Raw genomic sequence first — 113141 nt, forward strand, 5'->3', positions numbered from 1 at the left:
GGGACGAGCATCCCGTGCTCGGCCAGCCAGTCCGTGCCGGGGTCGCCCGAACCGCGGGGCCGCAGCTGGTACTTGGTTCCCGGACCGTAGTGGTATCCGCCCAGCGGCATGAAGCAGTGGGTACGCAGCACCGGCGGTCCCTGCACCAGCCGGTCGACGAGTTCCCTGGCACCGGCCGGCGCCACGGCGACGAGGGCGCGCACCCGCTCCCGGTCGCCGAGCAGGGCCAGCACGCCGTCCTGTGCGGTCTGGCGGTTGCGGCTCGGCGGCAGGTCGAGTCCGGCGGCGACCCGATGCACCTCCGGCGCGTTGAACGCGTCGCTCATCAGCTGTGCCGCCGGACGGCTCAGGCCGATGGTGTCGGCGAGATGCCGGTGGACGAACGCGGGTAGCGCCACCTCGCCCGGGCCTGCGGGCAGTACCAGCAGCAGCTCCTGAAGCTCCGTCAGGGTCCGTTGTGCCGCGGCCCGTAGTCCTGGGTCGTCGCCACTGAGAAAGGCCAGCAGGTCGGCCGCCGGCACCGGGCGTTCGGACGGCTCGAGCGGCGTCCAGTACGGCTGCTGCTGGAGGGCTCCGTGCCGTCGGGTGGCCAGCCACACGCCGGCGGCGAGCACCTGCAGGCCCGGCGTGGACAGCCGGGCGACGCAGGTCGCCACGGAGCGGTCCTCCAGCAGGCGTTCGGCGAGCTGGACGAGGTTCTGCGGTTCCCTGGCGGCGCGCAGGGCCGCGGAGTGGACGCGGCGGGCGTCCAGGAGGGCGGTCAACTCGTCTGGCGTGAGCTCGGCGAGTCGGCCGACCAGAGCTTGGACGGATTTCACGGAGATCTCCTGTACGGGGCTGTCGGACGTTCGACCGTAGCGCGCACAGGCCCCGGGCGCGGGCGGACCGTCGCTACACCGCCCGTGAGCGTGAACCTGGTCAGGAGCATCCGCAGGGCCCCGTCGGGCGCGTCAGCGCTTCAGCGCCGCACTGTGGCCGTGCAGCCGAGCGCGGTCGGCGGCGGCCCGGCCCTGCGTCCATCCCTCGTAGTCGTTGGCGCGGATCGCCCGCCCGGTACTGGTGTTGGGGAACATCCGCTCGGTGGACTCCTGCACCGCCTCCTCCCGGGCAGCGAGCACGGGCAGCAGTGCGGGGGACGCGTCCCCCTCCGTCCGCAGCCCGGCCAGGACCTCCTCGGTCACCTGGGCGGTGGCCTCTGTCAGCCGCTCGCGGATACGCGAGGCATAGGCGATCAGGAACGACTGCCGGAACGACTTCGTCCGCGAGCCCCCGCTGCCTCCGCTCTGCGTCCCCGCGCTGTTCATCGCGCTCGTCGCCTGCACCAGCAACGAGGTGTAGAGCAGCTCGACCGCCTCCAGGTCGGCGGGGAAGCCGACCACCGTGCAGAAGCCCAGATCCTTTGTCCACACCGACTTGGCCCGGTTGGCACTCGCCACCGCGTCCAACAGCAGGGCCTTGGGCGCCTCGTAGGGGTTGTCGACCCCGATCCTGCAGGCGCCCGGCTCGGCCCGGCTCCCGGACGAGGCAGCGAGCAGGGCCTCGTCGATGCTGTGCTGTGCCATCAACTGCTGCGCCTTGGCGGTGAGCGCCTCCGCCTCGTCGGGGAACTCAGTGGACTCCGCCTTGGCCAGCAGTGCCCTGATCCGGCCGAGCATCCGCGGCTCGCTGCCGGTCTTCGGCGCGAACGGGACGGTCGACCCGGAGACGCGCCCGGCCGCGCCCGGCGGCGGACCCAGCAGAGTGATCGGGGGCAGCCGACCGATCAGCCGGAACAGTTCGAGCAGCAACGTCGCGACGGTGAAGCGGTCCGCGCGCTCGCGACGGGCGACGCCCGGCAGAAAGGCGTCGTCTTCGCCCCACCACACCTCCGCCTCCAGCTCCCGCAACTGCCCGGACCAGCGCATGTCCAGCGCGGCGCCGGCGTAGCCGCGCGACTCCGCCGCGATCAGGTCCACCATCAGCCGGGAGTGACGCGGCGCCAGCTCCCTCCGCACTGCCCGGACCAGGTCGGCCGGCTGCCACCCGGCCTGCCACAGTCGCGCGAGCAGCCCGCCGGTCACCAGGAGCACGGTCCGGCTGGTCTGCGGCCAGCGGGCCGCCGGTTCGGAGAGGGTACTGGCCCCCTGGTCCAGGGCCAGGTGGTAGCCCTCCTCGGGGGCGTAGAGCACGCCGCCGCAGGCCGCCTCCAGCTGCTCCCGCAGGGACGGCTCGCGTGGCGGAGCACCCCGCCCGTCCGCCCCGGGCCTTCCGGCCTCGGGAGCGCGCGGCGGCTCAGGCGGCCGCGGGCGCGGACGGGCAGCCTGCTCTCGCTGTTTGGTACGGCGATGCCCCTGGTTGCGCTTGCCCATCACGGCCCTCCCTCTCCCTGGTGCTGGAACTCTCTCGATTCCGAGGCCGGCGAGGCCGGCCTCTGGGGCCTGTCCGGTCCCCGCCATTGTCCAGGACAGCCTGGGCAGCACCGCTCGCACACGCTCAGTGTCATCGTCGCAGCAGGGTGTGACAGCTGAGCTTCCTGGTGCCGCTGATACTGCGTCAGGGCCGTTCGAGGCGTGCGGACCTGCTGAATCACCGCTTCTCGGACGCCCGAGACCAGACCGATACGCCGTTGTGGCAAGCTGTCCTCCGCCCGCGGCTCAACGCGGACCCGCGACCGTCACACCCAGGGGTTGAACGAGCCATGGCAGGCCCTGAGATAACCCGTGCACACCGCGCACTGATCGGCGTGGTCGCTGCCGGCGCCTTCATCATCGCCGGAATCGGCTTCGCCGGCTCCTACGCCGCTGTGCGCACCCTTGCCCTGCACAAGGGCTTCGGTGTCTTCTCCTACGTCTTCCCGATCGGCGTGGACGTCGGCATCGCCGTCCTGCTGGCGCTCGACCTGGTGCTCACCTGGCTGCGCATCCCGTTCCCGCTGCTGCGGCAGACGGCCTGGCTGCTCACCGGCGGGACCATCGTCTTCAACGCCGCCTCGTCCTGGGGCGACCCGCTGGCCATGGCGATGCACGCGATCATCCCGGTGCTCTTCGTGGTCGTGGTCGAGGCCGCGAGGCACGCCATCGGGCGGATCGCGGACATCACCGCGGACCGCCACATGGAGTCGGTGCGGGTGATGCGCTGGCTCCTCTCGCCGGTCCCCACCTTCCGCCTGTGGCGGCGGATGAAGCTGTGGGAGCTGCGCTCCTACGACGAGGTGGTGCGACTGGAGCAGAACCGTCTCGTCTACCGCACCCATCTGCGGGCCCAGTACGGCCGCAGTTGGCGGCGCCAGGCGCCCATCGAGACCCTGCTGCCGCTGAAGCTGGCCAAGTACGGCGTGCCGCTGGACCTCGACGTCGTCCGCCGGACCCCGGCGCTCACCGCCGCGCCTGTGCCCGCTGCCGTGCCCGTGCCAGCCCCGGCACCCACACCCCAGGGACAGGCGCCCACCGCCGTCTACGCGCCCCCTCGCGCCCAGGCCCAGCCCCAGCCCCAGCCGCACGCTCAGCCCCAGCCGCATGCCCAGCCGGCGGCCCAGGCACGGGCCCAGGCTCCCGCGCCCGCCGCCGACCCGGTCGCCGTGGACCTCCTCACCAAGCTCGCCATCCAGCGCCACCGCCGACCGCTGCACGATCCGGACACCTCCGTCGCGCCCGTCGCCGAGGATCAGCCCAGCACGTCCGCGCCCAGTGCCCGCGGCGTCGCCTGGCTCCCCAAGCAGCACCCGGCCGACGCCGACGGGACCACGGAGGAGGGCCCGGAGGCGTGGTTCGCCCCGAAGACCCTCCCCGAGGGTGAGCCCGAACTCGTGCCCGGTTACGCGCCGGCCCAGGTCCCCGGCTCCGACCGGCAGCCGGCCGACCTCCTGGACGCCTACCTCGACGGCCTGGTCGGCTTCAGGGAGGCGCACGGGCACGACCCCGACCCGGCCAGGCTCTCCGAGTACCTCTTCAGCACCCACGGCCTGGCCGCCGAGGGGGGAGACCGGCCGATCGGCGCGGAGACCCTGCGCCGCCACTGGCCGGAACTGCAGCAGCGCTACTCCGCCCGCTACGAGTGACCGCCGGAACTGCCGCCAAGCGGGTCCGGGCCCTCCGTAGCTGAGCTTGTGTCACAAGTCCTCTACATGCTTCCTGGGCACGATGCGCTTCCCTCGATCGTCCCCCACTATGGAGATGAGGTCGTGCCCGCGCCTCAGGGCCGCGGGCGCATTCGGGGAGGTCGCCGTTGTCCACGAACTCGCAGCAGCCGAAGTATCCGATGCAGCAGTGGCGGACCGCCGCGCCGCCGACGCCCACGATGGCGGCCTCCCAGCCGGCGCTGAGCCAGGTCGCGACCATGCGTGCGTCGCATGCCGACCGGGAGCGGACCGTCGACGTCCTCAAGGCCGCCTACGCCGAGGGCCGCCTGACACCGGACGAGTACAACGACCGCGTGGAGCTCGTCTATCGTGCGCTGACCTACGGCCAGCTGTCGGGAATCGTGCAGGACCTGCCGAGCGGACCCATGCCCGTTCCCTACCTGACTCCGGCCCCGGTCATCCCTGCCGCCTTCGTCCCGTACCCCCCGGCGTACGAGGTGCCGAGCCCGTACGCCCACGGCCGTCCCTACGACCCCTACGCCAACCCCTTCGCCCCGCCGCCGCGCTACCGCCGTACCAACGGGCTGGCGGTGGCCGCGCTGATCCTCGGGGTCGCCGAGGTCTTCACCCTCGGTCTCACCGCCCTCCCGGCCCTGATCTGCGGCCATCTCTCCAAGGGGCAGATCAGGGAGCGGGACGAGGACGGCGAGGGCATGGCGGTCACCGGCATCGTGCTGGGGTGGCTGGGCGTGGCGCTGTGGCTGCTGCTCATCTTCCTCGGCATCATGGCGACCGGTGACAGCGGCGCGTCGTCCGGAACGGTCGGCGTGCCCCCGCTTCCCCCGGGCGGCTGATCCCCGGCCGTCCCCGCCGCGTCCTCTTCCCTCGGCCGCCGCCCCCGGTTACGGTGTCCGACACGTCACATTCTCCGCCCCGTGTCGATGCACACCTCCGGGGCGTCCGCAACTCCTCCTGCGCCGAGGCCGTGACCTGCGGCTGCGCATTTGTTTTGACCCGCGCCGATGCGCTAGGTACGCTCTGACCTTGTGCCTGGGGTGTCCCCGGGTCTCTTGTGCGTGCGTGCATATATCGCCGCCGCTTCATGGGAACCGCGCTTCCACACCGCTCCTCCGCAAGGAGTCGAGGGGATGGGAAGTGGCCCGACACACCCGACCTCGTGGGTCGGACGTCGGCAGGACACAACCAGGGTAGTTACACCAAGAGATGGCACAAAGAAGACGGAGATACGGTGCCTACGATCCAGCAGCTGGTCCGAAAGGGCCGGCAGGACAAGGTCGAGAAGAACAAGACGCCCGCGCTGAAGGGTTCCCCTCAGCGCCGTGGCGTCTGCACGCGTGTGTACACGACCACCCCGAAGAAGCCGAACTCGGCGCTTCGTAAGGTCGCCCGTGTGCGCCTCACCAGCGGGATCGAGGTCACCGCTTACATTCCGGGCGAGGGCCACAACCTGCAGGAGCACTCCATCGTGCTCGTTCGTGGTGGCCGTGTGAAGGACCTGCCGGGTGTGCGATACAAGATCATCCGCGGCTCTCTGGACACCCAGGGTGTCAAGAACCGCAAGCAGGCCCGCAGCCGCTACGGCGCCAAGAAGGAGAAGTAAGAATGCCTCGTAAGGGCCCCGCCCCGAAGCGCCCGGTCATCATCGACCCGGTTTACGGCTCCCCTGTGGTGACGTCGCTCGTCAACAAGATCCTCCTGCACGGCAAGCGCTCCACCGCTGAGCGCATCGTGTACGGCGCCCTCGAGGGCGTCCGCGAGAAGACCAACGCAGACCCGGTCGTCGCGCTCAAGCGCGCGCTGGAGAACGTCAAGCCGACCCTCGAGGTCAAGTCCCGCCGTGTCGGTGGCGCGACCTACCAGGTGCCGGTCGAGGTCAAGCCCGGCCGTGCCAACACCCTGGCGCTGCGCTGGCTCGTCGGTTACTCCCGCGCTCGCCGCGAGAAGACCATGACCGAGCGCCTGCTCAACGAGATCCTGGACGCAAGCAACGGTCTGGGCGCCTCGGTGAAGCGTCGCGAGGACACGCACAAGATGGCCGAGTCCAACAAGGCCTTCGCCCACTACCGCTGGTAGTCCGAACCCCGTCAGTAACAAGAAAGAGAGAGACGAGCCACCATGGCTGCAACCTCCCTTGACCTTGCCAGGGTCCGCAACATCGGGATCATGGCGCACATCGACGCGGGCAAGACCACTACCACCGAGCGGATCCTGTTCTACACCGGTGTCTCGTACAAGATCGGTGAGGTTCATGACGGCGCTGCCACCATGGACTGGATGGAGCAGGAGCAGGAGCGCGGCATCACGATCACGTCGGCCGCGACGACCTGCCACTGGACTGTTGATGATGTCGAGAACACCATCAACATCATCGACACCCCGGGCCACGTCGACTTCACCGTCGAGGTGGAGCGCTCGCTGCGCGTCCTGGACGGTGCCGTCACGGTGTTCGACGGTGTCGCCGGTGTCGAGCCCCAGTCCGAGACCGTGTGGCGTCAGGCTGACCGCTACAACGTCCCGCGCATCTGCTTCGTCAACAAGCTGGACCGCGTCGGCGCGGAGTTCTTCCGCTGCGTCGACTCGATCATCGACCGCCTGGGTGCGACCCCGCTGGTCATGCAGCTGCCCGTTGGCGCCGAGGCTGACTTCCTCGGTGTCATCGACCTGGTGAAGATGAAGGCCCTGCTCTGGTCCGCCGAGGCTGCGAAGGGCGAGATGTACGACACCGTCGACATCCCGGCCTCGCACACGGAGATCGCCGAGGAGTGGCGCGCAAAGCTCATCGAGACCGCCGCAGAGGGCGACGACGAGCTGATGGAGCTGTTCCTGGAGGGCGAGGAGCCCACCGAGGAGCAGCTGGTCGCGGGCATTCGCCGCGGCACCATCGCGGGTAACTTCACCCCGGTCTTCTGTGGCACCGCGTTCAAGAACAAGGGCGTCCAGCCCCTGCTCGACGCGGTCGTGAAGTACCTGCCGTCCCCGATCGACGTCGAGGGCGTCATGGGCCACAAGCCCGGCGACGAGACCGTGGAGATCTTCCGCAAGGCCTCGGACGACGAGCCGCTGTCGGCGCTGGCGTTCAAGATCATGTCCGACCCGCACCTGGGCAAGCTCACCTTCATCCGGATCTACTCCGGGCGTCTCGAGGCCGGCACCGCCGTCCTCAACTCGGTGAAGGGCCGCAAGGAGCGCATCGGCAAGATCTACCGAATGCACGCCAACAAGCGTGAGGAGATCGACTCGGTGGGCGCCGGCGACATCGTCGCCGTCATGGGTCTCAAGCAGACCACCACCGGTGAGACCCTCAGCGACGACAAGAACCCGGTCATCCTGGAGTCCATGGACTTCCCGGCCCCGGTCATCCGCGTCGCGATCGAGCCGAAGTCGAAGGGCGACCAGGAGCGTCTGGGCGTCGCGATCCAGCGGCTGGCCGAGGAGGACCCGTCCTTCCAGGTCAACACCGACGAGGAGACCGGCCAGACGATCATCGCGGGTATGGGCGAGCTGCACCTCGAGGTGCTGGTCGACCGTATGAAGCGTGAGTTCCGGGTCGAGGCCAACGTCGGCAAGCCGCAGGTCGCGTACCGCGAGACGATCCGCAAGGCCGTCGAGCGTATCGACTACACGCACAAGAAGCAGACCGGTGGCTCCGGCCAGTTCGCGAAGATCCAGATCGCGATCGAGCCGATCGAGTCCGGCGAGGGCTACGAGTTCGTCAACAAGGTCACTGGTGGCCGCGTGCCGAAGGAGTACATCCCCTCGGTCGACGCCGGTGCCCAGGAGGCCATGGAGTTCGGCGTGCTCGCCGGCTACCCGCTCCAGGGCGTTCGCGTGATCCTGCTCGACGGTGCCTCGCACGACGTGGACTCCTCGGAGCTCGCGTTCAAGATCGCCGGTTCGATGGCGTTCAAGGAGGGTGCTCGCAAGGCGTCCCCCGCGCTGCTCGAGCCGATGATGGCGGTCGAGGTCACCACGCCCGAGGACTACATGGGCGATGTGATCGGCGACATCAACTCCCGCCGTGGCCAGATTCAGGCCATGGAGGAGCGCAGCGGTGCCCGGGTCGTCAAGGCCCTCGTCCCGCTGTCTGAGATGTTCGGCTACGTCGGCGACCTGCGCAGCAAGACGTCGGGCCGCGCCAGCTACTCGATGCAGTTCGACTCGTACGCCGAGGTTCCCCGGAACGTGGCGGAAGAGATCATCGCAAAGGCCAAGGGCGAATAGTCGCGGACTCCGTCCCGGCTCCGTTCGGAGCCCGGACATTCCGGGATCTACCACCCCTTAGTCTGTAGGAGGAGTCCCGGGGCCTGCCGTGAAGAACGGCGGCTCCGGGCCCCTCCGGCCCCCACCCCAGGGCCGGAACCGAGCGCACCCAGCTGCCGGGACCGGCGCGAATCCAGACCACCTGACGTCGTACGGCGTACAGAACCAGTCCTCAGGAGGACCCCAGTGGCGAAGGCGAAGTTCGAGCGGACGAAGCCCCACGTCAACATCGGCACCATCGGTCACATCGACCACGGTAAGACGACCCTTACCGCGGCGATCACCAAGGTGCTGCACGACGCTTTCCCGAACCTGAACGAGGCCTCGGCCTTCGACCAGATCGACAAGGCGCCGGAAGAGCGTCAGCGCGGCATCACGATCTCCATCGCGCACGTCGAGTACCAGACCGAGGCGCGTCACTACGCCCACGTCGACTGCCCGGGTCACGCTGACTACATCAAGAACATGATCACCGGTGCCGCGCAGATGGACGGCGCGATCCTGGTCGTGGCCGCCACCGACGGCCCGATGCCGCAGACCAAGGAGCATGTGCTCCTGGCCCGCCAGGTCGGCGTCCCCTCCATCGTCGTGGCCCTCAACAAGTCCGACATGGTCGACGACGAGGAGATCCTGGAGCTCGTCGAGCTCGAGGTCCGCGAGCTGCTCTCGGACTACGACTTCCCGGGCGACGACCTGCCGGTCGTCCGCGTCTCGGCGCTCAAGGCGCTCGAGGGCGACAAGGAGTGGGGCGACAAGCTCCTCGGCCTGATGGCGGCCGTGGACGAGTTCATCCCGACCCCGGCTCGCGCCGTGGACCAGCCGTTCCTGATGCCGATCGAGGACGTCTTCACGATCACCGGTCGTGGCACGGTCGTCACCGGCCGCATCGAGCGTGGCGTGCTCAAGGTCAACGAGACTGTCGACATCATCGGCATCAAGGAGACCAAGACCACCACCACGGTCACCGGCATCGAGATGTTCCGCAAGCTGCTCGACGAGGGCCAGGCCGGTGAGAACGTCGGTCTGCTGCTCCGTGGCATCAAGCGCGAGGACGTCGAGCGCGGCCAGGTCATCATCAAGCCGGGTTCGGTCACGCCGCACACCGACTTCGAGGCCCAGGCCTACATCCTGTCGAAGGACGAGGGTGGTCGTCACACCCCCTTCTTCAACAACTACCGCCCGCAGTTCTACTTCCGTACCACGGACGTGACCGGCGTCGTGACCCTCCCCGAGGGCACCGAGATGGTCATGCCGGGCGACAACACCGCCATGACGGTCGCGCTGATCCAGCCGATCGCCATGGAGGAGGGCCTGAAGTTCGCCATCCGTGAGGGTGGCCGGACCGTCGGCGCCGGCCAGGTCACCAAGATCGTCAAGTAGTCGATGGTCTGACCTGCCTGCACCAGCAGCGCACAAGAGGGGCCCCGCAGCATCTCATCGATGCTGCGGGGCCCCTCTCGCGCCGCAGGCCCGGCTCACTCCGCGGGCTTGGTAGCCACGCAGACGAACTCGTTGTAGCGGAACAGCTTCCCGGCCAGCCGCGGCAGCGGGAAGGAGTAGGTCCGCTTGACCTCGATCCCCGCGTCGGTGCAGGTCTCACGCAGCACCGAGAAGTCCACCCAGCGGATATGGGTGGGATCGCTGGCGAAGCCCGACTCCTGCGGCGTGATCATCACGACCTTGCCGCCCGGGCGGACGAACGGGAGGTAGTCCGCGAAGAGCGACGCGGAACCCTCGGTGTCGATGTGCTCCAGCACATGCGAGATGAGCAGCGAGTCGAACGACTCCGGCACCGCGTCCTTGCTGGCCAGGAAGTCGGCGGGGGTGTAACCGGTCAGCCCGCGCGTGCGCATGGCCGCGATGGAGTGCTCGTTGTGGTCCACGCCGACACCCTCGCCCCTGTTGTGCAGGAGGTTCCGGCCGAGTCCGCAGCCGATGTCCAGCATCCGGCCCAGTTTCAGGCTGCGCAGATGCGCACGGTACGGGGCCTGCGCGGGGATGAAGCGGCGAATTCCAGAGTTCTCCAGAGTCAGCAGCCGATCGGTGTACGACTCAGCTGCTGTAGAGGGTTCCCGCTTGATCGCGTCTGGTGACGTCATCCCGTGCTCCTGGAGTGATGGGTCTCACATGACTTGCCTGGTCCCACAGTATGCACGGTCCGCCTGTACGCCGGACGAGTGACCTGGCTCAGCCGATCCGCAGTCCGGCGGTGAAAGCCGAGGTCTCCTCGTACCGGGGGAGCAGACCCGAGGCGATGGCCTCCGCCAGTGTCGGCGCGGCTTCGTCCTTGGCGGACAGCTGCGGTGCGGCGGCGGGCCAGGCGATGTCGAGGTCCGGGTCCAACGGGTGGATGCCGTGCTCACCGGTCGGGCTGTATGTCTCCGAGCATAGGTAGCTCAGCGTGGCGTCGTCGCTGAGCGCGCAGAACCCGTGCCCCAGCCCCTCGGAGAGGTAGACGGCGCGGCGGTCGGCGTCGTCGAGCCGCACTCCCTCCCAGCGGCCGAAGGTCGGCGAACCCACCCTCAGGTCGACGATCACGTCCAGGACCGCCCCGCGTACGCAGGTGACGTACTTCGCCTGGCCGGGCGGCACATCGGCGAAGTGGATCCCGCGCACCACGCCGGCGGCCGAGACCGACAGGTTCGCCTGGGCGAGCCGCAGCGGGTGTCCCACGGCCTCGGCGAGATGGTCGAAGCGGTACCACTCCATGAACAGCCCGCGCGGGTCGCCGTGCTGCTGCGGGGTGATCTCCCAGGCGCCCTCGATGCTCAGCGGCCGGATCTTCATGCTTCTTCCTTCTCGGTCAGCAGACTGATCAGATACGTCCCGTATCCGCTCTTCAGCAGTGGCTGCGCCAGTTCCCGCAGCTGGTCGTCGCTGAGCAGGCCGACGCGCCAGGCGACCTCCTCCACGCAGCCCACCTTCAGCCCCTGGCGCTGCTCGACGACCCGGACGTACTCGGACGCCTGTACCAGCGACTCGAAGGTTCCGGTGTCCAGCCAGGCGGTTCCCCGGTCGAGGACCGTGACCTTGAGCTCCCCGCGCCTCAGGTACGCGTCGTTGACAGCCGTGATCTCCAGCTCGCCGCGAGCGCTGGGCTTCAGGCCCCGGGCGATCTCGACCACACGGTTGTCGTAGAAGTAGAGGCCAGGTACGGCGAAGCGGGACTTCGGCTTCTCGGGCTTCTCCTCGATGGAGATGACGGTCCCGTCGGGAGCGAACTCGACGACGCCCAGGGCGCTCGGGTCCGCGACCGGGTAGGCGAAGATCCGGCCGCCGACCAGTCCGTCGTTCTCGGCGAGCCGGGTGCCCAGGCCGCTGCCGTGGAAGATGTTGTCGCCGAGGACCAGCGCCACGGACTGGTCGCCGATGAAGTCCGCACCGAGCACGAAGGCCTGGGCGATGCCCTCCGGGCGCTCCTGCACCATGTACTCGAGGCGCAGACCCCATTGCGACCCGTCACCCAGCAGACGCTGGAACTGCTCCTGGTCCTGGGGTGTGGTGATGATGAGGATCTCTTGGACGCCGGCCATCATCAGAGTGGTCAGGGGGTAGTAGATCATCGGTTTGTCGAAGACCGGCATGAGCTGCTTGGACACTGCTCGAGTGAGAGGCCAGAGACGGGAGCCGGTACCGCCGGCCAGGAGGATGCCACGCATGGGCGTAACTCTAGGTCCCGAAGCCGGTGTGGCGCTCCTTGCCCCCCGGCCCACCCGACTGGGTCCGTCACAGGGAGGGCCCGTATAGTGGCGCGCATTATGCGCATCCTTGTCACCGGTGGCGCCGGGTTCATCGGCTCCGAGTTCGTTCGTCAACTGCTGTCGCCGTCCCAGGCCGAGCCGGGCCTCCGGGTCACAGTGCTGGACAAGCTCACGTACTCCGGCGTCGAGGCCAATCTGGCCCCGGTCGCCGATCACCCCGGATACTCCTTCGTCCGCGGTGACATCTGCGACGCGGAGGCGGTCGACCAGGTCATGGCCGGGCACGACGCCGTCGTGCACTTCGCGGCCGAGTCCCACGTGGACCGCTCCATCGCCGGCGCCGGCCCCTTCGTCACCACCAACGTGCTGGGGACGCAGGTACTGCTGGACTCCGCCCGCAAGCACGGCGTGGGGCGCTTCGTCCACGTCTCCACCGACGAGGTGTACGGCTCGATCAACGAGGGCTCGTGGACCGAGGAGTGGCCGCTGCAGCCCAACTCCCCGTACTCCGCCTCCAAGGCGGCCTCCGACCTGCTGGCGCTGGCCTACCACCGCACCCACGGCATGGACGTGGTGGTGACCCGCTGCTCCAACAACTACGGGTACTACCAGTTCCCGGAGAAGGTCATCCCGCTGTTCACCACCAACCTGCTGGACGGCAGGAAGGTGCCGCTGTACGGCACCGGTGGCAACATCCGGGACTGGCTGCACGTCTCCGACCACTGCCGCGGCATCGAACTGGCCCTGCTCAAGGGCCGTGCCGGCGAGGTCTACAACATCGGCGGCGGGACCGAGATCACCAACAAGGAACTGACCGGCCTGCTGCTGGACGCGGCCGGCGCCGACTGGGACATGGTCGTCCCGGTGGAGGACCGCAAGGGTCACGACCTGCGCTACTCGCTGGACATCAGCAAGATCAGCGACGAGCTCGGGTACACCCCGCAGGTCCGCTTCGAGGACGGTCTCGCCGCCACGATCGCCTGGTACCGCGACAACCGCTCCTGGTGGGAGCCGCTGAAGCAGAAGGCGGCGCTGGCCCAGTGAGCACGCCGCAGCAGCCGAGCCGCTGGCTCGTGGTCGGGGCAGGGGGCATGCTCGGCCGTGATCTGCTGGCCGTGCTCGCCGGCACCCCGGACGTCCAGGTCGGCGCCCGCACCCGGGCCGAGCTCGACATCACCGATGCCGCCGCGGTGCGCGCGGCCGTCGCCGGACACGGCGTGGTCGTCAACGCGGCGGCCTGGACCGATGTCGACGGCGCCGAGACCGCCGAAGCCGCTGCCACGGCCGTCAACGGCACCGGTGTCCGCAACCTGGCGGCCGCCTGCGCCGCGACCGGCTCGCGCCTGCTGCACCTCTCCACCGACTACGTCTTCCACGGTGACGGAACCGTCCCGTACCCCGAGGACGCCCCGACCGACCCGCTCAACGCCTACGGGCGCAGCAAGCTCGTGGGCGAGCAGGCCGTCGCCGAACTGCTTCCCGACCACGGGTACACCGTGCGTACCGCCTGGCTCTACGGCGAGCACGGCGCCAACTTCGTCGCCACCATGCTGAAGCTGGCCGCCCAACGCGACACCCTGGACGTCGTCGACGACCAGCACGGGCAGCCGACCTGGTCCTACGCGCTCGCCCAGCAGTTGCGGGACCTGGGCCTGGCGGCCCTCGCCGGTACCGCGCCGGCCGGGGTCTACCACGGCACCGCGTCCGGCAGCACCACCTGGTTCGGCCTGGCCAGGGCCTGCTACGAGCTGGCCGGCCTGGACCCGGAGCGGATCCGGCCCACCGACTCGACCGCCTTCGTCCGCCCGGCGCCCCGGCCCGGGTTCAGCGTCCTCGCCCACGACCGGTGGGCCTCGGCCGGGCTCAAGCCGCTCCCCGACTGGCGCGACAGCCTCGGCGAGGCGCTGCTCCGCCCGGTCCTCGCCGAGCTGGTCAGAGCCGCGAACAAGCCGAAGAGCCCCGGATGAGCAACCCGCTGGCGAAGCTGCTGAAGGTCATCCCGCCGGGTACCCACCTGGTCATCGGCGGCACGATGATCCTCGGCGCGGCCTCGTACATCCAGATCTCCATCGCCGGCCACGCCCTCACCGGCGATCCGCAGAAGGCCGTCTCCGAGCTCTGGTCGCTGGTCATGACGCTGAGCCTCGGACTGTTCTTCCCCGTCGAGCAGGAACTCACCCGGGTCGTCGCGGCGCGAGTGGTCCGGGGCGAGGGCGTCGCCCCGGTACTCCGCCGGGCCGCCGTGCTGACCGCCGGCCTGCTCGCGCTCATCGGCGCGGTACTGGCCCTGACCGCGGGCCCGCTGGCGAACACCTTCTTCGGCCATGACCGCTCATTGGTCTGGGTCTTCGCCGCAGCGCTGGTCGGGATGGCGCTGGTCTACCTGACCCGGGGCATCCTCGCCGGACTCGGCCACTTCAACGCCTACGGCGTCTCGCTGGGACTGGACGGGCTGCTGCGCATCGTCCTCGCCGGTGCCCTGTTCCTGGCCGGCAGCCACTCCGCCGTCGAGTACGGACTGGTGCTCGCGGCGGCGCCGCTCGCGGCGATGCTGCTGACTTTGCCGACGACGCTGCGCGGATGCCACCACGGGCCACCCATGCCGTGGCGCGAGCTGTTCCAGAACATGACGATGATGATCTTCGGCTCGGTGCTGGCCCAGGTCATCGTGAACGCGGCTGTGATCACCACAGCCCTGGTCACCACCGACAAGAGCCTCACCTTCGCGCTGCTCAGCGCCGGCGTGCTGTGTCGGATTCCGCTGTTCGTCTTCGGCTCGCTGCAGCCGACGCTGATGACCGGCCTGTCCACCACCGCCACCTCGGGGGACCGGGTGGGTTTCCGGCGCATGCTGCTGCAGACCTGCGCGGTGATCGGCGGTCTCGGGCTGCTGGGTGCTGTGCCCGCCGTGTTCGCCGGATCCTGGCTGATCTCGGTGTTCCTCGGCGCGAAGAACGTGCTCGGACCGATGGACTTCTTCTGGTTCTCGGCCGGGACCATGTGCTACATGCTGGCGATGGTGCTCGGGCAGGCGCTGATGGCGTTGAACCGCCATCGTTGGATGATGCTCTCCTGGCTGGCCGGTACAGCGGCACTGGTCGCGGTCACCCTGGCTCCAGGACCTGTCGCCACCCGAGTCGAGGTAGCCTATGCACTCGGTTCACTGGTGACTGCTCTCTGCATGCTGCTGATCCTTGTCCGAGGCGTCGCCCAGCCGGCTCCCGGCCCGACGACCGACGGAAACACTGCGGCCTCTGCGCTGGAGAACGCATGACGCCGCCCAATCCCCATCCCGGAGACGCAGTGAACAATTACCACGACACCTGGCTGGTGATCCCCGTGTACAACGAGGGACAAGTCATCGCCGACGTGGTCGAGCAGGCGCTCAAGGTCTTCCCCAACATCGTCTGCGTCAACGACGGCAGCTCCGACGACTCGGCGGAGCGGATCCTCAGCACCCGGGCCCACCTGGTCCGTCACCCGGTGAACCTCGGCCAGGGCGCGGCACTGCAGACCGGTCTCGCCTACGCACTCGCCCAGCCCGACGCGGCGTACTTCGTCACCTTCGACGCGGACGGCCAGCACCAGACCGACGACGCCGAGAAGATGGTCGCGCTGCTCCGCTCGGACGCCGCGGACGTCGTCCTCGGCTCCCGGTTCATAGAACAGACCGAGCACGTCCCCATGCTCAAGCGGGTGGTGCTGCGCACCGCCGCCGCGGTCAGCCCCACCGCCCGCCGGCTGAAGCTGACCGACGCGCACAACGGACTGCGCGCGCTCAACCGCAAGGCGGCCGCGCAGCTCCGGATCACCATGAACGGAATGGCGCACGCCTCGGAGATCGTCGGCACGCTGGCGCGCTCCGACCTCCGCGTCACCGAGGTCCCGGTGGAGATTCTCTACACCGACTACTCCCGGGCCAAGGGTCAGTCGCTGCTCAACGGCGTCAACATCCTCTTCGACATCTCACTGAGGGAGCGTGGGCGCCGATGAAGGGCACCCTGCTGATCCAGCTGATCCTGCTTCTCGGCGCCGGGTCCATGCTGTTCCTGTTCATCCGCCGCTGGGACGCCGCGCACACCCGGGCCTGGAAGCGGATCGCCTTCTTCGTCTTCGTGGTCGCCAACATCTACGCGGTGCTGCGCCCCTCCGACGTCACCTGGGTGGCCCACAAGCTGGGAGTCGGCCGCGGCACGGACCTCGTCCTCTACCTGCTGGTCGTGGCGGTCTCCTTCTTCGCGCTGAACACGTACATGCGGTTCCGCTCGCTGGAGAAGAAGGTCACCGACCTGGCCCGGACCGTCGCGCTGCGGGACGCCGAGCTGCTGAACCGCGAGCGTCTGGCAGTCCCGGCGGACCTGGCCGGAACCGCGGAGACCGTCGGAACCGTCTCGTCCTCCTGAGCCGTTCCTCTTGACCGAGACCGAAGCACCGATCCCCTAGGCGAGTCCACCTCATGCCCACGTTCGACATCATGCTGCCGTACTACGGCGACGTCTCCCTGATGCAGGACGCGGTCCGCAGCGTCCTCGCGCAGACCGACCCCGACTGGCGGCTGACCGTGGTCGACGACGGCCGCGAGCCGGGCGTCCCGGAGTGGTTCGCCGAGCTCGGGGACGAGCGGGTGCGTTACCAGCGCAACCCGGAGAACCTGGGCATCACCCGGAACTTCCAGAAGTGCGTGGACCTGCTGGAGCTGGAGCGCGCGGTCATCCTTGGCTGCGACGACCTGCTGCATCCGCACTATCTGGCGACGGTCCGGGCGATCCTGGAGGAGTACCCGGGCATCGGCATGGTCCAGCCCGGCGTCGAGGTGATCGACGGCACCGGAGCGGTCGTCGAGGGCCTGGTCGACAAGGTCAAGCGCCGCCTGTACGCCCCCGCCGTGGAGAACCGCGCCCGGATGGGCGGCGAGGAACTCGCAGCCAGCCTGCTGCGCGGCAACTGGCTCTACTTCCCCTCCATCTGCTGGCGTTCGGACGCGGTCAAGCCGGTCAACTTCCGCGACGGACTGTCCGTGATCCAGGACCTCGCCCTCGTCATCGACCTGCTGCAGCGCGGTGAGGAAATGGTCGTCGACACCGAGGTGGTCTTCCAGTACCGCCGGCACGCGATCAGCGAGTCCTCGGTGCAGGCCTTCAGCGGCACCCGCTTCACCGAGGCCGAGCGCTACTTCCGTGAGGTCGCCGACCGTCTGGACGCCCAGGGGTGGACCAAGGCCGCGCGCGCGGCCCGTTTCCACAGCGCCTCCCGGCTGCACGCGCTGACCATGCTGCCGGGCGCGGTGCGACGGGGCGGGAGCAGCGGCGTGCGTACCCTCGCGTCCCATGCGTTCAGTTCTGGTTCGTCCACAAGCTGACGCCGGTTCATGGGCCGGCAGCGAAGAGATCACAGGTTAGGTACACAAGGGGGCACTGCCGGACTGGCCACGGATCTTCCCTCACGCTGTTGCTAAGTTACCGAGCAGCAGCAGAACCGGCCGTCCAGGCAGGTGGACGCCTGCCTCGTTCGATCGCCGGAGGTCGTGCAGGCCTCCCGAGCAGAGAGAAGTCGTTCATGGAGACCCTGAGCCCGGGGCGAACGGACCGCCCGGACGGGACCTCGCCGAAAGCGGAGGCGGGCGGCCGGGCACCGTCGAAGAACGGCGCCCGGCGCCTCCCCGGATGGGCCCCTGCCGCCCTGGAGATCGTGGCGAGCTTCACGGTCGCGCTGGGCTTCCTGCTCTGGATCTACCTCACCGTCCGAGTGAACCCCATGGTCCGGATCGGCCAGGTGAGCGGTCTCGCCGACCTCCAGCTCAAGGCGTCGATCATCGGTCTGCCGATTCTGGGCGTGCTGACCGCCACCGCGTTCCGGGGACCGCTGCGCCGCTTCAAGCTGGTCCGCCGGCTGGCGTGCGCTGCGCTGGCGGGGCTCGCCAGCGGGATGATCGGCGGCGGCATCGCCATCATGCTCAACGGCACCCCGTGGGCGCTCGGCGCCCAGTCCGGGGACCCGGGCGGCGTCCAGGGCATGGCCCTGGAGATCATGAACGGCCACCTTCCCAACATCTACCCGCCGGGATTCCCCGCGGCTGTCGCGGGCTGGGCCGAGCTCTTCCGGAACGGGCACGTCGGCTATGCGATGAAGGACCTGCAGCTGCTCTGCTCCGCGCTCGCCGGACCGGTCACCTACGTGGTCTGGCGCAGGCTGCTCAGTCCGGTCTGGGCGCTGGTCATCTCCGCCACCGCGGTCGTGGTGTTCCTGGACCCGATCCGGCCGTACAGCCACCAGGTGATGTTCGTGCTGCTGCCGCTGGCGATCATCTTCCTCCGCGGCATCGGCAGGCTTCCCGAGCGGACCACGCGGGACTGGCTGATCCGGGCCGTGCTGATCGGCGCGGCGTTCGGCCTGCTCTTCCTCTGGTACTCGGGCTGGTTCCTGTGGTCCCTCCCGGGCCTCTTCGTGCTGCTGGGGTTCCTGATCCCCTGGCGCAGCGGCAAGCGGGCGCTGGTCCGGGTCGGCGCCTACATAGGCGCCACCGCGCTCGGCGCTGTGGTCGTCGCCGCACCGCTGGTCTGGGAGGTGCTGCGCTTCGGCGCGAGCACTCCGGACCGCTTCGCCTACTACGACGTCTACCTCGATCCGTCGTATGTCATGGGCTGGCACACGGACCGCCCGGGGGTCCAGGGTGCGGGGACGTGGATCGCGTCCACCGACGGCAGCCTGGCGGGACAGAGCGCCTTCACCCTGCTGCTGCTGTTCGCGGTGGCCCTGGCCGTCGCCCTGGGCCTGCGGATGCTCGTGGTGCGGGCGACCCTCACGGTTCTGGTCAGCGCCTGGCTGATGCGGTTCTGGTTCGCGGCGCACATGGCGCAGACCCAGAGCGTTCAGCTGTACCCGCGGACCACCTGGCTGATCATGTACTGCCTGATCATCCTCGCGGTCATGGGGATCATGCTGACCGGTCGGGCTGTGCTGCGGATACTGGAGCACCTGCGGCAGAGCCGTCCCGACGGCGGTCCGGTGCGCATCCCGGCGACCCTCGGCCGCCGACTGGCCGCTGCGGCGGTCTGCGTGACCGCCCTGTTCGGGACCATGGGCGCCTCCTGGTCGGTGAACCGCTACATGCCCGTCGACCCCAGCCTGTCCAACGCGCAGAACATGGGCGTCGACGCCTGGCGTTCGCAGACCAAGCAGACCTGGGAGGGCGGCTGCTCCCGCTTCGCACCGGAGCACAAGTGCAGCGCGCCGTGGATCACCACGCCGCCGCTCCGGGTGGCGCTCAATCCGCTGCTCTACTGCTCCGGCATCAACACGGACGAGTGGTTCGACACCTGCGGTCACTCGATGAAGTCCGCGACCACCATCCCCAAGAAGAAGTAGCACCGCTTCTCGCGGGCCGCCGCCCCCAGGGTCACCCCGGGGCGGCGGCCCGCTCCGGTTCAGCCGGCTATCGGCTGCGGTGCAGTGGGCCGTAGGCCGTCCTGCCGGGGGAAGGTGGTCGACCGCATCCGTTCGAACGACATGACCAGCAGGCACTGGGAAGCGAGCAGCAGGGCGTAGGCGCAGGTCCACAGCACCCAGGTGCCCGGCGGCTGCCAGTGGGCGTGCACCGGGATCAGCGGGCCGTTGCTGCCGACCAGGTAGCGGCGCAGCGTCCAGTAGAACGCCAGGACGTCGGCGAAGGCGAGGAGCCCGATCGAGAGGGCCACCAGCCGGCCCCGGATCGCGGCACCGAGCGGTTCGTACCTGGCGATGGCGAAGGCGGCGAGTATGGGCAGTCCCGCGGCGAAGGGCAGCAGGTAGCGCCCCTGCCAGATCGGCCCGAGCTGGGCTTCCGCCGCTCCGGCGACGATCGGCACCAGGAAGATCCCCACCGCGATCCCCAGCAGGGCCACGCCCTCACGCCAGCGGCTGCAGGCCCAGGCCAGCAGCACCAGGCCGACGATCACGCCGGGCCAGAGCAGCATGGTCGCCTCGGGGGAGGGGGCGTCGAGCCAGCCGAAGTCGCCGACCATGTGGATGATGAAGTGCGGGGTGTAGTTGAAGGTCCAGCTGGCGACCTGGCGGGCGGTCATCGGGGTTCCGCCGGTGGACGAGTAGTCCGGGTGCGTCAGGTTCCACACCTCGCCGCCGAGGAAGGCCGCACCCGCGATTCCGGTCCAGAACCACAGCGCCCGCCGGCGCAGGACCGCCCTGAGCGTTCCGCGCTCGGCGACCAGCAGTGCGCAGGCCACCGTGGCGGCGACCCAGGCCAGCCCCAGCGGGCGGATGCAGAACAGCGTCGCCGAGGCGATGCCGGCCCGGGCCAGCCGGTGCTTCAGCAGCGCAGGGTCGGGAGCCATGAAGATCGAGAGGATCGAGGCCCAGGCGAGGATCCCGGCCGCGCACTCGACCGAGTTGGGGTTGACCACCCCGCCGAGGAACAGCACCATCGGCGTGGCCGCCGCGCAGACTCCCAACAGCGCCACGCCCGGTCGGCGCCACTCGCTTGCCGTGACGACCGCGCTCGCCAGCAGCGCGGCGCAGATCGCCGCGGTGAGCAGGCGCATGGCGTACAGGCCGTCGACGCCGTTGAGGAACAGCGTGGGCCAGCCGACCGCCAGGTAGTACAGCGGGTTGTACCGGCCCGCCGCGGTGGTCATGTCCGTCAGCTGGCTGCCACCGTGGAAGGACGTCGCACAACCGGCGGGAACCTCCGCCTTGTTGGAATAGCAGGCGTGCATTGCGTTCAGGGACAGGTAGCGCTCGGGGAGCCGGATGCCGGTGACGATCTCCTTGCGGGTGATCCCCGCGATCACCGCCTGGGTGTGCACCGGCGGGCCGTTGAACTCGCCGCGGACCACCGAGGCGGCGCGCGTGATGTGCGCGGGCTCGTCCGGCGCCGCAGTCATCGGAGAGGCGAAGGTCCAGCACGCCATCAGCGTGAAGAACAGGGCGAAACCGGCGAGCCAGACGCGTCGGCGGCTCGCGGTCACCCGCAGCCCGATGGCGCCGAGTAGCGAGGACATGTACCAGTTCCCCTTCAGTTCAGCTCTTGGGCCGGTAGTAGATCATCTTGAGCCAGGACTGGTCGCCGTTCTTCGAGCACTGCCCGTTCGGCGCGTACTTGGGACACTGCCCGTTGACCATGCGTACGGTCTGCGAGACCCAGGGAAGGATCTGGTAGGTGTTGGTCTTCTGCGGCATGTAGCGGTCGGACTGGGCCGACCCCATGGAGCCGAGCAGCATCAGCAGGCCGCAGAAGACCCCGATCACGGCGGGTCCGCGCCGGGGCAGCCGGGCGCCCCAGCGCCGTACCGCGAGCCAGACTGCCAGTCCGACGAACACCAGGCCGCAGTACAGCAGTTGGTTGTCCGTGCGGATCCAGAGCTGTACCTGGCCGGTGCTGAACATCTGCGAGGCGAAGTACATCCGCATCAGCCAGGCGCTGGCGAAGATCGCGACGCTCGCCACCACCACCGACCGCCGCAGCCCCAGCCAGACGGCCACACCGAGTGCGACGAAGAGCAGGGCGGTGAAGACGCTCACCCCGCCGATCTCGCCGGGCGGCGGCCACTGGCCGACCTGCCCCGGCATGTCGGTCCGCCACATCGAGAAGAACGCCGGGTCGGTGTAGGCGTCGAAGCCGTAGTCGTAGTCGGCGGTGCCGGAGTTCTGCAGCAGCACGACCACGTACCAGCCGGCCGCCGCGAGGAAGACGGCGGTGGTGACGCCCAGGTAAGCGAGGCTCTTCAGCCTGCCGGTACGTCCGTGCGCCCGCCAGGGGAACAGTGCCAGCACCGCGGCGAAGGTCCCCAGGGCACTCCAGACGAACCAGCCGGAGTAGGTCAGTAGCAGCACGGCCAGCAGCAGACCCAGGCCCGCGCCCGAGAGCAGCAGCGGACGCCAGTCCTGGGTCGCCGAACGGCGGAACGCCCGGAGGAAGGCGGCGAGCACCGGCAGCAGCAGGATCAGCACGGTCGCGCCGTACGGCTTGTAGGAGTCGATCAACGCCATCATCGGGACCAGCCCCACGACGACGGACCAGATCGGGCTGAGGATCATCCGCCAGCACAGGTAGGCCAGCGGTCCGGTGATCGCCGCCCCGAGTATCTCCAGGTCCTTGAACGCGTAGCCGGCGTTGCCACCGTGGAAGTACTTGGCGAACACCGCGAGGCTGTACAGCGGCACCGGCGGGTACAGCGGCTCCGGGTTGGCGTGCCCGTGCATGATCGTGGTCGCCCACTCGACGATCCGACCGCTGTCGCCGTTCAGCCCGAACATCGGCCAGGGTGTGCCCAGCAGCGAGACGACGGCGCCCGCCGCCACGAATCCGCTGGCCATACCGGCCAGCGCGGCGCAGCTGAGCCGGGTCGCCACCTCGAAGTGCCGGCCGCCGCGGAACCGCCGCGCGGCCAGCAGCAGGCCTATCAGCACAATGCCGAGCAGCGTGAACCGCAGCTGGATCGCGGCCAGGCCGCTGACCGCTCCGAGCCGGGACATCGGGTTGACCGCGAGCCTGCTGGCAAGGGCCGGGAGTAGCAGGCAGGCGGCGAAGGCCACCACCGCCTCGGCCGCGGTGAGCCGCCAGGTACGGCCGCGCGCGCCGCGCCACAGGGTCGTCAGGGACCCGGCGGTCGCCGGCGCGGTCTGCATCGTCATCGTGCTCACGTGGGGCGTCCCGGGGATTCGCGGAGTGTGGACTCGGCGGAGGGGGCGCCGCACGGCGCCTATGTATACCCAGCCGCCGCGTCACCCTACCCCACGAGTTTGTCAACCGGAACGGTCCGGCCGACCTGCTGCTCAGCCGCTGACCTGGTGGAGCTCGACGTCCCTGTCGGGGTGGGCGCCCGCGTAGGCGAGGACGTCCCGCCGAACCGTCGCGGAGTCGGTCACCACCCGCAGCGAGTGGTCGAGCGTGTCCAGCTGCGCGGGCAGCGTGTGCGGAATGTCGCGTACCCGCTCGACCGGGACGAAGCCCCAGCTGGCCAGCTGCCCGGCCTTGCCGGCGGTGCGGTTCAGCACGTTCACCCACAGGGTCGCGTAGTAGTTGCCCTGGTAGTTCTTCTTGAGCGAGTCCAGCAGGATCAGCGTGGCCATCGGCTGGTGCGAGCTGTCCGTCGCGCCTGCCTCCCGCAGTGCGGTCCTGGCGACGGCGTCCTCGCCGCTGGTGTCGTAGAGGTAACCCTTGGCCCGGTCGACGGCCGAGACGGCCGGCGATCCGTCGCCCTGCGCGTTGTAGTAGGCCGTCAGTAGCACGCAGCCGCAGGCCGCCACCGAGAGCACGGCCGCCCACAGCCGGTTTCCGGCGGCCGCGGTGCCGCGCGGCTGGAGCACCGCAGCGGACCCGGTGCCGACCAGGGCCGCCACCGCGAGCTGGTGCAGCATCTTCTCGTAGTAGTAGGAGCTGTGGCCGATGGTGTGCGTCTGGTACTCCAGCACCGCGAAGGCCGCCAGCCCCGACCAGAGCAGAGCCAGGCAGGTGACCCGGGCGGCCCGGTCGCCTCGGGACACCGCGAGCAGCGACAGCAGTGCGACCACCGCCACCAGCGGGATCAGCAGGTGCCGGCTGACGGCGATTATGCCGCCGGCGGTGTTCAGTACCGCGCTGGAGTTCACCACTGACCAGTTGACCGCGACGGGGACGACCACCAGCACCGCGGTGACACCGCCCACGCACAGCACTGCCAGCGGGTGGCGTCCGGTGAGCGTCGATCGCCGGTGCACCAGCAGCGAGCTGACCACTACGGCGCCGCTGACCGGAACCCACAGGTAGTAGCTGAAGCTGATGCCGACCAACAGCGCCGACATCAGCAGCAGTTGCTCCCTGGGCCGCCCGACCGGGCGTACCGCGACCGCCAGCAGCACGGCGAACAGCCCGAGACCGAACATCTCGCTGAGGAAGCCGTTGTCCAGCATCGCCGTGCCCTCGACCATGCAGAGGTACGCCGAGGTGAGGACGGCGAGCGGGAGTGCGACCGCTCCACCCAGCCGCGGCCCCGCCACCCGGCAGGCGGCCCAGCTCACCGCGATCACGAACCCGGCGCAGACCAGCGTGGTCAGCATCAGGAAGTGCGGCAGTTCGCTGACCGGCGTACCGGCGCCAGGGTTGAGGAAGCGGTCGAGCAGGGCCAGGTCGAAGTGGCTTCCCTGGGGGTAGGCCGCCATGCCCGGCTGCAGGACGTCGACGTTCTGGCGGGTGTTCAGAAAGGCGTAGCCGCCCAGGTTGCGGATCGAGTCGAAGAGTCCGAAGTGCCGGGCGAGGTCCTCAGCGGAGATGTACTTCGAGAGCCGCGCGGTCGAACCCGAGCCCAGCATCGGCCGCAGGTAGAAGGAGGTCACGGCGGCGGCCGTCGCGGTCAGCACCCAGTCCCTGGCCGGGAAGCGGCGCGGCAGTGCGAACTGCCGGCCGGTCGCGGCTGCCGCGGCCAGCAGCACGCAGACTCCCAACTCGCCTACTGCGAGCGGCTGCAGCCCCCAGGGCCAGACCGAGAGCAGCAGACCGAAGGCCGGCAGCGCCCCGGCCAGCAGCGCCGCGGAGAGCAGGAACCGGTCGAACAGGGTGTCTCCGGCGCGCAGCAGTCCGGCGGTGGCGATCAGCAGTGCGGCCGGCACCACGGCGTCCACGCCCAGCAGCGTGGCCAGCGGAGGCAGCAGCAGCAGCGGGGAGAGCAGCAGCCAGCCCGGACGCCTGCGGCGGCGGGCGGCTCTACCGGGAGCGGGTCCCGCTACGGGCGTCGGCGGAGCGGACTGTTCCGTCGATCCGCCGTGCTGGGCAGCAGACATGTCTGTCCTTGTTCATGTGAAAGGGTGCTGTCCGCAGGCGATCGGGGCGACCCGCTCCTCGGCGCTGACCAGGCGTACTATGATCCGCCGATTGGCGCACCCTGTGTCCGGTATGGCACACTAGCCAAGTTGCTCGGTAGAGCGCCGATGCTGCGCGCCTCCCGTCGGGAGGACCGGAAGCGAGTCCCACAGTACTCGTCGTGCCCGTGATGGCCGTTGCCTAGTTGATTGTGACGAAGCGCGGCAGCTGCGGCACGGACGTACGGGAATCTTCCGGGAAGTGCATGCAGGGCCTCGCCCGGCGTCTCGCCTCCCGTTGTGACCGTCATGCAGATGTGACGGATGCCCGTGGGGCCAAGGGTTCGGCCAAGGCTTTTTTATGGCGGGCAGCGCGACACGCCCGACCGCGTGGGTCGAACAGGACGCCACCGGAGACTCCACCCGGAGGAACCGGTTCGTAAAGCAAAGACGACAGAAGGACTACGAAGTAGCCATGGCGGGACAGAAGATCCGCATCCGGCTCAAGGCCTACGACCACGAGGTCATCGATTCCTCGGCGAAGAAGATCGTCGAGACGGTGACGCGTACTGGTGCGCAGGTCGCGGGCCCGGTGCCGCTGCCCACTGAGAAGAACGTGTACTGCGTCATCCGCTCGCCGCACAAGTACAAGGACTCGCGCGAGCACTTCGAGATGCGCACTCACAAGCGTCTGATCGACATCCTCGACCCGACCCCCAAGACCGTTGACTCTCTGATGCGACTCGACCTCCCGGCCGGCGTCGACATCGAGATCAAGCTCTGAAGGGCGGGAGCTGAAGATGGCTAAGCAGATTAAGGGCATCCTGGGCGAGAAGCTCGGCATGACCCAGGTCTGGGACGAGAACAACCGGATCGTTCCGGTGACCGTCGTCAAGGCCGGGCCGAATGTCGTGACCCAGGTCCACACCGCTGACAGCACCGGCTACGACGCCGTGCAGTTCGGCTTCGGCGAGATCGACCCGCGCAAGGTGAACAAGCCCCTCGCGGGCCACTTCGCCAAGGCCGGCGTCACCCCCCGTCGCCACCTCGTCGAGCTGCGCACCAGCGACGCCGCCGAGTACACCCTGGGCCAGGAGATCACCGCTGAGGTGTTCGAGGCCGGTATCAAGGTCGACGTGACCGGTACCAGCAAGGGCAAGGGCTTCGCGGGTGTCATGAAGCGCCACAACTTCCACGGTCTGGGCGCCGGTCACGGCGTGCAGCGCAAGCACCGTTCGCCCGGCTCGATCGGTGGCTGCGCCACCCCGGGTCGCGTGTTCAAGGGCATGAAGATGGCTGGTCGCATGGGCCACGAGCGTGTGACCACCCAGAACCTGACCATCCACGCCGTTGACGCGGAGAAGGGCCTGCTCCTCATCAAGGGAGCGATCCCCGGTCCGAACGGCGGCCTCATCCTGGTCCGCACCGCGGCGAAGGGGGCCTGAAGCAATGAGCACCATCAATGTTCTCTCCCCTGCGGGTGAGACCGTCGGCACCGTCGAGCTGCCGGCCGAGATCTTCGACGCGAAGGTCAGCATTCCGCTGATCCACCAGGTCGTGGTGGCCCAGCTGGCTGCGGCCCGCCAGGGTACGCACAAGACCAAGACCCGCGCCGAGGTCCGCGGTGGTGGGCGCAAGCCTTACCGCCAGAAGGGCACCGGCCGCGCCCGTCAGGGTTCGACCCGCGCTCCCCAGTTCGCCGGCGGTGGCGTCGTGCACGGCCCCCAGCCGCGCGACTACTCGCAGCGGACGCCCAAGAAGATGAAGGCCGCCGCACTGCGTGGCGCCCTGACCGACCGGGCCCGCAACTCCCGCATCCACGTCATCACCGGCGTGACCGCGGGCGAGGCGCCGTCCACCAAGGCTGCCCGCATCCTGATCGGCAAGATCAGCGAGCGCAAGAACGTCCTCCTCGTGGTCGAGCGCGACGACGAGCTGGCGATCAAGAGCGCCCGCAACCTGCCCGAGGTGCACATCCTTGACGCCGGTCAGCTGAACACCTACGACGTGCTCGTCTCCGACGATGTGGTCTTCACCCAGGCCGCCTTCGAGCGCTTCGTGACCGGCCCTGCCGCGTCCGCGAAGGCCGTTGCCTCCTCGAGCGAGCTCGAAGGGAGCGACGCCTGATGAGCGACGCGACGATCACCAGCAAGACCTTCACGGACCACCGTGACGTTCTGCTCAAGCCGGTCATCTCGGAGAAGAGCTACGCGCTCCTCGACGAGGGCAAGTACACGTTCATCGTGGCGCCGGGCTCCAACAAGACCCAGATCAAGCAGGCCGTCGAGGCGGTCTTCGCGGTCAAGGTCGCCAACGTCAACACGATCAACCGGGTCGGCAAGCGCAAGCGCTCCAAGACCGGGTTCGGCAAGCGCAAGGACACCAAGCGCGCCATCGTGACGCTGGCAGAGGGCAGCAAGCCCATCGACATCTTCGGGGCTCCGACCACCGCCTGACGGCGAGTCGGATAACCGAAACGGACGAGGACAGAAGAAGCCATGGGCATCCGCAAGTACAAGCCGACAACGCCGGGCCGTCGTGGCTCCAGCGTTGCCGACTTCGTCGAGATCACGCGGTCCGAGCCGGAAAAGTCGCTGGTCCGCCCGCTGCACAGCAAGGGCGGTCGTAACAACGCCGGTCGCGTCACTGTCCGCCACCAGGGTGGCGGTCACAAGCGCGCGTACCGCGTCATCGACTTCCGTCGTCACGACAAGGACGGCGTTCCGGCCAAGGTCGCTCACATCGAGTACGACCCCAACCGCACCGCACGCATCGCACTGCTGCACTACGCAGACGGTGAGAAGCGCTACATCATCGCCCCGGCCAAGCTGGGCCAGGGCGACCGGGTTGAGAACGGCCCTCAGGCCGACATCAAGCCGGGCAACAACCTGCCGCTGCGCAACATCCCGGTCGGTACGGTCATCCACGCCATCGAGCTTCGGCCCGGCGGCGGAGCGAAGATCGCCCGTTCCGCGGGTTCCTCCGTGCAGCTGCTCGCGAAGGAGGGCGTCTACGCCCACCTCCGCATGCCCTCGGGCGAGGTTCGCCTGGTCGACGCCCGCTGCCGCGCCACCATTGGCGAGGTCGGCAACGCCGAGCAGTCGAACATCAACTGGGGCAAGGCCGGCCGTATGCGCTGGAAGGGCGTTCGCCCGACCGTGCGTGGTGTCGCCATGAACCCGATCGACCACCCGCACGGTGGTGGTGAGGGCAAGACCTCCGGTGGTCGCCACCCGGTTTCGCCGTGGGGTCAGAAGGAGGGTCGTACTCGTTCGCCGAAGAAGGCGTCCAACAAGTACATCGTCCGCCGCCGCAAGACGAACAAGAAGCGCTAGGAGCAGTCTCGATGCCGCGCAGCCTCAAGAAGGGGCCCTTCGTCGACGACCACCTCATGAAGAAGGTGGATGTTCAGAACGAAGCAGGTACCCAGAACGTCATCAAGACCTGGTCCCGCCGCTCCATGATCGTGCCGGCGATGCTGGGCCACACCCTCGCGGTGCACGACGGTCGGAAGCACGTCCCGGTGTTCGTCACCGAGTCGATGGTCGGCCACAAGCTCGGCGAGTTCGCGCCGACCCGCACCTTCCGCGGCCATGAGAAGGACGACCGCAAGTCGCGTCGTCGCTGATCAGCGGAAAGCGAAGACCATGACAGACACCAACAAGGGGACAACCATGGAAGCCAGGGCCCAGGCGCGGTACATCCGCGTCACGCCCATGAAGGCCCGCCGCGTGGTGGACCTCATCCGTGGCATGCATGCCACGGAGGCCCAGGCGGTCCTGCGTTTCGCTCCGCAGGCCGCGTCTGTGCCGGTTGGCAAGGTGCTCGACAGCGCCATCGCCAACGCCGTGCACAACTACAACCACAACAACGTGGAGTCGCTGTACGTCGCTGAGGCGTACGTCGACGAGGGCCCGACCCTGAAGCGTTTCCGTCCGCGGGCCCAGGGCCGCGCGTACCGGATCCGCAAGCGGACGAGCCACATCACTGTGGTTCTCGCGTCGAAGGAAGGGACCCGGTAATGGGCCAGAAGGTAAACCCGCATGGGTTCCGCCTCGGTATCACCACGGACTTCAAGTCCCGCTGGTACGCCGACAAGCTGTACAAGGACTACGTCAAGGAAGACGTCGCCATCCGTCGGATGATGTCGTCCGGCATGGAGCGCGCCGGTATCTCGAAGGTTGAGATCGAGCGCACCCGTGACCGCGTGCGGGTGGACATCCACACCGCTCGTCCCGGCATCGTCATCGGCCGTCGCGGCACCGAGGCCGACCGCATCCGCGGCGACCTCGAGAAGCTGACCGGCAAGCAGGTCCAGCTGAACATCCTCGAGGTCAAGAACCCCGAGCTGGACGCCCAGCTCGTGGCTCAGGGCGTCGCGGAGCAGCTGTCCTCCCGCGTCTCCTTCCGTCGCGCCATGCGTAAGAGCATGCAGGGCACGATGAAGTCCGGCGCCAAGGGCATCAAGATCCAGTGCTCCGGTCGTCTCGGCGGCGCCGAGATGTCCCGCTCTGAGTTCTACCGCGAGGGCCGTGTGCCCCTGCACACCCTGCGTGCCAACGTGGACTACGGCTTCTTCGAGGCCAAGACCACCTTCGGTCGCATCGGCGTCAAGGTGTGGATCTACAAGGGCGACGTCAAGAACATCGCCGAGGTTCGCGCCGACAACGCAGCCGCCAAGGCCGGCAACCGTCCGCCCCGCGCGGGTGGCCCGGCCGAGCGTCCCCGTCGTGGTGCTGAGCGCCCCGCCGGTGGCGAGCGCGGTGGCCGTGGCCGTCGTCCGGCAGCCGAGGCTCCGGCCGCGGTGACCGAGGCTCCGGCCGAGGCAGCACCCTCGAACGAAACCGGAACGGAGGCCTGACCCAATGCTGATCCCTCGCAGGGTCAAGCACCGCAAGCAGCACCACCCCAAGCGGCGTGGCATGGCTAAGGGCGGTACCGAGTTGGCGTTCGGCGAGTACGGCCTTCAGGCCGTCACGCCGGCGTACGTGACGAACCGGCAGATCGAGTCCGCTCGTATCTCCATCACTCGTCACATCAAGCGCGGTGGCAAGGTCTGGATCAACATCTACCCGGACCGTCCCCTCACCAAGAAGCCTGCCGAGACCCGCATGGGTTCCGGTAAGGGTTCGCCGGAGTGGTGGATTGCCAACGTGCACCCCGGACGCGTGATGTTCGAGTTGTCGTACCCGAACGAGAAGACTGCGCGCGAGGCGCTTACCCGCGCCGCGCACAAGCTTCCGATGAAGTGCCGGATTGTCCGGCGCGAGGCAGGTGAGAGCTGATGTCGGCCACCACCACGGCTGCAGAGCTTCGCGAGCTGGACGGCGAGGGTCTCGTCGCCAAGCTCCGTGAGGCCAAGGAGGAGCTGTTCAACCTCCGCTTCCAGGCGGCGACCGGACAGCTCGACAACCACGGACGGCTCAAGCTCGTCCGGAAGGACATCGCGCGGATCTACACCCTGATGCGCGAGCGCGAGCTGGGCATCGAGACGGTAGAGAAGGCCTGATGACTGAGAACACCAACGTGACCGAAGCACGCGGCTTCCGCAAGACCCGTGAGGGTCTGGTCGTCAGCGACAAGATGGACAAGACCGTCGTCGTCGCTGTCGAGGACCGCGTCAAGCACGCGCTGTACGGCAAGGTCATCCGCCGTACGAACAAGCTGAAGGCGCACGACGAGACCAACGCCGCGGGTGTCGGCGACCGTGTCCTCCTCATGGAGACCCGGCCGCTGTCCGCGACGAAGAACTGGCGCGTCGTCGAGATCCTCGAGAAGGCCAAGTAGTAACGAACGCGATTGGGCGCGGCTCGTATGTGCCTGAGGTTCCTCTCCGGAGGAACGCTCAGGTGAGCAGCGGGCCGGCCCGGTCCCGATCGTTGACGATCAGGAGAAAGCTGTGATCCAGCAGGAGTCGCGACTGCGTGTCGCCGACAACACGGGCGCGAAGGAAATCCTTTGCATCCGCGTTCTCGGTGGCTCCGGCCGACGCTACGCGGGAATCGGTGACGTCATCGTCGCCACCGTCAAGGACGCGATCCCCGGTGGCAACGTGAAGAAGGGCGATGTGGTCAAGGCCGTCATCGTCCGCACCGTGAAGGAGCGCCGTCGTCCGGACGGTTCCTACATCCGTTTCGACGAGAACGCCGCGGTCATCCTCAAGAACACCGATGGTGACCCGCGCGGCACGCGCATCTTCGGCCCGGTGGGCCGTGAGCTGCGCGACAAGAAGTTCATGAAGATCATCTCGCTTGCGCCGGAGGTGCTCTAGCCATGACGAACCGTGCTGCGAAGTACACCACGAAGAACGCTATGAAGATCAAGAAGGGTGACCTGGTCCAGGTCATCACCGGCAAGGACAAGGGCAAGCAGGGCAAGGTCATTCAGGCCATCCCTACTGAGGACCGCGTTCTGGTCGAGGGTGTCAACCGGGTCAAGAAGCACACCAAGGTCGGCCAGACCGCCCGTGGTGCCCAGACCGGCGGCATCGTGACGACCGAGGCCCCGATCCACGTCAGCAACGTTCAGCTGGTCGTGGAGAAGGACGGCAAGAAGGTCGTCACCCGCGTCGGTTACCGCTTCGATGACGAGGGCAACAAGATCCGCGTTGCCAAGCGAACCGGTGAGGACATCTGATGACCGACACCTCTGTTGAGAAGGTGAACCCCCGTCTCAAGGAGCGCTACCGCTCCGAGATCAAGGGTCAGCTGCAGGAGGAGTTCTCCTACGAGAACGTCATGCTGATCCCCGGCCTGGTCAAGGTCGTGGTCAACATGGGCGTGGGCGACGCCGCCCGCGACTCCAAGCTGATCGACGGTGCGGTCAAGGACCTCACCGCGATCACCGGTCAGAAGCCGACCGTGACCAAGGCTCGCAAGTCCATCGCGCAGTTCAAGCTGCGTGAGGGCCAGCCGATCGGTACCCACGTCACCCTTCGTGGCGACCGCATGTGGGAGTTCCTGGACCGTCTGGTGTCGCTGGCGCTTCCGCGCATCCGCGACTTCCGCGGCCTGTCGCCGAAGCAGTTCGACGGCAAGGGCAACTACACCTTCGGTCTGACCGAGCAGGTCATGTTCCACGAGATCGACCAGGACAAGGTCGACCGCCAGCGCGGCATGGACATCACCGTGGTCACCACTGCCCAGACCGACGACGAGGGCCGGGCGCTGCTGCGTGCCCTTGGCTTCCCGTTCAAGGAGAACTGAGCACATGGCTAAGAAGTCCCTCATCGCGAAGGCGGAGCGCAAGCCGAAGTTCGGCGTCCGGGGTTACACCCGCTGCCAGCGCTGCGGCCGTCCGCACTCCGTGTACCGCAAGTTCGGTCTCTGCCGCATCTGCCTTCGTGAGATGGCACACCGCGGCGAGCTGCCGGGCGTCACCAAGAGCTCCTGGTAGTCCAGGACTTCTGGGTAAGCATCCGGGTTAGCAGGGCCCCCGACCGCACCGCTTTTGGAACTCCCCAGGGAGTCCCGTAAGGTGGTGAGGTCGGGGCCTCGCGCCCCTGATTCGTCTTACTACACCGCAGGTCCCCGCGCCGCGCCCGCTCTGGTTCAACCCCGGGCTGCGCGCTTCGGGAAACCGCGGTGAGAGAGGCCACAGGCCATCATGACCATGACCGACCCGATCGCAGACATGCTGACGCGTCTGCGAAACGCGAACTCGGCCTACCACGACACTGTCGTGATGCCCCACAGCAAGATCAAGACTCACATCGCCGAGATCCTCCAGCAGGAGGGCTACATCACGGGATGGAAGGTTGAGGAGCCGAAGGAGGGCGAGGTCGGCAAGAAGCTGACACTCGACCTCAAGTTCGGCCCGAACCGTGAGCGCTCGATCGCGGGCATCAAGCGGATCTCCAAGCCGGGTCTGCGGGTCTACACCAAGTCCACCAGCATGCCGAAGGTGCTCGGCGGCCTGGGCGTGGCGATCATCTCCACGTCCGCAGGTCTGCTCACCGGACAGCAGGCAGCCAAGAAGGGCGTGGGTGGGGAAGTCCTCGCCTACGTCTGGTAACTAAGGGAATTCGGAGGTACAGCAATGTCTCGCATTGGACGGCTGCCCATCCCGGTTCCCGCCGGCGTGGACGTCACCATCGATGGCCGCACGGTCTCGGTCAAGGGCCCCAAGGGTTCCCTTGCCCACACCGTTGCCGCGCCGATCGACATCGCCAAGGGTGAGGACGGCACTCTGCTCGTCACCCGCCCCAACGACGAGCGTATGTCTAAGGCCCTGCACGGCCTTTCCCGCACGCTGGTGGCGAACATGATCACCGGCGTGACCGCGGGCTACCGCAAGTCGCTCGAGATCAGCGGGGTCGGCTACCGCGTCGCAGCGAAGGGCTCCTCCATGGAGTTCGCGCTCGGCTACAGCCACCCGATCCTGATCGAGGCCCCCGAGGGCATCGCCTTCGTGGTCGAGTCGCCCACCAAGTTCCACGTGGACGGCATCGACAAGCAGCAGGTTGGCGAGGTGGCTGCGAAGATCCGCAAGCTGCGCAAGCCCGACCCGTACAAGGCCAAGGGTGTCAAGTACGCCGGCGAGGTCATCCGCCGCAAGGTCGGAAAGAGTGGTAAGTAGCTCATGAGCCTCAGTGTGAAGATCGGTAAGGGCAACGGTTACAAGGCCGCCGCCCGCAAGCGCCGCGCCATCCGCGTCCGCAAGCGCGTCTCCGGTACGCCGGTGCGTCCGCGCCTGGTCGTGTCTCGTTCCAACCGCCACATCGTGGCGCAGGTGATCGACGACCTCGCGGGCCACACGCTGGCTTCGGCGTCCACCCTCGACGTGTCCATCAAGGGCGTCGACGGTGACAAGACCGAGCAGGCAAAGAAGGTCGGAGCCCTGGTCGCCGAGCGCGCCAAGGCTGCCGGCGTCGAGTCGGTCGTCTTTGACCGCGCGGGCAACCAGTACGCCGGGCGCATCGCCGCCCTGGCGGACGCTGCCCGCGAGGCCGGGCTCGACTTCTGACCCGCTCGCCCAAGCTGGCGGACGTAAACGAGAGAGGTAAATCCAATGGCTGGACCCCAGCGCCGCGGTAGCGGCGCCGGCGGCGGCACCGGCGGTGGCGAGCGGCGTGACCGTAAGCGGGATGGTCGTGACGGCGCTCCCGTCGTCGAGAAGACCGCGTACGTCGAGCGTGTTGTCGCGATCAACCGTGTCGCCAAGGTTGTCAAGGGTGGTCGTCGTTTCAGCTTCACCGCGCTGGTCGTGGTGGGCGACGGTGACGGCACCGTAGGTGTCGGTTACGGCAAGGCCAAGGAAGTTCCCGCGGCCATCGCCAAGGGTGTCGAGGAAGCGAAGAAGAACTTCTTCAAGGTTCCCCGTATCCAGGGCACCATCCCCCACCCGATCACGGGTGAGAGGGCCGCGGGCGTCGTCCTGCTCAAGCCGGCTTCGCCGGGTACCGGTGTTATCGCCGGTGGTCCCGTGCGCGCCGTGCTCGAGTGCGCCGGCGTTCACGACATCCTGTCGAAGTCCATGGGCTCCGACAACGCGATCAACGTCGTGCACGCCACGGTCGCGGCACTGAAGGGCCTTCAGCGCCCCGAAGAGGTCGCCGCCCGTCGTGGACTGCCGCTGGAGGACGTCGCTCCCGCAGCCCTGCTGCGTGCGCGTGCTGCTGGGCAGGGGGCTGCGTAATGGCTCGCCTGAAGATCACGCAGACCAAGTCCTACATCGGCAGCAAGCAGAACCACCGTGACACCCTGCGTTCGCTTGGTCTCAAGCGCATGCACGACGTGGTCGTGAAGGAGGACCGTCCCGAGATCCGCGGGATGGCCCAGACCGTCCGTCACCTCGTCACGGTCGAGGAGGTGGACTGAAATGGCGGAGCAGAACCCGCTGAAGATCCACAACCTGCGGCCCGCCCCGGGTGCCAAGACCGCCAAGACCCGTGTCGGTCGTGGTGAGGCATCCAAGGGTAAGACCGCCGGTCGTGGTACCAAGGGCACCAAGGCGCGTTACCAGGTGCCGGCGCGCTTCGAGGGTGGCCAGATGCCCCTTCACATGCGTCTGCCGAAGCTCAAGGGCTTCAAGAACCCGTTCCGGGTGGAGTTCCAGGTCGTGAACCTGGACAAGCTCGGTGCGCTCTACCCCGAGGGTGGCGAGGTCACCGTCGAGGACCTGGTCGCCAAGGGCGCGGTTCGCAAGAACTCGCTCGTCAAGGTGCTCGGCACCGGTGAGATCACCGTCGCGCTGCAGGTTTCGGTTGACGCCGTCTCCGGCTCCGCGGCTGAGAAGATCACCGCTGCCGGTGGCACGGTCACTGAGCTCATCTAGTCAGTCGCCGCCGCGACGGCAGGGTCGTCGAGCTCATCTGGGACTCGTCTCAGACCTCGGCTGACAAGCCTTCAGGGCCGGGCCCGTCGCTCTTCGGAGTGACGGGTCCGGCCTTTTGGCTTCCCGAATCCGGACATTGCGGGGTTCGGGGGCCTGTTGTGGTCCGAAGGTCTCGGGCACGTGCTTCATACGGGCGCCCACAGACTGTTAGAGTCCGTGGAGTCCACTTGTAGGTTGGCCGCAGGCTGTGCTTGCGAACCGTCGACCGGCAGGCGGCAGAACCCACCTTCCGGCCCTGTTTCGATTCGTGCTGGGTCCAGATACACCGTCCCTCCCGCCGCTCTCGGCAGGGAGCTGCAGGAGGCACCGTGCTCACCGCGTTCGCCCGGGCGTTCAAGACGCCCGACCTGCGCAAGAAGCTGCTGTTCACGCTGGGCATCATGGTCGTCTTCCGGATGGGTGCGCACATCCCTGTCCCCGGAGTGGACTTCAAGGCTGTCCAGGCGTGTGTCAACGCGTCGAAGTCGAGCGGTTCCAACCTGCTCGGGCTGGTCAACCTGTTCAGCGGCGGCGCGCTACTGCAGATCACGATCTTCGCGCTGGGCATCATGCCCTACATCACGTCCAGCATCATCCTTCAGCTGCTGACGGTGGTGATCCCGCGTCTGGACGCCCTCAAGAAGGAGGGCCAGGCCGGTCAGACGAAGATCACGCAGTACACCCGCTACCTGACCATCGCGCTGGCGGTGCTCCAGGCGACCGGCATCGTGGCCACGGCGTCCACCGGCGCCCTGTTCAGCGGTGTGACCTGTGACACCAGCAAGATCGTGCCGAACACGGGGGTCTTCTCCATCGCGGTCATGGTCATCACCATGACCGCGGGCACCACGGTGATCATGTGGCTCGGTGAGCTGATCACCGACCGGGGCATCGGCAACGGCATGTCGATCCTGATCTTCACCTCGGTGGCGGCCGGCTTCCCGTCCTCGCTCTGGCTGATCAAGACCAGCAAGGGCTGGGCGACCTTCGTCTTCGTCGTCATCATGGGCCTGGCCATGGTCGCCCTGGTGGTCTTCGTCGAGCAGGCGCAGCGCCGCATCCCGGTGCAGTACGCCAAGCGGATGATCGGCCGCCGAGCGTACGGCGGGACCTCGACCTACATTCCGCTGAAGGTCAACCAGGCCGGTGTGATCCCGGTCATCTTCGCGAGCTCGCTGCTCTACATCCCCGGGCTGATCGTCAAGCTCAGCGGAAGCACGGCGCCGTGGGCGGTCTGGGTCGACACAAACCTGGTCAAGAGCGACAAGCCGCTCTATGCCCTGATGTACTTCCTGCTGATCGTCTTCTTCGCCTTCTTCTACGTCGCCATCTCCTTCAACCCCGAAGAAGTTGCCGACAACATGAAGAAGTATGGTGGCTTCATCCCGGGCATCCGGGCGGGCCGCCCGACGGCCGAATACCTGAACTACGTGTTGACCAGGATCACCTGGCCGGGCTCCCTGTACCTGGGCCTGATCGCCATGGTTCCGTTGGTCGCGCTCGGGTTGTTCGGCGCGTCACAGAACTTCCCGTTCGGCGGTACGAGCATTCTGATCGTTGTCGGTGTCGGCCTTGAAACTGTGAAGCAGATCGAGAGCCAGCTCCAGCAGCGCAACTACGAAGGGTTCCTCCGCTGATGCGTATTGTCCTCGTCGGACCGCCCGGGGCAGGGAAGGGTACTCAGGCCGCACTGCTGGCCAAGACTCTGTCCATCCCGCACGTGTCCACCGGTGACCTCTTCCGCGCCAACATCAGCCAGGGCACCGAGCTCGGGCTCGCTGCCAAGAGCATCATGGACGCCGGACAGCTCGTCCCGGACGAGGTGACCATCGCCATGGCCAAGGACCGCCTGGCCGAGCCGGATGCCGCCAACGGCTTCCTGCTGGACGGCTTCCCGCGGAACGTCACCCAGGCCGTGGCGCTGGACGAGATCCTGAAGGAGTGGGGGATCTCGCTCGACGGTGTGCTGGACCTGGAGGTCCCCGAGGACGAGGTGGTGCGCCGGATCGCCGGTCGCCGTACCTGTCGCAACAACAACCAGCACATCTTCCACGTGGAGTACAAGCGGCCACAGGTCGACGGCGTCTGCGACATCTGCGGCGGGGAGCTCTACCAGCGGGGCGACGACACCGAGGAGACGGTGCGGACCCGGCTGGAGGTCTACCACACGCAGACCGAGCCGATCATCGAGTACTACCAGGAGCAGGGCCTGGTCACCACCATCCTCGCGATGGGCAGTGTCGACGAGGTGACGCGGCGCGCGATCGAGGCGCTGCGCAAGGACGAGGACGAGGACTGACCCAGGTCAGTGCCGCAGGACCGGCCGTGACGCCCCTGGGTGTCACGGCCGGAGCACGTTTCAGGACAGGGCCGTACCGTGGAACGGTCGGCAACGAGGAAGAACCAGTAGTGCTGGGAAGGCGAGCGAGCATGGTTGAGATCAAGACCCCCGAGCAGATCGCGAAGATGCGGGAGGCGGGACTGGTCGTCGCCGAAGCGCTCAAGGCGTGCCGCGAGGCGGTCGCGCCCGGCATCACCACGGGCGAGCTCAACGCCATCGCCGCGAAGGTGATCAGCGACCACGGGGCCAAGTCCAACTTCCTTGGCTACCACGGCTTCACGGGTGTGATCTGCGCCTCCGTCAACGACGAGGTGGTGCACGGCATCCCCGGAGACCGGAAGCTCGCCGACGGTGACATCATCTCGATCGACTGCGGCGCGATCGTGGACGGCTGGCACGGCGACGCAGCGATCACCGTCTTCGTCGGCGGCGGCCACGCGCCGGAACTGCACCTGCTCAGCCAGGTCACCGAGGACTCGATGTGGGCCGGCATCGCCGCGGTGAAGAAGAACAACCGGCTCTCGGACATCAGTCGCGCCATCGAGGGCTACATCCGCCGGCAGCCGCTGCCGCCCAAGGGCAAGTACGGCATCATCGAGGACTTCGGCGGCCACGGCATCGGCACCGAGATGCACATGGACCCGCACCTGCTCAACTACGTCGACCGCAAGCGCGGCCGCGGCCCCAAGCTGGTTCCCGGCTTCTGCATCGCCATCGAGCCGATGGTCAGTCTGGGCACGCCCAAGACGCACACGCTGGCCGACGAATGGACCGTCAAGACCAACGACGGCACCTGGGCCTCGCACTGGGAGCACTCCATCGCCGTGACCGAGGAGGGGCCGCTGGTCCTCACCGCGTTCGACGGCGGCCGGGCCCGGCTGTCGGAACTGGGCATCACCGCCGCCCCCGACCCGCTGGGCTGACACGGTTCCGGTGGATTTCACTATCGCTTGTCCGCTGACGTAGACTGCTGTGTCGGCTCACTCGTAGCTTGCTCCCGCATGCCTTCGCCCATTGTGGCGAGGTGGACTTAGCGGTCCCTGCGTGAGTGCCGACTACGGTAGTCGAACCCCGGAAGGCGATACCCGCAGGACATGGCCAAAAAGCAAGGCGCCATCGAGATCGAGGGCACCGTCATCGAGTCTCTGCCGAACGCCATGTTCAAGGTAGAGCTGCAGAACGGGCACAAAGTCCTCGCCCACATCAGCGGCAAGATGCGTATGCACTACATCCGCATCCTCCCGGACGATCGGGTCGTCGTCGAGCTCAGCCCGTACGACCTGACCCGTGGACGCATCGTCTACCGGTACAAGTAAGCAGCAGATCTCGCGCCGCGTTGACTCGCGGCGCGCTCGACCCGGAGAACCTGAATCCCATGAAGGTCAAGCCGAGCGTCAAGAAGATCTGCGACAAGTGCAAGGTGATCCGCCGTCACGGTCGGGTCATGGTGATCTGCGAGAACCTGCGTCACAAGCAGCGTCAGGGCTGATCACTTCCCTTCACGGGTCGTAACTCTTCGCGCGACGCGAAAAACAACATGAAGCGGGATGCCCGATCCGCACGTAGGTCAATCTGCACAGATTGACCGACGAGCGGACTGCCACCCTCGGTCCGGAGGCCGGGGCTCGACCAGCACAGCTGGCCGGGAGGCATCGCGTCAGACCTCCGAAGGAACACAGGAGCCACATTCATGGCACGCCTTTCCGGCGTTGATCTCCCTCGCGAAAAGCGGATCGAGATCGCCCTCACCTACGTGTACGGCATCGGCCGTACCCGCTCGCAGCAGGCTCTCTCCGAGACCGGCGTGAACCCGAACATCCGTGTTCGTGACCTCGCCGAGGAAGACCTCATCAAGCTGCGCGACTTCGTCGACGCCAACTACAAGGTCGAGGGTGACCTCCGCCGCGAGGTCCAGGCCGACATCCGCCGCAAGGTCGAGATCGGCTGCTACGAGGGCATCCGCCACCGTCGTGGCCTCCCGGTCCGCGGTCAGAGGACCCACACCAACGCTCGTACTCGCAAGGGTCCGCGTCGCGCGATTGCCGGCAAGAAGAAGCCCGGCAAGAAGTAGTCCGCCCCACTAACCGGACTTCACATCCGGCCCGCTGGGCTAGCGGACCGACCACCTCAGTAGGAGAAACAGACTTATGCCCCCCAAGGGTCGTCAGGCTGCCGGCGCGAAGAAGATCCGCCGCAAGGAAAAGAAGAACGTGGCTCACGGCCACGCGCACATCAAGAGCACGTTCAACAACACCATCGTCTCGATCACGGACCCCTCGGGCAACGTGATCGCGTGGGCGTCCTCGGGCCACGTCGGCTTCAAGGGCTCCCGCAAGTCGACTCCGTTCGCCGCGCAGATGGCCGCGGAGGCTGCCGCGCGTCGTGCCCAGGAGCACGGCATGCGCAAGGTCGACGTCTTCGTGAAGGGTCCGGGCTCCGGCCGCGAGACCGCGATCCGCTCCATCCAGGCCACCGGCCTGGAGGTCGGCTCGATCCAGGACGTCACCCCCACCCCGCACAACGGCTGCCGCCCGCCCAAGCGTCGCCGCGTCTGACCGTTCGCCGTTTTGGCGCTTGGTCCAAGCGAGTGCCTCGTCTGAGATCGTTCGCCGTTTTGGCGCTTGGTCCAAGCGAGTGCCTCGTCTGACCGTTCGGCAGGCAATCGCCTGAGGATACGGCCCCCTTACACCAGGGGGCCGTATCCTTGCTTTCGTCGGCATCAAATAGTGGGTGCCGAAGACCACTGGAGGAACACCCATGCTGATCGCTCAGCGCCCGTCGCTGACCGAAGAGGTCGTCGACGAATTCCGCTCCCGGTTCGTGATCGAGCCGCTGGAGCCGGGCTTCGGCTACACCCTCGGCAACTCGCTCCGTCGCACGCTCCTCTCCTCGATTCCCGGCGCTGCTGTCACCAGCATCCGGATCGACGGTGTCCTGCACGAGTTCACCACCGTGCCGGGCGTCAAGGAGGACGTCACCGACCTCATCCTGAACATCAAGCAGCTGGTCGTCTCCTCGGAGCACGACGAGCCCGTCGTGATGTACCTGCGCAAGCAGGGCCCGGGTCTGGTCACCGCCGCCGACATCGCGCCCCCGGCCGGTGTCGAGGTGCACAACCCCGAGCTGGTCCTCGCCACGCTCAACGGCAAGGGCAAGCTGGAGATGGAGCTGACCGTCGAGCGCGGTCGCGGCTACGTCTCCGCCGTGCAGAACAAGCAGTCGGGCCAGGAGATCGGCCGTATCCCGGTCGACTCCATCTACAGCCCGGTGCTCAAGGTCACCTACAAGGTCGAGGCGACCCGAGTCGAGCAGCGTACCGACTTCGACAAGCTCATCGTCGACGTCGAGACCAAGCCCGCCATGCGTCCCCGTGACGCCATGGCCTCGGCCGGCAAGACCCTGGTGGAGCTGTTCGGTCTCGCCCGCGAGCTGAACATCGACGCCGAGGGCATCGACATGGGCCCGTCCCCCACGGACGCCGCCCTGGCCGCCGACCTCGCCCTGCCGATCGAGGAGCTCGAGCTCACCGTTCGGTCGTACAACTGCCTCAAGCGCGAGGGCATCCACTCCGTGGGTGAGCTCGTCGCCCGCTCCGAGGCCGACCTGCTCGACATTCGCAACTTTGGTGCGAAGTCGATCGACGAGGTCAAGGCGAAGCTGGCCGGCATGGGCCTGGCCCTCAAGGACAGCCCGCCCGGATTCGACCCGACCGCCGCCGCCGACGCCTTCGGCGCCGACGACGACGACCCGGGCTTCGCGGAGACCGAGCAGTACTGAGATTGATCGAATAGGGGATCGCTCCGGCGGTCCCCTATTCTTGAGAGCTGCATTGCTTGAAAGCTGCACTGCATCCCAAGTCGTTCGGGCAACAGCGCCCGTACGCCCGCCCCGGTACCTGATACGGCCGGGGGCCGGAGATCCAAGGAGACACCATGCCTCGCCCCGCAAAGGGTGCCCGCCTCGGTGGCGGCCCGGCCCACGAGCGTCTGCTGCTCGCCGGTCTGTGCCGTGAGCTGTTCCAGTACGGCCGCATCACCACGACCGAGGCCAAGGCCCGTCGTATGCGTCCGCTCGCGGAGAAGCTGATCACCAAGGGCAAGAAGGGTGACATCCACAACCGCCGTGAGGCCCGCAAGGTCATCACCGACGTGTCTGTGCTGCACACCCTGTTCACCGAGATCGCGCCTCGCTACGAGAACCGTCCCGGTGGCTACACCCGTATCACCAAGATCGGCCCCCGTCGTGGCGACAACGCCCCGATGGCCGTCATCGAGCTGGTCGAGGCGCTGACTGTGGCCCAGACCGCCGTCGGCGAGGCCGAGGCTGCGACCAAGCGTTCCGTCAAGGAGACCGAGGCCGCCGCTCCGGCTGCCGAGGTCGTCGAGGACACCGAGGCCGCCGCTCCGGCTGCCGAGGTCGTCGAGGACACCGCTCCGGCCGACGCCGTGGTCGAGGAGACCGAGGAGGCCTGATCGCCTCCGCTGCGGGCCCGCTTTCCCCCCGGGGAAGGCGGGCCCGTTCTCATCTCTGGGGAGAGACGTGATGACTGACTGCGAGGAGCTGCCGCCCCGGCAGGACGGGCCGGCTGACGGGCTCGTGCGGGTGCGTCTCGACCTGTCGTACGACGGGACGGACTTCTCCGGCTGGGCCAAGCAGAAGAGCGGCCGGCGGACCGTCCAGGGCGAGCTGGAGGACGCGATCCGGGTGGTGCTTCGGCAACCGGAGCTGTTCGCGCTGACGGTCGCCGGGCGCACGGACGCGGGCGTGCATGCGCGTGGCCAGGTCGCACACGTCGACCTGCCGGGCGAGCTGTGGGCTGCGGAGGGCGAGAAGCTGCGTCGGCGGCTGGCTGGGCGGCTGCCAGGCGACATCCGGGTGTGGAGCGTGGCGGAGGCGCCGGCGGGCTTTGACGCACGCTTCTCGGCGATCTGGCGGCGCTACGCGTACCGGGTCTGCGACCACCCGGCCGGGGTGGACCCGCTGCGGCGCGGGCACGTGCTGTGGCACGACCGTCCGCTGGACCTGGATGCCATGAACCAGGCGGCGAAGCTGCTGGTGGGCGAGCACGACTTCGCGGCGTACTGCAAGAAGCGCGAGGGCGCGACGACGATCCGAGAGCTGTTGGAGTTCCGCTGGGAGCGAGTGGCCGGCGACGCGCTGCTCGGGCCGGAGCTGCCGGGACTGGTGATCGGCACGGTCAGGGCCGACGCCTTCTGCCACAACATGGTGCGGGCGCTGGTCGGCTCGATGCTGCTGGTCGGCAGCGGGCAGCGGCCGGTCTCGTTCCCCGGTGAGGTGCTGGCCGGGGGTGTGCGCAACTCCGCGGTGAACGTGGTCCGCCCGTACGGCCTGACCCTGGAGCAGGTCGGCTACCCCGCAGACGCCGACCTGGCGGCGCGCAGCCGCGCGGCGCGGAACCTGCGGGTGCTGGGACAGGAGGGGGCGCCGCGCTGAGCTGGGCGGCGGCGGGCAGGGCGGTCAGTGCTGGACGGCCTCGGCGCGGGCGCGTGTGGCGAGGTTCTCGAAGACCATCCGGCCCATGTCGGTCCCCGCCGTCATCGCGGCGGTGTCGGCCGGCGGAACGGGCTTCCCGGTGGTGTACCCGGCGACGGTGAAGTAGGCGTACCGGCCGAAGGCGTTCACGGAGAGGCGGCACGCGACGGCGTGGCAGAAGACGGGGACGGCGCCGCCGGACAGGGGTTCGAGGTTGCCCGCGATGGCCTGCTGCTTGACCGCATTGGCCTGGGCGGCGGTGTCGAAGACGGCGACGCCCACGGTCGCGGCCGTGGTCCCGCTGCCGTAGGTGGCGCGGAACACCTGGTGGCATCCGTTGCGAACGAGCACGGCGGCGAGCGGCGCGGTCGCCGCCGGTGCGCAGGCAGAGGCGACTGTCAGCGCCTGGGTGTAGGAATGGGCGCTGACGGTGACCATTCGACCGGGGAAGAGCGTGGTCAGGGTCAGTGGCGCGGTGTCCGTACTCGCGTTGGAGATGACGACCAGCGGGTCGAGTGGGACGGCGCTGGGCTTGGCCGACGCGCTGGGCAGGCTCGACGCGCTGGGCGACGGGGCGTCATGGGTCGGCTGGGGCCCCCCGGCTGACGGCAGCAGCGCGGACGGCACGACCGGGGGGAGCTGCTTGGCGACCGGTCTGCCGGAGCCCGACGACAGCAGGGTGACGCCGGCTGCGACCAGGCAGAGCAGGGCCACCAGCCCCGCTCCGAGCCAGAGGCGGCCGCGCCGCCGGTCCTGCGCGGCCTTGTCCTCCGCTATGGCGGTGAAGATCTCGTGGGCCGACTCGGCGGGTTGCTGCGGCTTGGCGGCGACATCGCTGGGCGAGCCCGGGCGGAACCGGAACTGATTGTTCGTCAGCCTCTTGGCGATCGGGTTGCCGGGGCCGTACTGAGTGGGGATACGGCCCGACGAGTCGGCTCCCCGGCGAGGGAGCGGCTTCGTGGCTTTGTCCGGCTCAGGCCCTTTGCTCATGGGCCGGGAGCATAACCGGATTCGGTGAGAGGGGTGCCCGGGGGTGCGGCTGTGCAAGGTGGGGGCCGCAGAAAAACTGGTTTGGGCGGCGCCGGTGGGCAGCGGAGAATTGCCCACCATGGGACACGTCGAGATTTCGCACCTGGAGTACTACCTGCCCGACGGGCGGGTGCTGTTTGATGACGCGTCCTTCCGGGTGGGGGAGGGGGCGGCGGTCGCGCTCGTCGGGGCGAACGGCGCGGGGAAGACCACCCTGTTGCGGATGGTCGCCGGAGACCTCCAGCCGCACGGCGGGTCGGTCACGATCAGCGGCGGCCTCGGCGTCATGCGGCAGTTCGTCGGGACGACCGGGCGGGGCGGTGACGCGGAGGACGACGAGCACGTGCTCCCCTCCGACGCGTCCGTCCGCGACCTGCTGGTGTCCGTGGCGCCGCCGCGGATCCGGACCGGGGCGCGGGCGGTGGACGCCGCCGAGCTGGCGATGATGGCGCAGGACGACGAGCGGGCCCAGCTCGCCTACGCGCAGGCGCTCGCCGACTGGGCCGACGTCGGCGGCTACGAGTACGAGACGACCTGGGACGTCTGCACCACGGCCGCGCTCGGCATGCCGTACGACCGGGCGCAGTGGCGCGGCCTGAACACGCTCTCGGGCGGCGAGCAGAAACGGCTCGTCCTGGAGGCGCTGCTGCGCGGCCCCGACGAGGTGCTGCTGCTGGACGAGCCGGACAACTACCTGGACGTGCCGGGGAAGCGCTGGCTGGAGGAGCAGATCCGCTCCACACCCAAGACGGTGCTGTTCATCTCGCACGACCGGGAGCTGCTGGCCGCCACCGCCGAGAAGATCATCAGCGTGGAGCCGGGCCCGGCCGGCAGCCGGGTCTGGGTGCACGGCGAGGGCTTCGCCTCGTACCACGACGCCCGCAAGGAGCGCTTCGAGCGGCTCGAGGAGCTGCGCCGTCGCTGGGACGAGGAGCACGCCAAGCTGAAGCAGCTGGTCAACACCCTGAAGACGAAGGCGGCGTTCAACGACGGGCTCGCGTCCCGCTACCAGGCCGCGCAGACCAGGCTGAAGAAGTTCCTGGAGGCCGGCCCGCCGGAGATCCCGCCGCGCGAGCAGCAGATCAGCATGCGGCTCAAGGGCGGCCGGACCGGGGTGCGGGCGGTGACCTGCCAGGGGCTGGAGCTGACCGGGCTGATGAAGCCCTTCGACCTGGAGGTCTTCTACGGTGAGCGGGTCGCCGTGCTGGGCTCCAACGGGTCGGGGAAGTCGCACTTCCTACGGCTGCTCGCGGGTCAGCAGGTGGCCCACAGCGGCAGCTGGAAGCTGGGTGCACGGGTCGTCCCCGGGCACTTCGCGCAGACCCACGCCCACCCGGAGCTGTTCGGGCGGACGACCAGGGAGATCCTGGAGTCCGAGCACGCCATGGACCGCAAGGCGGCGATGAGCGCGCTGCGCCGCTATGAGTTGCATCACCAGGAGGACCAGCGTTTCCAGGACCTCTCCGGCGGCCAGCAGGCCCGGCTGATGATCCTCCGGCTGGAGCTCTCCGGGGCCACCGCGCTGCTTCTGGACGAGCCCACCGACAACCTCGATCTGGAGAGCGCAGAGGCACTTCAGGAGGGGTTGGAGGGCTTCGAGGGAACGGTGCTCTCGGTCACCCATGACCGTTGGTTCGCACGGTCCTTCGACCGCTTCGTGGTCTTCGGTTCGGACGGGCGCGTGTACGAGGCTCCCGAGCCGGTCTGGGACGAGACGCGGGTGATCAGGGATAGGTAGCCCGCGGAGCACGTAGACTGGCGACGGCTTGCAGGTGCTGCGGTCCCGAACGGGCGGTTTTGACCCGTGCGGCTCCGTGCCGGTATCCTGCGAGTTCGTTGTGCGTATTGGCTCGCTCCATCTCACGTGAGAGGTCGGTACGCCGGTCCACCGGGCCGATAAGCAGCGACGTGCCCATCCGATTGCGTCCGGGGAAGCATGTCCTGGCTGCTTCTGATCGTCCGGGTGGTCCAGTCAGGACACACTCACTGAAAAGCGAAGGCTACGACCGTGCGTACGTACAGCCCCAAGCCCGGCGACGTCCAGCGTCAGTGGCTCGTTATCGACGCTCAAGACGTCGTTCTCGGCCGCCTGGCCTCCCAGGCCGCGAACCTCCTCCGGGGTAAGCACAAGCCGGTGTACGCGCCGCACCTTGATATGGGTGACTTCGTCATCATCATCAACGCGGACAAGGTGCACCTGTCCGGGAACAAGAAGACCCAGAAGCTGGCCTACCGCCACTCCGGTTACCCGGGTGGCCTGCGCTCCGTGCGCTACGACGACCTCCTGGACAAGAACCCGGAGAAGGCCGTCGAGAAGGCCATCAAGGGCATGATCCCCAAGAACTCCCTGGGTCGTCAGATGCTCTCCAAGCTGAAGGTCTACTCGGGCGACCAGCACCCGCACGCTGCCCAGCGTCCGGTGCCGTTCGAGATCACCCAGGTCGCGCAGTAATACCGGCCACCCCCGAATCTAGAAGAAGTAGCTGAGGAGAATCGTGGCCGAGACCACTGCCGAGACCCCGCTCGAGGTCGAGGAGACCTTCGAGATCGAGGTCGAGGAGACCGAGTACACCAGCGAGTCCCTCGCGGGCCGCTTCGCCGAGGCCGTTCCGGCCGCCGGCCTGGGCCGCCGCAAGGAGGCGATCGCCCGCGTGCGCATCGTCCCCGGCACCGGCGTGTGGAAGATCAACGGTCGCACCCTGGAGGAGTACCTCCCCAACAAGGTGCACCAGCAGATCGTCAACGAGCCCTTCAAGCTCCTTGAGCTCGACGGCCGTTACGACATCATCGCCCGCATCAACGGCGGTGGCATCTCCGGCCAGGCGTACGCCCTGCGCCTCGGTGTCGCCCGCGCGCTGAACGAGGTCGACGTCGACGCGAACCGCCCGGCCCTGAAGAAGGCCGGCTTCCTCACCCGTGACCCGCGCGCCGTCGAGCGCAAGAAGGCCGGTCTGAAGAAGGCTCGCAAGGCACCGCAGTACAGCAAGCGCTAAGCCTCCCCGTTCCGGTCGCCCTTGTCGGACCGGAGCTGGACTGTCACGCCCCGGGAGCACACCATGTGCCCCGGGGCGTGCTGCGTTCTTTGGACCAACCGTTGGACCTACGGGGGTAGGCGGGCGCCGGCAGCGCCCTTGGTGATGAGCCGCGGAGGAAACAGCAGTGGGACGACTCTTTGGCACGGACGGCGTGCGCGGACTGGCGAACGTGGACCTCACCGCCGAACTGGCCCTGGGCCTGTCGGTGGCGGCCGCGCACGTCCTCGGTGACGCGGGGGCCTTCGAGGGCCACCGCCCGGTCGCGGTGGTCGGTCGCGACCCGCGCGCCTCGGGCGAGTTCCTGGAGGCGGCCGTCATCGCCGGGCTGGCCAGTTCCGGGGTGGACGTGCTGAGGGTCGGCGTACTGCCGACTCCTGCGGTGGCCTACCTCACCGGCGAGCTCGGCGCGGACTTCGGCGTGATGCTGTCCGCCAGCCACAACCCGATGCCGGACAACGGGATCAAGTTCCTCGCGCGCGGCGGGCACAAGCTCGACGACGAGATCGAGGACGCCATCGAGGCGATCTACGAGCGGTTCGAGGGCCACGACTGGACCCGTCCCACCGGCGAGGCCGTCGGCCGGGTCCGGGACCACGAGGAGGGGTTCGAGCAGTACCTCACGCACCTGCTGTCCGTACTGCCGAACCGGCTCGACGGGTTGAAGGTCGTCATCGACGGCGCGCACGGCGCGGCAGCGAGGGTCTCGCCCGAGGTGTTCCGGCGGGCCGGGGCCGAGGTCGTGCACACCATCGGGGATGCCCCGACCGGCCTCAACATCAATGACGGCATCGGCTCCACCCACCTGGAGCCGCTGTGCGCCGCCGTGCTGGAGCACGGCGCCGACCTGGGCATCGCCCACGACGGCGACGCCGACCGCTGCCTGGCCGTGGACGCCGAGGGCAACGAGGTGGACGGGGACCAGATCCTCGCCGTACTCGCCTGCTCCATGCGCGAGACCGGGACGCTGGGCAAGAACACCGTCGTCGGCACCGTGATGTCCAACCTCGGCTTCAAGCTCGCCATGCAGCGCGAGGGCATCGACCTGGTGCAGACCGCGGTGGGCGACCGCTACGTCCTGGAGTCGATGAAGCAGCACGGCTACACCCTGGGCGGGGAGCAGTCCGGTCATGTCATCTTCCTGGACCACGCGACCACCGGCGACGGCACCCTCACCGGGCTGATGCTGGCGGCTCGGGTCGCCGCGACCAAGCAGTCGCTGGCGGACCTGGCCGGCGTGATGACCCGGCTGCCGCAGATCCTGATCAACGTGAAGAACGTCGACAAGGGGCGCGCGGCCACGGACGAGGGGCTGCTGCTGGCAGTCGCCGAGGCCGAGGCCGAACTCGGCGCCACCGGGCGGGTGCTGCTGCGACCCTCCGGCACGGAGCCGCTGGTGCGGGTCATGGTCGAGGCGGCGGACGTCGCGCAGGCGGAGCGGATCGCCGGCTCGCTGGCGGAGGTCGTGCGGCAGCGGCTCGGCCAGTAGGTCCCTGGTTCGGGAGTGATCGAGCAGAGCTTGATCACTCCCGAACGCGAAAGCCGTATGCGGGCACGCTTACAGCTTGCGCAGGCGTACCCGCTGGACCTTGTGGTCCGCGCCCTTGCGCAGGATCAGGCTGGCCCGGCCGCGGGTGGGCGCGACGTTCTCCAGCAGGTTGGGGCGGTTGATGCTGCGCCAGACCTGCCGGCCGTAGTCCAGCGCCTCCTCCTCGGGGACCTCGGTGAAACGCCGGAAGTAGGAGGAGGGGTCCTGGAAGGCCGTCTCCCGCAGCTTGCGGAAGCGCTCCAGGTACCAGCGCTCGATGTCGTCGGCGCGCGCGTCCACGTAGATCGAGAAGTCGAAGAAGTCGGCGACGGCGACCCGGGTGCGGCCGTCGAGCCCCGGCAGCGCCGGTTGCAGCACGTTGAGGCCCTCGACGATCAGGATGTCGGGACGGCGCACCGTGAGCCGCTCGTCGTCGACGATGTCGTAGACCAGGTGCGAGTAGACCGGTGCGCTGACCTCCTCCTTGCCCGACTTCACGTCGGCGACGAAGCGGGTCAGCGCGCGGCGGTCGTAGGACTCGGGAAAGCCCTTGCGGGCCATCAGGCCCCGGCGGCGCAGCTCCGCGTTGGGCAGCAGGAAGCCGTCGGTGGTCACCAGCTCGACCCGCGGGTGCTCCGGCCAGCGGGCCAGCATCGCCTGCAGCACGCGGGCCGTCGTGGACTTGCCGACGGCGACGCTCCCGGCCACGCCGATGACGAAGGGGGTGCCCGGCTGGGTGTGGGTGTGCTCGTTGCTGTCCAGGAAGGCGTTGAGCGCGCCGCGCAGCCGCCCGGTGGCGGTGACGTACAGATTGAGCAGGCGCGACAGCGGCAGGTAGACGTCCTGGACCTCCGTGAGGTCGATGACGTCGCCGAGGCCCCGCAGCCGTTCGACCTCGGCGGCGGTCAGCGGCAGCGGGGTGCGGTCGTGCAGCGCGCTCCACTCCGCCCGGTCGAGGTCGACGAACGGGGACGCGTCAGCGCGGCGTTGGGCTTCAAGCGTGGTCGGCACCCGACCATTGTCCGGGCGGGCGGGGCGGAAGTGCGTGTCAGTGGCCTGTCAGCAGCGAGAGATTCGTCTCAGCGATATGTCAGCGGCGTGGAGCAGAGTCGTCGGCGAGGAAGACGGCTGACGATGGGGGAGACCCGCGATGACCTATGCATTCCAGGCAGAAGGCCTGGTCAAGACGTTCCGGGAGACACGGGCGCTGGACGGAGTGGATCTGGTGGCCCGCAGCGGGACGGTGCTGGGGGTGCTCGGGCCCAATGGTGCGGGGAAGACCACCGTGGTGCGCATCCTGGCGACGCTGCTGCGGCCGGACGCCGGGCGGGCTCTGGTCGGCGGGCACGACGTGGTCCGCGAGGCAGGCGCGGTGCGCGCACAGATCGGGCTCACCGGCCAGTACGCGGCCGTCGACGAGATGCTCACCGGCAGCGAGAACCTGCTGATGATCGGGCGGCTGGTCGGGCTGTCGCGGCAGGACGCCAGGGCGCGGGCGGCCGAGCTGCTGGAGCGCTTCGGACTGAGCGAGGCCGGGGGACGGGCGGCCGGTACCTTCTCGGGCGGGATGCGCCGCCGGCTGGACCTGGCGGCCTCGCTGGTCGGCCGACCGCAGGTGCTCTTCCTGGACGAACCCACCACCGGCCTCGACCCGCACAGCCGGGGCGAGCTCTGGGAGATCGTCCGGGGGCTGGTTGCCGAGGGTGTCAGCGTGCTGCTGACCACGCAGTACCTGGAGGAGGCCGACCAGCTCGCGGACGAGATCGTCGTCATCGACCACGGCAGGGTCATCGCCGGAGGTACCCCCGAGGCGCTGAAGGCGCAGGTCGGCGGGCAGGTGCTGGAGCTGCGTCCGTTGCGCCCGGCAGACCTGGACGCGGTCCTCGGGCAGGTGGCGGCGCTGGCCGGTGAGGGCGTCGAGGTGCACAACGGCCTGGTCAGCGTCCCGGTACGGGATGTGGCGCTGATGCCGGCCGTGGTGCGCCGGCTGGAGCAGGCGGGGCTGGCGGTGGGCGAGCTGTCGCTGCGCGGTTCCAGTCTGGACGAGGTGTTCCTGACCCTGATCGGGGACCGGAACGAGACGGTGAAGCCCACCGCAGCCGAGACGATGAAGGCAGGAGTCTGACCCATGGCGACGATGACCGCGACAGCCGCACCGGGCCGGGTGGGCGTGCTCACCGGGCTCCAGCACACCGCGACCCTGGCCTGGCGCAACCTGGTGCAGATCAAGCACAACCCGATGGAGCTGATGGACCTCAGCATCCAGCCGATCATGTTCCTGCTGCTGTTCACCTACGTCTTCGGTGGCCAGATGTCCGGCTCGACCCACGCGTACCTGCAGTACGCGTTGGCCGGGATCATCGTGCAGAACGGGCTCTTCGCCACGCTGAACACCGCGATCGGCCTGAACACCGACATCCACAAGGGAGTCTTCGACCGGCTGCGCAGCCTGCCGATCGCCCGATCGGCGCCGCTCGCGGGGCGGGTCCTGGCGGATCTGTTCAAGCAGGTGTGGGCGCTGGCGCTGCTGCTGGGGGTGGGCGTGCTGCTCGGCTTCCGTCCGCACAGCGCGCTCGGCGTGGTCGGCGCGATGCTGCTGATGCTGCTGTTCGCACTGGCGATGTCGTGGATGTCGGTGCTGATCGGTCTGGTCGCGGCCAGCCCGGAGAAGGTGCAGATGATGTCCTTCGTGGTGATGTTCCCGCTCACCTTCTCGTCCAGCGCCTTCGTCAGCGTGTCCTCGATGCCCGGCTGGATGCAGGCGTGGGTGAAGGTGAATCCGGTGACCTCGCTGGTCGACGCGATGCGCGGGCTGCTCGCCGGCGGGGCGGTGCAGACCTCGGTGATACACGCCCTGCTCTGGGCGGCGGCCTTCGTGCTGGTCTTCTTCCCGCTGGCGCTGCGCGCCTACCAGCGGCGGAGCTGAGCCGGCTGACCGGCGGTCACGGACGGGCGTCAGCAGGCGGAACGGCGGCGGGAGCCACCCCCAAGGAGGAGAGCACCTGCTCCTTGGGGGTGGTCCGGCCGCGTTCGTACGCCTCCGCGTAGCCCGTCTTGCCGAGCGCCTCCGTGGCCGCTGCGGCGATCCGGGCGACGTCGGCCGAGGACAGGTCCGGCATCCCGCGCTGGGTGTGCGCGGCGCCGAGCAGCTCCGCCGCACGGGCGGGCTCGTCCTGACGAAGCATCAGATCGGCCCAGCCCTGCAGGCAGTAGGCGATGATCGGCCCGTCGTAGGCGGCGACGGCCGCCGTCAGCGCGAGGTGGTGCTGGACGGAGGCGGCTGCCAGGTCCCCGCAGGCCGTCTCGATGTAGCCCATGGAACCGGCGAGGAGGGCCTTGACCTGCGGGGCGCCACCCGTCGTGGTGCCCACCAGCTGGGTCGCCCGTTGCAGCAACGGCCGTCCCAGCTCCGGCGTTCCGGCCCGCCGGTACGCCTCGGCGAGCGCGCAGTGCGTGGCGATGACCACGCTCCAGGTGCCCTCCCTGGAGGCGGTGGCCGTCTCGGCCTCCAACTCCGCGATCGCGGCCGCGGTGATGGTCGCACCTGAGGTCCTGACCGTGAGCAGGCGCGCCCGGTAGTCGCCCGAGTCGGCGTGCACGCCCAACTGCCGCTCGTAGTCGATGGCGAGCTCCCAGAGCCGGACCGCCTCGTCCACGTCGCCGCGCCACTGGGCGTAGTCGGCGAGTCCGGCCGTGGCGAAGGAACGGCCCCACAGGTCGCCGACCTCGCGGAAGCGTTCGGCGGCGTCGCGCAGGTACTGCTCGGCCTCGTCCGCGCGGCCGGTGTTCTGCAGCGAGTACCCCATGAACATCCTGGAGACCGCGCGCACCCACGGGTCGGGATCGTCGAAGAGCTCGTTCGCGAGCGCCTCGATGTGCCAGTCCTTCTGCTCGAACAGCGCCGACATGATGTCCAGCATCCGCAGCATCCGATGGCCGAGCGAGTCGCCGAGCGCGTCCCGCAGGGCCAGTGCGGTCCGCAGCAGTCCGTGCGTCCAGACGAGGTCCCAGGTGGTGTCCAGGCTGTAGAGGGCGGTGATGCCGTGCGCGACCGCTCGGGCCAGGAGCGGCACGTCCTCGGCGGGCAGGGCGAGAGCCTGGTGGATCAGCGGCAGGTTCTCGCCGCGCTCGCCGCGCCGCCACAGGTACCAGCCCAGGGCGGCGACCAGCCGCTGCGCCGTCTCCGCGTCGCCCTGCTGGACGGACCAGCGCAGGGCGGCGATGAGGTTGTCGTGGTCCGCGAGGAAGCGGGCGATCCAGGCGACCTGTCCGGTGACGTAGAGATGGGGCTCGCCCCGCTCGGCGAAGGAGAGAAAGTGCGCCGCGTGTGCGTCGCGGGTGGCGGCGGTCGCGCCGCGGCCGTCCAGCTTCTCCGCGGCGTAGGCGCGGATGGTCTCCAGCAGCCGGTAGCGGCCGCCGGGGGTCCGGCTGACCAGCGACTTGTCGACCAGAGAGGAGAGCGTGTCGAGTACGTCGTCGGCGGGCAGTCCGGTGGTGGGGCAGACCTGCTCGACGGTCTCCAGGTCGGCGCCGCCGGCGAACACCGACATCTGTGCCAGCAGCGTGCGTTCGGGCTTCTCCAGCAGGTCCCAGCTCCAGTCCACGACGGCGCGCAGGGTGCGGTGACGCGGGAGGGCGACCCGGCTGCCGCCGGTGAGCAGGTGGAAGCGCCGGGCCAGGCGCTGGTCGATCTGCGCCGGGTCGAGAGTGCGCAGCCGGGCGGCGGCCAGTTCGATCGCGAGCGGCTGACCGTCCAGGGCGCGACAGATGCGGACGACGGCAGGTAGGTCCTCAGGCCCCGGGTTGTAGCCGGGCCGGACGGCGGCGGCGCGGTCGGCGAACAGCCGGACGGCGGGGAAGGCGAGCGCCTGATCCAGGCTCAGCAGCTCGTCGTCGTGCGGGTCGGCGGGGAAGCCCAGTGGAGGGACCGGGTGCAACTGCTCGCCGGTGATGCCGAGGGGTTCCCGGCTCGTGGCGAGAACGCGCAGGCCGGGGCAGTCGGCGAGGAGGCGGGCGGTGAGCGCGGCGGCCGCGTCGACCAGGTGCTCGCAGTTGTCCAGGACCAGGAGCAGCAGCCGGTTGCCGAGCGCGGCGACGATCCGGTCCGACGTCTCGGCGACCGGGTGTGGGACGGTGCTCGGCCGCTGGGTGGCGGCGGACTCGCGCAGCTGGAGTGTGGTGAGCACGACGGAGGGGATGTCGGCCGGGTTGCTCACTGACGCGAGTTCCACCAGCCGGACCTGGGGCAGGGCGCTGGCGGCCGCGGCCTCCAGGGCGAGGCGGGTCTTACCGGTGCCGCCGGGGCCGGTGAGGGTGACCAGCCGGGAGGTGTCCAGGGCGGAGTGGACAGCGGCGAGATCGGCCTCCCGGCCCAGGAAGCTGGTCAGCGGGGCCGGGAGCGCGGGGTGCGCAGGCGCAGGCGTCGCCGGTGCGTCGGCGGGCGGCCGGGGCGGGGCGTCGGTGGTGAGGACGGCCAGGTGGGCGTCGCGGAGCAGCGGCGAGGGATCGGCGCCGAGCTCGTCCGCGACCAGGACGCGGCCCGCCTCGAACACGGCGAGGGCTTCGGTGGTGCGCCCGGCCTGGTGCAGGGCGCGCATCAGCAGGGCCCGAGGGCGCTCGCGCAGCGGAGCGGCGGCGGTGAGCGACTGCAACTCGCCCAGCAGATCCGGGCCCTGACCTGCGGTCAGCCGGGCTTCGAGCAGGTCCTCGCGGGCGTTCTCGCGCAGGGCCTCCAGACGGGCGGCGGCCTCGGGGAACCCCGGCACGTCTGCGAGCGCGGGGCCGCGCCAGAGGGCGAGGGCGTCGGCGAGCTGCTGCGCGGTGGTCTGCTGGACGATGCGCTGCTGGACGACGCGCGGCTGGAGGGTGGGTTGATGGGGGGTGGTGTGCGACGGCGAGGGGCGCACCAGTCGGGTGAAGCGGTGGACGTCGACCTCCGCGGGGTCGAGGACGAGGCGGTATCCGGCGGGAGTGGCGGCGACCTGGTCGCGGCCGAGCGCGGCGCGGAGCCGGGAGACCAGCGCCTGCAGGGCGTTGGCAGGATTGGCCGGCCGATCGTCCGGCCACAGGGTGTCGGTCAGGCTGGTCGCGGACACCGGGTGGTCGGCGTCCAGGGCGAGAGCGGCGAGGAGGACGCGCAGCCGGATGCCGCCGAGATCGACGGGCCTGCCGTCGGCGTCGGTGACCAGAAGCGGGCCGAGCAGTTGTATCCGCACGGGGACATTCTCCAGGCAACCAGGGGTGCTGTGCCCGGGAGTCGTCGGCGGGACCGGCCTGGATCTCCAGCACCCTACTAGGCTGGGCGCGGTATGCGGGACGGTGGGACGCGGCGAGGAGACGGTTGATGATCATCGGGGTGGGGATCGACGTGGCGGCGATCGATCGTTTCGAGGCATCGCTGCTACGGACCCCGAATCTGGCCGAGCGCCTGTTCACCGATCAGGAACTGCACCTGCCCAGCGGGGAACGACGCGGCGTGGCCTCGCTGGCGGCGCGCTTCGCGGCGAAGGAGGCGCTGGCCAAGGCTCTGGGCGCGCCGGCCGGCCTGTCCTGGACGGACGCGGAGGTTCAGTCCCAGGACTCCGGGCAGCCGGTGCTCGCGGTGCGGGGGACGATTGCCGCGAGGGCGGCGGAGCTGGGCGTTCGGACGTGGCATCTCTCGTTGAGCCACGACGCGGGCGTAGCGTCGGCGGTGGTGATCGCGGAGGGCTGAGGAGTGGGCTATGCGTTATGCGCACACGGTCGAGCAGGTGCGGGCGGCGGAGGGGGCGCTGATGGCGCGGCTGCCCGAGGGGACGCTGATGCAGCGGGCGGCGGCGGGGCTGGCCGCGACCTGCGCGACGCTGCTGTCCGATCTGCGCTCCAAGGTCTACGGCAGCCGGGTGGTGGTGCTGGCGGGCAGCGGGGACAACGGTGGTGACGCGCTGTTCGCCGGGGCGCGGCTGGCGGCGCGCGGTGCCCGGGTGAGCGCGGTGCTGCTCGCGCCGAGCAGGGTGCACGGCCCGGGGCTGGCGGCCCTGCGGGCGGCGGGCGGACGCGTGGTGACGGTGGATCAGGCCGAGGGTCGGAAGCAGGGGCTGGCCGAGATCGGGCGCGCGGATCTGGTGCTCGACGGGATCGTCGGGATCGGCGGCCGGGGCGGGCTGCGGGCCGAGGCGGTGCCGTTCGTCCGGGCGGCGCAGCGGTCGGGCGCCCTGGTGGTGGCCGTGGACCTGCCCAGCGGGGTCGACGCGGACACGGGCGAGGTCGCGGGTGAGGCGGTGCGCGCCGCGGTGACGGTGACCTTCGGCACGCACAAACCGGGGCTGCTGGTGGACCCGGGTGCGCAGTACGCGGGCGTGGTGCGACTGGTCGAGATCGGAATCGAGACGCCGGCTCCGGCGCTGGCGGCGCTGCAGCACGCCGACGTGGCGGCGCTGCTGCCGCGGCCGTCGGCCGAGAGCGACAAGTATCGGCGCGGCGTGGTGGGCATCGCGGCGGGTTCCGCCCGCTATCCAGGCGCGGCCGTGCTCGCCGTTGGCGCCGCGCTGCACGGCGGGGCCGGCGCGGTGCGGTACGCGGGACCGGCGGCGCGCGAGGTGGTCCGGGCCCATCCGGAGGTCTTGGTGACCGAGGGCGGACCCAAGGCCGCCGGGCGGGTGCAGGCGTGGGTGGTCGGCCCCGGCCTGTCGGACGGTGCGGACGCCGAGCGGACGCTGGACGAGGCGCTGTCGGCGGGCGTGCCGGTGCTGGTCGACGCGGACGGCCTGCGCCTGCTGTCGCGGCGTGGCGCCGCGCCAGCAGGAGCGGGCCTGCTGCTGACCCCGCACGCGGGGGAGGCGGTGGCGCTGCTCGCGGGCGCGGGCGTGCAGGCCACCAGGGAGCAGGTCGAGGCGGCGCGGCTGACGTATGCCCGGCGACTGGCCGCGCTCTACGACTGCACCGTGCTGCTCAAGGGCTCGACCACGGTGGTCGCGGGTCAGGACGGGCAGGTGCGGGTCAATCCGACCGGCACGCCGTGGCTGGCCACGGCGGGGAGCGGTGACGTCCTCTCCGGCCTGGCCGGGTCGCTGCTCGCGGCCGGGCTCGCGCCCGTCGACGCGGGCTCGGTGGCGGCGTATCTGCACGGGCTCGCGGCCAGGATCGCTGGGGAGCAGGCGCCCGTCACCGCCTCGGAGGTGGCCGCCGCGCTGCCGGCGGCGTGGCGGGGCGTGACCGGCGCGGGACGGGGCGTGACCGGCGCGGGGAAAACCGCAGACTCCGCTCCGGATACTCGCTGATCACATCTCGGCAAAGCCGGCAACCGTACGGCAGCCGACCCACTCCTATGGGACATCACGTGCCGCTCGTGGAGGCGTATCCACGAGCGGCCCCATGTACCCGAAGGCGAGGGTCAGTTGAATCCGACGGTGAATCCGGCGTTGAATCCGGCACAGCGGAGGTCCGCGACGGCGGGCCGGGGAAGTCGCAAGGTCCGGCGGGCGGGAGCGCTGCTGGCCGCCGCAGGGATACTCGCCACGGGCAGCGCCCAGGCCCAGGCGGAGACAGCGTCGGGAGCCGTCACGCGGCAGCCGGCGCCGGCCGCAGCCGGCGCGTCGCAGGCGGGAGCGTTCCAGGCTGCCGCGGTGAAGGGGACCGCCCTGGCGAAGCCTGCGGCCGGCCCCGACGCTGCCGGGCTCTGCCCGACCAACCTGGGCCGGATAGCCTGCGTCGACCTCACCCACCAGCGGATGTGGGTGCAGGTCGGCAGCAAGGTCGTCTTCGGTCCGGTCCAGGTCCGTACCGGCCGGCGCGGGTACGTCACCCGAACCGGCCTCTGGCACATCTACTGGCGTGACCAGAACCACTACTCGTCGATCTACCACGTCGCCATGCCGTACAGCCAGTTCTTCTCCGGGGGCGAGGCGTTCCACGGCCTCAACGAGCCGATGTCCACGCCGCCCGGCTCCCACGGCTGCGTCAACATGAACACCTGGGACGCCCGCACCCTGTGGGGCATTCTCAAGCTCCACGACCCGGTCAAGATCTTCGGGCGCAAGCCCGGTACCTGATCACTGCCCCAGCGCCAGGTCGGGTGTTGTCCTCAGCCCGGTGCCGTCTGGGAGAATCACCCGCAATGGAAACTGCGATGCGTGCCGAAGCCGTGATCGACCTGGCGGCGCTGCGAGGGAACATCCGAGCCCTCCGCGCCAGGACCGGGTCGGCCGCGGTCATGTCCGTGGTCAAGGCCGACGCCTACGGTCACGGCCTGGTGCCGTGCGCGAGGGCGGCGCTCGACGCCGGGGCGACCTGGCTCGGCGTCGCCACTCCCGAGGAGGCCCTCGGGTTGCGCGCGGCCGGGATCACCGCAGAGCAGGCCCGGGTGCTGTGCTGGCTGTGGACCCCGGGAGGGCCGTGGGAGCGGGTCGTCGCCGCGAACGTCGACATCTCGGTCAGCGGCAAATGGGCGCTGCGGCACGTCCTCGACGCGGTCCGGGCCACCGGCCACCCGGCCAGGATCCACCTCAAGGCCGACACCGGTCTCGGCCGCAACGGCGCCCAGCCGCACGACTGGCCAGCCCTGGTCGCAGCCGCCCGCGCCGCCGAGGCCGAGGGACTGCTCGCCGTCGTCGGGATCTGGTCCCATTTCGCCTGCGCCGACGAGCCGGGCCACCCCGCGAACGCGACCCAGCTCAGCGCCTTCCGCGAGGCACTGGCTGTCGCCGAGGCCCGGGGGCTGCGTCCCGAGGTGCGGCACCTGGCCAACTCGCCGGCCACTCTGCTCATGCCCGAGACCCACTTCGACCTGGTCCGCGCCGGCCTCGCCCAGTACGGCCTCTCGCCGGTCCCCGAGGTCGGCGGTCCCGAGGACTTCGGGCTGCGCCCGGTGATGACACTTCAGGCGCAGCTGGCGCAGGTGAAGCAGGTCCCCGCCGGACACGGCGTCAGTTACGGCCACAGCTACACCACCGCGGGCGAGACGACGCTCGCACTGGTCCCCGTCGGCTACGCGGACGGCATCCCCCGCCACGCCAGCGGCACCGGGCCGGTGTGGATCGCCGGGAAGTGGCGCACCGTCGCGGGGCGAGTCGCCATGGACCAGTTCGTCGTGGACCTGGGCGGCGACCGTGCCGAGGCGGGTGACCTGGCCGTACTCTTCGGTCCCGGTGACCGCGGGGAGCCGACGGCCGAGGACTGGGCCCGTGCGGTGGGGACCATCTCGTACGAGATCGTCACCCGGATCGGGGTAAGAATCCCCCGTAGGTATGTGGGGGCGGGAGCTGCTGGAGCTGCAGCGGCTGCGGAGGGCGGTGACGGATGAGTAGCACCGATGGGACGTCCGCGACCGCCGGTGCCGTCCAGCAGGTCAAGGCCGTGGCGGAGTCCGTGGTGGGCGATGTCGCGGCCGGCCGCTGGCGGCGCGCGGGCCTGGTCGGCCTCTCCCTGGGAGTGGTCGCCGCGGGCGCCGCCGCCGGTGTCGCCGTGGAGCGGCTCACGCTCGGCCGCGACATGCGTCGGCGGGCCGGGGCGGAGTTGGAGGCGGCCGCGCCCTTCGGCTCGCTGCGCGGGATCCCCCGGACCGTCGCCGCCCCCGACGGCACCGAGCTGTACGTGGAGCTCGACGGCACGGGCTGGGCCGGCAGCTCCGCCGAGCCTTCGCCCGCCGCTGCGGTGGCCGCCGCCGACGGCGGGTCCGTACCCCGCAAGGGCTGGCTCGGCCGCCTCCGTGCCAACGGCTCCGGGCCCGGGTTCGGCTCCGGCTCGGGCGCTGCGGGGCCCCTCGGCGGGGTGCTCTCGGGTGTCGGAAGCTGGCTCGGGATGGCCCCCACGCCGCCGCTGACCGTGGTCTTCTGCCATGGCTACTGCCTGAACCAGGACTCCTGGCACTTCCAGCGCGCCGCCTTCCGCGACGGACTCCGCCTGGTGTTCTGGGACCAGCGCAGCCACGGCCGCTCCGAGCGCAGCCGCAGCCACCTGGCCGGGGAGCCAGCCAGCATCGACCAGCTCGGCGGCGACCTCATGGCCGTGATCGACGCCGTCGCCCCCACCGGCCCGCTGGTGCTGGTGGGCCACTCCATGGGCGGCATGACCGTGATGGCCCTCGCCGACCAGCACCCCGAACTGTTCGCCGAGCGCGTTGCCGCGGTCGCCCTCATCGGCACCACCGCGGGCAACTGGAACGGCGTCAGCCTGGGCCTGCCCGCGTACGGCGCGAGGATGCTGCACCGGGTCGCCCCGGGCGTGCTGAAGGCCCTGGGCAGGCAGCGCGAGCTGGTGGAGCGCAGCCGCCGGCTCGGCAGCGACTTCACCTCGGTCATCTACCGGAAGTTCTCCTTCGGCACCGAGGACGTGGACCCGGCGGTCGAGCGTTTCGCCCAGAGCCTGCTGGAGGCCACCCCGATCGACGTCGTCGCCGAGTTCTTCCCCGCCTTCGACCTGCACGAGAAGACGGCGGCGCTGGCGGCGTTCCGGGACGTGCCCACCCTGATCCTGGGCGGCACCCGCGATCTGCTCACCCCGCCCCGGCACAGCGAGGCCATCGCCGCCGAACTGCCGGACGCCGAGCTGGTCATCGTCCCTGACGCCGGCCACCTGCTGATGCTGGAGCTCCCGGACCTGGTCAACACCCAGCTCGCGCTGCTGCTGGAGCAGGCTGCCCGGAAGTCGGGCGCGCCGCTGCCGCAGCAGGTACGGGATGTGGCGCTGGGCGCCGACGCCGAGGCGGCGGAGATACCGCTGTCCCAGCCCTGACCCACCCGACGCGCTGACCCACCCGACGCCCTGACCCGGGCACCCGACTCCATCCCGTCCAGCACCTGAAAGGACTCGCTTCGCATCATGGGCAACGTCATCACCGTCACCGTGCCCGCCGCCACGGCCATGCAGGACCTCGGACGCACCCTGGCAGCGCTGCTGCGCCCCGGCGACCTGGTGCTGCTCTCCGGCGAGTTGGGCGCGGGCAAGACGACGCTCACCCGGGGCCTGGGCGAGGGCCTCGGCGTACGGGGCGCGGTCACCTCGCCGACCTTCGTGATCGCCCGGGTCCACCCGCCGTTGGGCGGCGGCCCGGCGCTGGTCCATGTCGACGCCTACCGCCTCGGCGGCGGGCTGGACCAGATGGAGGATCTGGACCTGGACGTCTCCCTGCCGGACTCGGTCGTGGTCGTGGAGTGGGGCGAGGGCAAGGTCGAGGAGCTGTCCGACTCGCGCCTGGAGGTGCGGATCGAGCGCGCGCTCGGCGGGGGCGACGCGCCGGTCGCGGACGCAGGCGCCGACGACGGGCGACGGGTCACCCTGACGGGTCTGGGCTCCCGCTGGTCGGGCGTCGACTGGGGCCCGCTGGTCGCAGCGCACGCCTGATCCGGTGCTTCAGGTCAGGCCCCGGTTGTTATTCCGACGTGGTGTCGGGAAGATGTTGCGTGTGAGCATTCGGCATGGTCACATGATGCCGAGAGTGAGGTCTGCCTGACTACGGGAGGCGACATGTCCGGTACCAGCCCCTGCACGGGGGACGCGCCCGTCAGCATGATCGAGCTGCTGGCCGCCGCGAGAGCCGCCGCCGCAGTGAGCACGCCGCCGGCCGAGCCCGAGGAACCGGTGGACCGGTCCGAGGACGACCAGGAGCTGGAGCCGTCGGCAGCAGCCTGAGTCCCTGCGTCCGGACGCCGGCATCCGGGACTCTGCGGCGGGAATGACTCCGCCGCGGGAATCCGTCAGGCGACGACGACGACCTTGGTCCCGTCCGCGGTGAAGTCGAACAGCGCCTGGCCGTCCCCCAGCGTCTCCCGGATGCCGCCCGTGTGCACGGACGGGTCCGGTGCCGGGGTGGTGCCGTCCACGGCCGAACTGAAGCCGATGATCGCACCGGAGTGTCGCGTGAACAGCACAGCGTTCTTGATCTCCACCCCGTCGGAGCCCTTGTACGCCGTCGCGATCTTGTTGTAGACGCTGTACGTCCCCGCCACCGGGCCGACCGTACTCGGCTGCACCGTGAAGGTGCGGTCCGCGGCGGCGTGCGCCGGGTCGACCAGCCAGACCCGCTTGGCTCCCAGCGCGTACACCACGCGCTTGCCCGAGCCCGAGTCCGCGGGGACCGCGACCGGTTTGGGCGCCGCACTCGGCCGCGCCGAGGGTCCCGCCGAGGCACCGGACGAGCCGCTCGACCCGCCCCCCGCCGCCGTCGGCGTCTCGTGCACCGCGCCCTTGGCCTGCAACGCCAGCACCGTGACAAGCGCGAGCGCCGACGCCGTCAGTCCGGTGACGACGGTGCCGGAACCGATCCTTGCCACTTCTCCTCCAGCAGTCGGCAACCGTGTGAATGCTCAGCTTCTCATCCCGCCACCCCGATCCGTCTAACCTGGTGACGTGCTCCTGCTTGCGTTCGACACCGCGACCCCTGCCGTCACCGCCGCCGTCTACGACACGGAACGCCGGGTCACCCTCGCCGCCGCCGACCAGGTCGACGCCCGGCGGCACGGTGAGCTGCTGCTTCCCACCATCGACCAGGTGCTGCGCGCGGCCGGCGTCGCCAAGGAGCAGCTCGGCGCGGTGGTCGTCGGCGTCGGCCCCGGCCCGTACACCGGGCTGCGGGTGGGGCTGGTCACCGCCGTCGCGCTCGGCCACGCCCTCGGCATCCCCGTGCACGGGGTGTGCACGCTGGACGGCATCGCCCACGCCGCCCGCGAGGCGGGGCTGACGGTGCCCTTCACCGCCGCCACGGACGCCCGCCGCAAGGAGGTCTACTGGGCCTCCTACGACGCCTCTGGGGAGCGCGTGGACGGCCCTGCCGTGGACCGTCCCGCCGACCTCGCCGACCGCATCGGGGACGTCCCCGCCGTGGGCGCGGGGGCGGCGCTCTACCCGGAGGCCTTCACCCGGCTCCAGCCGGGGATGCCCGAGCACCAGTCGGCCGCCGCCCTCGCCGCGCTCGCCGCCGAAAGGCTCGCCGCGGGCCGTGAGCTGCTGCCACCGACCCCGCTCTACCTGCGCCGTCCCGACGCCGAGGTGCCCAAGAACTACAAGACGGTCCTCCCGGCATGAGCGTCGGCATGAACCAGTCGGACGCTCTGCGGTCGGTCAACCTGCGCGAGATGCGCTGGTGGGACATCGCTCCGGTGCTGCGCCTCGAGCACGAGCTGTTCCCTGAGGACTCCTGGTCCGCAGGGATGTTCTGGTCCGAACTCGCCGACAGTCGGCACCCCCGGGCCACCCGCTGGTACACCGTCGCCGAGGCCGCCGACGGCCGCATCCTCGGCTACGCCGGCCTCATGGCGGTCGCCGGCAGCGGGGACGTCCAGACCATCGCCGTGTCCCGGGAGTACTGGGGCACCGGCCTCGGGCCCCGCCTGCTGACCGTACTGGTCCGCCAGGCCGCGGCCGCCGGCTGCGAGGAACTGCTGCTGGAGGTCCGGGTCGACAACCCGCGCGCCCAGCGCCTCTACGAGCGCTTCGGCTTCAAGCCCGTCGGCATCCGGCGCAACTACTACCAGCCGTCCGGGGTCGACGCCCTGGTGATGCGGCTGGACCACCCCGAGCCCGACCACCCCGAATCCGACGACCCCGAATCCGACGAAGCGAACGACGTAGGAGCAATGAGCCACGATGGCTGACGAACCGCTGGTCCTCGGCATCGAGACCTCCTGCGACGAGACCGGAGTCGGCATCGTCCGGGGCACCACCCTGCTCGCCGACGCCGTTGCCACCAGCGTGGACGAGCACAGCCGCTTCGGGGGCGTCGTCCCCGAGATCGCCAGCCGGGCGCACCTGGAGGCGATGGTCCCCACGGTCCAGCGCGCCCTGGACGAGGCCGGGATCAAGGCGAGCGACCTGGACGGCATCGCCGTCACGGCAGGCCCGGGCCTGGCCGGCGCGCTCCTGGTCGGGGTGTCCGCGGCCAAGGCGTACGCCTACGCCCTCGACAAGCCGCTGTACGGGGTGAACCACCTGGCCTCGCACATCTGTGTGGACCAGCTGGAGCACGGCCGGCTGCCCGAGCCGACGATGGCGCTGCTGGTCTCCGGCGGCCACTCCTCGCTGCTGCTCACGCCGGACATCACCAGCGACGTCCGCTCGCTCGGCGCGACCATCGACGATGCGGCGGGCGAGGCGTTCGACAAGGTCGCCCGGGTGCTCGGACTCGGCTTCCCCGGCGGCCCGGTGATCGACCGTTACGCCGCCGAGGGCGACCCCAAGGCGATCGCCTTCCCGCGCGGGCTGAGCGGCCCCCGCGACCCCGCGTACGACTTCTCCTTCTCCGGACTCAAGACCTCGGTGGCCCGCTGGGTCGAGGCCAGGCGCCGGGCGGGCGAGGAGGTACCGGTGCGGGACGTGGCCGCCTCCTTCCAGGAGGCCGTCACCGACGTGCTGACCCGCAAGGCGATCCGGGCCTGCCGGGACCACGGCGTGGACCACCTGATGATCGGCGGCGGGGTGGCGGCCAACTCCCGGCTGCGCGCCATGGCGCAGGAGCGCTGCGAGCGCGCCGGGATCGAACTCCGGGTGCCCCGGATGAAGCTGTGCACCGACAACGGCGCGATGGTGGCCGCGCTCGGCGCGGAGATGGTCTGGCGCAACCGCACCCCGTCCGCGTTCGATCTCTCCGCCGACTCCTCGCTGCCGGTCACCGAGACGCACGTCCCGGCCTCGCACGCCGATCTGCACCGGCTCTCCGAACAGGGCCGCGCCTAGGAGCGTGCTGAAGGCGACCCTGGATGGTGACTGGGAACCGGCTGGGAGCCGGTACCGTCCTGAGTCGTACGCGTCAGGGCGAGTTGCGGGGAGCACAGCACGGTGGAGCGGCACAGTAGGACCCTCGGCACGGCGGCGGGGGCTCTGTCCCTCACCGTCCTGGCCACCCTGGCCACGGCGTGCAGCAGTGGCGGCGGAGCGGCGCACCCCGCGGGCGACGGAGCGAGCCCGGCAGCCTCCGCACCCTCGGGCGCGGCTTCGGCGAGTACCGGCACGGGATCCTCGACGGACGCCGCTGCCTGGGCGAGGTGGGGCCTCACCCCGCTGCCGCCGACGCCGGCCCCGCCCGCGGACCGGCCGATCAAGCTGACGCGTACCGGCAAGGTCCCGGTGTTCCGGAGCGTCGCGACCGACCAGAAGGTCGTCTTCATCACGGTCGACGACGGTGCGGAGAAGGACCCGGCGTTCGTCCGGATGATGCAGGACCTCAGGGTCCCCATCACGATGTTCCTGATGAACGACACCATCAAGACCAACTACGACTACTTCAAGCCGTTGCAGGCGCTCGGCGACAGCATCCAGAACCACACCCTGCACCACCCGGCGATGAACACCATCTCGGAGGCCCAGCAGAAGACCGAGGTCTGCGGGGACCAGAAGATCATCACCGACCACTACGGCACCGCCCCGTACCTGTTCCGCCCCCCGTACGGAGCGGGCGCGTACTCGGCGAGCCTGAACTCCGCCGTGCAGGCCTGCGGCCCCCGCGCCATCGTCTACTGGAAGGAGACGATGCAGATCACCGGCATGCAGTACCAGGCCGGTGACAAGAAACTCCAGGACGGCGACATCATCCTGGCGCACTTCCGGGGGCCCTCGGAGCTCAAGGGCGAGACCATGACCCAGATGTTCGCCAACCTGCTCAAGCGCATCCAGGAGCAGGGTTTCGCGGTCGCCCGCCTCGACGACTACATCCAGCAGCCCTGAGGCCGCACCGGTCCTAGGCTCCCGGCCGCAGCGCGGGCTGCCCCAGCAGCATCGTCGGGGCGCCCGCCACCCGGGTCAGGAAGACCGTGCAGGAGTTCACTCCTTCGGGTCTGAGTTTCCGGCGCAGCTCCTCCGGCTCGACTGCGGAGCCCCGCTTCTTGATCACCACGGTGCCGACGCCGCGTTCCCGCAGCAGCGCCTTCAGCTTCTTCAGGCCGAACGGCAGCACGTCCGTGATCTCGTAGGGCGTGGCGAAGGGCGTCGGCAGCAGCTCGTCGGCGGTCAGGTAGGCGATCGTCGGGTCGATCAGGGTGGCCCCCAGCCGCGCCGCCACCTCGGCGACCAGATGGGCGCGGATCACCGCGCCGTCGGGCTCGTACAGGTAGCGCCGCACCGGGCCTGCCTCCGGGTCGGGCAGCCGCCCGCCGGTCAGGCTGTCACCGGTCGGCAGCAGCGTCGCCCGGTGGGGTTGCCCGGCGTCCGTGCCGAACCACAGCACGGCCTCCTTCACGTCGCCGCCGTCCGACACCCACTCGGCCTCCGCGCCCTCGGGGACGGCGTCGTGCGGGATGCCGGGCGCGACCTTCAGCGCAGCGTGCGGCACCGCCCGCGCCGCGCGGACGGCGACGCTGAGGGGCGGCGAGTAGGCCTCGGGGTCGAAGATCCTTCCCCGGCCGCCGCGCCGTGCGGGATCGACGAACACGCCCTCACAGGCCGTCAGATCGATGTCGGTGACGTCGGAGCACTGCTGGACGATGAGCTCGCTCAGCCCCAGCGCCTCCGCGTTCGCCTCCGCGACGGCGCAGGTCAGCGGATCGCGGTCGACTGCGAGCACCGTGATGCCGGCCCGCGCCAGCGCGATCGCGTCGCCGCCGATGCCGGAGCAGAGGTCCGCCACGTAGCCCACGCCCAGCTCGGCGAACCGGCGTGCCCGCCAGTCCGCGACGCTGGTCCGGGTCGCCTGCTCGACTCCGTCCGGGGTGAAGTACATCCGCTCTGCGTCGGCCCCGAACTTCGCCGCGGCCCGCTGCCGCAGCCGCGCCTGCCCGATCGCCGCCGACACAAGCTCCGCCGGATGGCTGCGCCGCAGACGTGTCGCGACGGCGAGTTCCTGTCCCGGGACAAAGTCCCGCAGCTCGGCCAGCAGCCCCTGGCCCTCATCCGTCAGCAGCGCCCGGAACGATTCGATCTCCACCCGTTCATCATCGCCCACGCGCGTCGTTGGCACTCTGGTTGACTGAGTGCTAACGGCGGCCTAGTGTCGTGGTTGGCACTCTCCCAGTGAGAGCGCTAACCGCGAAGAGGCGCGTCCGGCACCGCGACGACGGCCACGCCATCCCAAATCTTCGCGACCCAAGACATGAATCACCCCGTGATCTCCGAAGGGGGAGGTCGGAACGTGACGACCACCAGCTCCAAGGTTGCCATCAAGCCGCTCGAGGACCGCATTGTGGTCCAGCCGCTCGAAGCCGAGAAGACCACGGCCTCTGGCCTGGTCATCCCGGACACTGCCAAGGAGAAGCCCCAGGAGGGCGTTGTCCTGGCCGTGGGCCCGGGTCGCTTCGAGGACGGCCAGCGTCTGCCGCTCGACGTCGCCGTCGGCGACATCGTTCTGTACAGCAAGTACGGCGGCACCGAGGTCAAGTACAACGGCGAGGAGTACCTCGTCCTCTCGGCGCGCGACGTTCTCGCGATCGTCCAGAAGTAACAAGAAGTAAGCAGAAGTTAGACCCCGCAGCACAGCTGACGCTGACCGCAGAGTCGTGACCCGCCCGGGCCCCAGTCTTCACTGAGTGAGACCGGGTGCCCGGGCTCGGTTGTTTGAGAGGGAAACCCAAAGCATGGCGAAGATCCTGCAGTTCGACGAGGACGCCCGCCGCTCGCTCGAGCGCGGCGTCAACAAGCTTGCCGACACCGTGAAGGTGACGATCGGTCCCAAGGGCCGCAACGTCGTCATCGACAAGAAGTTCGGCGCGCCCACCATCACCAACGACGGCGTCACCATCGCCCGCGAGGTGGAGCTGGACGACCCGTACGAGAACCTTGGCGCGCAGCTCGTCAAGGAGGTCGCCACCAAGACCAACGACATCGCGGGTGACGGCACCACCACCGCGACCGTCCTGGCCCAGGCCCTGGTCAACGAGGGCCTGCGCAACGTCGCGGCCGGCGCAGGACCGGCCGGACTGAAGAAGGGCATCGACGCCGCCGTCGCGGCCGTGTCGGAGCACCTGCTCTCGGTCGCCCGCGAGATCGACGGCAAGGAGGACATCGCCGCCGTCGCCGCGCTGTCCGCCCAGGACCAGCAGGTCGGCGACCTGATCGCCGAGGCCATGGACAAGGTCGGCAAGGACGGTGTCATCACCGTCGAGGAGTCGAACACCTTCGGGCTCGAGCTCGAGTTCACCGAGGGCATGCAGTTCGACAAGGGCTACCTGTCGCCCTACATGGTCACCGACCAGGAGCGTATGGAGGCCGTCCTCGACGACCCGTACATCCTGATCCACCAGGGCAAGATCTCCAGCATCCAGGACCTGCTCCCGCTGTTGGAGAAGATCCTGCAGGGCGGCGCCAGCAAGCCCCTGCTGATCATCGCCGAGGACGTGGACGGCGAGGCGCTGTCCACCCTGGTCGTCAACAAGATCCGCGGCACCTTCAACGCCGTCGCGGTGAAGGCCCCCGGCTTCGGCGACCGCCGCAAGGCCATGCTCGGCGACCTGGCCACCCTCACCGGTGCCACCGTCATCGCCGAGGAGGTCGGCCTCAAGCTCGACCAGGCCGGTCTGGACCTGCTGGGCACCGCCCGCCGCGTCACGATCAGCAAGGACGCCACCACCGTCGTCGACGGCGGCGGCGAGGGCTCCGAGGTCGCCGCCCGCGTCGCGCAGATCAAGGCCGAGATCGAGAACACCGACTCGGACTGGGACCGCGAGAAGCTGCAGGAGCGCCTGGCCAAGCTGGCCGGCGGGGTCTGCGTGATCAAGGTCGGCGCGGCCACCGAGGTCGAGCTCAAGGAGAAGAAGCACCGTCTCGAGGACGCCATCTCGGCGACCCGCGCGGCGGTCGAGGAGGGCATCGTCGCCGGTGGCGGCGCCTCCCTCGTGCACGCTCAGAAGGTGCTCGACGGCGGCCTGGGCCTGTCCGGCGACGAGGCCGTCGGTGTCGCGGTGGTCCGCCGCGCGCTGATCGAGCCGCTGCGCTGGATCGCCCAGAACGCCGGCCTCGAGGGCTACGTCATCACCACCAAGGTGAGCGAGCTCGACGAGGGCCAGGGCTTCAACGCCGCGACCGGCGAGTACGGCGACCTGATCAAGGCCGGCGTCATCGACCCGGTCAAGGTCACCCGCTCCGCGCTGCAGAACGCCGCGTCCATCGCGTCGCTGCTGCTCACCACGGAGACCCTGGTCGTCGAGAAGCCGGCCGACGAGGACGCCGCTGCCCACGCGGGCCACTCGCACGGCGGCCACGGCCACTCGCACTGACGTCGCTCTGACGCACCGTCGGTAGCACCCGAGGGCCCGGCCCTCCGCCAGCAGGCGGGGGCCGGGCCCTCGGCGCGTCGGTGGGCGCCCGGTCAGTTCCGCTGCCGGGCGCGCAGCCTCTGCGCGGCGGCCTCGCGCTGGTGTGCGGCGAGGGCGTCGACCTCTACCAGCTGCGGCAGCAGCTCCGGTTCGAGGGTCAGCGCACGGAACACCATCCCGGTGGTCAGCCCGTGGTCCGGCCGGGACAGCACGGTGACCGGGTCGCCCGCCCGGACCTCGCCCGGCGTCAGCACCCGCAGGTACGCGCCGGGCAGAGCGCGCTGGGTGAAGCGCTTCACCCACTGCCGCTGGTCCAGCCACCCGGCGAAGGTCCGGCAGGGGATACGGGTCGCGCTGACCTCCAGCACCACCCGCTCACCGACCTGCCAGCGCTCGCCGATGACCGCGTCGCTGACGGCGATCCCACGGGTCGTCAGGTTCTCGCCGAACACGCCCCCGGAGAGTTCGCGGCCGAGCTCCTGCTCCCAGGAGTCGAGCTCCTCGCGCGAGTAGGCGTAGACGGCCTGGTCGTCACCGCCGTGGTAGCGAAGGTCGCAGACGGTGTCCCCGGCCACCCCGCTGGCGGCGACGCCCCGTGGGCCGGGGGCGGTGAGCGCCACCGGACCGTCCACGGGTCGCTTGTCGATGCCGGTCCTGTCCTGGTCGGTGTAGTCGGCCTGGTGGCCCCGCCCGACGTTCACTGAAAGCAGCTTCCCCATGGCCCGCAGCGTAGTCCGTGGTGGCAGGCCGCATACATAAGTCTGTGGACAACTTTTCCCGTGGCATCAAAGGGAGGCTTATGCTGAGCGGGTGATAGAAGCCCGTCATCTCCGCGTGCTCCGTGCCGTCTCGCGTACCGGTTCCTTCTCCGCCGCCGCACGGGAGCTGGGGTACACACAGCCGGCGGTGAGCCAGCAGATGAAGGCGCTGGAGAAGTCGGTGGGGACGCCGCTCGTGGTGCGGGTCGGTCGCGGGATCCGGCTCAGCGAGGCGGGCGAGGTGCTGGTGCGGCACGCAGCCGGGATCCTGGCCGGTCTGACGGCGGCGGAGGAGGAACTGGCCGCCATCGCCGGGCTGCGCACCGGGCGGGTGCGCCTGGTGTCCTTCCCGACGGCCAGTTCGACGCTGGTTCCGCCCGCCGTGGCCGGGGTGCGGGCGGCCCGGCCCGGCGTACGGGTGTCGCTGACCGAGGCGGAGCCGCCGGAGTCGCTGGCGATGCTGCGCGGTGGGGACTGCGAGGTGGCGCTGGCCTTTCGCTATCCGGGTCGGGACACCGGTCTGCATGTGGTGCAGGCGGAGGCGGGGTCGCGCCGGCAGGCACGGGCGGAGGCGGTGGTGGAGGCATCCGCCTCCGCCGCCGCCTGCGACTGGTCGGACCTGGTGGTCCGGCCGCTGCTGGAGGACCGGCTGGTCGGGGTGGTGGCGGAGGGGCACCCGCTGGCCGGTCGGGGAGCGGACGACCCGCTGGAGCTCGCCGAGCTCGCCGGGGAGCAGTGGATCGCGGGGTGTCCCCAGTGCAGGGGCCATCTGGTGGACATGTGCGCGGAGGCGGGCTTCGCGCCGCGGATCGACTTCGCCACGGACGACTACCCGGCGGTGCTCGGACTGGTCGGTGCCGGTCTCGGCGTCGCGGTGCTGCCGGAACTGGCGCTGGCACCGGTCCGGCGGACCGGTGTCTCGGTCGTGCCGCTCGCTTCGGGGGCCTTCCGGGAGGTGGTCGCGCTGACGCTGCCGGATCTGGAGCAGGTGCCGGCCGTCGAGCTGATGCTGGACCGGCTGGCGCGGGTGCGGTTGCCGCAGGCGTAGCGGCGCCGGCGCCGGCGCCGGCGACGGTCGGCGTGGCGAGGTGGCCGCGCGGGGGCGTCGGTCCGCGCGGCCGTTGAGCAGAAACGATTCTTCTTGGCAACGGCCGGTGTCGTCAGCGTGCGGTCAGCCCGTGCTCAGCCACTGATCAGCGTGCCTGAGTCCCGAGTATGCGAGTCCCGAGTGTGTGGGTCCCGAGTGTGTGGGTCCCGCGTGCTTGGGTCCCGCGTGCCTGAGTCCCGGGCGTGCGGGTCCCGCGTGTGCGAGCTCCGTGCGGTCGGGTTCAGTACCGCCGAGTCGAGCGGGCGGTGCCGGGCGCGCCCCAGCAGCTCCTCGCGCTCGTCCTCGGTCAGTCCGCCCCAGACGCCGTACGGCTCGCGTACGGCCAGGGCATGTGTGGCGCACTCGGCTCGCACCGGGCAGCGCATGCAGACCTCCTTGGCGGACTGCTCGCGGGAGCTGCGTGCCGCTCCGCGTTCGCCCTCGGGATGGAAGAAGAGCGAGCTGTCGACGCCCCGGCAGGCGGCGGAGAGTTGCCAGTCCCAGAGGTCTGCGTTGGGGCCAGGGAGGCGGGAGAAGTCTGCCATTGCTCATTCCCTCGGGGTTCGGGTGCGGTCAGGGGGAGATCCGGCGGGCGGCTGGCCCGTCCTGTGGCCCTGCTGGGGGTGCGTCGCGCGGCGCTCACCCCATCCGGTCTGAGTAGATGGAAATATGACTCATGTAGATCTAATCGGACAAGAGGCCATCAGCGTTGCATATAACCCTTAAGTCACGAAAGTCTCATGAAATAGCCAAAGCTGGGCAGGGGTGAGGCGAGTGGCGGAGTCCGAACGGATCAGCCGCGACACGTGGCGTGTCCTGCGAGTGGGGGTACTCGTTGGGAGTACAGGCAGGCCGCGCTCCCGCGCAGCGCCCCGCGCTCGGTTGTGGGGCGTGGCGCATGCATGCCGCAGAAGTGGCGGTTGTGCGCCGGATCGCCCTGCGAGGTGGATGATCCGTAGCGGTTCGACCACATAGAGTGGTGGAGGCGGCTGCCGACCCCGTAACTCATTCGAGTGACGGTCGTTGGGAGTGCGGAGGCGGCAAACGGAACGGGCGTCGGGGAAGACGTCGGTTGCCGCGGCCGTGTCGGTGACGATTCGTACCAGCTCGTACCAGCTCGTACCAGCCAGGAGGCTCAACGTGACCCGGATCAGCTGCGGAGGACGGTCATGACATCCGTTCTCGTCTGTGATGATTCACCGCTCGCCCGGGAGGCGCTCCGCCGCGCGGTCGCGACCGTGCCCGGCGTCGACCGGGTGACCACCGCTACCAATGGTGAGGAGGTGCTCCGTCGCTGGGTCGCGGACCGGTCCGACCTCGTCCTCATGGATGTGCGGATGCCCGGCCTCGGCGGCGTCGAGACGGTGCGGCGGCTGCTGTCCGCCGATCCCGGCGCCCGCATCATCATGCTCACCGTCGCGGAGGACCTCGACGGCGTGGCCCTGGCGGTCGCCGCAGGGGCGCGCGGATACCTGCACAAGGACGCCTCGCGGGCTGAGCTGCGGGCCACCGTGACCCAGGCCCTCGCGGACCCGACCTGGCGGCTCGCCCCCCGGCGGCTGCGCTGCGCCGAGATGGGAGCCGCGCCGACCCTGACAGCCCGTGAGATCCAGGTGCTCGAAGGCATGAGCCACGGCCGCAGCAACGCCGAGATCGGCCGCGAGCTGTTCCTCTCCGAGGACACCGTGAAGACGCACGCCCGCCGGCTGTTCAAGAAGCTCGGTGCCTCCGACCGCGCGCACGCCGTCGCGCTCGGGTTCCGCTGGGGCCTGGTGCGCTGACGCCTCCGCCGTGAGCGCGGGGGCACCCCCGCCCGGTGGGCGGGGGTGCGGGGTGTGGCTTGTTTCCCGGCCGAGGACGCACCATGGGAGACATGGACCTTCTGGGGAGTCTGGAGCTTGGGGAGCCCGCGAACGACGGGGCGCGAAGCGCTGCGACGGTGGGTGGCGGGCGGGAGGGTACGGCTGTGGCGCATAACGTTCCGATGCACAAGTCGGGGTGCGGTGCCACGTTTTCGGAAGCGACCAGGCACCATGGACCGGTGCGTGACGACGAAGTGACTGCTGCCGCGGGCGGCGTGCAGCCTACCGGCGGGGTAGCCGTGCCCATCGGTGCCCTCGTGGTCCGCGCTGTCGGCGGTGACGCCGAGGCCACCGACGAGCTCCTTGCCCGGGTGCACCCGCTGGTGCTGCGCTACTGCAGGGCCCGGCTGATCCGGCTGCCGGGCGGGGCCCGGCACCATGTGGACGACGTGGCGCAGGAAGTCTGCCTCGCGGTGCTCTGCGCGCTTCCCCGGTACCGCGACGAGGGCCGCCCGTTCGAGGCGTTCGTCTACGGGATCGCCGCGCACAAGATCGCGGACCTGCAGCGTGCCGCCATGAGGGGCCCCGGCCAGTCGGTGTTCCTCGCCGAGGATCTGCCGGAGACCCCGGACGACGCACTCGGCCCCGAGGAGCGCGCGCTGCTCAGCAGCGACGCCGCCTGGGCCAGGGAACTGCTGGCCTGCCTCCCGGCCCGGCAGCGGGAGCTGGTGCTGCTCAGGGTCGCCGCGGGACTGACGGCGGAGGAGACCGGCGAGGTGCTCGGGATGTCCGCCGGCGCGGTGCGGGTCGCCCAGCACCGTGCGCTGAGTCGGTTGCGGGCGCTGGCCCTCGGCGGTCCGCAGGGACTCTCCGCCTGACCCGCTCGGCCTGACGTGCTTCGCCTGATCAGTTCGCCCGACCCGTTCGGCCCGACCCGTTCTGGCCCGACCCGTTCGGCGATGCCGGTCGACTTCTGTGAGGTGTTGAGCACATGGGCCGTCCGGGGCGCAAGGGGTGTACCCCGCGTACCGGTAGACTCAAGTATCGGTGCCGAGCTGCCCATCCTGCGGCCCCCCGTGGCGCCGAGTCGCGCGGGCGGGTGCGGCCATCAGCTCCCCGTCCAGAGGATCTTCGGGTCGGTACGGGAAGGTGCCCCACATGTCTTTGAATGCCGCAGGTGTCCCCGAGAAGTTCGCCATGCTCGGGCTCACCTACGACGACGTCCTGCTGCTGCCCGGTGCCTCCGAGGTGATGCCGAACGCAGTGGACACCTCCTCTCGGGTCTCCCGGAACGTCCGCGTGAACATCCCGCTGCTCTCGGCCGCCATGGACAAGGTCACCGAGGCACGGATGGCCATCGCCATGGCCCGCCAGGGCGGTGTCGGCGTACTGCACCGCAACCTCTCCATCGAGGACCAGGTCAACCAGGTCGACCTGGTGAAGCGCTCCGAGTCCGGCATGGTCACCGACCCGATCACGGTCGGCCCGGAGGCCACCCTGGCCGAGGCGGACGCGCTCTGTGCCAAGTTCCGCATCAGCGGCGTCCCGGTCACCGACAGCTCCGGCCGCCTGCTGGGCATCGTCACCAACCGCGACATGGCCTTCGAGCTCGACCGCAGCCGCCAGGTCCGCGAGGTCATGACCCCGATGCCGCTGATCACCGGCGAGGTCGGGATAAGCGGTGAGGACGCCATCGAGCGGCTGCGCCGCCACAAGATCGAGAAGCTGCCGCTGGTGGACGCGGACGGCAGGCTCAAGGGCCTGATCACGGTCAAGGACTTCGTCAAGGCCGAGAAGTACCCGCTGGCCGCCAAGGACGGCGAGGGCCGGCTGCTGGTCGGCGCGGCCGTCGGCGCGAGCGCGGAGGCGCTGGAGCGGGCCCAGGCGCTGGCCGCCGTGGGCGTCGACTTCCTGATCGTCGACACCTCGCACGGCCACAACAGCAACGCCCTGAACTGGATGGCCAAGATCAAGTCGGCGGTCGACGTCGACGTCATCGGCGGCAACGTCGCCACCCGCGACGGCGCCCAGGCCCTGATCGACGCGGGTGTCGACGGAGTCAAGGTCGGCGTCGGCCCCGGCTCCATCTGCACCACCCGCGTGGTCGCCGGGATCGGCGTGCCGCAGGTCACCGCGATCTACGAGGCCGCGCTCGCCTGCCGCGACGCCGGCGTACCGGTCATCGGCGACGGCGGCCTGCAGTACTCGGGCGACATCGGCAAGGCGCTGGCCGCCGGCGCCGACACGGTGATGCTCGGCAGCCTGCTGGCCGGCTGCGAGGAGTCCCCGGGCGAGCTGCTCTTCATCAACGGCAAGCAGTTCAAGTCCTACCGTGGCATGGGCTCGCTCGGTGCGATGCAGTCCCGCGGCCAGGCGAGGTCCTTCTCCAAGGACCGCTACTTCCAGGGCGAGGTCACCTCGGACGAGAAGCTGATCGCCGAGGGCATCGAGGGCCAGGTGCCCTACCGCGGCCCGCTGTCGGCGGTGCTGTACCAGCTGGTCGGCGGTCTGCGGCAGACCATGGGCTACGTCGGCGCGGCGACCATCGCCGAGATGGAGTCCAAGGGCCGCTTCGTCCGGATCACCTCGGCGGGGCTCAAGGAGAGCCACCCGCACGACATCCAGATGACCGTCGAGGCCCCGAACTACCACGGCCAGTAACGACCTGCTCCGGGCAGAGGGGGCCGCTTCGGCGGCCCTTTCCTCGTTGTACGGGATACTGGTCCCTGGCAGCAGCAGGTTGAGCGAAGGGCTGGACGTGACCGAGATCGAGATCGGGCGGGGCAAGCGGGGCCGACGGGCGTACGCCTTCGACGACATCGCCGTCGTACCGAGCCGGCGGACCCGGGACCCCAAGGAGGTCTCGATCGCCTGGCAGATCGACGCCTACCGCTTCGAGCTCCCGTTCCTGGCCGCGCCGATGGACAGCGTGGTCTCACCCGCGCAGGCCATCGCCTTCGGGCAGCTGGGCGGCCTCGGCGTGCTCAACCTGGAGGGTCTGTGGACCCGCTACGAGGACCCGCGCCCGCTGCTCGACGAGATCACCGAGGTCAAGGACGAGGCCGTCGCCACCCGCCGGCTCCAGGAGATCTACCGCGAGCCCATCAGGGCCGAGCTGATCGGCCAGCGGTTGAAGGAGATCCGTGACTCCGGCGTCGTCACCGCGGCGGCCCTGTCGCCGCAGCGCACGGCCGAGTTCTCCAAGGTCGTGGTGGACGCCGGCGTCGACATCTTCGTGATCCGCGGGACCACGGTCTCCGCCGAGCACGTCTCGGGCGCGTCCGAGCCGCTGAACCTCAAGCAGTTCATCTACGAGCTCGACGTCCCGGTCATCGTCGGCGGCTGCGCCACCTACACCGCGGCGCTGCACCTGATGCGCACCGGCGCGGCGGGCGTGCTGGTCGGCTTCGGCGGCGGCGCGGCGCACACCACCCGTACCGTCCTCGGCATCCAGGTGCCGATGGCGACCGCGGTCGCGGACGTCGCGGCGGCCCGGCGCGACTACATGGACGAGTCCGGCGGCCGGTACGTCCACGTGATCGCGGACGGCGGTGTCGGCTACAGCGGGGACCTGGCGAAGGCCGTCGCCTGCGGTGCCGACGCGGTGATGATCGGCGCCGCGCTGGCCCGTGCCAACGACGCCCCCGGCAAGGGATTCCACTGGGGCATGGAGGCCGTGCACGAGGAGCTGCCGCGCGGAAAGCGGGTGGACCTGGGCACGGTCGGCACGACCGAGGAGATCCTCTCTGGCCCCTCGCACACGCCGGACGGCACCATGAACCTGTTCGGCGCGCTGCGCCGGGCGATGGCCACCACCGGCTACTCGGAGCTCAAGGAGTTCCAGCGGGTCGAGGTCACGGTCGCGCACCGGTAGCTCGCACCCGGATCGCAGACGTCCCCGGCGCGGGCTCGCGCCGGGGACGTCTGCGATGGCGGGCCTGTCCGGCCGACTCCGGCCGACGGTCCGTCAGGAGTCAGGAGCTGGCGTGCACGCGCTTGGGAAGGATGAAGCCGACGTACGCGGCCACGGCCATGAAGAGGACCTCCTTGACGTCCAGGGAGGCCTTCCAAGCGCTGAACACCAGGTCGCTGTGGGACAGGAAGAGCTCGGACGCGGAGAAGCCGTCCAGCCGGGCGGCGAGCAGGCCCAGGCCGAAGAACTGGCCGAGGAACACGCCGATGACAGCGAGCAGCAGGCTCACGAACGGCAGGACGGTGCTTCGCCCGCCGACCTTGGCGATGGCGAAGCCGACCGCCGCGCCGAGGCCGACACCCATGTAGCTGATCTGCCACTTGGTGGCGTCCACGATGCCCGCGTAGAGCGCCGCGCTGACGAGCATGACTCCCATGCCCGCCAGGATGGCCATTCCGGCGTCGCCCGCGGGGGCCGGTTGGGTAGGCGCGGGCGCAACGTAGCCGTAAGCGGGTGCGGTGGCCGACGCGGGTACGGGATTCGGAGCGGTGTCGTCCACCGGAGCGGTCGTGGGTGCGGGTGCGGTCGCGGGTGCGGGTGTGGGTGCGGTCGCGGGTGCTGGTGCGGTCGCGGGTGTGGGTGCGGTGTCGCTCATGCGGTCCCCCGGGTATGAGAAGCAGCTGTTGGGCGCGCCGGAAGCCCTCTGCTGGGCCTGTGGCGCGGTGGAGTGGGCGGCAGGCTAGCAGGATCGAACAGGCATTCCCTAGTTGTTATCCGAGTCGATCCTGGCTCCGGTGCTGGCCACAGGCCGTCGGCGCCCGTTTTGGGCAGGTACAGGGCAGACTGGTGACCCAGCTGGACTGTGGCATCGGAGCACACGGAGGCAGCCTTGCGGATCGCGAAACTGGGGCCGACCGAGCGGGCGGAGTCGCTTGCCCGGATGGCCGAACAGGAACTGGACGTGCTGGTGGTCGGCGGCGGTGTGGTCGGCGCCGGCACGGCGCTCGACGCCGCGACCCGCGGACTCGCCACCGGCCTGGTGGAGGCGAGGGACTGGGCGGCGGGAACGTCGAGCCGATCCAGCAAGCTGATCCACGGGGGGCTGCGCTATCTGGAGATGCTGGACTTCGCCCTGGTCAAGGAGGCGTTGAAGGAACGCGGTCTGCTGTTGCAGACGCTCGCACCGCACCTGGTCAAGCCGGTGCCCTTCCTCTACCCGCTGCAGCACCGGGGTTGGGAGCGTCCGTACGTGGGTTCGGGCATCGCGCTCTACGACGCCATGTCAGTGTCCAGCGGCCACGGGCGCGGCCTGCCGGTGCACCGGCACCTGTCGCGGCGTCAGGCCCTGCGGCAGGCCCCCTGCCTGCGCAGGGACGCGCTGGTCGGCGCGGTGCAGTACTACGACGCGCAGATGGACGACGCCCGCTTCGTCACCACCCTGGTGCGTACCGCGGCCTCGTACGGGACGGCGGCCGCCAACCGGGCCCGGGTCGTGGGCTTCCTGCGCGAGGGGGAGCGGGTCGTCGGTGCCCGGGTGCACGATCTGGAGCAGGGCACCGAGTTCGAGGTACGGGCCCGGCAGGTCGTCAACGCGACCGGCGTGTGGACGGACGAGACGCAGGCGCTGGTCGGCGAGCGCGGGCAGTTCCACGTGCGGGCGTCGAAGGGCATCCACCTGGTCGTGCCGCGGGACCGGATCCACTCCTCGACCGGCCTGATCCTGCGCACGGAGAAGAGCGTGCTCTTCGTGATCCCCTGGGGCCGGCACTGGATCGTCGGCACGACGGACACCGAGTGGACCCTCGGCAAGGACCACCCGGCGGCCAGCAGCGCCGACATCGAGTACCTGCTCGACCATGTGAACTCGGTGCTGGCGGTGCCGCTGACCAGGGAGGACGTGGAGGGCGTCTACGCGGGTCTGCGCCCGCTGCTGGCGGGCGAGTCCGACGCGACATCCAAGCTCAGCCGCGAGCACGTGGTGCAGCACGTCGCACCGGGCCTCGTGGTGGTCGCCGGCGGCAAGTACACGACGTACCGGGTGATGGCCCAGGACGCCGTGGACGAGGCCGTGCACGGCCTGGACCAGAGGGTGGCGCCCAGTTGCACCGAGCGGGTGCCGCTGGCCGGCGCCGAGGGCTACCAGGCGTTGTGGAACGGCCGGGGCGTGCTGGCCCGGCGCAGCGGCCTGCACGTGGCCCGGGTCGAGCACCTGCTCAACCGGTACGGGTCGCTGGCGGAGGAGGTGATGGAGCTGATCGCCGAGGACGCCTCGCTGGCCGAGCCGCTGACCCACGCGGACGACTACCTGCGCGCCGAGGTCGTCTACGCCGCGCGCTGCGAGGGTGCCCTGCACCTGGACGACGTGCTGGCGCGGCGGACCAGGATCTCCATCGAGACCTTCGACCGGGGGACCTCCTCGATGCAGGAGGCAGCCGAGCTGATGGCCCGTGAACTGGACTGGGACAAGAGCCAGGTGGACCGTCAGGTCGAGCACTACCGTCGGCGCGTCGAGGCGGAGCGGGAGTCGCAGCAGCAGCCTGACGACCTGACTGCCGACGCGGCACGACTGGGCGGCTAGGCTCTGGGCAGCACACAGCTGGAGGGGACCTCATCCGGATGACCGGCGACCAGAGCAGTGACCAGGGGATGGCGGGGCGGCTGCTCGCGGGCCGCTACCGGTTGGAGTCCGTGCTCGGACGGGGCGGCATGGGCACGGTCTGGCGGGCCACGGACGAGATCCTGGGCCGCGCCGTCGCCGTCAAGGAGCTGCGGTTCGCCGTCGGCGTGGAGGAGGACGAGCGACGGCGGCTGGTCGCCAGGACCCTCACCGAGGCCAAGGCCATCGCCAGGATCCGGCACACCGCCGCCGTCACGGTCTACGACGTGGTCGAGGAGGACGACCGCCCGTGGATCGTGATGGAGCTGGTCGAGTCGCGCTCGCTGAGCGAGGTGATCAGGGCGGACGGGGTGCTGCCGCCCAGGCGCGCCGCCCAGATCGGCCTGGACCTGCTGGGCGTCCTCGCCGAGGCGCACCGGTCCGGGATCCTGCACCGGGACGTGAAGCCGTCGAACGTGCTGATCGGCCATGACGGGCGGGTCGTGCTCACGGACTTCGGCATCGCCCGGATGGAGGGCGACCCGTCGGTGACGTCCACCGGCATGCTGGTCGGCGCTCCCTCGTACATCTCGCCGGAACGCGCCCGCGGCGGGATACCCGGCGCTCCGGCCGACCTGTGGTCGCTCGGAGCGACGCTGTACGCGATGGTCGAGGGGCATCCGCCGTACGACCGGGGGTCGGCGCTGTCGACGCTCACGGCGGTGATGACCGAGGAGCTCACTCCGCCGCGCAACGGCGGGGAGCTGACGCCGGTGATCGCGGGGCTGCTGCGCAAGGACCCCTACGAGCGCCTGGACGAGGCGACGACGCGGCGGATGCTGGTCGGCGTGCTGTCGGCGCCGGAGCCGCCCGCCCAGCGTGCGCCGAGGGTCGCCCAGGAGCCCACGGTGACGCTCGGGGCGGCGCCGCTGACCGCACCGACGCGGCAGCAGCCGCTGCCCGCGTCGCCACCGACTCCGGCATCCGCGGCGTCCGCGGCGACCGTTGCCGGGCAGGCCTCACCGTCCGGTCCGCCGCCGCGTCGGCGACGGACCGGCACCCTGGTGCTGGCGCTGGTCGTGCTGCTGCTGGTCGCGGGTACCGGAGCCTGGCTGGCCCTGGCGCACCAGGGCAAGGGCACCGGGACCGGGCAGAGCGGCTCCACCGCCGGCCGCGCCAAGGCGTCCGCGTCGGCCCCGTACTCGGCCGGTCCCTCGGCCTCGGCCCAGGCGGCGGCAGGGACGTACCAGCGGGTCCAGGGACCAGGCGGCTCCTCGATCGAGATCCCGACCGGGTGGACCCTGGTCAGCCGGAGCGCCAGCAGCTGGAAGTACCGGGGCCCGGCCGGCACCCTGCAGCTCGACTCGACCGCGACCCCCGGCCACAGCGCCGTCGCCGCCTGGCAGAACGAGGAGGCCCAGGTCTCCGGCAACTTCGCGAACTACCAGCGGGTCCGGCTGCAGACCGTCAGCTATCGCGACGGCTGGGACGCGGCCGACTGGGAGTGGACGTACACCTCTCGTACGGGCCAGGCGCTGCACGCGCTCAACCGCGGTTTCGTCCCCGACCCGCAGCACGGCTACGCGATCTACTGGACCGCCGCGGACGCCACCTGGCACGACGTCAGGAACCAGGAGCTGCTCCGCCACTTCTTCTCCAGCTTCCAGCCTGCGGCCTGACGCACCGTCGGCACGTACCCTGAGGTCGAACGGCCGGGCGGAGCAGGCCGCGCGAGCGAGGGAGGTGGCGGCGTGACCAGAGCAGCCAAGGAGTCGAAGGAGTCCAAGACGTCCAAGGCGTCCAAGGCAGCGAGGGAGTCCAGGAGCCGAGCTGCGCGCCGCGGCTCCCCGGTCAGGGCTCCCCGTACCGAGGGCCGGTTGCTGGCCGACCGCTACCAGCTGGCCGGCGCCGCACGCGGCAGCGGGGTCGCCGCGGTCGACAACCGCAGCGGCGCCGAGGTGCAACTCGACGCCGTGCCGCTGCCGGAGACCGTCGAGCCCTTCGACCAGGTGGCGCCGGACCGGGCGGGCGGATCGGACGCCACGGCGAGCCGTGCGCTGGAGCAGTCCGCGTTGGTCGCCCGGACCGTCCCCGACCATCCCCGGCTGAGCCAGGTCTTCCAGGTGTTCGAGGAGAACGGCTACCTGTGGGTGGCCGGCGAGTCCGTTCCAGGCGTCCAGCTCAGCGCGCTGCTCGGGCAGGGGCCGCTGTCGCAGTACCGTGCCGCCGAGTTGGCGCACGACCTGGTGGCGGCGCTGCGCGCGGTGCACGCCGCCGGGCTCGTGCACGGGAACCTGACCGCGGACACGGTCATGGTCTGCGACGACGGCACCGCGCTGCTCGGCGGGCTGGTGGTCGGCACGGCCCAGGAGGCGCTCTGCGGGGGCCCCGGCGCCGAGCAACCGGGCGCGGGGGTGCCCGCCGGACCGTGGACCCCGGCCCGGGTCCGGGCCCGGGACGCCCGCGCCATCATCGTCGGTGCCGTTCCCGAGCGGTGGTCGCCGGAGCAGGCGGGACCGGCCCCGGGCCGGCCCGCCGACGTGCCGCCGCAGTTCGCGACCGGTCGGCCGGCCGGATCCACCGCCCCGGCGGGAACTGCGGCGGGGACCCCGGTCGGGACTGCGGCGGGGCTTCCGGTGGGGCCCGAGGCGGACGCCTGGGCGCTGGGCGTGCTGCTCTACCGCGCGTTGACGGGCACGCCCCCGTTCCCGCAGGAGGACACGGAGACGCTGTTCGCCGCCGTCCGGGCGGGCGAGTTGCCGACCCCCGCCCGTCCGGCACTGCCCGCACGAGGGAGCTCCCGCGCCCCGCTTCCCGAGTGCGGGCTGCTCGGTCCCCTGGTGGAGCGGCTGCTGCGGACCGATCCCCGCGAGCGGCCCTCGCTGCCGGAGGCGGCGGAGCGGATCCGCCTGCTGCTGATACGCGCACCCGAGCCGATCGACCAGGACGAAGTGCAGTCGGTGGCGGCGCTGTTGCCCGTCCAGCGGCTGCGCGGGGACGTGCTCCCGCATCCCGACTTCCCGCACCACCGGCATGCCGCTCCGCGCCGCCGGGCCGCGCTGCTGGGGTCGCTGCTCGTCGCCGGTGTGGTGCTTTTCGTCCTCTTGGCACTGGTCATTGCGGTATTGCTGTCCCGCTGAGCGTCACAGCCCGGTCACATGACCCGCCCTGCCGTTCCCGCCGGGACGGAGGGTGCCTAGGCTGTGCTGCAAACCCTGGGGTTATCGTGCGGTGCCAATGGTTCCTGCCGCAGGCTCGGACGGACACGGCGGGACGCAGGCGAGGGGGAGCACGGTGGGTACGGAAGAGGGCTCGGTGGTCGGGTCCGCACGCGGCGAGGAGCCGGTGCGGGGCACAGGCACGCGCGGCCCCGCCACGAGTGCCGACGTCGCGGCCCCACGGATGCTGGCAGGCCGGTACCTGCTGGGGGACCGGCTCGGCCGGGGCGGCATGGGCACCGTCTGGCGGGCCCAGGACCAGATGTTGGACCGCGAGGTCGCCGTCAAGGAACTGTCCGTCGGCCACCTGGCCGAGGAGGATCTGCTCATCGTCCAGTCCCGGATGAAGCAGGAGGCGCGTGCCGCCGCCAGGATCAAGCATCCCGGGGTGATCACCATCCACGACGTCCTGGAGCAGGACGGCAAGCCGTGGATCGTGATGGAGCTGATCGACGGCCGCTCGCTCGCCGAACTGGTCGAGCAGGAAGGCACGCTGAACCCCCGTGAGGCCGCCGGGATAGGCGCGCAGGTGCTGGCCGCGCTGCACCGCGGACACCAGGTCGGCGTGATCCACCGCGATGTGAAGCCCGCGAACGTGCTGCTGGAGCGCGGCACCGGACGGGTCGTCCTCACCGACTTCGGGATCGCCACCTACGAGGGCGACTCCGCGCTCACCCGCACCGGTGACCTGATCGGCTCGCCCGACTACCTCGCCCCGGAGCGGGTGCACGGGTCCCGCCCCGGCCCCGAGTCCGACCTGTGGGGTCTCGGCGCGACGCTGTACGCGGCGGTGGAGGGCCAGTCGCCGTTCCGCCGCGAGTCGCCGCTGACGACCCTGGCCGCGGTCGTCACCGACCCGCTGCCCGAACCCCGCAACGCGGGGGCGCTCGCCCCGGTCCTACGCGCTCTAATGGAGAAGGCGGCCGCCGAGCGACCCAGCGCGCCCGAGGCGATCCGGATGCTGGAGCGAGTCGCGGCCGGCGACACCACCAGCATCAGCGCCCCGCCCAGCCCGCTGCGCAGCCCCACGACGGTGGTGCCGCCGGCGGACCGCAACGAGCACATGCCGACGCCGTTCCAGCGGACGGAGCCGATCCGGCCTGCCTTCCTGGAGTCCGAGTACCGTCCGACCTCCGCCGCCGGGTCCCCGCCCTCCACCGCGTACTCGGCGGCACCGTCCCAGGCGCCGTCGACGGCCCGGCCGAACGACCGGCAGCAGCGGCAGGCGGCCGGCTCGGGCAGGCGCCGGCGGGTGTGGCCCTGGCTGGTGATCGCCGGGCTGCTCGCCGCGCTCGCGGGCGGCGGTGCCGCCTACGAGGTGAGCAGGAACGGATCCGCGGACCAGACCGCGAACAACGGCCAGGACAAGACCACCCCCTCGCCCTCCGCCCACGCGACGGACGCGCCCGTGATCCCGCAGGGGTACACCGTCCAGCACGATCCCGCCGGGTTCAGCTTCCCGCTGCCGGAGGGCCAGACCTGGACGCGCGTCGCCAAGGGCACCGTTGCCATCAACTACAGCCCCGACAACCAGGACCATCTGCTGATCTTCGGGGTCACCCCGGGACAGGGCATATCGCCGCTGCAGCACGCCCAGGAGATGGCGGCCTCGCTCACCACCAACGACCACAGCTACCAGCTGGAGAGCCTCGAACAGGACACCTTCCGGGGATACACCGGCGCCCGCTGGAGCTTCACCTTCACCATGAACATCAACGGTGTCCCCGAACAGCGCCACGCCATCGAGCAGCTCTACAAGGACAGCACGGGCACCGAGTACGACATCTACCTGGCGTACCCGCAGTCCGTCTGGACCCGCGGCTACCAGCGCTTCCTCGACATCATCGGCGGCTTCAGCACACCCTGAGGATTCCCGGACTCCTTCCCGTGCCGAGCCCAGGACGCCCCACCCCGTCGGCAGTACGGTGGAACGAGGCAGGCCACACGCCCACGGTTGGGAGCCGGTCATGGTTGCCCCCGCAGTCTCCACACCTGACGCCGTAGTCATCGGAATGGGCCCTGGAGGGGAGGAGGTGGCCGGTCGCCTCGCCGACGTCGGCTGGGACGTCATCGGAGTCGACGAGCGGCTGCTGGGCGGCGAGTGCCCGTACTGGGGCTGCATCCCCTCCAAGATCATGGTGCGCGCCGGAAACCTGGTCAGCGAGGCCCACCGCGTCCCCGGTCAGGCCGGGATCAGCCGGGTGCACCCGGACTGGCGGCCGGTCGCGCGCCGCGTCCGCGAAGCCACCGACGACTGGAACGACAAGGTCGCCGTCGACCGCTTCACCGCGCGCGGCGGGCAGTTCCTGCGCGGCACCGGACGCCTCACCGGCCCGGGCGAGGTCACCGTCTCCGGCAGCGACGACACCGAGACGGTGCTGCGGCCGCGTCGCGCCCTGGTCCTCGCGGTCGGCACGCGGCCCTCCGCGCCGCCGGTGCCCGGCCTGGCCGGTACGCCGTACTGGACCAACCGCGATCTGATCGAGGCGGAGGAACTGCCGGAGACGCTGCTCGTGCTGGGCGGCGGGGCGGTCGGCCTGGAACTCGGTCAGACACTGCAGCGGCTCGGCTGCGAGGTCACCGTGCTGGAGGCGCAGTCGCGGCTGCTGGGCCGGGAGGAGCCGGAGGCGGCCGAGCTGCTGATGCGGGCGCTGACCACCGACGGCCTGCAGATCCACACCGGGGCCGAACTGGTGTCGGTGGCGTACGACGGGGACCGGTTCACCGCCGCCTGCCGCCGAGGTGAACGGCTGAACGCGAAGCGGATGCTGGTCGCCTCGGGACGACAGGTCGACCTCGACCGTCTGGGCGCGGGAGTGCTGGGCGTACCGTCCGGCGCCCGGTCGCTGCCGGTGGACGACCGGCTTCGCGTGCTGGGCGCGCCCGGGGTGTGGGCGGTCGGCGACGTCACCGGCAAGGGCGCCTTCACCCACATGGCCATGTACCAGGCGGACGTCGCGGTGCGGGCGATCCTGGGCCAGGGCGGGCGTCCGGCGGCGTACCACGCCGTGCCCCGGGTGACCTTCACCGATCCGGAGATCGGTGCGGTCGGCCTGACCGAGGCGGAGGCCCGGACGCAGGGGCTGGTCGTGCGGACGGCGACCACCGACCTTGCCGCGAGCGACCGGGGCCGGGTCCACGGCCCGGGGAACGACGGCTTCATCAAGCTGGTCGCGTCCGGTGACGTCCTGGTCGGGGCGACCTCGGCCGGGCCCACCGGCGGCGAGATACTCGGCCTGCTCAGCCTGGCGGTGCAGGCCCGGGTGCCGCTGGCGGAACTGGCCGGGACGATCTGGGCCTTCCCGACCTTCCACCGGGCGGTGGGGGATGCCGTGAAGTCCCTCTGAGAGGTCCCGGGAGTGCTCCCGGAATTGCTCCGGGAAGTGCTTGTTACCGGCAGGTACCCAAGCGGCTGCAAACGGCCTACGCTGCACGTCATGACTGACATCAGCACCAGTAGCGCCACCGGCGAGCGCAACCCCGTCGCGGTGGCGGGTCCTCGTACCGCCGCCGACGCCGTGACGCCGGAGCTGGTCGCCCGGCTGGTCAAGGCCATCGTGACCGGTGAGCAGCCCACGCTCGCGCAGAGCCGCAACCCCTTCACCGGAGAGGTGCTCGCGGAGATCCCGGAGTCCACTCCCCAGGACGTGGCGACGGCCTTCGTCCGGGCCCGCGCCGCGCAGCGCGACTGGGCCCGGCGGCCGGTGCGCGAGCGCGCCGCGGTGCTGCTGCGCTTCCACGACCTGCTCTTCGCGGCGCAGGCCGAGCTGCTCGACCTGGTGCAGTCGGAGACCGGCAAGACCCGCGGGCACGCCTTCGAGGAGGTGACCGCCGCCGCCGTCGAGGCCCGCCACTACGGCAGGGCCGCCGCCAGGTACCTCAAGCCGCGGCGCCGCGGCGGGGCCTTCCCGGTGCTCACCCAGGTCCACGAGCTGCGTCAGCCCAAGGGCGTCATCGGCCAGATCTCCCCGTGGAACTACCCCCTCGCGCTGTTCGTCGGCGACGCCCTGCCCGCGTTCGTCGCCGGGAACGCGGTCGTCACCAAGCCCGACACACAGACCGCGCTGACCGCGCTGCGGGCCCGCGAGCTGATGGTCGAGGCCGGGCTGCCCGCCGAGGTCTGGCAGATCGTCATCGGCGACGGCCCGGTGGTCGGTCCGGAGGTCGTCGCGCACGCCGACTACGTCTCCTTCACCGGCTCCACCCGCACCGGACGGGACGTGGCCCAGCGCGCCGCCGCCCGGCTGATCGGCGCCTCGATGGAGCTCGGCGGCAAGAACGCCATGCTGGTGCTCGCCGACGCCGACCTGGACAAGGCCGCCGAGGGCGCCGTCCGCGCCTGCTTCTCCTCCGCCGGGCAGCTCTGCATCTCCATCGAGCGGCTGTACGTCGCCCGCGAGATCGCCGACGCCTTCCTGGAGCGGTTCGCGGCCCGGACCAGGGCGATGCGCCTCGGCAACACCCTGGCGTGGGGCGCCGACATGGGCTCCCTGGTCGCGCAGCGGCAGCTCGACACGGTCACCCGGCACGTCGAGGAGGCCGTCAAGAACGGTGCCCGGGTCCTGGCCGGCGGCCAGGCCCGTCCCGACGTCGGCCCGCTGTTCTTCGAGCCGACCATCCTCGACGGCGTGGACCCCAGCAGCGCCGTGTGCACCGAGGAGACCTTCGGGCCGGTCGTGTCCGTCTACCGCTTCGACAGCGAGGACGAGGCCGTCGCCGAGGCCAACGGCACGCCGTACGGGCTGAACTCCAGCGTGTGGAGCAAGAACCCGCGGCACGGCGCGCAGGTCGCCGCGCGGCTGCACTCGGGCACCGTGAACGTCAACGAGGGCTACGCGCCCGCCTACGCCAGCGTCGCCGCGCCGATGGGCGGCATGGGCGACTCCGGCGTCGGCCGCCGCCACGGCTCCGAGGGCATCCTCAAGTACACCGAGCCGCAGACCGTCGCCGTGCAGAAGCTGGTCAGCATGGCGCCGTCGTTCGGGATGGACGACGAGGCCTACGCCAAGCTGCTCACCCGCGCCCTGGGCGTGATGAAGGCCCTGCGGCTCAAGTAGTCCGTTCCAGCACCACACCCACCGTCAGGGATTCAGGGAGCAGCGTTGATGGCGACGGACAACGAGCAGGCAGAGCCCGGGTTCGACTACGACGTGGTCATCGTCGGCTCCGGTTTCGGCGGTTCGGTCTCCGCACTGCGGCTGACCGAGAAGGGCTACCGGGTCGCCGTGCTGGAGGCGGGACGCCGCTTCACGCCGGAGACGCTCCCCAGGAACTCCTGGGACAGCAGGAACTACCTCTGGGCCCCGGCCCTGGGGATGTACGGCATCCAGCGCTTCCACGTCCTCAAGGACGTGATGGTGCTGGGCGGGGCCGGTGTCGGCGGCGGTTCGCTGAACTACGCCAACACCCTCTACGTGCCGCCGAAGGCGTTCTTCCAGGACGCGCAGTGGAAGGACATCACCGACTGGTCGGAGGAGCTCGCGCCCTTCTACGACCAGGCGCAGCGGATGCTCGGCGTCCGCACCAACCCCACGGTCACGCCGTCGGACGTGCACCTGCGGGCCGCCGCCGACAAGCTCGGCTACGGGGAGACCTTCCACCTGGCCCCGGTCGGGGTGTTCTTCGGGGACGGACAGGACTGCGGAGGCGACGGGGCGAAGGTGGCGCCCGGCGCCGAGGTCGAGGACCCGTACTTCGGCGGCGAGGGACCGCGCCGCAGGGCGTGCACCGAGTGCGGTGAGTGCATGACGGGCTGCCGCCACGGCGCGAAGAACACCCTGACCGAGAACTACCTCTACCTCGCGGAGAAGAACGGCGCGCAGATCCTGCCGATGACCACGGTCACCGCCGTCCGCGAGGACGGCGAAGGCTACGCGGTGGACACCCGGGCCACCGACTCCCGGTCCAAGCACCCCGCGAAGAACGGCTTCCGGACCCTCCGTGCCCGACAGGTCGTCATCTCGGCCGGCACCTACGGCACGCAGAAGCTGTTGCACGCGATGCGGGACGAGGGCCATCTGCCGCGGATCTCGGCGAAGCTCGGCGAACTGACCCGCACCAACTCCGAGGCGCTGGTGGGCTCGATGACCACCGACCGGCGCTACGGCGGCAGGTCGGACTTCACCAAGGGCGTCGCCATCACCTCCTCGGTGCACCCCGACGAGCACACCCACATCGAACCGGTCCGCTACGGCAAGGGCTCCAACGCGATGGGCCTGATGTCGGTCATGCAGGTGACCGGCGGGAAGCGGACGCCGCAGCTGCTGCGCTTCTTCGGCATCGCCCTGCGCCGCCCCGACCTGTTCGTGCGGGCCATGAACAAGCGGCGCTGGTCCGAGCGGGTCATCATCGGCCTGGTGATGCAGTCGCTGGACAACTCGATCGTCGTCTCGCGGAAGACGTCCGGCCCCGGCAAGGGACAGTTGACGTCACGTCAGGGGCACGGTGCGCCCAACCCGAAGTGGATCCCCGCCGCCGAGGAGGCGGCGCGCGCGGTCGCCGTCGAGATCAACGGCTACGCCGGCAGCGGTGTCAGCGACCTCCTCGGCCGCACCCTCACCGCGCACTTCCTCGGGGGCTGCGTCATCGCGGACTCGCCGGAGCGCGGCGTCATCGACCCGTACCAGCGGCTCTACGGCTACCCCGGGATCAGTGTCGCCGACGGTTCGACCGTCTCCGCGAACCTGGGTGTGAACCCCTCGCTGACGATCACCGCGCAGGCGGAGCGCGCGCTGTCGATGTGGCCCAACAAGGGCGAGGAGGACGCGCGTCCGGCGCAGGGCGAGGCGTACCGGCGGATCGCACCGGTGGCGCCGAGGAGCCCGGCGGTGCCGGAGAGCGCCTTCGCCGCACTGAAGCTGCCGCTGCTGCCAGTGCCGGTGGTGCCTCTGCCGGTGGTGCCGGCGCGTCCGTCGGAGTCCGAGGACTGAGCGATCCCGGTCACATTCGACTGAACCGGCAACACCGCGCCGAGCAGACCAGTACATTCACCGATCAGAACCCGCCCGCGCCGACGGATACACCGCCGCCGCGGGCGGTGTCATGTCGCGACGTCAGCGTCGGTCCGCGGGAAGGCACATTCTGCTGGGCCGGCGCGACGTGCCGATCCCGGCCGCGGAGCCGCGTGCGATCCCGCGCCGCGGTGGTCCCGGGGGAGGCGCCCGCCGACGGCGGCGAGGCGATCCGCGGGCGGCCTGCCCGTGTGGTGGCGAGGGTCGGCGGCCAGGGCTTGATGACCACCGACTCCTCCTGGGCCCTGACTGACCGTCATTGGGCCGTGCCCAGTCCAGAAGCGCAGTGCCAGGCGGTCCGCACGCATGTCCTCTATGGCAACCGAATGACGTGTGACGCGACTTCCGCTGTCACGACCCCTCGGGCCCGCTGACGTCGTGGCCGTTCGGGTGAAAGTGCGGCGACGCGGGATGAAGGTCGCATAGAGAAAAGCATTTGAACACATACTTACACCGCCTGACGAACGGTCCGGTCCATCCCTCTTGCACCCACTGGTGGGTGCATTTCTGCATGTTCGGTTTCAGTTCTTCTGGAGGGGCGATCATGAGCCGTAAGTCTCTGCGCCGGTCGTGGATTAACGCCGCGATGCTTTCGGCACTGGGCAGTCTCGTCATGGCCGTCAACCTCTCCTCGTCGGCGGCGGCCGGCGTCGGCACGATCGAGAAGTCCGGTGCCGAATACGTTCACGCCGTGCCGGGCCCGAATGGCGCCCTAAGCGAGGGTGGGCCTCATGGACACCATGGCCACCAGGGGCCTCAGGGCCCCCGTGGGCCTCGCGGACCTCAAGGACACCGAGGGCCTCGTGGACCGCAGGGACACCGTGGGCCGCAGGGAACTCACGGACACCATGGAGCTCAGGGCACGCAGGGCACTCAGGGCGCCACCGGCAGCCAGGGCGATACCGGGGCGCAGGGCGGCCAAGGCACGCAGGGCTTCCAGGGCGGCGCCGGCGCGCAGGGCAACGCGGGCGCGCAGGGTAATCAGGGCAACGCGGGGGCTCAAGGCTTTCAGGGTGGCACTGGGGCTCAAGGCACGCAGGGCAACCAGGGCGGCAGCGGCAGCCAGGGTGATAACGGGGCGCAGGGCAGCCAGGGCAACGCGGGTGTGCAGGGCAGCCAGGGCGACGCGGGTGTCCAAGGTTTTCAGGGTGGCACCGGGGCCCAGGGCACGCAGGGCAACCAGGGCGGTTCTGGCAGCCAGGGCAGCCAAGGTGGCGCCGGAGTCCAGGGCTTCCAGGGCGGCACAGGAGCCCAGGGCAGTCAGGGTGACCAGGGTTCGCAGGGATTCCAGGGCGGCAGCGGCACGCAGGGCAGCCAGGGGGGCACCGGGGCGCAGGGCAGTCAGGGCGGCACCGGTGCCCAGGGCAACGCCGGCGCACAGGGCAGCCAGGGTACGCAGGGCGGGGCCGGGACTCAGGGTTTCCAAGGTGGTGCCGGAGCGCAGGGCAGTCAGGGTGACCCGGGTACCCAGGGCTTCCAGGGCAGCACTGGTGCGCAGGGCAACCAAGGCTCCCAGGGCGGCGCTGGTGTGGAGGGTGCGCAAGGCGGCAACGGCACGCAGGGCTTCCAGGGCGGGGCCGGGACTCAGGGTTTCCAAGGTGGTGCCGGAGCGCAGGGCAGTCAGGGTGACCCGGGTACCCAGGGCTTCCAGGGGAGCACAGGTGCGCAGGGCAACCAGGGCTCCCAGGGCGGCACCGGAAGCCAGGGTGGCCAGGGCGTCCAGGGTGTGCAGGGGTTTCAGGGCGGTGCTGGTGTGCAGGGGTTTCAGGGTGGTGTGGGGGTTCAGGGTGCTCAGGGTGGTGTTGGGGTTCAGGGTGCTCAGGGGGATGTTGGGGTTCAGGGTGCTCAGGGGGATGTGGGTGTTCAGGGTGTGACGGGTGCTCAGGGTCCGCAGGGTGTTGGTGTTCAGGGGGCGCAGGGTAGTGCGGGTGCGCAGGGTGCTCAGGGTCCTTCGGGTACGTGTGTGGGTTGTCAGGGTGGTACGGGGGCGCAGGGTAGTCAGGGCAGTTCGGGGGTGCAGGGTTCGCAGGGTGGTACGGGGGCGCAGGGTTCGCAGGGTGGTACGGGGGCGCAGGGTTCGCAGGGCAGTGCTGGTGTTCAGGGTGTTCAGGGTGATACGGGGGCGCAGGGCAGTCAGGGCGGGGCGGGTGCTCAGGGCAGTCAGGGTGATCAGGGCGTTCAGGGCTTCCAGGGGTTCCAGGGGTTCCAGGGCGGTACTGGTGTCCAGGGGGCGCAGGGGGATCAGGGCGGCACGGGTGCCCAGGGCTCGCAGGGCGGTAGTGGTGTCCAGGGTGTCCAGGGCAACACGGGCGCGCAGGGGAGCCAGGGCGATCAGGGTTCGCAGGGCTTCCAGGGCAGCACCGGTACCCAAGGCACCCAAGGCAGTAATGGCGCGCAGGGCAACCAAGGCGGTACCGGTGCCCAGGGCACCCAAGGCGACCAGGGCACGCAGGGCGCCCAGGGCAGCCAGGGCAGCACTGGTGCGCAGGGCGCTCAGGGCGGCACCGGCAGCCAGGGCTTCCAGGGCGACAACGGTTCGCAGGGCTTCCAAGGGGGTGCCGGCGCTCAGGGCAGCCAGGGTGACCAGGGCTTCCAGGGCTTCCAGGGCACGACCGGCTCGCAGGGGGCCCAGGGCGGTGCCGGCACCCAAGGCAGCCAGGGCGCGCAGGGCGGTACCGGCAGCCAGGGCTTCCAGGGCGACACCGGTTCGCAGGGCAGCCAGGGTGGCATGGGCGTCCAAGGCTCCCAGGGCAGCACTGGTGTCCAGGGTGCGCAGGGCGACCAAGGAACCACCGGTGTCCAGGGCAGCCAAGGCGGTGTCGGCGTCCAGGGCCTGCAGGGCACGCAGGGTGCGCAGGGTGGTGCCGGAAGCCAGGGCTTCCAGGGTGGCACGGGAGCGCAGGGCAGTCAGGGTGACCAGGGTTCGCAGGGCTTTCAGGGTGGCACCGGGGCGCAGGGATTCCAGGGCGACCAGGGCACTGCCGGCGCCCAGGGCAGCCAGGGTGGCACCGGCGGGCAGGGTGCGCAGGGTAGTCAGGGCACCGCGGGCGCGCAGGGCAGCCAAGGCGGTGCCGGTGTCCAGGGCACCCAGGGCTTCCAGGGTGAAGCCGGTGCCCAGGGCACCCAGGGGAACGCCGGGGCGCAGGGCTTCCAGGGCATTGCCGGCACCCAAGGTGCGCAGGGTGGAGCCGGCAGCCAGGGCGCGCAGGGTGATGCCGGGACGCAGGGCAGTCAGGGAAGCGTCGGCAGCGTGGGCGCGCAAGGTGGCACCGGCGCCCAGGGCAACACCGGTGCGCAGGGCACCCAAGGCGACCAGGGCGCACAAGGCTTCCAAGGCGGCACCGGCGCCCAGGGTGCGCAGGGCGACCAGGGAACCACCGGTGTCCAGGGCAGCCAAGGCGGTGCCGGCGTCCAGGGCAGTCAGGGCAGTCAGGGCACGCAGGGCACGCAGGGCACGCAGGGCACGCAGGGTGGCACCGGCCTCCAGGGTGTCCAGGGCTTCCAGGGTGGAACGGGTGCGCAGGGCAGCCAGGGTGACCAGGGCAGCCAGGGCGGCGCGGGTATGCAGGGTGCGCAGGGCGACCAGGGCAATGCCGGTGCCCAGGGCAGCCAGGGTGTCACCGGCGGGCAGGGTGCGCAGGGCAGTCAGGGCCCCGCGGGCGCGCAGGGCAGCCAGGGCGGCGCTGGTGTCCAGGGCACTCAGGGCTTCCAGGGCGGCAACGGCACTCAGGGCAACCAGGGAACACAGGGGTTCCAGGGCATTACCGGCGCCCAAGGTGCGCAGGGTGGCGCCGGCGGCCAGGGCGCGCAGGGTGATACCGGGACGCAGGGCAGTCAGGGTACTCAGGGCTTCCAGGGTGGCGCCGGTACACAAGGGTTCCAGGGCAACCAAGGTGTCCAGGGCGGTACGGGCGCCCAGGGCTTCCAAGGCGGCACTGGCAGCCAGGGTGCGCAGGGCAACCAGGGCAGCAACGGTGTCCAGGGCAGCCAAGGCGACACCGGAGCCCAGGGGGGCACGGGAGCCCAAGGGAACACCGGCACGCAGGGCTTCCAGGGCACTCAGGGCTTCCAGGGCAACACCGGCGCCCAGGGCTTCCAGGGCAGCACCGGCACGCAGGGCTCCCAGGGTGATACCGGGACGCAGGGCGTCCAGGGTGTGCAGGGGTTTCAGGGCGGTGCTGGTGTGCAGGGGTTTCAGGGTGGTGTGGGGGTGCAGGGTGCTCAGGGTGGTTTGGGGGTTCAGGGTGCTCAGGGTGGTGTTGGGGTTCAGGGTGCTCAGGGGGATGTGGGTGTTCAGGGTGTGCAGGGTGGTGTGGGGAGTCAGGGGTTTCAGGGTGGGTCTGGTGGTCCTGGTGTTCAGGGTGTGACGGGTGCTCAGGGTCCGCAGGGTGTTGGTGTGCAGGGGGCGCAGGGTAGTGCGGGTGCGCAGGGTGCTCAGGGTCCTTCGGGTACGTGTGTTGGTTGTCAGGGTGGTACGGGGGCGCAGGGTAGTCAGGGCAGTTCGGGGGTGCAGGGTTCGCAGGGTGGTACGGGGGCGCAGGGTTCGCAGGGCAGTGCTGGTGTTCAGGGTGTTCAGGGTGATACGGGGGCGCAGGGCAGTCAGGGCGGGACGGGTGCTCAGGGCAGTCAGGGTGACCAGGGCGTTCAGGGCTTCCAGGGGTTCCAGGGCGGTACTGGTGTCCAGGGGGCGCAGGGGGATCAGGGCGGCACGGGTGCCCAGGGCTCGCAGGGCGGTAGTGGTGTCCAGGGTGTTCAGGGCGACACGGGTGCGCAGGGTAGTCAGGGCGATCAGGGTGCGCAGGGCTTCCAGGGCAGCACCGGTACCCAAGGCAATCAGGGTGACCAGGGCACGCAAGGCTTCCAGGGCGGCACCGGCGCCCAGGGCACGCAGGGCAGCCAAGGCGGTACCGGTGCCCAGGGCATGCAGGGCTTCCAGGGCACTCAGGGCACCCAGGGATTCCAGGGCAGCACTGGTGCGCAGGGCGCGCAGGGCGGTACCGGCAGCCAGGGCTTCCAGGGCGACACAGGCACGCAGGGCTTCCAGGGCAGCACCGGCACGCAGGGCGTAGAGGGGGCACAGGGCGGCACCGGCGCGCAGGGTAGCCAAGGCAACCAGGGCGTCCAGGGCATCCAAGGTGGCACCGGCGTCCAGGGCACGCAGGGTCTCCAGGGCGGTACCGGCACTCAAGGTACCCAGGGCACGCAAGGCATCCAGGGCAACACCGGCACCCAGGGCAGCACCGGGACGCAGGGCAGTCAGGGTGACCAGGGTTCGCAGGGCTTCCAGGGCGGCACCGGCACTCAGGGTGCCCAAGGTATCCAGGGCGGTACCGGTGCGCAGGGCGTCCAAGGCTTCCAGGGAAGCACGGGCGCTCAGGGCGTCCAGGGCAGTCAGGGTGGCACGGGCGCTCAGGGCAACCAGGGCGGCACCGGTGCTCAGGGCATCCAAGGCTTCCAGGGGAGCACGGGCTCCCAGGGCCTCCAGGGCAACCAGGGTGGCGCCGGCGCCCAGGGTAACCAGGGCGACACGGGCGCTCAGGGCAGTACCGGCACCCAGGGAACGCAAGGGGCCCAGGGCTTCCAGGGGAGCACCGGTACCCAGGGCAACCAGGGCACCCAGGGCGGCACCGGTGCGCAGGGCGCTCAGGGCAACCAGGGTGGCACCGGCGCTCAGGGCACCCAAGGAAACACCGGCGTCCAGGGCTTCCAGGGCGGTACAGGCGCCCAGGGCACGCAGGGCTTCCAGGGGATTGCGGGCTCCCAGGGCAGCCAGGGCAATCAGGGTGGCACGGGCTCACAAGGCGCCCAGGGCAATCAGGGCGGCACCGGCGTCCAGGGCACTCAAGGCAATCAGGGCACTCAAGGCACCGAGGGCACCCAGGGCTTCCAAGGGGGCACGGGGGCGCAGGGCTTCCAGGGTGGTACCGGGGCGCAGGGCGTCCAAGGCTTCCAGGGGAGCACGGGCTCCCAGGGCGTCCAGGGGAGTCAGGGTGGCACGGGCGCTCAGGGCACCCAGGGCAGCACAGGCGCGCAGGGTGGTACCGGCACGCAGGGAACGCAGGGCGCCCAGGGCAGTCAGGGTGACACCGGCGCACAGGGCACCCAGGGCGACACGGGCGCGCAGGGAGGTGCCGGCACCCAGGGAACCCAAGGGGTCCAGGGCTTCCAGGGGAGCACCGGTACCCAGGGCAACCAGGGCACCCAGGGCGGCACCGGTGCGCAGGGCACCCAGGGCACCCAGGGTGGCACCGGCGCACAGGGCACCCAAGGAAACACCGGTGCGCAGGGCAATCAGGGTGGTACGGGTGCGCAGGGCAATCAGGGTTTTCAGGGGACGCAGGGCCTGCAGGGGGTCACCGGTGCGCAGGGCAACCAGGGCGGTACCGGGGCGCAGGGCACGCAGGGTCTCCAGGGGACGCAGGGCCTGCAGGGGGTCACCGGTGCGCAGGGCAACCAGGGCGGTACCGGCGCTCAGGGCACGCAGGGCTTCCAGGGGGGTGCGGGCGCTCAGGGCACCCAAGGCAATCAGGGCGCTCAAGGGACCCAGGGCAACCAGGGCACGCAGGGCCAGCAAGGGTTCCAAGGCAGTAGTTCCGGGGCACTGAGCACCGTCGTCACGAACACCAGTGGTGCGGGAACCGCGCTTGCGGCGTGCCCCGGCGGCACCTTCGCCATCGGCGGTGGTTACACGACTACGCAGGCATTGGGTCTTGAGATCACCACGAACGCCCCTGTCGGGTCACCGGCCACCGGCTGGCAGGCCGTCGCGAACCACCCCATCACCGCGTACGCCGTCTGCGCTCCGTGAGCCCATCGCAGTCATAACCGCGATGCATTCGGCTGGCGGCAACGGCGCCACTGCGCGCCGGTGCTCCAAAGCCCGCTTCTGGAGCGGTAGCGTCCGATTGGCTTTATGTTCTCGCCTCCTGTTGGTGGCTGCCTCCGTCGCTCTTATCCGATCAATGAGGTAGGCGCAGTGAAAAAACGAGTGCGGTTGTGGACGGGACTCGCCGTAGCAGTCCTAGCGGCCAATATGGCGGCCGGTTGTGTCCAACTGTCCAAAGGGAACTCCTCGACCGCACCCGCGTCGTCGCATTCGGTGTCGGCGTCCACGGCCGCCTCTGAGGCGGGGGCACTGCTCCAAGCAGGTGTCAGGCAGGGGGAAAGCCATGATTTCGTGGCGGCGGCGAGAAGTTTCAGGCAGGTTCTGAACCTGGACCCTGCCAACAAACTCGCCTGGTACAACCTCGGCGTCATCGCCCAGGGCGACAACAGGACGGCCGAGGCTCTCGTGGCCTACGACAATTCCCTGAAGGCCGATCCGAATTTCGAGTCAGCGCTCTACAACAAGGCGATCCTGCTCGGGTCGACCGACACCGAACAGGCGATCACGATCCTGCAGCACATCGTGGGCGCCGACCCGAAGGCCTCCACGGCCTTCCTCCACCTTGGGCAGGCCCTGGCGCAGAAGGGCCGTGACAGCGAGGCCAAGGACGCCTTCGGCCGCGCCGTCCACGCCGACCCGTCGCTCCAACCGCTCGTACCGGAACGCTTCCGAGTTGCCGCCGGCGCCGCACCGACACCGCAACCGACAGTCCCTCAGGCAGGTGCCAAAAGATGACTACTCCCTCCACGCCGAAGTTCTCGGTTTTCACCCCCAGTCACCGGCCGCGCTTCCTGGACGACTGCCTCGCGACCCTGCAGGCGCAGACGCACTCCGAGTGGGAGTGGATCGTGCTCCTCAACCACGGCGCGCGATGGCGGCCGGAGCACCCCGACGACCGTGTCCGGGTGGAGATCGCGGACGACATCCGGGGCGTTGGAGCGGCCAAGCGCCGCGCTTGCGAACTGGCTTGCGGAGAGATCCTCGTGGAGCTCGACCATGACGACCTGCTGGCGAAGGACTGCCTGGCGGAACTGGCGCGGGCCTTCGACGAAAATCCCGACGTCGTCTTCGTGTACAGCCATGCCGCGCAGGTCACCGAGGACGGGGGCCGGGACGACACGCGGTTCAACGAGGAGCACGGCTGGCAGTACGAGGAGGTGGACGTCGACGGCCGACGGCTTCTGCAGGCCATCTCGATGGCACCGACACCGCACAACGTCTCGTACATTTGGTACGCCCCCAACCATGTGCGCGCGTTCCGCAGGGAGGTCTACCACCAGGTCGGCGGATACGACGCCACACGCGTGGTGCTGGACGACCAGGACCTGATGTGCCGTCTGTTCCAGGCGGGCGACTTCCACCGGATCCCCCGCTGCCTCTACCTCCAGCGGATGCACCCCGACAACACCCAGCGCGACACGGAGATCAACGCGCACATCCAGCGCGAGACCGTGGCCCTGTACGACAAGTACGTCGAGGCCAACGCGCTCGCCTGGACCAAGCGGCGCGGACTGCTCGCGCTGGACCTCGGCGCCGCCCATCGCAAGCCGCCCGGTTACCTGGGAGTGGACCGGTACCCAGGAGAAGGCGTCGACATCGTCGCGACTCTGCCCGGGAACCTGGACCTCCCGGACGACTCGGTCGGCCTGCTCCGCGCGGTGGACTTCCTGGAGCACGTGTCCGCGAAGGTTCCACTGATCAACGAGCTGTACCGGCTGCTGGCACCGGGCGGCATGCTCCTCACCCTGACGCCCAGCTCGGACGGCCGGGGCGCGTACCAGGACCCGACGCATGTCGCCTACTACAACGAGAACTCGTTCTGGTACTACACCGACAACCAGTACCGTGCCTTCGTGCCGGAGATCCAGGCCCGGTTCCAGAGCTCACGGCTGGTCACTTACTACCCGACTGACTGGCACTCCAGGAACAACATCTCCTACGTGCAGGCCAACCTGATCGCGATGAAGGATGGCGCCGAACGGTGCGGTGGTCTCCTGCTGGTGTGATGTGGGCGCCGCCTCGCGGCCCCGGGCCCGGAGCGGGTGGCCTCGCCGGCAGGGCGGACAGGGCTCGACCGCCGAAGGCGCTGTCCGGCGATCGGCGAGGGCTCGCCATCGCCGGACAGCCCGTTCAGGGACGCCCGAGCGCGCGATAGGTCCAGCCTGCTGCCCTCCAGCGCTGCGGGTCCAGCGCGTTCCTGCCGTCGAGCATCCGAGGATGGGCCACCTGGTTGGCGAGCGGGACTGGGTCCAGCTCGGCGAACTCCTGCCACTCCGTCAGGTGCAGCACCAAGTCGGCAGCGTGAGCAGCCTCGGTGGGCGACACGGCGTAGCCGAGATTGGGGTACATCTTGCGGGCGTTGTCCATCGCCTTGGGGTCGTACACGGTGACATCGGCGCCATGGAGCTGGAGACGGGCGGCCACGTTCAGCGCGGGCGAGTCACGCACGTCGTCGGAGTCGGGCTTGAAGGCGGCCCCCTGGACGGCGATCCGGCGGCCCAGCAGATTGCCCCCGCACTGCTCCCGGGCGAGCTCGACCATCCGGTCGCGACGCCGCATGCTCGTCCCTACGGCAGGGGGCTGAGCGTTGTCCCTTCCGACGGGCGCCTTACGACCTTGGTCCAGGTAGTGCTTGGCGGGTAGGAAGCTGCGGCGGGTGAGGACCTGGTGGAAGGGAATGACCAACTTCACGTCGGTTCGCTGTTACCGACAGCCGGTTTTGGCTCCGGCGCCATGGAACGATGCCTCCGAGACCAAGGGGGTACGAGTGAACGAGTCGGGGCGCGTAGAAGCGTTCAGCGATGGTGTGTTCGCCATCGCCATCACGCTTCTGATCCTGGACATCAAGGTTCCCGTGGGCCAGGGTGCGGATCTGCTGCACGCACTGGCCCACCAATGGCCTTCATATGCCGCATATGTGGTCAGCTTCCTTGTCATCGGCATTATGTGGGCTAACCACCATCAGGTGTTCAGCTATGTGGCCAGGGTCGACCGGGTCCTGCTCTTCCTGAACCTGCTGCTCCTCCTGGTGGTGGCGGCATTGCCGTGGGTCACGGCGGTAGTCGCGCAGTACCTCAGCGACCCGCATGGCTCGCATGTGGCGTTGGCGCTGTACAGCGGGCTGATGGTCGCGCACGCGTTGACCTTCATCCTGCTGTGGTGGTGGCTGACCAGAACGGGGCACCTTTTCGACGACCGAGTCGACGAGGTCCTGGCGAAGGGGACGCGGATCCGGTTCGCAGCAGGTGCGTTGGTCTATCCGATCCTGGTGGGCTTGTCGCTCGTGTCGGCGCTGCTGACTCTCGCGCTGCATGGAGTCATCGCCATCTACTACGCGTTCAATCAGTTGCAGGTCCCGCTGCGCGCGGGCGAGGAGGACGAGATTCCGCTGGTCGGCTAGGAAGGCTGGGAACATCCTCCTGGGGCCGGTCCGGGCAACAGCGGAGGGCCCCGCGGGGGAAGACGGGGCCCTCAGCCTGCGGCAGCCGGCGCCAGGGCAGCGCCGGTGCTGCGGAAACGGCACCGGGGGAGGGGTGCCGCCTGTCAGTCGGTCTGTGGAAGGCGCGGATGCGCCATAGTGACGGGGGGCGCGCGTTGCACTCGTGCGCCGGACCGTGTCCTCTGGGGGGCAGTAGGCCGGGTTGGCGGCTGCGCTCCAGTGCCATTGCAGTCACTCTTGGTGACGGGAGGGCGTTCCTGGTCGAGCCTGCTCAGCCTCATCGGGGTGATGGTTCCCGCCGTCGTCCCGATGTGTCTGGTCCACCCCCTCACCAGCATCGTGATGGATGCAGGCCATACTCCGCAACCAGTTCGGCACACATAGGCATAGTCGTTTTTCGGGACAGGCCGTACGAAGGCGCCTCGGGCGTGACGGAGGTTGGAACGTCACGCTCCGCGAGGGTACGGGCACGGGCGTGCGTAGTGGGGGGCGCGCGCTGGAGCGGTGCGCTGCTGAGGGTTCGGGGTCGACCGCTGCGGGCCGACTGATCGGGGGCGGCCGGTCCGAGCGTCCCCGGCGCCGACCGCCCCTTCACCTCAGTCGCGACCGGGCCGCTGTCCCCTGCTGACCGGTCACAGCGTCGGCGCGAGGTCCCACGACGTGCCGGTGACGGCACGTCTCATCGCGTCGGCGGACTGTTGTGACACTCCACGCGTGGTCCTGCTGCCGCACAAGTCCCCCGGATGGAGGCTGGGTTCACGTCCCTGGCGGAGACGTGAACCCCGTACGGTCATGAGGGACAACGATTCTCCTGACGAGGGGTCACGCCGATGGGGCCGAGGCGAACGGGTGAAGCCGCTACACTGTCACCCATGTTCTGTGCGGCGTACGTCTTTACCTATGGCACCGGAGGCTCCGGTCGCCATGGTGATGCCGCCTGACACAGAGACGATCAGGCTTCGCACAGGCGCCCCGGGCCACTGGCCCGGGGCGCCTGTCGTCTCCCCGGTGCCGGGCCCACCGCCCCACCTACCCGGGAGACCCACATGACCACGAGCACCAGCAGCACCGGCACCGCCCCTTCGGCCACTGGTGTCGGTACGGACGCGCTCGGCGCCGCCGAGGCGCAGGCCGTGATCGCCGGCGCCCGGCAGCGCATCGACGATCTGGACGCCCGCATCATCGCCCTCGTCCAGGACCGGATGGCGGTCTCCGCCGAGGTCCAGGCCGCGCGCATCGCCACCGGCGGACCCCGGCTCGCCCTCTCCCGCGAACTCGAGATCCTCGCCCGCTACCGTGCCGCTCTCGGCGCGCAGGGCACCGAGGTGGCCATGCAACTCCTGGAGCTGTGCCGGGGGCGGGCCTGAGCGGAGCCGGGCCTGAGGCTCGGACCAGCGCAGGCGCGGTGAGCGGCCTCCCGGCCCCGGTACGATGGGGGTCCGACCCCCATTGCACCGCCGGAAGGCCGCCCTGTGGCAACAGCGACCCCCGACCACCAGTCGACGACTCCGGAATCGAAAGGCGCCGTCCTCGTCGTCGACTTCGGCGCCCAGTACGCCCAGCTCATCGCCCGCCGGGTGCGCGAGGCCCGGGTCTACAGCGAGATCGTCCCCTCCACCATGCCGGTGGCCGAGATGCTCGCCAAGAACCCTGCGGCGATCATCCTCTCCGGCGGCCCCTCCTCGGTGTACGCCGAGGACGCGCCGTCTCTGGACCGCGCCGTCTTCGAGGCCGGGGTCCCGGTCTTCGGCATGTGCTACGGATTCCAGCTGATGGCCGTGGCGCTCGGCGGCACCGTCGACAACAGCGGCGCGCGCGAGTACGGCCGCACCCCGCTGGCCGTGACCAAGCCGGGGTCGACCCTGTTCGAAGGCACCCCGGTCGAGCAGTCGGTGTGGATGTCGCACGGCGACGCCTGCTCGGCGGCGCCTCCCGGGTTCGCCGTCACCGCCTCGACCGACGTGGTCCCCGTCGCCGCCTTCGAGAACGACGAGGGCAAGCTGTACGGCGTCCAGTACCACCCCGAGGTGCTGCACACCACGCACGGCCAGCAGATCCTGGAGCACTTCCTCTACCGTGGCGCCGGCATCGCCCCGGACTGGACCACTACCAACGTGGTCGAGGAGCAGGTCGCGCTGATCCGCGCCCAGGTCGGCGACAAGCGCGCCATCTGCGGCCTGTCCGGGGGCGTCGACTCGGCGGTCGCCGCCGCGCTGGTCCAGAAGGCCATCGGGAACCAGCTGACCTGCGTGTACGTCGACCACGGTCTGATGCGCAAGGGCGAGTCGGAGCAGGTCGAGAAGGACTTCGTGGCCGCCACCGGCGTTCAGCTCAAGGTCGTGGACGCCGAGGAGCGCTTCCTGACCGCGCTGGCCGGGGTGTCCGACCCCGAGCAGAAGCGCAAGATCATCGGCCGGGAGTTCATCCGGGTCTTCGAGCAGGCCGCGAGCGAGATCGTCGCCGAGGCCGGCAGCCACGGCGAGTCGGTGGAGTTCCTGGTCCAGGGCACGCTCTACCCGGACGTGGTCGAGTCCGGCGGCGGCACCGGCACCGCCAACATCAAGTCCCACCACAACGTCGGCGGCCTCCCCGAGGACCTGCAGTTCCAGCTGGTCGAGCCGCTGCGCAAGCTGTTCAAGGACGAGGTCCGGATGGTCGGCGCCGAGCTCGGCCTGCCCGAGGAGATCGTCCAGCGGCAGCCCTTCCCCGGCCCCGGCCTGGGCATCCGCATCGTCGGCGAGGTCACCAGGGAGCGTCTCGACCTGCTCCGCGAGGCGGACGCCATCGCCCGCGCCGAGCTCACCGCCGCCGGGCTCGACCGCTCGATCTGGCAGTGCCCCGTCGTGCTGCTCGCGGACGTGCGCTCGGTCGGCGTCCAGGGCGACGGCCGCACCTACGGGCACCCCATCGTGCTGCGCCCGGTCTCGTCCGAGGACGCGATGACGGCCGACTGGTCGCGCGTCCCCTACGAGGTGCTGGCGAAGATCTCGACGCGGATCACCAACGAGGTCGCCGACGTCAACCGGGTCGTCCTGGACGTCACCAGCAAGCCCCCGGGCACCATCGAGTGGGAGTAGCCACTCCTGCCAGGCCTCTTCGGCGCCGTCACCCGCACCCGGGTGGCGGCGCCGTCGTTTCTCTCCCTTTGGCGGCTCTGGTCAACGGGTCTACCGGGAGGTAGCTTCCAACTCGAGGACACCGCCTGGCTAGGAGAGCCGACATGACCACCAACCCCCCGCCCGCACCGGTACCCCTGGACCAGCTGCAGTTCGCGCTGCCGCAGAAGTTCGACTCGGTCGAGGAGGAACGGCAGCACCGCAAGGAGCGGCTGGTCGTGGCGCTGCGGCTGTTCGGGAAGTTCGGCTTCGAGGAGGGCGTCGCCGGGCACGTCACCGCGCGCGACCCCGAGTGGACCGACCACTTCTGGGTGAACCCCTTCGCCATGTCGTTCAAGCAGATCAGGGTCAGCGACCTGATCCTGGTCAACCACGAGGGACAGGTCGTCCAGGGCCGCCACCACGTCAACCAGGCCGCGTTCGCGATCCACTCGCAGGTCCACGCCGCCCGCCCGGACGTGATCGCCGCCGCGCACAGCCACTCCGTCTACGGGAAGACGCTGTCCTCGCTGGGCGAGCTGCTGGAGCCGATCACCCAGGACGTCTGCGCCTTCTACGAGAGCCACGCCCTGTTCGACGACTACACCGGAGTCGTCCTGGACCAGGAGGAGGGCCGCCGGATCGCCGCGACCCTCGGCAGCCACAAGGCCGTCATCCTGCGCAACCACGGCCTGCTCACCGTCGGCGACTCGGTGGACGCGGCCGCCTGGTGGTTCATCACCATGGAGCGGTCCTGCCAGGTGCAGTTGACGGCGAAGGCGGCGGGCAAGCCGGTGGCGATCGAGCACGACAGCGCGGTGGTGACCCGCGACCAGCTCGGCAACGACCTGGTGGCGTGGATCAACTACCAGCCGCTGGTGGCGGGGCACGCGGACGCGCTGGAGGGCGCCTTCGAGTAGTCCGGCTCTGTCGAGTAGCCCCATTCCGCCCTCGGGATTCGAACCTCCGTCCCGTCGGCCGCGTAGTACTGATCACCGCACAGCCGTGCGGGCGGCGGGCATGGAGAGGGCGGCGGCATGTCGGAGCAGGGTACTGGCGGCAGGGGTGCGGGCCTTCGGGAACAGGGTGCGCGGTACGCCCTGCTGCCGTTGCGGATCTTCCTGGGGATCACCTTCGTCTACGCGGGCCTGGACAAGCTCACCGATTCGCACTACCTGGCCGGTCTCGGCGATCCGCTGTCCTTCGCGGCGATGACGCAGGGCGTCAAGTCGGGCAGCCCGATCGGGCCGCTGCTCGACCTCGCCCTCAAGGCCCCCACCGCCTTCGCTCTCGCCATCGCGATCGGTGAGCTCGCGGTGGGGTTGGGGGCGCTCTTCGGGCTGCTCGGGCGGGTGGCGGCGTTCGGCGGAGTGCTGCTCAACCTGAGCTTCTTCCTGACCGTCAGCTGGCAGGTCCACCCGTACTACCTGGGCAACGACCTGATCTACCTGATGGCATGGGTGCCGCTGGTGCTGGCCGGGACGCCCTTCCTGTCACTCGACGGCTGGCTGGCGGCCCGGCGCCGAGTACAGCCGGCGCAGGTCCTGGAACCTGTCCGGCCCTAGGAGGGTGCAGAAGATCCAGGCCGGGCTCGCGACGCCCTGCGCTCGCGACGACAGCGGCTCCGCCGCGGGCGCTTGCCGCGTTGTCTCCCCCACCCTTCGGGCGGGAGGTGCCCCTGGTCGCCCTTTACCAACCACGGTTGGCTCCCTCCTCCGCCTTGCAATCGAAGTCGCATGGCGCCGCTCCCTGATCCGGCCTAGATCTTCAGCACCCTCCTAGCGCTTCTCCTTGGGGTCGTCCAGCAGGCCCAGAGCGTCCAGGTCGGGGGAGAGGTCGTCGTAGCGGTACGAGGGCGACGGCGCGCTGAGGGGGGCCGGTTCGGGATCGGCCTCCGGCGCAGGGGCGGGGGCAGGGTCCGAGCCGCGCGCCATCCGGTACAGCGCGCCCGCGAGGCCGGCGGCGCCCAGGGCGATCAGGACCAGCGGGATCACCAGCCGCCCGTTCATGTGCAGCCGGCCTGCGGCATCCAGTAGGTACAGCACCGCGACGGTGACGAAGGCCAGCCCCGCGATCAGTGAGAACAGGTCGAGCTGATGCCGCTTCACTGGGTGACCTCCACCTGTCCTGCCCCGACGGCCACGTCGAGGACGATCGTGCCATGTGCCGCCGCACCGCCGGGGTTGAGGTCCGCGTTGCGTGACGGTGCGAAGCCGCCGCTGTTGCTGTCGTCGGGCAGGCGCACATCGCCGACCCCGGCATGGGCGCTGACCCTGACCTCGGGCCCGGTAGGCAGGATCACCTGCACCTTGCCCGCGCCGAGGTGCACCTCCGTGGTCAGCGACTGGCCCGGGGTCGGGCTGAGTCGGCTCAGGTCCAGGGTGGCCTGTCCCGCGTCCAGCTTGTAGCTCGGCTGCAGCGCGGAGACGGTGGTCGGGGCCCAGGTGACCCGCTGGTACGAGGTGTGCAGCTGGACCGGACTCGCGCCCACGGCCGCCACCGCGAGGGTGAGCAGGGTGGCCCACACCACCAGACTCCGGCCGCGACCCCAGCGGGCGCCGACGAGCAGGCCCAAGCCCAGCACCAGCAGCCCCGAGGCAAGCACCACCAGGACGTTGACGCTGTGATGGTTCTTCTCGGCGACGACCCACACCAGGCCACTGGTGATCACGGCAAGGAAGAAGAAGACGGAGCCGAGGAAGGACCGGTCGCGGCGGCGGGGCTCGCGTCCGGGAGGACGAGGGGCGAACGGCGGCGGAGGAGGAGTGAACGGCGGCATCGGCGGCGCGAAGGGCGCGTCCGGCCGTGCGTCCGACGGCGCGCAGGAGGCGGAGGATGGCTGCGGCGGGGCGTCAGCCGGACTCCCCGCGGCCTCCGGCTTGCGCAGCGGATCCGGCCGCTGCCACCACGCCGGTGCGGGCGGAGGAACGGGCGCGGACGGCTGCGCCGGCGCGGCTGCGGGCGCCTGCGTCCGGAAGGCGGCCCAGCCGGCGCCGCCCGCGGACGCGTTCGGGTCGCTGTCGTCCCCGGTCGCGGTCGGCTGCTGCCAGCGGCGCGGATGCTTCGCCGGGTCGTAGCGCAGCGCGGCGAAGGCCAGCGCCGCGATCAGCAGCAGCGGGAAGATGTGCCCGCTGTCACCCATGTACGAGAAGAAGATGCCGGTGCCGAGCAGCGTCACCAGCACCGCGCCGAGCGACTGGCCGTCCACCCGGCCGGACAGCAGCCGCTGCAGTTCGTTGCGTCCGGTCCGCTCGACCGGGACGACCAGCCAGGCCATGCCGTAGATGAACAGCCCCACCCCGCCCGAGAGGCAGAGCACGGCGATCACCACCCGGAACACCACCGGGTCGATGTCCAGGTGCCGTCCCAGGCCGCCGCAGACCCCGGCGACGACCCTGCGGTCGCGACTGCGCTCCAGCGGCGGTCGGGCCGGCCGGTTCGGCTGCGGAGGAGCCGGGGGTGCGGGCGTGTCTTCGGTCATGCCACCATCTTCGGGCCCCTGCGGTGCTGCGCCCATCCGTCATCTCCCTGGTGCGACCCTGATTGCGACCCTGACATCGACCCCTGAGAAACACCCTGACACAGCGGCCGGGTGAGATCGGGCAGGGTTCCTGGCTCACCCTGATGCCCGGCACACCCCGGACGTGTGACGATCGGGGTGTGGCAGCCACCGACTTCAGCACCGACCGATCGCCGGACAGCGGGGGGCCTGCGTCCGCGCCGGCCGGGGACCGTCCCGGGCCCGACCCTGCTCCGGCGTCGTCGGCCGCGTCGGGGTCCGGGTTCGGGTCGGCGGCCGGGGCCGGTCCTTCGCCCGATCCGGCGCCGGTCCGCAAGCTGTACCGCATCCCCGAGGGGCGGATGCTCGGCGGCGTGGCGAACGGGCTGGCCGCGCACCTGGGCATCGGGACGTTCTGGGTGCGGGTGGCCTTCGTGGTGCTCCTGCTCGGCAACGGCCTGGGCGCGCTGCTCTACGCGGCGTTCTGGTTCGCGGTGCCGATGGGACTGCGCGCGGGCACCGTTCCGGCGGCGACGTGGCAGGTCGGCAACGTCGGGCCGTATTCGCTGGAGAAGCAGCCGCGCGGCCTGCGCCGGATCCGGCAGCTGCTGCAGCAGACCATCCAGGGCGAGCCGACGGCGGGCCCGCCACCGGGCCCCGGCGCGCGGCCTCCGCGCTCGGCCGAGGCGGAGGAGCACCGGGGGCCGCTGCTGGCGCTGATCGCGCTGGTCGCCGGGCTGCTGGTGTTCCTCAACACGGTGACCAAGCAAGCCACTTCGCCCTATGTCTGGCCGATACTCATCACCGGGATCGGGGTCGCCCTGGTCTGGCGGCAGGCCGACGACGCGCGCTGGGCGCGCTGGTTCTCCCTGGGGGAGAGCAAGCGCAGCTCCGCCGTGCTCCGGCTCGCGGCCGGAGTGCTGCTGGTCGCGGCCGGGGTCATCGGCTTCCTCTTCGTGTCCGGCTCGCTCGCCGACTTCGCGAAGGTCGCGCAGGCCGTGCTGGCGGTCTTCGCCGGCGCGCTGCTGCTCGGCGGCCCGTATCTGCTGCGGATGTGGCAGGACCTGACGACCGAGCGCGGCGAGCGCATCCGGGCGCAGGAGCGTGCCGAGGTGGCCGCGCACATCCACGACTCGGTGCTGCACACCCTCACTCTGATCCTGCGTAACGCAGAGGACCCCAAGGAGGTGTCCCGGCTGGCCCGCGCCCAGGAACGCGACCTGCGGCAGTGGCTGTACCGTCCCACCGGACCCGACGCCGGCGACGACTCTCCCGACACCCTCGCCGAGTGCGTCCGCAAGGTGGCCGCCGAGGTCGAGGACCTGCACGGAGTCCCGGTGGAGGTCATCTGCGTCGGCGACTGCCCGATGGACGAGAAACTCGTCGCGCAGTTGCAGGCGGCCAGGGAGGCGCTGGTCAACGCGGCCAAGTACGGTGGCGGCGAGCCCGTCTCGGTGTACGCCGAGGTCGAGGGGAACACCGTGTGGGTGTTTGTCCGCGACCGGGGCCCCGGTTTCGACCTGGACTCGGTTCCCGAGGACAGGATGGGCGTACGAGGATCGATCATCGGCCGAATGCAGCGCAACGGCGGGCACGCGCGGGTACGTCCGGCACCCGCCGGGGGCACCGAGGTCGAACTTGAGATGGAGAGGGCGAGCGGATGACGGGCGGGGAGAACGAGAACGTGGCAGCCGAGGCAACGGGAGCGGTAGCAGCGACGGGAGCAGCGGGAGCAGCGGGAGCAGCGGGAGCAACGGCAGCAGCGGCAGCAGCGGGAGCGGCCGAGTCGGCCGGGGACGCGCTGGTGACGCGGCGGGCGCGGGTCGTCCTGGTCGACGACCACCGTATGTTCCGTACCGGCGTCCGCGCCGAGATCGGGCAGACCGAGCGCACCGGCGTGGACGTGGTCGGTGAGGCGGCCGACGTGGAGCAGGCCGTCGCCATCGTCACCGCGACCAGGCCCGATGTGGTGCTGCTGGACGTGCACCTGCCCGGCGGCGGGGGGGTCGAGGTGCTGCGGCGCTGCGCCCCGCTGATGCCGGGCGGCACGGCGCCCGCCACCTCCTTGGAGGGCGCGGAGGCGGTGCGGTTCCTGGCGCTGTCGGTGTCCGACGCCGCCGAGGACGTCATCGGCGTCATCCGCGGCGGTGCACGCGGGTATGTGACCAAGACGATCACCGGCACCGACCTGGTGGACGCGATCTTCCGGGTCGCGGACGGCGACGCGGTGTTCTCGCCGCGGCTCGCCGGGTTCGTGCTGGACGCCTTCGCGGCCACCGACACCCCGCCGGTGGACGAGGACCTGGACCGGCTCACCCAGCGGGAGCGGGAAGTGCTGCGGCTGATCGCGCGTGGGTACGCGTACAAGGAGATCGCCAAGCAGCTCTTCATCTCGGTGAAGACGGTGGAGAGCCACGTCTCGGCGGTGCTGCGCAAGCTCCAGCTGAGCAACCGTCACGAGCTGACCCGCTGGGCGACGGCGCGTCGGTTGGTCTGACCCGCTGCGACGCCGGGGCGCCCGGGCGGACGGCCCGCCCGGGGGCGGGCGCGCGGGCGAGTGGCGGTCAGGCGGGCCTGACCGCACCGGAGATGGGCATCTCGCCGACCGGGGCGTACTCCACCGCCGCGCCCGGATGCGGTGCGTGGACGATCTCGCCGCCGCCGACGTAGATGCCGACATGGCTGATGCCGGAGTAGTAGAAGACCAGGTCACCGGGCCGCAACTGGCTGCTGGACACCCGCTGCCCGGCTCCGATCTGATCGTACGTCGTACGCGGCAGCGAGACCCCGGCCGCCGCCCATGCGGCCTGCGTCAGCCCGGAGCAGTCGTAGGCGCCGGGTCCGGTCGCGCCCCAGACGTAGGGCTTGCCGATCTGCGCGCGGGCGAAGGCCACCACGGCGGCTGCCCGGCCGGAGACCGGGACATCCGGTCCTGTCCCCGGCCCGGCCGCCGACCCGACCCCTGGTCCGGCTCCGGTGGGCGCCTGCTGGAGGGTGGCGCGCTGGGCCGCGTTCAGCGAATCCAGGAGCTGCTGGGCCGCGGCGAGCTTGGCCTGGATCAGCGCTCGCGCCGCCGTGAGCCGCTGCCGCTCCGCCTGCAGGGCGGCGAGCTGCGTGGCCGCGGCTGACTGCTGCTGGTGCAGGGCGCGCTGCTGGACGCCGTACTGGTTCAGCAGTTCCTGCTCGGCGGCGGCCGCCCGGTTCAGCGAACCGGCGCGCTGGAGGTAGTCGTCCGGGTGCGCGCTGGTGAGCAGTTGGAGGGTCGGGTCGATTCCGCCGCTGCGGTACTGGGCCGCGGCGACAGCGCCGAGGCGGGTCCGCAGGCTGTTCATACCGGCGTCGGTCCTGGCTGCCTGCTGCTGGAGCTGCGTGGCGCGCTGCTGCAGCGTCGTGGCCTGCGCTTCCGCGCCGTCGTACTGCTGGGTGGCTGCCTCGGCCTGCCGGTACAGGGCATCGACCTGCGACTTCACCTCGTCCGGGGTGGGCTTCGGGTCGGCGTTCCCGGTGTGCGAGAAGACGGTCACCGAGGCGGCCGCGGCTGTGGCGAGGGTGACGGCGGTGCGGGCGGTGATGCCGGTGAGCTGGCTTGTTCTCGGTTTTCGGTGTGACGCCATGGGCCGGGACGCTAGTCCGGGCGGGAAGGGTGGCGCGGGGCGGAGTTCGAGGCTGGCCGTTCTTTTACGGAGCCGATCGTTCCGTTCGCATGCTTTCTGCCGTTCCCTGATCGTTCATGGTTCCTTGTTGATCAAAGCGCCTATCAAACAGATCATCTGACCGTGCCGAGATACTGCGGCGGGACCGAGTCGGTCAGCCAGACGCCGTTGGCGCTCAGGCGGAAGCGGTGGCCGTCGGCCGCCATCCGGGCGGCGTCCACCGTCAGCACGACGGGACGGCCACGGCGGGCGCCGACGCGGGTGGCGGTCTCGGCGTCGGCGGAGAGGTGGACGGCGTGGCGCTGCATCGGGCGCAGCCCCTCGCGCCAGATGGCGTCGAGAGCGGAGGGGTGCGTTCCGTGGAAGAGCAGCACCGGCGGCTCGGAGTCGGTGTAGCCGAGGTCCACCTGGACCGTGTGGCCCTGGCTGGCGCGGATCCGGGCGCCGGTGGCGTCGTAGGCGAAGCGGCGCTTGTCGTTCTCGGCGACGACATGGTCCAGCTCCGGACGGGTCAGCGGCCGGCCGTGCGCGGCGAGCGCCGTGAGCAGCGTGGAGACGTCGACCCAGCCTGCCGGGTCGAGGGTCAGCCCGATTCGGGCCGGGTCGTGGCGCAGCACCAGGGAGAGGAACTTGGAGGTCTTCACCAGTCGCTTGGCGCGGCTGGGGTCGTTGGTATCGGACATGGTGGCGACGATAGCGAGGGGGCCAGGAGGACGTCTCCCGGTTTTGGACAGGGGTGTCGGTGCGGCGGCCTAGACTCGTCGGTGATGAGCAGCCTCTTTGACGACATTCCCCTGCCCGGTCTGGACGGCACCCTGGTGGAGCCCACGGTCGACGACGCGCACGCGGACCTCCCGGACGACGGTCGGTACGACGCTCCCTACGAGGAGGAGCTGCCCGCCGACCTGTTCGCGGGGAGGTTCGACGCGCCTCCGGAGCGCGAGGCGTACTACCGCGACGGCGCTCCGCGCCCCGTCACGGACCCTGCGGTCCTGCTGGACGGGATGAACCCGGAGCAGCGCGAGGCCGTGGTCCATGCCGGATCGCCGCTGCTCATCGTGGCCGGAGCAGGGTCCGGCAAGACCCGGGTTCTGACGCACCGCATCGCCTACCTGCTCGCGGCCCGGGGGGTGCACCCGGGAGAGATCCTGGCGATCACCTTCACCAACAAGGCCGCGGGCGAGATGCGCGAACGCGTCGAGCAGTTGGTCGGACCGCGCGCCAAGGCGATGTGGGTGTCGACCTTCCACAGCGCGTGCGTGCGGATCCTGCGGCGGGAGAGCAAGCTGCTCGGGTTCACCTCCAGCTTCTCGATCTACGACTCGGCCGACTCGCAGCGGCTGATGGCACTGTGCTGCCGCGATCTGGACCTTGATCCCAAGCAGTTCCCACCGAAGTCGTTCACGGCGAAGGTCTCGAACCTCAAGAACGAGCTGATCGACGAGGAGACCTACGCCGGGCAGGCGGAGAACCCGATGGAGCGCAAGCTGGCGGAGGCGTATGCGCTCTACCAGCGGCGGCTGCGCGAGGCCAACGCGCTGGACTTCGACGACATCATCATGACGACGGTGCACCTGCTGCAGGCGTTCCCGGACGTCGCCGAGCACTACCGGCGGCGCTTCAGGCACATCCTGGTGGACGAGTACCAGGACACCAACCACGCCCAGTACATGCTGGTCAGGGAGCTGAGCGGGGGCGCGGCCGGGTCCGCGCCGAAGATGACGGTGGACGGCGAGTTCGTCAACCCGGCGGAGGCCGGACTGGCGTCCGTGCCCCCGGCGGAGCTGTGCGTGGTCGGTGACGCCGACCAGTCGATCTACGCCTTCCGCGGCGCCACCATCCGCAACATCCTCGCCTTCGAGGAGGACTACCCGAGCGCGATGACGATCCTGCTGGAGCAGAACTACCGCTCCACGCAGACGATCCTGAGCGCGGCCAACTCGGTGATCGAGCGCAACACCAACCGCCGCGCCAAGAACCTGTGGACGGCGGGTGCGAACGGGGAACAGATCGTCGCCTACGTCGCCGACGACGAGCACGGCGAGGCGCAGTTCGTCGCCGACGAGGTGGACCGGCTCACCGACAAGGGCGAGGCGCGGCCGGGTGATGTCGCGGTGTTCTACCGGACCAACGCCCAGTCCCGGGTGTTCGAGGAGGTGTTCATCCGGGTCGGGCTGCCCTACAAGGTCGTCGGTGGGGTGCGCTTCTACGAGCGCAAGGAGGTCAGGGACGTCCTCGCGTATCTGCGGGTGCTGGCCAACCCCGAGGACACGGTGCCGTTGCGGCGCATCCTCAACGTGCCGAAGCGGGGGATCGGCGACCGCGCGGAGGCGATGATCGACGCCCTGGCGCAGCGCGAGCGGATCTCCTTCGCGGAGGCACTGCGGCGCGCGGAAGAGGCGTACGGCATGGCCGCGCGCTCGCTCAACGCGGTGAAGAAGTTCAACGAGCTGCTGGCGAAGCTGCGGGGGATCGTCGACTCCGGGGCCGGAGCGGCGGCAGTCCTCGAAGCTGTCCTGGAGGAGACCGGCTACCTGGCCGAGCTCCAGGCCTCGACCGACCCGCAGGACGAGACGCGAGTCGAGAACCTGCAGGAACTCGCAGCCGTGGCGCTGGAGTTCGAGCAGGCGGAGGCTGCCGCCGAACCCGTGGACGAGTCCGCGGACGGGGCAGCGGGGGCGGACGGTGCGGCCGGGGTCGGTGCGGAGCCGGTGGCGACGGGTCTGGCCGGGTTCCTGGAACGGGTCGCGCTGGTGGCGGACTCCGACCAGATTCCCGACGACGAGGGCGGCGAGAGCAAGGGCGTCATCACGCTGATGACCTTGCACACCGCCAAGGGGCTCGAGTTCCCCGTGGTCTTCCTGACCGGTATGGAGGACGGCGTCTTCCCGCATCTGCGCGCGCTCAGCCAGCCCAAGGAGCTGGAGGAGGAGCGGCGCCTGGCGTACGTCGGGGTGACCCGGGCACGGGAACGGCTGTACCTCTCGCGGGCGGTGCTGCGCAGCGCCTGGGGGCAGCCGTCGTACAACCCGGCCTCACGCTTCCTGGAGGAGATCCCGCCGGCGCTGGTCGAGGAGAAGCGCTCGGCTGCCGCCGCATCGGTCGGCCGAGGGGGCTTCGGCGGTTCGGGTGGCTACGGCGGTTCGGCCGGTTCGGGTGGCTCGGGCGCCGGCAAGCGCACGGCTCCGGCTGGTTGGGGCAGGAACGCGGGGCGGATGAAGGAGCGGGCCACCGTCTCGCTGGCCGTCGGCGACCGGGTTACCCACGACCGCTTCGGCCTGGGCACGGTCGTCGCAGTGGGCGGGCCGGCGGACGACGCCAAGGCGACGATCGACTTCGGTGCGGAGGGCACCAAGCAACTGCTGCTGCGCTACGCGCCGGTGGAGAAGCTCTGAGCTGACGCGGCGTCAGGGTCTGTCCGGCCGGGCGAGCCCTGGTTGCCGGGCGGGCCGAACGCTCGGAAGCGCGAAGCGCCCGGAAGCGTCAGGCTC

The 113141-nt window shown here is 70.3% G+C and carries 107 protein-coding genes and 2 pseudogenes (2 of these 109 only partly in view); 85 read left to right on the forward strand and 24 right to left on the reverse strand.

The window, feature by feature from the left end:
• A protein-coding gene (locus tag ABIA33_RS01525) for a helicase-associated domain-containing protein (RefSeq protein ID WP_370076024.1) crosses the window boundary here: on the reverse strand, positions 1-818 show its start. 1603 nt of this gene lie to the left of the window's left edge; 818 of the gene's 2421 nt are visible here — the first part of the coding sequence; it begins with the start codon at positions 816-818; the stop codon falls past the left edge of the window.
• Positions 819-950: 132 nt separating this feature from the next.
• Entirely contained in the window at positions 951-2348 is a 1398-nt protein-coding gene (locus ABIA33_RS01530) for a DUF2786 domain-containing protein (RefSeq protein WP_370076026.1), read from the reverse strand.
• 329 nt (positions 2349-2677) lie between these two features.
• On the opposite strand from ABIA33_RS01530, the gene ABIA33_RS01535 reads away from it, so the two are divergent.
• The 6 genes from ABIA33_RS01535 (at position 2678) to tuf (ending at position 9718) form a co-directional block, all read left to right on the forward strand.
• Positions 2678-4036, forward strand: coding sequence for a DUF2637 domain-containing protein (locus ABIA33_RS01535; protein WP_370076028.1), 1359 nt, complete (start codon positions 2678-2680; stop codon positions 4034-4036).
• Positions 4037-4203: 167 nt separating this feature from the next.
• Positions 4204-4911 carry a DUF4190 domain-containing protein gene (locus ABIA33_RS01540; RefSeq protein WP_370076030.1) on the forward strand — a complete coding sequence of 236 codons (708 nt, stop codon included), beginning with the start codon at positions 4204-4206 and terminating at the stop codon, positions 4909-4911.
• 395 nt (positions 4912-5306) lie between these two features.
• Positions 5307-5678, forward strand: coding sequence for a 30S ribosomal protein S12 (rpsL, locus tag ABIA33_RS01545; protein ID WP_014144289.1), 372 nt, complete (start codon positions 5307-5309; stop codon positions 5676-5678).
• A gap of 2 nt (positions 5679-5680) precedes the next feature.
• Complete coding sequence (rpsG, locus tag ABIA33_RS01550) at positions 5681-6151, forward strand: 30S ribosomal protein S7 (RefSeq protein WP_123497064.1); 471 nt, start codon at positions 5681-5683, stop codon at positions 6149-6151.
• A 42-nt stretch (positions 6152-6193) separates the two neighbouring features.
• Positions 6194-8299: an elongation factor G gene (fusA, locus tag ABIA33_RS01555; protein ID WP_370076032.1), complete on the forward strand. Its 2106-nt coding sequence runs from the start codon at positions 6194-6196 to the stop codon at positions 8297-8299.
• Between the two features lie 225 nt (positions 8300-8524).
• Positions 8525-9718, forward strand: coding sequence for an elongation factor Tu (gene tuf / locus ABIA33_RS01560; protein WP_370076034.1), 1194 nt, complete (start codon positions 8525-8527; stop codon positions 9716-9718).
• Between the two features lie 95 nt (positions 9719-9813).
• Here tuf and ABIA33_RS01565 read toward each other — a convergent pair whose 3' ends face one another.
• The 3 genes from ABIA33_RS01565 to rfbA all read right to left on the reverse strand — a co-directional run bounded on the left by ABIA33_RS01565 (position 9814) and on the right by rfbA (position 11997).
• A complete protein-coding gene (locus tag ABIA33_RS01565) occupies positions 9814-10437 on the reverse strand; it encodes a class I SAM-dependent methyltransferase (RefSeq protein WP_370076036.1) in 624 nt (207 codons plus the stop codon).
• Positions 10438-10525: 88 nt separating this feature from the next.
• Entirely contained in the window at positions 10526-11125 is a 600-nt protein-coding gene (gene rfbC, locus ABIA33_RS01570; RefSeq protein WP_370076038.1) for a dTDP-4-dehydrorhamnose 3,5-epimerase, read from the reverse strand.
• Complete coding sequence (rfbA, locus tag ABIA33_RS01575; RefSeq protein ID WP_370076040.1) at positions 11122-11997, reverse strand: glucose-1-phosphate thymidylyltransferase RfbA; 876 nt, start codon at positions 11995-11997, stop codon at positions 11122-11124. The genes rfbC and rfbA overlap by 4 nt, the downstream gene beginning before the upstream one ends.
• Before the next feature lie 99 nt (positions 11998-12096).
• On the opposite strand from rfbA, the gene rfbB reads away from it, so the two are divergent.
• The 7 genes from rfbB (at position 12097) to ABIA33_RS01610 (ending at position 19404) form a co-directional block, all read left to right on the forward strand.
• Entirely contained in the window at positions 12097-13083 is a 987-nt protein-coding gene (gene rfbB, locus ABIA33_RS01580; protein ID WP_370076042.1) for a dTDP-glucose 4,6-dehydratase, read from the forward strand.
• A complete protein-coding gene (gene rfbD, locus ABIA33_RS01585; protein WP_370076044.1) occupies positions 13080-14006 on the forward strand; it encodes a dTDP-4-dehydrorhamnose reductase in 927 nt (308 codons plus the stop codon). Before rfbB ends, rfbD begins: the two co-directional genes overlap by 4 nt.
• Positions 14003-15313 (forward strand): lipopolysaccharide biosynthesis protein, encoded by a 1311-nt coding sequence (locus ABIA33_RS01590; protein ID WP_370076046.1) that lies wholly within the window; start codon positions 14003-14005, stop codon positions 15311-15313. The genes rfbD and ABIA33_RS01590 overlap by 4 nt, the downstream gene beginning before the upstream one ends.
• A 29-nt stretch (positions 15314-15342) precedes the next feature.
• Complete coding sequence (locus ABIA33_RS01595; protein ID WP_370076048.1) at positions 15343-16032, forward strand: glycosyltransferase family 2 protein; 690 nt, start codon at positions 15343-15345, stop codon at positions 16030-16032.
• Positions 16029-16442, forward strand: a complete 414-nt coding sequence (locus ABIA33_RS01600; protein ID WP_370076050.1) for a DUF2304 domain-containing protein — start codon at positions 16029-16031, stop codon at positions 16440-16442. The genes ABIA33_RS01595 and ABIA33_RS01600 overlap by 4 nt, the downstream gene beginning before the upstream one ends.
• A 53-nt stretch (positions 16443-16495) precedes the next feature.
• Positions 16496-17398 (forward strand): glycosyltransferase family 2 protein, encoded by a 903-nt coding sequence (locus ABIA33_RS01605; RefSeq protein WP_370076052.1) that lies wholly within the window; start codon positions 16496-16498, stop codon positions 17396-17398.
• Positions 17399-17595: 197 nt separating this feature from the next.
• Complete coding sequence (locus tag ABIA33_RS01610) at positions 17596-19404, forward strand: hypothetical protein (RefSeq protein ID WP_370076054.1); 1809 nt, start codon at positions 17596-17598, stop codon at positions 19402-19404.
• 59 nt (positions 19405-19463) lie between these two features.
• Here the strand turns inward: ABIA33_RS01610 and ABIA33_RS01615 are convergent, their stop codons facing one another.
• The 3 genes from ABIA33_RS01615 to ABIA33_RS01625 form a co-directional block, all read right to left on the reverse strand.
• The gene (locus ABIA33_RS01615) at positions 19464-21032 is read right to left on the reverse strand and encodes a DUF2142 domain-containing protein (protein WP_370076056.1); all 1569 of its coding nucleotides are present in this window, start codon (positions 21030-21032) and stop codon (positions 19464-19466) included.
• Positions 21033-21051: 19 nt separating this feature from the next.
• Positions 21052-22674, reverse strand: a complete 1623-nt coding sequence (locus ABIA33_RS01620) for a hypothetical protein (protein ID WP_370076058.1) — start codon at positions 22672-22674, stop codon at positions 21052-21054.
• A 132-nt stretch (positions 22675-22806) separates the two neighbouring features.
• Complete coding sequence (locus tag ABIA33_RS01625; RefSeq protein WP_370076060.1) at positions 22807-24789, reverse strand: hypothetical protein; 1983 nt, start codon at positions 24787-24789, stop codon at positions 22807-22809.
• Between the two features lie 493 nt (positions 24790-25282).
• Between ABIA33_RS01625 and rpsJ the strand changes: the two genes are divergently transcribed.
• The 31 genes from rpsJ (at position 25283) to truA (ending at position 42916) form a co-directional block, all read left to right on the forward strand.
• Positions 25283-25591 (forward strand): 30S ribosomal protein S10, encoded by a 309-nt coding sequence (gene rpsJ, locus ABIA33_RS01630; protein ID WP_020549238.1) that lies wholly within the window; start codon positions 25283-25285, stop codon positions 25589-25591.
• Positions 25592-25607: 16 nt separating this feature from the next.
• Entirely contained in the window at positions 25608-26252 is a 645-nt protein-coding gene (gene rplC / locus ABIA33_RS01635) for a 50S ribosomal protein L3 (RefSeq protein WP_370076062.1), read from the forward strand.
• A 4-nt stretch (positions 26253-26256) separates the two neighbouring features.
• Entirely contained in the window at positions 26257-26934 is a 678-nt protein-coding gene (gene rplD / locus ABIA33_RS01640; RefSeq protein ID WP_370076064.1) for a 50S ribosomal protein L4, read from the forward strand.
• A complete protein-coding gene (gene rplW, locus ABIA33_RS01645) occupies positions 26934-27263 on the forward strand; it encodes a 50S ribosomal protein L23 (RefSeq protein WP_370076066.1) in 330 nt (109 codons plus the stop codon). The genes rplD and rplW overlap by 1 nt, the downstream gene beginning before the upstream one ends.
• A gap of 42 nt (positions 27264-27305) precedes the next feature.
• Positions 27306-28142 (forward strand): 50S ribosomal protein L2, encoded by an 837-nt coding sequence (rplB, locus tag ABIA33_RS01650; protein ID WP_370076068.1) that lies wholly within the window; start codon positions 27306-27308, stop codon positions 28140-28142.
• Between the two features lie 11 nt (positions 28143-28153).
• Positions 28154-28435 (forward strand): 30S ribosomal protein S19, encoded by a 282-nt coding sequence (rpsS, locus tag ABIA33_RS01655; RefSeq protein WP_034089814.1) that lies wholly within the window; start codon positions 28154-28156, stop codon positions 28433-28435.
• 46 nt (positions 28436-28481) lie between these two features.
• Positions 28482-28829, forward strand: coding sequence for a 50S ribosomal protein L22 (gene rplV / locus ABIA33_RS01660; RefSeq protein WP_370076238.1), 348 nt, complete (start codon positions 28482-28484; stop codon positions 28827-28829).
• Entirely contained in the window at positions 28829-29668 is an 840-nt protein-coding gene (rpsC, locus tag ABIA33_RS01665; protein WP_370076070.1) for a 30S ribosomal protein S3, read from the forward strand. Before rplV ends, rpsC begins: the two co-directional genes overlap by 1 nt.
• A gap of 4 nt (positions 29669-29672) precedes the next feature.
• Positions 29673-30092, forward strand: coding sequence for a 50S ribosomal protein L16 (gene rplP, locus ABIA33_RS01670; protein ID WP_370076072.1), 420 nt, complete (start codon positions 29673-29675; stop codon positions 30090-30092).
• Entirely contained in the window at positions 30092-30316 is a 225-nt protein-coding gene (gene rpmC, locus ABIA33_RS01675) for a 50S ribosomal protein L29 (RefSeq protein ID WP_123497034.1), read from the forward strand. The genes rplP and rpmC overlap by 1 nt, the downstream gene beginning before the upstream one ends.
• Positions 30316-30594 (forward strand): 30S ribosomal protein S17, encoded by a 279-nt coding sequence (gene rpsQ, locus ABIA33_RS01680; RefSeq protein ID WP_370076075.1) that lies wholly within the window; start codon positions 30316-30318, stop codon positions 30592-30594. The genes rpmC and rpsQ overlap by 1 nt, the downstream gene beginning before the upstream one ends.
• A 112-nt stretch (positions 30595-30706) precedes the next feature.
• On the forward strand, positions 30707-31078 hold the full coding sequence (gene rplN, locus ABIA33_RS01685; protein ID WP_030251577.1) for a 50S ribosomal protein L14: 372 nt from the start codon (positions 30707-30709) through the stop codon (positions 31076-31078).
• A 41-nt stretch (positions 31079-31119) separates the two neighbouring features.
• Positions 31120-31443, forward strand: coding sequence for a 50S ribosomal protein L24 (rplX, locus tag ABIA33_RS01690; protein WP_034093714.1), 324 nt, complete (start codon positions 31120-31122; stop codon positions 31441-31443).
• Positions 31443-32012 (forward strand): 50S ribosomal protein L5, encoded by a 570-nt coding sequence (gene rplE, locus ABIA33_RS01695; protein WP_370076077.1) that lies wholly within the window; start codon positions 31443-31445, stop codon positions 32010-32012. The genes rplX and rplE overlap by 1 nt, the downstream gene beginning before the upstream one ends.
• Before the next feature lie 4 nt (positions 32013-32016).
• Positions 32017-32202: a type Z 30S ribosomal protein S14 gene (locus ABIA33_RS01700; RefSeq protein WP_123497028.1), complete on the forward strand. Its 186-nt coding sequence runs from the start codon at positions 32017-32019 to the stop codon at positions 32200-32202.
• 210 nt (positions 32203-32412) lie between these two features.
• The gene (gene rpsH, locus ABIA33_RS01705; RefSeq protein ID WP_370076080.1) at positions 32413-32820 is read left to right on the forward strand and encodes a 30S ribosomal protein S8; all 408 of its coding nucleotides are present in this window, start codon (positions 32413-32415) and stop codon (positions 32818-32820) included.
• Positions 32821-32844: 24 nt separating this feature from the next.
• Positions 32845-33384, forward strand: a complete 540-nt coding sequence (rplF, locus tag ABIA33_RS01710; protein ID WP_370076082.1) for a 50S ribosomal protein L6 — start codon at positions 32845-32847, stop codon at positions 33382-33384.
• Positions 33385-33387: 3 nt separating this feature from the next.
• Positions 33388-33771 carry a 50S ribosomal protein L18 gene (gene rplR / locus ABIA33_RS01715; protein ID WP_370076084.1) on the forward strand — a complete coding sequence of 128 codons (384 nt, stop codon included), beginning with the start codon at positions 33388-33390 and terminating at the stop codon, positions 33769-33771.
• Positions 33772-33816: 45 nt separating this feature from the next.
• A complete protein-coding gene (rpsE, locus tag ABIA33_RS01720; protein WP_370076086.1) occupies positions 33817-34443 on the forward strand; it encodes a 30S ribosomal protein S5 in 627 nt (208 codons plus the stop codon).
• Positions 34443-34625, forward strand: a complete 183-nt coding sequence (rpmD, locus tag ABIA33_RS01725; protein ID WP_030251557.1) for a 50S ribosomal protein L30 — start codon at positions 34443-34445, stop codon at positions 34623-34625. The genes rpsE and rpmD overlap by 1 nt, the downstream gene beginning before the upstream one ends.
• 1 nt (position 34626) lies before the next feature.
• The gene (rplO, locus tag ABIA33_RS01730; RefSeq protein WP_370076088.1) at positions 34627-35082 is read left to right on the forward strand and encodes a 50S ribosomal protein L15; all 456 of its coding nucleotides are present in this window, start codon (positions 34627-34629) and stop codon (positions 35080-35082) included.
• Between the two features lie 368 nt (positions 35083-35450).
• The gene (gene secY / locus ABIA33_RS01735) at positions 35451-36758 is read left to right on the forward strand and encodes a preprotein translocase subunit SecY (RefSeq protein ID WP_370076090.1); all 1308 of its coding nucleotides are present in this window, start codon (positions 35451-35453) and stop codon (positions 36756-36758) included.
• Positions 36758-37420, forward strand: a complete 663-nt coding sequence (locus ABIA33_RS01740) for an adenylate kinase (protein ID WP_370076092.1) — start codon at positions 36758-36760, stop codon at positions 37418-37420. The genes secY and ABIA33_RS01740 overlap by 1 nt, the downstream gene beginning before the upstream one ends.
• Positions 37421-37551: 131 nt before the next feature.
• Complete coding sequence (gene map / locus ABIA33_RS01745; protein WP_370076094.1) at positions 37552-38385, forward strand: type I methionyl aminopeptidase; 834 nt, start codon at positions 37552-37554, stop codon at positions 38383-38385.
• A 171-nt stretch (positions 38386-38556) separates the two neighbouring features.
• Positions 38557-38778, forward strand: coding sequence for a translation initiation factor IF-1 (infA, locus tag ABIA33_RS01750; protein ID WP_003956442.1), 222 nt, complete (start codon positions 38557-38559; stop codon positions 38776-38778).
• A gap of 59 nt (positions 38779-38837) precedes the next feature.
• On the forward strand, positions 38838-38951 hold the full coding sequence (gene rpmJ, locus ABIA33_RS01755; protein ID WP_009740505.1) for a 50S ribosomal protein L36: 114 nt from the start codon (positions 38838-38840) through the stop codon (positions 38949-38951).
• 201 nt (positions 38952-39152) lie between these two features.
• On the forward strand, positions 39153-39533 hold the full coding sequence (rpsM, locus tag ABIA33_RS01760) for a 30S ribosomal protein S13 (protein ID WP_370076096.1): 381 nt from the start codon (positions 39153-39155) through the stop codon (positions 39531-39533).
• Positions 39534-39609: 76 nt separating this feature from the next.
• Positions 39610-40017 carry a 30S ribosomal protein S11 gene (gene rpsK, locus ABIA33_RS01765; protein ID WP_030251538.1) on the forward strand — a complete coding sequence of 136 codons (408 nt, stop codon included), beginning with the start codon at positions 39610-39612 and terminating at the stop codon, positions 40015-40017.
• Positions 40018-40219: 202 nt separating this feature from the next.
• Positions 40220-41239, forward strand: coding sequence for a DNA-directed RNA polymerase subunit alpha (locus ABIA33_RS01770; protein ID WP_182446179.1), 1020 nt, complete (start codon positions 40220-40222; stop codon positions 41237-41239).
• Positions 41240-41394: 155 nt separating this feature from the next.
• A complete protein-coding gene (gene rplQ / locus ABIA33_RS01775; protein ID WP_370076098.1) occupies positions 41395-41934 on the forward strand; it encodes a 50S ribosomal protein L17 in 540 nt (179 codons plus the stop codon).
• A 70-nt stretch (positions 41935-42004) separates the two neighbouring features.
• On the forward strand, positions 42005-42916 hold the full coding sequence (truA, locus tag ABIA33_RS01780) for a tRNA pseudouridine(38-40) synthase TruA (protein ID WP_370076100.1): 912 nt from the start codon (positions 42005-42007) through the stop codon (positions 42914-42916).
• A gap of 24 nt (positions 42917-42940) precedes the next feature.
• Here the strand turns inward: truA and ABIA33_RS01785 are convergent, their stop codons facing one another.
• Complete coding sequence (locus ABIA33_RS01785; RefSeq protein ID WP_370076102.1) at positions 42941-43945, reverse strand: hypothetical protein; 1005 nt, start codon at positions 43943-43945, stop codon at positions 42941-42943.
• 118 nt (positions 43946-44063) lie between these two features.
• Between ABIA33_RS01785 and ABIA33_RS01790 the strand changes: the two genes are divergently transcribed.
• From ABIA33_RS01790 to glmM, 4 genes are all read left to right on the forward strand, one after another.
• Positions 44064-45722 carry an ABC-F family ATP-binding cassette domain-containing protein gene (locus ABIA33_RS01790; protein WP_370076104.1) on the forward strand — a complete coding sequence of 553 codons (1659 nt, stop codon included), beginning with the start codon at positions 44064-44066 and terminating at the stop codon, positions 45720-45722.
• A 270-nt stretch (positions 45723-45992) separates the two neighbouring features.
• Complete coding sequence (gene rplM / locus ABIA33_RS01795; protein WP_370076106.1) at positions 45993-46436, forward strand: 50S ribosomal protein L13; 444 nt, start codon at positions 45993-45995, stop codon at positions 46434-46436.
• 43 nt (positions 46437-46479) lie between these two features.
• Positions 46480-46977 carry a 30S ribosomal protein S9 gene (rpsI, locus tag ABIA33_RS01800; RefSeq protein WP_370076108.1) on the forward strand — a complete coding sequence of 166 codons (498 nt, stop codon included), beginning with the start codon at positions 46480-46482 and terminating at the stop codon, positions 46975-46977.
• A 166-nt stretch (positions 46978-47143) separates the two neighbouring features.
• A complete protein-coding gene (glmM, locus tag ABIA33_RS01805; protein WP_370076110.1) occupies positions 47144-48505 on the forward strand; it encodes a phosphoglucosamine mutase in 1362 nt (453 codons plus the stop codon).
• Between the two features lie 69 nt (positions 48506-48574).
• On the opposite strand, the gene coaA is transcribed toward glmM, so the two are convergent.
• Positions 48575-49555, reverse strand: a complete 981-nt coding sequence (gene coaA, locus ABIA33_RS01810) for a type I pantothenate kinase (RefSeq protein WP_370076112.1) — start codon at positions 49553-49555, stop codon at positions 48575-48577.
• Positions 49556-49694: 139 nt separating this feature from the next.
• On the opposite strand from coaA, the gene ABIA33_RS01815 reads away from it, so the two are divergent.
• Positions 49695-50669 carry an ATP-binding cassette domain-containing protein gene (locus ABIA33_RS01815; RefSeq protein WP_370076114.1) on the forward strand — a complete coding sequence of 325 codons (975 nt, stop codon included), beginning with the start codon at positions 49695-49697 and terminating at the stop codon, positions 50667-50669.
• A gap of 3 nt (positions 50670-50672) precedes the next feature.
• A complete protein-coding gene (locus tag ABIA33_RS01820) occupies positions 50673-51470 on the forward strand; it encodes an ABC transporter permease (RefSeq protein WP_370076116.1) in 798 nt (265 codons plus the stop codon).
• 16 nt (positions 51471-51486) lie between these two features.
• Here ABIA33_RS01820 and ABIA33_RS01825 read toward each other — a convergent pair whose 3' ends face one another.
• Positions 51487-54759, reverse strand: coding sequence for a BTAD domain-containing putative transcriptional regulator (locus ABIA33_RS01825; protein ID WP_370076118.1), 3273 nt, complete (start codon positions 54757-54759; stop codon positions 51487-51489).
• 128 nt (positions 54760-54887) lie between these two features.
• On the opposite strand from ABIA33_RS01825, the gene ABIA33_RS01830 reads away from it, so the two are divergent.
• The 7 genes from ABIA33_RS01830 to ABIA33_RS01860 all read left to right on the forward strand — a co-directional run bounded on the left by ABIA33_RS01830 (position 54888) and on the right by ABIA33_RS01860 (position 61150).
• Entirely contained in the window at positions 54888-55256 is a 369-nt protein-coding gene (locus ABIA33_RS01830; protein WP_370076120.1) for a holo-ACP synthase, read from the forward strand.
• 10 nt (positions 55257-55266) lie between these two features.
• A complete protein-coding gene (locus ABIA33_RS01835) occupies positions 55267-56802 on the forward strand; it encodes an NAD(P)H-hydrate dehydratase (RefSeq protein WP_370076122.1) in 1536 nt (511 codons plus the stop codon).
• A gap of 117 nt (positions 56803-56919) precedes the next feature.
• On the forward strand, positions 56920-57573 hold the full coding sequence (locus tag ABIA33_RS01840; RefSeq protein ID WP_370076124.1) for a L,D-transpeptidase: 654 nt from the start codon (positions 56920-56922) through the stop codon (positions 57571-57573).
• A gap of 77 nt (positions 57574-57650) precedes the next feature.
• Positions 57651-58823 carry an alanine racemase gene (alr, locus tag ABIA33_RS01845; protein ID WP_370076126.1) on the forward strand — a complete coding sequence of 391 codons (1173 nt, stop codon included), beginning with the start codon at positions 57651-57653 and terminating at the stop codon, positions 58821-58823.
• The gene (locus ABIA33_RS01850) at positions 58820-60253 is read left to right on the forward strand and encodes an alpha/beta fold hydrolase (RefSeq protein ID WP_370076128.1); all 1434 of its coding nucleotides are present in this window, start codon (positions 58820-58822) and stop codon (positions 60251-60253) included. Before alr ends, ABIA33_RS01850 begins: the two co-directional genes overlap by 4 nt.
• A gap of 87 nt (positions 60254-60340) precedes the next feature.
• The gene (tsaE, locus tag ABIA33_RS01855; protein WP_370076130.1) at positions 60341-60862 is read left to right on the forward strand and encodes a tRNA (adenosine(37)-N6)-threonylcarbamoyltransferase complex ATPase subunit type 1 TsaE; all 522 of its coding nucleotides are present in this window, start codon (positions 60341-60343) and stop codon (positions 60860-60862) included.
• A gap of 123 nt (positions 60863-60985) precedes the next feature.
• Positions 60986-61150 carry a hypothetical protein gene (locus ABIA33_RS01860; protein WP_370076132.1) on the forward strand — a complete coding sequence of 55 codons (165 nt, stop codon included), beginning with the start codon at positions 60986-60988 and terminating at the stop codon, positions 61148-61150.
• A gap of 65 nt (positions 61151-61215) precedes the next feature.
• Here ABIA33_RS01860 and ABIA33_RS01865 read toward each other — a convergent pair whose 3' ends face one another.
• Positions 61216-61791 (reverse strand): hypothetical protein, encoded by a 576-nt coding sequence (locus ABIA33_RS01865; protein ID WP_370076134.1) that lies wholly within the window; start codon positions 61789-61791, stop codon positions 61216-61218.
• A 76-nt stretch (positions 61792-61867) separates the two neighbouring features.
• On the opposite strand from ABIA33_RS01865, the gene tsaB reads away from it, so the two are divergent.
• From tsaB to ABIA33_RS01885, 4 genes are all read left to right on the forward strand, one after another.
• Complete coding sequence (gene tsaB, locus ABIA33_RS01870) at positions 61868-62542, forward strand: tRNA (adenosine(37)-N6)-threonylcarbamoyltransferase complex dimerization subunit type 1 TsaB (protein ID WP_370076136.1); 675 nt, start codon at positions 61868-61870, stop codon at positions 62540-62542.
• Positions 62543-62550: 8 nt separating this feature from the next.
• Positions 62551-63111, forward strand: coding sequence for a ribosomal protein S18-alanine N-acetyltransferase (rimI, locus tag ABIA33_RS01875; protein WP_370076138.1), 561 nt, complete (start codon positions 62551-62553; stop codon positions 63109-63111).
• Positions 63104-64189, forward strand: a complete 1086-nt coding sequence (gene tsaD / locus ABIA33_RS01880) for a tRNA (adenosine(37)-N6)-threonylcarbamoyltransferase complex transferase subunit TsaD (protein ID WP_370076140.1) — start codon at positions 63104-63106, stop codon at positions 64187-64189. The genes rimI and tsaD overlap by 8 nt, the downstream gene beginning before the upstream one ends.
• A gap of 102 nt (positions 64190-64291) precedes the next feature.
• Positions 64292-65176 (forward strand): polysaccharide deacetylase family protein, encoded by an 885-nt coding sequence (locus tag ABIA33_RS01885; RefSeq protein ID WP_370076142.1) that lies wholly within the window; start codon positions 64292-64294, stop codon positions 65174-65176.
• A gap of 13 nt (positions 65177-65189) precedes the next feature.
• Here ABIA33_RS01885 and ABIA33_RS01890 read toward each other — a convergent pair whose 3' ends face one another.
• Complete coding sequence (locus ABIA33_RS01890; protein ID WP_370076144.1) at positions 65190-66371, reverse strand: SAM-dependent methyltransferase; 1182 nt, start codon at positions 66369-66371, stop codon at positions 65190-65192.
• 204 nt (positions 66372-66575) lie between these two features.
• On the opposite strand from ABIA33_RS01890, the gene groES reads away from it, so the two are divergent.
• Together groES and groL are read left to right on the forward strand one after the other, a co-directional pair.
• Entirely contained in the window at positions 66576-66884 is a 309-nt protein-coding gene (groES, locus tag ABIA33_RS01895) for a co-chaperone GroES (RefSeq protein WP_182455248.1), read from the forward strand.
• A 133-nt stretch (positions 66885-67017) separates the two neighbouring features.
• A complete protein-coding gene (gene groL, locus ABIA33_RS01900; protein WP_370076146.1) occupies positions 67018-68655 on the forward strand; it encodes a chaperonin GroEL in 1638 nt (545 codons plus the stop codon).
• Between the two features lie 92 nt (positions 68656-68747).
• Here groL and ABIA33_RS01905 read toward each other — a convergent pair whose 3' ends face one another.
• A complete protein-coding gene (locus ABIA33_RS01905) occupies positions 68748-69413 on the reverse strand; it encodes an MOSC domain-containing protein (protein WP_370076148.1) in 666 nt (221 codons plus the stop codon).
• Positions 69414-69504: 91 nt separating this feature from the next.
• On the opposite strand from ABIA33_RS01905, the gene ABIA33_RS01910 reads away from it, so the two are divergent.
• Positions 69505-70500, forward strand: a complete 996-nt coding sequence (locus ABIA33_RS01910) for a LysR family transcriptional regulator (RefSeq protein WP_370076150.1) — start codon at positions 69505-69507, stop codon at positions 70498-70500.
• A gap of 298 nt (positions 70501-70798) precedes the next feature.
• On the opposite strand, the pseudogene ABIA33_RS01915 reads toward ABIA33_RS01910, so the two are convergent.
• Positions 70799-71084 (reverse strand): annotated as a pseudogene (locus ABIA33_RS01915) (WhiB family transcriptional regulator); the annotation flags it as partial.
• Positions 71085-71708: 624 nt separating this feature from the next.
• On the opposite strand from ABIA33_RS01915, the gene ABIA33_RS01920 reads away from it, so the two are divergent.
• The 4 genes from ABIA33_RS01920 (at position 71709) to ABIA33_RS01935 (ending at position 76215) form a co-directional block, all read left to right on the forward strand.
• The gene (locus ABIA33_RS01920) at positions 71709-72320 is read left to right on the forward strand and encodes a response regulator transcription factor (protein ID WP_030251459.1); all 612 of its coding nucleotides are present in this window, start codon (positions 71709-71711) and stop codon (positions 72318-72320) included.
• A gap of 260 nt (positions 72321-72580) precedes the next feature.
• On the forward strand, positions 72581-73219 hold the full coding sequence (gene shbA / locus ABIA33_RS01925) for an RNA polymerase sigma factor ShbA (RefSeq protein ID WP_370076152.1): 639 nt from the start codon (positions 72581-72583) through the stop codon (positions 73217-73219).
• A gap of 280 nt (positions 73220-73499) precedes the next feature.
• On the forward strand, positions 73500-75002 hold the full coding sequence (gene guaB / locus ABIA33_RS01930; RefSeq protein WP_370076154.1) for an IMP dehydrogenase: 1503 nt from the start codon (positions 73500-73502) through the stop codon (positions 75000-75002).
• Between the two features lie 97 nt (positions 75003-75099).
• Positions 75100-76215 (forward strand): GuaB3 family IMP dehydrogenase-related protein, encoded by a 1116-nt coding sequence (locus tag ABIA33_RS01935; protein ID WP_370076156.1) that lies wholly within the window; start codon positions 75100-75102, stop codon positions 76213-76215.
• Positions 76216-76315: 100 nt separating this feature from the next.
• Here the strand turns inward: ABIA33_RS01935 and ABIA33_RS01940 are convergent, their stop codons facing one another.
• Positions 76316-76909: a hypothetical protein gene (locus tag ABIA33_RS01940; protein ID WP_370076158.1), complete on the reverse strand. Its 594-nt coding sequence runs from the start codon at positions 76907-76909 to the stop codon at positions 76316-76318.
• Positions 76910-77143: 234 nt separating this feature from the next.
• On the opposite strand from ABIA33_RS01940, the gene ABIA33_RS01945 reads away from it, so the two are divergent.
• The 7 genes from ABIA33_RS01945 to ABIA33_RS01975 all read left to right on the forward strand — a co-directional run bounded on the left by ABIA33_RS01945 (position 77144) and on the right by ABIA33_RS01975 (position 88997).
• Complete coding sequence (locus ABIA33_RS01945) at positions 77144-78832, forward strand: glycerol-3-phosphate dehydrogenase/oxidase (RefSeq protein WP_370076160.1); 1689 nt, start codon at positions 77144-77146, stop codon at positions 78830-78832.
• Between the two features lie 38 nt (positions 78833-78870).
• Entirely contained in the window at positions 78871-80529 is a 1659-nt protein-coding gene (locus ABIA33_RS01950; RefSeq protein ID WP_370076162.1) for a serine/threonine-protein kinase, read from the forward strand.
• Positions 80530-80601: 72 nt separating this feature from the next.
• The gene (locus ABIA33_RS01955) at positions 80602-81990 is read left to right on the forward strand and encodes a hypothetical protein (protein ID WP_370076164.1); all 1389 of its coding nucleotides are present in this window, start codon (positions 80602-80604) and stop codon (positions 81988-81990) included.
• Positions 81991-82144: 154 nt separating this feature from the next.
• Positions 82145-83935 (forward strand): protein kinase, encoded by a 1791-nt coding sequence (locus ABIA33_RS01960; RefSeq protein WP_370076166.1) that lies wholly within the window; start codon positions 82145-82147, stop codon positions 83933-83935.
• A 100-nt stretch (positions 83936-84035) separates the two neighbouring features.
• On the forward strand, positions 84036-85415 hold the full coding sequence (locus ABIA33_RS01965; RefSeq protein WP_370076168.1) for an NAD(P)/FAD-dependent oxidoreductase: 1380 nt from the start codon (positions 84036-84038) through the stop codon (positions 85413-85415).
• A 90-nt stretch (positions 85416-85505) separates the two neighbouring features.
• The gene (locus ABIA33_RS01970) at positions 85506-87125 is read left to right on the forward strand and encodes a succinic semialdehyde dehydrogenase (RefSeq protein WP_370076170.1); all 1620 of its coding nucleotides are present in this window, start codon (positions 85506-85508) and stop codon (positions 87123-87125) included.
• A 48-nt stretch (positions 87126-87173) separates the two neighbouring features.
• Positions 87174-88997: a GMC family oxidoreductase N-terminal domain-containing protein gene (locus tag ABIA33_RS01975; protein ID WP_370076172.1), complete on the forward strand. Its 1824-nt coding sequence runs from the start codon at positions 87174-87176 to the stop codon at positions 88995-88997.
• 793 nt (positions 88998-89790) lie between these two features.
• On the opposite strand, the gene ABIA33_RS01980 is transcribed toward ABIA33_RS01975, so the two are convergent.
• Together ABIA33_RS01980 and ABIA33_RS01985 are read right to left on the reverse strand one after the other, a co-directional pair.
• Positions 89791-94761 carry a hypothetical protein gene (locus ABIA33_RS01980; RefSeq protein ID WP_370076174.1) on the reverse strand — a complete coding sequence of 1657 codons (4971 nt, stop codon included), beginning with the start codon at positions 94759-94761 and terminating at the stop codon, positions 89791-89793.
• A 111-nt stretch (positions 94762-94872) separates the two neighbouring features.
• Entirely contained in the window at positions 94873-95616 is a 744-nt protein-coding gene (locus ABIA33_RS01985) for a hypothetical protein (RefSeq protein ID WP_370076176.1), read from the reverse strand.
• A gap of 438 nt (positions 95617-96054) precedes the next feature.
• Here ABIA33_RS01985 and ABIA33_RS01990 point away from each other — a divergent pair, with 438 nt between their 5' ends.
• Both ABIA33_RS01990 and ABIA33_RS01995 read left to right on the forward strand, forming a co-directional pair.
• Complete coding sequence (locus ABIA33_RS01990; RefSeq protein WP_370076178.1) at positions 96055-96699, forward strand: tetratricopeptide repeat protein; 645 nt, start codon at positions 96055-96057, stop codon at positions 96697-96699.
• Positions 96696-97970 (forward strand): glycosyltransferase, encoded by a 1275-nt coding sequence (locus ABIA33_RS01995; RefSeq protein ID WP_370076180.1) that lies wholly within the window; start codon positions 96696-96698, stop codon positions 97968-97970. The genes ABIA33_RS01990 and ABIA33_RS01995 overlap by 4 nt, the downstream gene beginning before the upstream one ends.
• 124 nt (positions 97971-98094) lie before the next feature.
• Here ABIA33_RS01995 and ABIA33_RS02000 read toward each other — a convergent pair.
• Positions 98095-98526: pseudogene (locus tag ABIA33_RS02000) on the reverse strand (UDP binding domain-containing protein); the annotation flags it as partial.
• Between the two features lie 205 nt (positions 98527-98731).
• On the opposite strand from ABIA33_RS02000, the gene ABIA33_RS02005 reads away from it, so the two are divergent.
• From ABIA33_RS02005 to ABIA33_RS02025, 5 genes are all read left to right on the forward strand, one after another.
• Positions 98732-99364 carry a TMEM175 family protein gene (locus tag ABIA33_RS02005; protein WP_370076182.1) on the forward strand — a complete coding sequence of 211 codons (633 nt, stop codon included), beginning with the start codon at positions 98732-98734 and terminating at the stop codon, positions 99362-99364.
• Positions 99365-100449: 1085 nt separating this feature from the next.
• Positions 100450-100770, forward strand: coding sequence for a chorismate mutase (locus ABIA33_RS02010; RefSeq protein WP_370076184.1), 321 nt, complete (start codon positions 100450-100452; stop codon positions 100768-100770).
• A gap of 105 nt (positions 100771-100875) precedes the next feature.
• Positions 100876-102480: a glutamine-hydrolyzing GMP synthase gene (gene guaA, locus ABIA33_RS02015; protein ID WP_370076186.1), complete on the forward strand. Its 1605-nt coding sequence runs from the start codon at positions 100876-100878 to the stop codon at positions 102478-102480.
• Positions 102481-102623: 143 nt separating this feature from the next.
• The gene (locus ABIA33_RS02020) at positions 102624-103418 is read left to right on the forward strand and encodes a class II aldolase/adducin family protein (RefSeq protein ID WP_370076188.1); all 795 of its coding nucleotides are present in this window, start codon (positions 102624-102626) and stop codon (positions 103416-103418) included.
• 117 nt (positions 103419-103535) lie between these two features.
• Positions 103536-104063: a DoxX family membrane protein gene (locus ABIA33_RS02025; RefSeq protein WP_370076190.1), complete on the forward strand. Its 528-nt coding sequence runs from the start codon at positions 103536-103538 to the stop codon at positions 104061-104063.
• Positions 104064-104276: 213 nt separating this feature from the next.
• On the opposite strand, the gene ABIA33_RS02030 is transcribed toward ABIA33_RS02025, so the two are convergent.
• Both ABIA33_RS02030 and ABIA33_RS02035 read right to left on the reverse strand, forming a co-directional pair.
• On the reverse strand, positions 104277-104606 hold the full coding sequence (locus ABIA33_RS02030) for a hypothetical protein (protein ID WP_370076192.1): 330 nt from the start codon (positions 104604-104606) through the stop codon (positions 104277-104279).
• Positions 104603-105979 (reverse strand): PspC domain-containing protein, encoded by a 1377-nt coding sequence (locus ABIA33_RS02035; protein WP_370076194.1) that lies wholly within the window; start codon positions 105977-105979, stop codon positions 104603-104605. The genes ABIA33_RS02030 and ABIA33_RS02035 overlap by 4 nt, the downstream gene beginning before the upstream one ends.
• A 356-nt stretch (positions 105980-106335) precedes the next feature.
• Here ABIA33_RS02035 and ABIA33_RS02040 point away from each other — a divergent pair, with 356 nt between their 5' ends.
• Positions 106336-107661, forward strand: coding sequence for a PspC domain-containing protein (locus ABIA33_RS02040; RefSeq protein WP_370076240.1), 1326 nt, complete (start codon positions 106336-106338; stop codon positions 107659-107661).
• A complete protein-coding gene (locus ABIA33_RS02045) occupies positions 107658-108494 on the forward strand; it encodes a LuxR C-terminal-related transcriptional regulator (RefSeq protein ID WP_370076196.1) in 837 nt (278 codons plus the stop codon). Before ABIA33_RS02040 ends, ABIA33_RS02045 begins: the two co-directional genes overlap by 4 nt.
• Positions 108495-108561: 67 nt before the next feature.
• Here the strand turns inward: ABIA33_RS02045 and ABIA33_RS02050 are convergent, their stop codons facing one another.
• Positions 108562-109611 carry an NlpC/P60 family protein gene (locus ABIA33_RS02050; protein WP_370076198.1) on the reverse strand — a complete coding sequence of 350 codons (1050 nt, stop codon included), beginning with the start codon at positions 109609-109611 and terminating at the stop codon, positions 108562-108564.
• Positions 109612-109763: 152 nt separating this feature from the next.
• Entirely contained in the window at positions 109764-110333 is a 570-nt protein-coding gene (locus ABIA33_RS02055; protein WP_370076200.1) for an RNA 2'-phosphotransferase, read from the reverse strand.
• A gap of 84 nt (positions 110334-110417) precedes the next feature.
• Here ABIA33_RS02055 and pcrA point away from each other — a divergent pair, with 84 nt between their 5' ends.
• Positions 110418-113045: a DNA helicase PcrA gene (pcrA, locus tag ABIA33_RS02060; protein ID WP_370076202.1), complete on the forward strand. Its 2628-nt coding sequence runs from the start codon at positions 110418-110420 to the stop codon at positions 113043-113045.
• Between the two features lie 94 nt (positions 113046-113139).
• On the opposite strand, the gene ABIA33_RS02065 is transcribed toward pcrA, so the two are convergent.
• A protein-coding gene (locus ABIA33_RS02065; RefSeq protein ID WP_370076204.1) for a peptidoglycan DD-metalloendopeptidase family protein crosses the window boundary here: on the reverse strand, positions 113140-113141 show a 2-nt sliver of it. 1282 nt of this gene lie beyond the right edge of the window; a 2-nt sliver of its 1284-nt coding sequence is all that appears in the window; the start codon falls outside the window, past its right edge; only part of the stop codon is in view: it crosses the right edge, with 2 bases visible at positions 113140-113141.

The organism is Streptacidiphilus sp. MAP12-16 (genome assembly GCF_041262165.1).
Lineage (GTDB): Bacteria > Actinomycetota > Actinomycetes > Streptomycetales > Streptomycetaceae > Streptacidiphilus.

Bases quoted from the DNA above. Each gene is read 5' to 3' on its own strand.
- ABIA33_RS01530 (WP_370076026.1), bottom strand. From the start codon at position 2,348: ATGGGCAAGCGCAACCAGGGGCATCGCCGTACCAAACAGCGAGAGCAG.
- ABIA33_RS01535 (WP_370076028.1), top strand. From the start codon at position 2,678: ATGGCAGGCCCTGAGATAACCCGTGCACACCGCGCACTGATCGGCGTG.
- rpsG (WP_123497064.1), top strand. From the start codon at position 5,681: ATGCCTCGTAAGGGCCCCGCCCCGAAGCGCCCGGTCATCATCGACCCG.
- fusA (WP_370076032.1), top strand. From the start codon at position 6,194: ATGGCTGCAACCTCCCTTGACCTTGCCAGGGTCCGCAACATCGGGATC.
- ABIA33_RS01565 (WP_370076036.1), bottom strand. From the start codon at position 10,437: ATGACGTCACCAGACGCGATCAAGCGGGAACCCTCTACAGCAGCTGAG.
- rfbC (WP_370076038.1), bottom strand. From the start codon at position 11,125: ATGAAGATCCGGCCGCTGAGCATCGAGGGCGCCTGGGAGATCACCCCG.
- rfbA (WP_370076040.1), bottom strand. From the start codon at position 11,997: ATGCGTGGCATCCTCCTGGCCGGCGGTACCGGCTCCCGTCTCTGGCCT.
- rfbB (WP_370076042.1), top strand. From the start codon at position 12,097: ATGCGCATCCTTGTCACCGGTGGCGCCGGGTTCATCGGCTCCGAGTTC.
- ABIA33_RS01590 (WP_370076046.1), top strand. From the start codon at position 14,003: ATGAGCAACCCGCTGGCGAAGCTGCTGAAGGTCATCCCGCCGGGTACC.
- ABIA33_RS01600 (WP_370076050.1), top strand. From the start codon at position 16,029: ATGAAGGGCACCCTGCTGATCCAGCTGATCCTGCTTCTCGGCGCCGGG.
- ABIA33_RS01605 (WP_370076052.1), top strand. From the start codon at position 16,496: ATGCCCACGTTCGACATCATGCTGCCGTACTACGGCGACGTCTCCCTG.
- ABIA33_RS01610 (WP_370076054.1), top strand. From the start codon at position 17,596: ATGGAGACCCTGAGCCCGGGGCGAACGGACCGCCCGGACGGGACCTCG.
- ABIA33_RS01615 (WP_370076056.1), bottom strand. From the start codon at position 21,032: ATGTCCTCGCTACTCGGCGCCATCGGGCTGCGGGTGACCGCGAGCCGC.
- ABIA33_RS01625 (WP_370076060.1), bottom strand. From the start codon at position 24,789: ATGTCTGCTGCCCAGCACGGCGGATCGACGGAACAGTCCGCTCCGCCG.
- rpsJ (WP_020549238.1), top strand. From the start codon at position 25,283: ATGGCGGGACAGAAGATCCGCATCCGGCTCAAGGCCTACGACCACGAG.
- rplC (WP_370076062.1), top strand. From the start codon at position 25,608: ATGGCTAAGCAGATTAAGGGCATCCTGGGCGAGAAGCTCGGCATGACC.
- rplD (WP_370076064.1), top strand. From the start codon at position 26,257: ATGAGCACCATCAATGTTCTCTCCCCTGCGGGTGAGACCGTCGGCACC.
- rplW (WP_370076066.1), top strand. From the start codon at position 26,934: ATGAGCGACGCGACGATCACCAGCAAGACCTTCACGGACCACCGTGAC.
- rplB (WP_370076068.1), top strand. From the start codon at position 27,306: ATGGGCATCCGCAAGTACAAGCCGACAACGCCGGGCCGTCGTGGCTCC.
- rpsS (WP_034089814.1), top strand. From the start codon at position 28,154: ATGCCGCGCAGCCTCAAGAAGGGGCCCTTCGTCGACGACCACCTCATG.
- rplV (WP_370076238.1), top strand. From the start codon at position 28,482: ATGGAAGCCAGGGCCCAGGCGCGGTACATCCGCGTCACGCCCATGAAG.
- rpsC (WP_370076070.1), top strand. From the start codon at position 28,829: ATGGGCCAGAAGGTAAACCCGCATGGGTTCCGCCTCGGTATCACCACG.
- rplP (WP_370076072.1), top strand. From the start codon at position 29,673: ATGCTGATCCCTCGCAGGGTCAAGCACCGCAAGCAGCACCACCCCAAG.
- rpmC (WP_123497034.1), top strand. From the start codon at position 30,092: ATGTCGGCCACCACCACGGCTGCAGAGCTTCGCGAGCTGGACGGCGAG.
- rpsQ (WP_370076075.1), top strand. From the start codon at position 30,316: ATGACTGAGAACACCAACGTGACCGAAGCACGCGGCTTCCGCAAGACC.
- rplX (WP_034093714.1), top strand. From the start codon at position 31,120: ATGAAGATCAAGAAGGGTGACCTGGTCCAGGTCATCACCGGCAAGGAC.
- rplE (WP_370076077.1), top strand. From the start codon at position 31,443: ATGACCGACACCTCTGTTGAGAAGGTGAACCCCCGTCTCAAGGAGCGC.
- ABIA33_RS01700 (WP_123497028.1), top strand. From the start codon at position 32,017: ATGGCTAAGAAGTCCCTCATCGCGAAGGCGGAGCGCAAGCCGAAGTTC.
- rpsH (WP_370076080.1), top strand. From the start codon at position 32,413: ATGACCATGACCGACCCGATCGCAGACATGCTGACGCGTCTGCGAAAC.
- rplF (WP_370076082.1), top strand. From the start codon at position 32,845: ATGTCTCGCATTGGACGGCTGCCCATCCCGGTTCCCGCCGGCGTGGAC.
- rplR (WP_370076084.1), top strand. From the start codon at position 33,388: ATGAGCCTCAGTGTGAAGATCGGTAAGGGCAACGGTTACAAGGCCGCC.
- rpsE (WP_370076086.1), top strand. From the start codon at position 33,817: ATGGCTGGACCCCAGCGCCGCGGTAGCGGCGCCGGCGGCGGCACCGGC.
- rpmD (WP_030251557.1), top strand. From the start codon at position 34,443: ATGGCTCGCCTGAAGATCACGCAGACCAAGTCCTACATCGGCAGCAAG.
- rplO (WP_370076088.1), top strand. From the start codon at position 34,627: ATGGCGGAGCAGAACCCGCTGAAGATCCACAACCTGCGGCCCGCCCCG.
- ABIA33_RS01740 (WP_370076092.1), top strand. From the start codon at position 36,758: ATGCGTATTGTCCTCGTCGGACCGCCCGGGGCAGGGAAGGGTACTCAG.
- map (WP_370076094.1), top strand. From the start codon at position 37,552: ATGGTTGAGATCAAGACCCCCGAGCAGATCGCGAAGATGCGGGAGGCG.
- infA (WP_003956442.1), top strand. From the start codon at position 38,557: ATGGCCAAAAAGCAAGGCGCCATCGAGATCGAGGGCACCGTCATCGAG.
- rpmJ (WP_009740505.1), top strand. From the start codon at position 38,838: ATGAAGGTCAAGCCGAGCGTCAAGAAGATCTGCGACAAGTGCAAGGTG.
- rpsM (WP_370076096.1), top strand. From the start codon at position 39,153: ATGGCACGCCTTTCCGGCGTTGATCTCCCTCGCGAAAAGCGGATCGAG.
- rpsK (WP_030251538.1), top strand. From the start codon at position 39,610: ATGCCCCCCAAGGGTCGTCAGGCTGCCGGCGCGAAGAAGATCCGCCGC.
- ABIA33_RS01770 (WP_182446179.1), top strand. From the start codon at position 40,220: ATGCTGATCGCTCAGCGCCCGTCGCTGACCGAAGAGGTCGTCGACGAA.
- rplQ (WP_370076098.1), top strand. From the start codon at position 41,395: ATGCCTCGCCCCGCAAAGGGTGCCCGCCTCGGTGGCGGCCCGGCCCAC.
- truA (WP_370076100.1), top strand. From the start codon at position 42,005: ATGACTGACTGCGAGGAGCTGCCGCCCCGGCAGGACGGGCCGGCTGAC.
- ABIA33_RS01785 (WP_370076102.1), bottom strand. From the start codon at position 43,945: ATGAGCAAAGGGCCTGAGCCGGACAAAGCCACGAAGCCGCTCCCTCGC.
- ABIA33_RS01790 (WP_370076104.1), top strand. From the start codon at position 44,064: ATGGGACACGTCGAGATTTCGCACCTGGAGTACTACCTGCCCGACGGG.
- ABIA33_RS01815 (WP_370076114.1), top strand. From the start codon at position 49,695: ATGACCTATGCATTCCAGGCAGAAGGCCTGGTCAAGACGTTCCGGGAG.
- ABIA33_RS01820 (WP_370076116.1), top strand. From the start codon at position 50,673: ATGGCGACGATGACCGCGACAGCCGCACCGGGCCGGGTGGGCGTGCTC.
- ABIA33_RS01830 (WP_370076120.1), top strand. From the start codon at position 54,888: ATGATCATCGGGGTGGGGATCGACGTGGCGGCGATCGATCGTTTCGAG.
- ABIA33_RS01835 (WP_370076122.1), top strand. From the start codon at position 55,267: ATGCGTTATGCGCACACGGTCGAGCAGGTGCGGGCGGCGGAGGGGGCG.
- alr (WP_370076126.1), top strand. From the start codon at position 57,651: ATGCGTGCCGAAGCCGTGATCGACCTGGCGGCGCTGCGAGGGAACATC.
- ABIA33_RS01850 (WP_370076128.1), top strand. From the start codon at position 58,820: ATGAGTAGCACCGATGGGACGTCCGCGACCGCCGGTGCCGTCCAGCAG.
- tsaE (WP_370076130.1), top strand. From the start codon at position 60,341: ATGGGCAACGTCATCACCGTCACCGTGCCCGCCGCCACGGCCATGCAG.
- ABIA33_RS01860 (WP_370076132.1), top strand. From the start codon at position 60,986: ATGTCCGGTACCAGCCCCTGCACGGGGGACGCGCCCGTCAGCATGATC.
- rimI (WP_370076138.1), top strand. From the start codon at position 62,551: ATGAACCAGTCGGACGCTCTGCGGTCGGTCAACCTGCGCGAGATGCGC.
- tsaD (WP_370076140.1), top strand. From the start codon at position 63,104: ATGGCTGACGAACCGCTGGTCCTCGGCATCGAGACCTCCTGCGACGAG.
- groL (WP_370076146.1), top strand. From the start codon at position 67,018: ATGGCGAAGATCCTGCAGTTCGACGAGGACGCCCGCCGCTCGCTCGAG.
- ABIA33_RS01905 (WP_370076148.1), bottom strand. From the start codon at position 69,413: ATGGGGAAGCTGCTTTCAGTGAACGTCGGGCGGGGCCACCAGGCCGAC.
- ABIA33_RS01920 (WP_030251459.1), top strand. From the start codon at position 71,709: ATGACATCCGTTCTCGTCTGTGATGATTCACCGCTCGCCCGGGAGGCG.
- guaB (WP_370076154.1), top strand. From the start codon at position 73,500: ATGTCTTTGAATGCCGCAGGTGTCCCCGAGAAGTTCGCCATGCTCGGG.
- ABIA33_RS01940 (WP_370076158.1), bottom strand. From the start codon at position 76,909: ATGAGCGACACCGCACCCACACCCGCGACCGCACCAGCACCCGCGACC.
- ABIA33_RS01950 (WP_370076162.1), top strand. From the start codon at position 78,871: ATGACCGGCGACCAGAGCAGTGACCAGGGGATGGCGGGGCGGCTGCTC.
- ABIA33_RS01965 (WP_370076168.1), top strand. From the start codon at position 84,036: ATGGTTGCCCCCGCAGTCTCCACACCTGACGCCGTAGTCATCGGAATG.
- ABIA33_RS01970 (WP_370076170.1), top strand. From the start codon at position 85,506: ATGACTGACATCAGCACCAGTAGCGCCACCGGCGAGCGCAACCCCGTC.
- ABIA33_RS01975 (WP_370076172.1), top strand. From the start codon at position 87,174: ATGGCGACGGACAACGAGCAGGCAGAGCCCGGGTTCGACTACGACGTG.
- ABIA33_RS01995 (WP_370076180.1), top strand. From the start codon at position 96,696: ATGACTACTCCCTCCACGCCGAAGTTCTCGGTTTTCACCCCCAGTCAC.
- ABIA33_RS02010 (WP_370076184.1), top strand. From the start codon at position 100,450: ATGACCACGAGCACCAGCAGCACCGGCACCGCCCCTTCGGCCACTGGT.
- ABIA33_RS02020 (WP_370076188.1), top strand. From the start codon at position 102,624: ATGACCACCAACCCCCCGCCCGCACCGGTACCCCTGGACCAGCTGCAG.
- ABIA33_RS02025 (WP_370076190.1), top strand. From the start codon at position 103,536: ATGTCGGAGCAGGGTACTGGCGGCAGGGGTGCGGGCCTTCGGGAACAG.
- ABIA33_RS02035 (WP_370076194.1), bottom strand. From the start codon at position 105,979: ATGACCGAAGACACGCCCGCACCCCCGGCTCCTCCGCAGCCGAACCGG.
- ABIA33_RS02045 (WP_370076196.1), top strand. From the start codon at position 107,658: ATGACGGGCGGGGAGAACGAGAACGTGGCAGCCGAGGCAACGGGAGCG.
- ABIA33_RS02050 (WP_370076198.1), bottom strand. From the start codon at position 109,611: ATGGCGTCACACCGAAAACCGAGAACAAGCCAGCTCACCGGCATCACC.
- ABIA33_RS02055 (WP_370076200.1), bottom strand. From the start codon at position 110,333: ATGTCCGATACCAACGACCCCAGCCGCGCCAAGCGACTGGTGAAGACC.
- pcrA (WP_370076202.1), top strand. From the start codon at position 110,418: ATGAGCAGCCTCTTTGACGACATTCCCCTGCCCGGTCTGGACGGCACC.